Annotated in this window: 78 protein-coding genes (1 of these 78 only partly in view); 44 read left to right on the top strand and 34 right to left on the bottom strand. The window is 72.4% G+C overall.

Annotation, left to right across the window (positions count from 1 at the left end):
- A partial coding sequence (locus LADH09A_RS13275; protein WP_238645296.1) for an ATP-binding protein occupies positions 1-2,920 on the top strand: 2,920 nt, incomplete at its 5' end.
- A gap of 60 nt (positions 2,921-2,980) precedes the next feature.
- Here LADH09A_RS13275 and LADH09A_RS13270 read toward each other — a convergent pair.
- The 3 genes from LADH09A_RS13270 to LADH09A_RS13260 are packed head-to-tail and all read right to left on the bottom strand — an operon-like array spanning position 2,981 to position 5,434.
- The gene (locus LADH09A_RS13270; protein WP_238645295.1) at positions 2,981-3,838 is read right to left on the bottom strand and encodes an ABC transporter permease; all 858 of its coding nucleotides are present in this window, start codon (positions 3,836-3,838) and stop codon (positions 2,981-2,983) included.
- Positions 3,835-4,848, bottom strand: a complete 1,014-nt coding sequence (locus tag LADH09A_RS13265; RefSeq protein WP_238645294.1) for an ATP-binding cassette domain-containing protein — start codon at positions 4,846-4,848, stop codon at positions 3,835-3,837. Before LADH09A_RS13265 ends, LADH09A_RS13270 begins: the two co-directional genes overlap by 4 nt.
- Before the next feature lie 28 nt (positions 4,849-4,876).
- Entirely contained in the window at positions 4,877-5,434 is a 558-nt protein-coding gene (locus tag LADH09A_RS13260) for an NADPH-dependent FMN reductase (protein ID WP_238645293.1), read from the bottom strand.
- 142 nt (positions 5,435-5,576) lie between these two features.
- Here LADH09A_RS13260 and LADH09A_RS13255 point away from each other — a divergent pair, with 142 nt between their 5' ends.
- Entirely contained in the window at positions 5,577-6,092 is a 516-nt protein-coding gene (locus tag LADH09A_RS13255; protein WP_238645292.1) for a GNAT family N-acetyltransferase, read from the top strand.
- Between the two features lie 148 nt (positions 6,093-6,240).
- Here the strand turns inward: LADH09A_RS13255 and LADH09A_RS13250 are convergent, their stop codons facing one another.
- Positions 6,241-7,092, bottom strand: a complete 852-nt coding sequence (locus tag LADH09A_RS13250; RefSeq protein ID WP_238645291.1) for an aldo/keto reductase — start codon at positions 7,090-7,092, stop codon at positions 6,241-6,243.
- Positions 7,093-7,192: 100 nt separating this feature from the next.
- Positions 7,193-8,158, bottom strand: a complete 966-nt coding sequence (locus LADH09A_RS13245) for a LysR family transcriptional regulator (protein WP_238645289.1) — start codon at positions 8,156-8,158, stop codon at positions 7,193-7,195.
- A gap of 51 nt (positions 8,159-8,209) precedes the next feature.
- Between LADH09A_RS13245 and LADH09A_RS13240 the strand changes: the two genes are divergently transcribed.
- Positions 8,210-9,124 (top strand): serine hydrolase, encoded by a 915-nt coding sequence (locus tag LADH09A_RS13240; RefSeq protein ID WP_238645287.1) that lies wholly within the window; start codon positions 8,210-8,212, stop codon positions 9,122-9,124.
- 154 nt (positions 9,125-9,278) lie between these two features.
- A complete protein-coding gene (locus LADH09A_RS13235; RefSeq protein WP_238645285.1) occupies positions 9,279-10,256 on the top strand; it encodes an MBL fold metallo-hydrolase in 978 nt (325 codons plus the stop codon).
- A 43-nt stretch (positions 10,257-10,299) separates the two neighbouring features.
- Here the strand turns inward: LADH09A_RS13235 and LADH09A_RS13230 are convergent, their stop codons facing one another.
- The 3 genes from LADH09A_RS13230 to LADH09A_RS13220 are packed head-to-tail and all read right to left on the bottom strand — an operon-like array spanning position 10,300 to position 12,692.
- A complete protein-coding gene (locus LADH09A_RS13230; RefSeq protein ID WP_238645284.1) occupies positions 10,300-10,839 on the bottom strand; it encodes a DUF1697 domain-containing protein in 540 nt (179 codons plus the stop codon).
- 30 nt (positions 10,840-10,869) lie between these two features.
- On the bottom strand, positions 10,870-11,538 hold the full coding sequence (locus LADH09A_RS13225; RefSeq protein WP_238645283.1) for a response regulator: 669 nt from the start codon (positions 11,536-11,538) through the stop codon (positions 10,870-10,872).
- The gene (locus LADH09A_RS13220; protein ID WP_238645282.1) at positions 11,535-12,692 is read right to left on the bottom strand and encodes a sensor histidine kinase; all 1,158 of its coding nucleotides are present in this window, start codon (positions 12,690-12,692) and stop codon (positions 11,535-11,537) included. The genes LADH09A_RS13225 and LADH09A_RS13220 overlap by 4 nt, the downstream gene beginning before the upstream one ends.
- A 168-nt stretch (positions 12,693-12,860) precedes the next feature.
- Between LADH09A_RS13220 and LADH09A_RS13215 the strand changes: the two genes are divergently transcribed.
- From LADH09A_RS13215 to LADH09A_RS13205, 3 genes are read left to right on the top strand one after another with little or no spacing between them, the layout of a single operon-like run.
- Positions 12,861-13,625: an ABC transporter ATP-binding protein gene (locus tag LADH09A_RS13215; protein WP_238645277.1), complete on the top strand. Its 765-nt coding sequence runs from the start codon at positions 12,861-12,863 to the stop codon at positions 13,623-13,625.
- The gene (locus tag LADH09A_RS13210; protein ID WP_238645275.1) at positions 13,619-16,048 is read left to right on the top strand and encodes an ABC transporter permease; all 2,430 of its coding nucleotides are present in this window, start codon (positions 13,619-13,621) and stop codon (positions 16,046-16,048) included. The genes LADH09A_RS13215 and LADH09A_RS13210 overlap by 7 nt, the downstream gene beginning before the upstream one ends.
- Before the next feature lie 42 nt (positions 16,049-16,090).
- The gene (locus LADH09A_RS13205; RefSeq protein ID WP_238645273.1) at positions 16,091-17,125 is read left to right on the top strand and encodes a hypothetical protein; all 1,035 of its coding nucleotides are present in this window, start codon (positions 16,091-16,093) and stop codon (positions 17,123-17,125) included.
- A gap of 1 nt (position 17,126) precedes the next feature.
- Here the strand turns inward: LADH09A_RS13205 and LADH09A_RS13200 are convergent, their stop codons facing one another.
- The 4 genes from LADH09A_RS13200 to LADH09A_RS13185 are packed head-to-tail and all read right to left on the bottom strand — an operon-like array spanning position 17,127 to position 20,162.
- The gene (locus LADH09A_RS13200; protein WP_238645271.1) at positions 17,127-17,690 is read right to left on the bottom strand and encodes an SOUL family heme-binding protein; all 564 of its coding nucleotides are present in this window, start codon (positions 17,688-17,690) and stop codon (positions 17,127-17,129) included.
- 32 nt (positions 17,691-17,722) lie between these two features.
- Entirely contained in the window at positions 17,723-18,472 is a 750-nt protein-coding gene (locus LADH09A_RS13195; protein ID WP_238645267.1) for a YqeB family protein, read from the bottom strand.
- Positions 18,473-18,474: 2 nt separating this feature from the next.
- Positions 18,475-19,269: an ABC-2 transporter permease gene (locus tag LADH09A_RS13190; RefSeq protein ID WP_238645266.1), complete on the bottom strand. Its 795-nt coding sequence runs from the start codon at positions 19,267-19,269 to the stop codon at positions 18,475-18,477.
- A complete protein-coding gene (locus LADH09A_RS13185) occupies positions 19,266-20,162 on the bottom strand; it encodes an ABC transporter ATP-binding protein (RefSeq protein ID WP_238645265.1) in 897 nt (298 codons plus the stop codon). Before LADH09A_RS13185 ends, LADH09A_RS13190 begins: the two co-directional genes overlap by 4 nt.
- Before the next feature lie 132 nt (positions 20,163-20,294).
- On the opposite strand from LADH09A_RS13185, the gene LADH09A_RS13180 reads away from it, so the two are divergent.
- The 4 genes from LADH09A_RS13180 to LADH09A_RS13165 all read left to right on the top strand — a co-directional run bounded on the left by LADH09A_RS13180 (position 20,295) and on the right by LADH09A_RS13165 (position 24,430).
- Positions 20,295-21,554, top strand: a complete 1,260-nt coding sequence (locus LADH09A_RS13180; protein WP_238645263.1) for a sensor histidine kinase — start codon at positions 20,295-20,297, stop codon at positions 21,552-21,554.
- Positions 21,533-22,333 (top strand): response regulator, encoded by an 801-nt coding sequence (locus LADH09A_RS13175; protein WP_238645311.1) that lies wholly within the window; start codon positions 21,533-21,535, stop codon positions 22,331-22,333. The genes LADH09A_RS13180 and LADH09A_RS13175 overlap by 22 nt, the downstream gene beginning before the upstream one ends.
- Positions 22,334-22,422: 89 nt before the next feature.
- On the top strand, positions 22,423-23,853 hold the full coding sequence (locus tag LADH09A_RS13170; RefSeq protein ID WP_308194549.1) for a DUF234 domain-containing protein: 1,431 nt from the start codon (positions 22,423-22,425) through the stop codon (positions 23,851-23,853).
- A gap of 88 nt (positions 23,854-23,941) precedes the next feature.
- Entirely contained in the window at positions 23,942-24,430 is a 489-nt protein-coding gene (locus LADH09A_RS13165; RefSeq protein ID WP_238645257.1) for a hypothetical protein, read from the top strand.
- 111 nt (positions 24,431-24,541) lie between these two features.
- Here the strand turns inward: LADH09A_RS13165 and LADH09A_RS13160 are convergent, their stop codons facing one another.
- Positions 24,542-25,315 (bottom strand): D-Ala-D-Ala carboxypeptidase family metallohydrolase, encoded by a 774-nt coding sequence (locus LADH09A_RS13160; protein ID WP_238645256.1) that lies wholly within the window; start codon positions 25,313-25,315, stop codon positions 24,542-24,544.
- 304 nt (positions 25,316-25,619) lie between these two features.
- Here LADH09A_RS13160 and LADH09A_RS13155 point away from each other — a divergent pair, with 304 nt between their 5' ends.
- From LADH09A_RS13155 to LADH09A_RS13145, 3 genes are all read left to right on the top strand, one after another.
- On the top strand, positions 25,620-26,258 hold the full coding sequence (locus LADH09A_RS13155) for a DUF6642 family protein (protein WP_238645255.1): 639 nt from the start codon (positions 25,620-25,622) through the stop codon (positions 26,256-26,258).
- A gap of 42 nt (positions 26,259-26,300) precedes the next feature.
- Positions 26,301-26,765, top strand: a complete 465-nt coding sequence (locus tag LADH09A_RS13150) for a PPOX class F420-dependent oxidoreductase (protein WP_238645253.1) — start codon at positions 26,301-26,303, stop codon at positions 26,763-26,765.
- A gap of 81 nt (positions 26,766-26,846) precedes the next feature.
- Complete coding sequence (locus LADH09A_RS13145) at positions 26,847-27,902, top strand: hypothetical protein (protein WP_238645251.1); 1,056 nt, start codon at positions 26,847-26,849, stop codon at positions 27,900-27,902.
- 49 nt (positions 27,903-27,951) lie between these two features.
- Here the strand turns inward: LADH09A_RS13145 and LADH09A_RS13140 are convergent, their stop codons facing one another.
- Complete coding sequence (locus tag LADH09A_RS13140) at positions 27,952-29,184, bottom strand: serine hydrolase domain-containing protein (RefSeq protein ID WP_238645249.1); 1,233 nt, start codon at positions 29,182-29,184, stop codon at positions 27,952-27,954.
- Positions 29,185-29,281: 97 nt separating this feature from the next.
- Here LADH09A_RS13140 and LADH09A_RS13135 point away from each other — a divergent pair, with 97 nt between their 5' ends.
- From LADH09A_RS13135 to LADH09A_RS13125, 3 genes are all read left to right on the top strand, one after another.
- Entirely contained in the window at positions 29,282-29,875 is a 594-nt protein-coding gene (locus LADH09A_RS13135; RefSeq protein ID WP_238645247.1) for a pentapeptide repeat-containing protein, read from the top strand.
- 142 nt (positions 29,876-30,017) lie between these two features.
- Entirely contained in the window at positions 30,018-31,019 is a 1,002-nt protein-coding gene (locus tag LADH09A_RS13130; RefSeq protein ID WP_238645246.1) for a hypothetical protein, read from the top strand.
- 113 nt (positions 31,020-31,132) lie between these two features.
- A complete protein-coding gene (locus tag LADH09A_RS13125) occupies positions 31,133-31,462 on the top strand; it encodes a hypothetical protein (RefSeq protein WP_238645244.1) in 330 nt (109 codons plus the stop codon).
- 45 nt (positions 31,463-31,507) lie between these two features.
- Here LADH09A_RS13125 and dacB read toward each other — a convergent pair whose 3' ends face one another.
- Together dacB and LADH09A_RS13115 are read right to left on the bottom strand one after the other, a co-directional pair.
- Complete coding sequence (dacB, locus tag LADH09A_RS13120) at positions 31,508-33,091, bottom strand: D-alanyl-D-alanine carboxypeptidase/D-alanyl-D-alanine endopeptidase (protein WP_238645242.1); 1,584 nt, start codon at positions 33,089-33,091, stop codon at positions 31,508-31,510.
- A gap of 66 nt (positions 33,092-33,157) precedes the next feature.
- The gene (locus LADH09A_RS13115) at positions 33,158-33,874 is read right to left on the bottom strand and encodes an MIP/aquaporin family protein (RefSeq protein WP_238645240.1); all 717 of its coding nucleotides are present in this window, start codon (positions 33,872-33,874) and stop codon (positions 33,158-33,160) included.
- Positions 33,875-33,923: 49 nt separating this feature from the next.
- Between LADH09A_RS13115 and LADH09A_RS13110 the strand changes: the two genes are divergently transcribed.
- A complete protein-coding gene (locus LADH09A_RS13110; protein ID WP_238645238.1) occupies positions 33,924-35,057 on the top strand; it encodes an NAD(P)-binding domain-containing protein in 1,134 nt (377 codons plus the stop codon).
- Between the two features lie 195 nt (positions 35,058-35,252).
- On the top strand, positions 35,253-35,534 hold the full coding sequence (locus tag LADH09A_RS13105; protein ID WP_179782354.1) for an adhesin: 282 nt from the start codon (positions 35,253-35,255) through the stop codon (positions 35,532-35,534).
- An 8-nt stretch (positions 35,535-35,542) separates the two neighbouring features.
- Here the strand turns inward: LADH09A_RS13105 and LADH09A_RS13100 are convergent, their stop codons facing one another.
- Positions 35,543-36,607 (bottom strand): beta family protein, encoded by a 1,065-nt coding sequence (locus LADH09A_RS13100; protein WP_238645237.1) that lies wholly within the window; start codon positions 36,605-36,607, stop codon positions 35,543-35,545.
- A 91-nt stretch (positions 36,608-36,698) separates the two neighbouring features.
- Between LADH09A_RS13100 and LADH09A_RS13095 the strand changes: the two genes are divergently transcribed.
- The 4 genes from LADH09A_RS13095 (at position 36,699) to LADH09A_RS13080 (ending at position 41,676) form a co-directional block, all read left to right on the top strand.
- Positions 36,699-37,586 (top strand): sulfotransferase domain-containing protein, encoded by an 888-nt coding sequence (locus LADH09A_RS13095; RefSeq protein ID WP_238645236.1) that lies wholly within the window; start codon positions 36,699-36,701, stop codon positions 37,584-37,586.
- Between the two features lie 237 nt (positions 37,587-37,823).
- Complete coding sequence (locus LADH09A_RS13090) at positions 37,824-38,216, top strand: cupin domain-containing protein (RefSeq protein ID WP_238645235.1); 393 nt, start codon at positions 37,824-37,826, stop codon at positions 38,214-38,216.
- A gap of 48 nt (positions 38,217-38,264) precedes the next feature.
- On the top strand, positions 38,265-40,064 hold the full coding sequence (locus LADH09A_RS13085; RefSeq protein ID WP_238645234.1) for a glycoside hydrolase family 15 protein: 1,800 nt from the start codon (positions 38,265-38,267) through the stop codon (positions 40,062-40,064).
- A 241-nt stretch (positions 40,065-40,305) separates the two neighbouring features.
- Positions 40,306-41,676, top strand: a complete 1,371-nt coding sequence (locus LADH09A_RS13080) for a pectate lyase (protein WP_238645232.1) — start codon at positions 40,306-40,308, stop codon at positions 41,674-41,676.
- A gap of 52 nt (positions 41,677-41,728) precedes the next feature.
- Here LADH09A_RS13080 and LADH09A_RS13075 read toward each other — a convergent pair whose 3' ends face one another.
- Together LADH09A_RS13075 and LADH09A_RS13070 are read right to left on the bottom strand one after the other, a co-directional pair.
- Positions 41,729-42,919 carry a threonine synthase gene (locus LADH09A_RS13075; RefSeq protein ID WP_238645230.1) on the bottom strand — a complete coding sequence of 397 codons (1,191 nt, stop codon included), beginning with the start codon at positions 42,917-42,919 and terminating at the stop codon, positions 41,729-41,731.
- A gap of 14 nt (positions 42,920-42,933) precedes the next feature.
- On the bottom strand, positions 42,934-43,983 hold the full coding sequence (locus LADH09A_RS13070) for a DNA polymerase ligase N-terminal domain-containing protein (RefSeq protein WP_238645229.1): 1,050 nt from the start codon (positions 43,981-43,983) through the stop codon (positions 42,934-42,936).
- Between the two features lie 94 nt (positions 43,984-44,077).
- Here LADH09A_RS13070 and LADH09A_RS13065 point away from each other — a divergent pair, with 94 nt between their 5' ends.
- From LADH09A_RS13065 to LADH09A_RS13050, 4 genes are all read left to right on the top strand, one after another.
- Positions 44,078-44,866 carry an aldo/keto reductase gene (locus tag LADH09A_RS13065; RefSeq protein WP_238645226.1) on the top strand — a complete coding sequence of 263 codons (789 nt, stop codon included), beginning with the start codon at positions 44,078-44,080 and terminating at the stop codon, positions 44,864-44,866.
- A 126-nt stretch (positions 44,867-44,992) separates the two neighbouring features.
- A complete protein-coding gene (locus LADH09A_RS13060) occupies positions 44,993-45,169 on the top strand; it encodes a hypothetical protein (protein WP_238645224.1) in 177 nt (58 codons plus the stop codon).
- A complete protein-coding gene (locus tag LADH09A_RS13055; RefSeq protein ID WP_238645222.1) occupies positions 45,169-46,134 on the top strand; it encodes a golvesin C-terminal-like domain-containing protein in 966 nt (321 codons plus the stop codon). The genes LADH09A_RS13060 and LADH09A_RS13055 overlap by 1 nt, the downstream gene beginning before the upstream one ends.
- Before the next feature lie 158 nt (positions 46,135-46,292).
- A complete protein-coding gene (locus LADH09A_RS13050; RefSeq protein ID WP_238645221.1) occupies positions 46,293-46,886 on the top strand; it encodes a hypothetical protein in 594 nt (197 codons plus the stop codon).
- 74 nt (positions 46,887-46,960) lie between these two features.
- Here LADH09A_RS13050 and LADH09A_RS13045 read toward each other — a convergent pair whose 3' ends face one another.
- Positions 46,961-48,085 carry a glycoside hydrolase family 12 protein gene (locus LADH09A_RS13045; protein ID WP_238645220.1) on the bottom strand — a complete coding sequence of 375 codons (1,125 nt, stop codon included), beginning with the start codon at positions 48,083-48,085 and terminating at the stop codon, positions 46,961-46,963.
- Between the two features lie 300 nt (positions 48,086-48,385).
- On the opposite strand from LADH09A_RS13045, the gene LADH09A_RS13040 reads away from it, so the two are divergent.
- Complete coding sequence (locus tag LADH09A_RS13040) at positions 48,386-49,492, top strand: FAD-dependent monooxygenase (protein WP_238645219.1); 1,107 nt, start codon at positions 48,386-48,388, stop codon at positions 49,490-49,492.
- Positions 49,493-49,622: 130 nt separating this feature from the next.
- Positions 49,623-51,383, top strand: coding sequence for an aa3-type cytochrome oxidase subunit I (gene ctaD, locus LADH09A_RS13035; protein ID WP_238645218.1), 1,761 nt, complete (start codon positions 49,623-49,625; stop codon positions 51,381-51,383).
- 535 nt (positions 51,384-51,918) lie between these two features.
- Here ctaD and LADH09A_RS13030 read toward each other — a convergent pair.
- Genes LADH09A_RS13030 through LADH09A_RS13015 form a run of 4 tightly spaced genes read right to left on the bottom strand, consistent with a single transcriptional unit; the run spans position 51,919 to position 57,828 of the window.
- Positions 51,919-53,169: an MFS transporter gene (locus LADH09A_RS13030; RefSeq protein WP_238645309.1), complete on the bottom strand. Its 1,251-nt coding sequence runs from the start codon at positions 53,167-53,169 to the stop codon at positions 51,919-51,921.
- Between the two features lie 40 nt (positions 53,170-53,209).
- Positions 53,210-53,791 (bottom strand): isochorismatase family protein, encoded by a 582-nt coding sequence (locus LADH09A_RS13025; protein WP_238645216.1) that lies wholly within the window; start codon positions 53,789-53,791, stop codon positions 53,210-53,212.
- Positions 53,792-53,846: 55 nt separating this feature from the next.
- Positions 53,847-55,133: a nicotinate phosphoribosyltransferase gene (locus LADH09A_RS13020; protein ID WP_238645215.1), complete on the bottom strand. Its 1,287-nt coding sequence runs from the start codon at positions 55,131-55,133 to the stop codon at positions 53,847-53,849.
- A 16-nt stretch (positions 55,134-55,149) separates the two neighbouring features.
- Positions 55,150-57,828 carry a LuxR C-terminal-related transcriptional regulator gene (locus LADH09A_RS13015; protein ID WP_238645214.1) on the bottom strand — a complete coding sequence of 893 codons (2,679 nt, stop codon included), beginning with the start codon at positions 57,826-57,828 and terminating at the stop codon, positions 55,150-55,152.
- Positions 57,829-58,023: 195 nt separating this feature from the next.
- Here LADH09A_RS13015 and LADH09A_RS13010 point away from each other — a divergent pair, with 195 nt between their 5' ends.
- The 9 genes from LADH09A_RS13010 to rdgB all read left to right on the top strand — a co-directional run bounded on the left by LADH09A_RS13010 (position 58,024) and on the right by rdgB (position 64,917).
- Entirely contained in the window at positions 58,024-59,574 is a 1,551-nt protein-coding gene (locus LADH09A_RS13010; RefSeq protein WP_238645212.1) for a P-loop NTPase family protein, read from the top strand.
- 148 nt (positions 59,575-59,722) lie between these two features.
- Positions 59,723-60,013, top strand: coding sequence for an ATP-dependent Clp protease adapter ClpS (gene clpS / locus LADH09A_RS13005; protein ID WP_088946433.1), 291 nt, complete (start codon positions 59,723-59,725; stop codon positions 60,011-60,013).
- Positions 60,010-60,510, top strand: coding sequence for a DUF2017 domain-containing protein (locus LADH09A_RS13000; protein WP_238645211.1), 501 nt, complete (start codon positions 60,010-60,012; stop codon positions 60,508-60,510). The genes clpS and LADH09A_RS13000 overlap by 4 nt, the downstream gene beginning before the upstream one ends.
- Positions 60,511-60,562: 52 nt before the next feature.
- Positions 60,563-61,051, top strand: coding sequence for a M67 family metallopeptidase (locus LADH09A_RS12995; RefSeq protein ID WP_179782375.1), 489 nt, complete (start codon positions 60,563-60,565; stop codon positions 61,049-61,051).
- A gap of 65 nt (positions 61,052-61,116) precedes the next feature.
- Positions 61,117-61,509, top strand: coding sequence for a MoaD/ThiS family protein (locus tag LADH09A_RS12990; RefSeq protein ID WP_238645210.1), 393 nt, complete (start codon positions 61,117-61,119; stop codon positions 61,507-61,509).
- Positions 61,510-61,520: 11 nt separating this feature from the next.
- Positions 61,521-62,486 (top strand): PLP-dependent cysteine synthase family protein, encoded by a 966-nt coding sequence (locus LADH09A_RS12985; protein ID WP_238645208.1) that lies wholly within the window; start codon positions 61,521-61,523, stop codon positions 62,484-62,486.
- 224 nt (positions 62,487-62,710) lie between these two features.
- Positions 62,711-63,454: an MBL fold metallo-hydrolase gene (locus LADH09A_RS12980; protein WP_238645207.1), complete on the top strand. Its 744-nt coding sequence runs from the start codon at positions 62,711-62,713 to the stop codon at positions 63,452-63,454.
- A gap of 67 nt (positions 63,455-63,521) precedes the next feature.
- Positions 63,522-64,247 carry a ribonuclease PH gene (gene rph, locus LADH09A_RS12975; RefSeq protein WP_238645206.1) on the top strand — a complete coding sequence of 242 codons (726 nt, stop codon included), beginning with the start codon at positions 63,522-63,524 and terminating at the stop codon, positions 64,245-64,247.
- A gap of 52 nt (positions 64,248-64,299) precedes the next feature.
- Positions 64,300-64,917 (top strand): RdgB/HAM1 family non-canonical purine NTP pyrophosphatase, encoded by a 618-nt coding sequence (gene rdgB / locus LADH09A_RS12970; RefSeq protein ID WP_238645205.1) that lies wholly within the window; start codon positions 64,300-64,302, stop codon positions 64,915-64,917.
- Positions 64,918-65,025: 108 nt separating this feature from the next.
- On the opposite strand, the gene LADH09A_RS12965 is transcribed toward rdgB, so the two are convergent.
- The 7 genes from LADH09A_RS12965 to LADH09A_RS12935 form a co-directional block, all read right to left on the bottom strand.
- Complete coding sequence (locus tag LADH09A_RS12965; RefSeq protein ID WP_238645195.1) at positions 65,026-66,249, bottom strand: DUF6891 domain-containing protein; 1,224 nt, start codon at positions 66,247-66,249, stop codon at positions 65,026-65,028.
- A gap of 102 nt (positions 66,250-66,351) precedes the next feature.
- Positions 66,352-67,890: a histidine ammonia-lyase gene (hutH, locus tag LADH09A_RS12960; protein WP_238645193.1), complete on the bottom strand. Its 1,539-nt coding sequence runs from the start codon at positions 67,888-67,890 to the stop codon at positions 66,352-66,354.
- Positions 67,887-69,071, bottom strand: coding sequence for an imidazolonepropionase (gene hutI / locus LADH09A_RS12955; protein ID WP_238645192.1), 1,185 nt, complete (start codon positions 69,069-69,071; stop codon positions 67,887-67,889). Before hutI ends, hutH begins: the two co-directional genes overlap by 4 nt.
- Positions 69,068-70,435 (bottom strand): formimidoylglutamate deiminase, encoded by a 1,368-nt coding sequence (locus LADH09A_RS12950; protein WP_238645191.1) that lies wholly within the window; start codon positions 70,433-70,435, stop codon positions 69,068-69,070. Before LADH09A_RS12950 ends, hutI begins: the two co-directional genes overlap by 4 nt.
- A complete protein-coding gene (locus LADH09A_RS12945) occupies positions 70,426-71,628 on the bottom strand; it encodes an allantoate amidohydrolase (RefSeq protein ID WP_238645190.1) in 1,203 nt (400 codons plus the stop codon). The genes LADH09A_RS12950 and LADH09A_RS12945 overlap by 10 nt, the downstream gene beginning before the upstream one ends.
- 55 nt (positions 71,629-71,683) lie before the next feature.
- A complete protein-coding gene (gene hutU, locus LADH09A_RS12940; RefSeq protein ID WP_238645189.1) occupies positions 71,684-73,342 on the bottom strand; it encodes a urocanate hydratase in 1,659 nt (552 codons plus the stop codon).
- 16 nt (positions 73,343-73,358) lie between these two features.
- A complete protein-coding gene (locus LADH09A_RS12935; protein ID WP_238645188.1) occupies positions 73,359-74,210 on the bottom strand; it encodes a MurR/RpiR family transcriptional regulator in 852 nt (283 codons plus the stop codon).
- Between the two features lie 217 nt (positions 74,211-74,427).
- Here LADH09A_RS12935 and LADH09A_RS12930 point away from each other — a divergent pair, with 217 nt between their 5' ends.
- From LADH09A_RS12930 to LADH09A_RS12905, 6 genes are all read left to right on the top strand, one after another.
- On the top strand, positions 74,428-75,636 hold the full coding sequence (locus tag LADH09A_RS12930) for a hypothetical protein (RefSeq protein ID WP_238645186.1): 1,209 nt from the start codon (positions 74,428-74,430) through the stop codon (positions 75,634-75,636).
- A gap of 63 nt (positions 75,637-75,699) precedes the next feature.
- Positions 75,700-76,833, top strand: coding sequence for a glycosyltransferase (locus tag LADH09A_RS12925; RefSeq protein ID WP_372492263.1), 1,134 nt, complete (start codon positions 75,700-75,702; stop codon positions 76,831-76,833).
- On the top strand, positions 76,820-77,932 hold the full coding sequence (locus LADH09A_RS12920) for a glycosyltransferase (protein WP_238645181.1): 1,113 nt from the start codon (positions 76,820-76,822) through the stop codon (positions 77,930-77,932). The genes LADH09A_RS12925 and LADH09A_RS12920 overlap by 14 nt, the downstream gene beginning before the upstream one ends.
- Positions 77,933-77,935: 3 nt before the next feature.
- Positions 77,936-79,114 carry a glycosyltransferase gene (locus LADH09A_RS12915; protein ID WP_238645180.1) on the top strand — a complete coding sequence of 393 codons (1,179 nt, stop codon included), beginning with the start codon at positions 77,936-77,938 and terminating at the stop codon, positions 79,112-79,114.
- Between the two features lie 50 nt (positions 79,115-79,164).
- A complete protein-coding gene (locus LADH09A_RS12910; protein WP_238645178.1) occupies positions 79,165-80,970 on the top strand; it encodes an O-antigen ligase family protein in 1,806 nt (601 codons plus the stop codon).
- Positions 80,971-80,973: 3 nt separating this feature from the next.
- The gene (locus tag LADH09A_RS12905; RefSeq protein ID WP_238645175.1) at positions 80,974-82,227 is read left to right on the top strand and encodes a hypothetical protein; all 1,254 of its coding nucleotides are present in this window, start codon (positions 80,974-80,976) and stop codon (positions 82,225-82,227) included.
- 80 nt (positions 82,228-82,307) lie between these two features.
- Here LADH09A_RS12905 and LADH09A_RS12900 read toward each other — a convergent pair whose 3' ends face one another.
- From LADH09A_RS12900 to LADH09A_RS12890, 3 genes are all read right to left on the bottom strand, one after another.
- Positions 82,308-83,690, bottom strand: coding sequence for a glycosyl hydrolase family 28-related protein (locus LADH09A_RS12900; protein ID WP_238645173.1), 1,383 nt, complete (start codon positions 83,688-83,690; stop codon positions 82,308-82,310).
- Between the two features lie 92 nt (positions 83,691-83,782).
- The gene (locus tag LADH09A_RS12895; protein ID WP_238645172.1) at positions 83,783-85,087 is read right to left on the bottom strand and encodes a sugar transferase; all 1,305 of its coding nucleotides are present in this window, start codon (positions 85,085-85,087) and stop codon (positions 83,783-83,785) included.
- A gap of 308 nt (positions 85,088-85,395) precedes the next feature.
- On the bottom strand, positions 85,396-85,427 hold the final stretch of the coding sequence (locus tag LADH09A_RS12890) for an LCP family protein (protein WP_443677157.1). 922 nt of this gene lie beyond the right edge of the window; only the last 32 of its 954 coding nucleotides appear in the window; its start codon lies off the right edge, out of view; its stop codon occupies positions 85,396-85,398.

Here is an 85,427-nt window from a genome sequence, read left to right as displayed (position 1 = left end):
GGTCGTCCTCGACGACCTGCACTGGGCCGACCCGGCCTCCCTACGGCTGCTGAGCTTCGCCGCCCAGCACACCTGGTTCGAGCGGTTGTTGCTGGTCGGCACCTACCGCGACGCCGAGGTCGAGTCGGGCGAGCACCCGTTGCGTCCCCTGCTGATGCCGCTGGTCGCGAAGGCCACCACGATCACCCTCACCGGCCTCGCCCGCGACGAGGTGGGCGCGCTGATGGCACGCACCGCCGGGCGGGAACCCGACGCGGACCTCGTCGACGAGGTGCACCGGCGCACCGGGGGCAACCCGTTCTTCATCGAGCAGACCGCCCGGCTGTGGCACGCCGACGACGCGGCCGGCACGATCGCACCCGGCGTACGGGAAGCCGTGCGCCGCCGCCTGGCCCAGTTGCCGCCGGCCGTGGTCGAGGCGCTCACCGTCGCGGCCGTGCTGGGCCGCGAGTTCCACCGTCAGGTCCTGGCGGCCTGCGGCGCCGCCCCGGTGGCGCAGGTCGACCGGCTGCTCGACCGTGCGGTGACGGCCCGGCTGGTGGTCGCCCGGGGTGGCGGCCGGTTCGCCTTCGCTCACGACCTGGTCCGGGAGACCCTCTACGACGGGCTGTCCCCGGACGAGCGGCAGGCGCGGCACGGCGCGGTCGTTCGTGCGGTCGATGACCTGCGGGAGCTGACCGATCAGCTGATCCCGGCCGACCTCGCCCGCCACGCCTACCTCGCCGGGCCCGCGCTGGACCGCGCGCGGGTGGCCACGCTGCTGGTCGCCGCCGGGCGGGACGCGTTCGTCCGGCTGGCCGCTGATGAGGCGTCGGTGCACTTCCGCCGAGCGCTGGAGGTTGTCGAGGACCGGGAGCAACGGGTCCGCATCCTGGTCGAGTTCGGCGAGGCGCAATATCACCACGCCGACCGGGAGGAGTCCGCCGCACTGCTCGCCGAGGCGGGGGTGCTGGCTCGCACACTCGATGATCCGGTGTTGCTGGCCCGCGTCGCCCTGATCGTCAACCGGGCCCGCCAGGTGGAGGCCGTTCAGTCGATCGACGCGGCGGAGTTGGTGCGCGACGCGTATCGAAAGTTGATCGGCGAACCGGACGCCGAGGCGTCGGTCGGCGCGCTGGTCGCCGACCTGATCACCGCCACCGAGACGATCGCCCGGCGCGGGCAGGACGACGAGGCGCTCACGTTCAGCCTCTGGGCCCGCCACGACACCACCTGGGGGCTGGGCACCGCGGCGGCCCGCGCCGCGCTGACCGCCGAGATCCGGGACGTGGCCCGCCGCACCGGAGACCGGGAAACCGAGCTGTGGGCCACCTCGCTGCGCTGGGTGGCGCTGCTGGAGTTGGGCGACCCGCACTTCAACGAGGAGTTCACCACCTTCGTCAGCGTGGACCGGCACGGCGACGCCACCCGGCACCGCATCGCAGCGACCATCGACGCCGGGATCATCGCGGCCTTCCGGGGTGACTTCGCCGAGGCCGACGAGCGGTTCTCCGTCCTCGGCGACTTCTCCGACCCGAGCCACGCCGAGTTCGGGTTCATGGGCCATCACCTGCGCTGGTCGCGGTTGCTGCTCCAGGGTCGGTTCGCCGAGGCCGACACCCTGCTGGACGCGCTGGCCCCGGTCGACTACCCCTACCAGGAGCTGCTGCGGGCGATCACCGCAGCGGAGCGGGGCGACGTCGAGACGGCGGTCCGGCTGACCGCCGGCATCGAGGCCGCCAACATCCGCTACCCGCGCCCGGTGTCGCCGATCTGGCTACGACTACGCGCGCAGGCCGCCGCCGCGTCCGCCGACCCGCAGCGCTGCGACGACGCACGGGCCGCACTCGCCCCGCACCGGGGAGAGTGGATGGTGGCGCTCTTCGGCTGCGACGTCAGCGGCCCGGTCGACCACTGGCTGGCACTGATCGACGTCGCCCAGCAACGCTGGGACGACGCCATCGCCGGCTTCACGGCCGCCCGTGAGTCCGCCGACCGGCTGGGCGCCCGCACCTGGTCACTGATCGTCCGCACCGGCCTCGTGAACGCCCTCGCCGGCCGGGGCAACCCGGGCGACGCCGAGGCACTGGCCGCGCTGCGTGCCACCACCGCCCAGCAGGCAGCGGCTCTCGGCATGACGCAGCTGCTGCACCGGCTGGGCGAACCAACCTCCACCGACGTGGCCGCCCACGTCGTCACCACCAGCCAGCTTGCCGCGCCGGGTCAGGCCGCCGGGCCGGCCGCAACCGCCGGGCCAGGCCAGGGCGCCGCGCCAGGCCAGGGTGCCGCGCCGGGCGAAGGTGCCGCGCCGGGCGAGCGTGTCGGGCCGGTCAATGCCGGGGCAGGCCAGGTTTTCGCGTCCGGCCAGGCCACGGCGGTCGCGCCAGCGGGCGAGGGGTACGAGTTCCGACGCGACGGGCCGGTCTGGCAACTCGCGTACGCCGGTGTGGTGGTGCACCTGCCCGACGCCAAGGGCCTGCACGACCTGCACCTGCTGCTCGGGCGGCCGGGGAGCGACGTGCCCGCCGTGGAGCTGCTCGACCCGGCCGCGGGGGCGGAGCTGGTCGCCGCCCGGCGGATGGGCGCCGACCCGGTCCTCGACGACGAGGCGAAGGCCCGCTACCGGCGGCACCTGGCACGCCTCGACGAGGAGATCGACCGGGCCGCCGCCCGGGACGACGACCGGAAGGTGGCCGCGTTGGACGCGGAGCGGGGTGCGTTGCTGGACGAGCTGCGTGCGGCCGCGGGGCTCGCCGGTCGGAGCCGCCGCCTGGGCGACGAGGCCGAGCGGGCCCGCAAGACGGTGACCGCGCGGATCCGGGACACGCTGCGCAAGCTCGACGGGCGGCACCCGGCCCTCGCCGGCCACCTGCGCGAGTCCGTCTCGACCGGCAGCACCTGCCGCTACCTGCCGCCCGAGCCGCTGAGCTGGCGGCTCTGACACCGCACGACGGGTGCCACCACAGCCGTGGCGGCACCCGTCGGTCAGGCCGAGACAGGGTCAGCGGCGGTTGTACCTGTACATGGTCAGGGTGCCGAAGACGACCAGGAAGCCGGCGCTCCAGAGCAGCAGCCACATGGTGGCCGACGGGTCCGCGTCGCCGCTCATCGCCCCGCGGATCGCGGCCACCAGCTGCGTCACCGGGTTGACCTTCACGAACGCCTGGAGCCAACCGGGCATGGTGCTCGGGTCGACGAAGACGTTGCTCAGGAACGTCAGCGGGAACAGCACCATCATGCTGACCCCCATCACCGACTTCTCGCTGCGCAGGATCAGCCCGAAGAACGTCCACACCCAGGAGAAGGCGAACGAGAAGACCACCAGCAGCCCGATCCCGACGGCCGCCCCGACGACTCCGCCGGCGGGCCGGAAGCCGAGCACCAGCCCCAGGCCCAGGATCACCAGGGCGGCGAGGATGTAGCGCAGCACGTCGCCGAAGATCATGCCGACCAGGGCGGACGGACGCCAGACGGGCAGCGTCCGGAACCGGTCGAAGATCCCCTTCTCGATGTCGGTGTTGAGGCCGATGCCGGTGTACATGGTGATCATCACGACGCTGGTCACCATGATGCCGGGCAGGAAGAACTGGAGGTATTCGCGCGGGCTGCCGGCGAGGGCGCCACCGAACAGGTACGTGAACATCAGCACCATGATGATCGGGAACGCGGTGACGTCGAAGAGCTGCTCCGGCACGTGCTTGATCTTCAGCATGGCCCGCCAGCCGAAGGTGAGCGACGCGCTCAGCGCGCTGGGTCGGGGCGGTCGGGCACCGGGCGCGAGCACGGTCGCCAGCGCCTCGGCGGACGGGACGTAGACCGACGGCGCCCGTTCGGTCGTGGTGGTCGTGGTGTCGCTCATCGGGCTGCCTCCAGCTCGTTGTCGCGCTCGTCGGCCGGCACGGCGGGGTGATCGGTCAGGGCCAGGAAGACCTCGTCCAGGCTCGGCTGGCCGAGGGAGAAGTTGTCCACGACGATGCCGGCGCGGGCCAGCTCGCCGAGCGCGCGAGAAGCCTGGGCGCTGGCATCGAGGTCGGTGCCGGCCTCACCGACCCGGGCGGTCAACGCCACCGGATCGGCGGCGAGCTGCACCGGCACGCCGAGCGCCTCCCGGAGCACCTTCTCCGCCTCCGGGCGCTGACCCGGATCGCGTAGTCGCAGGTGGACCGTGCCGGAGCCGATTGACGACTTCAACTCACCCGGGGTGCCCTCCGCGATCACCCGGCCGTGGTCGACGACCGCGATCCGCCCGGCGAGCTGGTCGGCCTCGTCGAGGTACTGGGTGGTCAGCAGCACCGTGGTGCCGTGCGACACCACCGCCCGGATGATCTCCCACACCTGGTTGCGGCTGCGCGGGTCGAGACCGGTGGTCGGCTCGTCCAGGAAGAGCAGGTCGGGCGTGTTCAGGATGCTGGCGGCGATGTCGATGCGCCGCCGCATCCCACCCGAGTACTTCTTGACCTGGCGGTCGCTGGCCTCGGTCAGACCGAACGCGGCCAGCAGGGCCGCCGCGCGGTCCCGGGCGGCCGGCTTGCGCAGGCCGAGCAGCCGACCGAGGAGCACCAGGTTCTCCGAACCGGTCAGGTCCTCGTCCACCGAGGCGTACTGACCGGTGAGGCTGACCCGGGAACGGACCTTGTCGGCCTCGGTGACGACGTCGTGGCCGAAGACCCGGGCCGAACCGCCGTCGGGGCGTAGCAACGTCGCGAGCACCCGAACCGCGGTGGTCTTGCCCGCCCCGTTCGGGCCGAGCAGGCCGTAGACGGTGCCGGCGGGCACCTGAAGGTCGATGCCGGCCAGCGCCTTGGTGTCCCCGAACGAGCGGGTGAGCCCTTCCGCCTCGATGGCCAGGCCGGTGGTGCGTCTACTCATGATCCTTACCCTTCAATCTTGGACGTGTTCAGGAGACGTACGGTCGAGCCGCCCGGGCGTCGCGCAGAGCCAGGCCCCACCAGCGGAGCTGGTCGAGCAGGACACTGGCGTCCCGGCGCAGCTCGTCGGTGCACTGCGGTGTCGGTTCGCCGGCGAGCAGGTCGATCCCGACGACGTCACGCACCGTCATGGCGTGCAGCGCCGTGAAGACGGTGCGGAGCTGGTCGACCGCGTGCAGGCCGGTGGACCGACAGCCGTACGACACGAAGCCGACCGGTTTGGCCTGCCACTCGTCGTACGCGTAGTCGATGGCTTGTTTCAGAGGTGCGGGGAAGCTGTGGTTGTACTCGGGGGTGACCACGACGAACGCGTCCGCTCGACCCACCTCGCGGACGAACGCCCGGATCGACGCGGTCGGTTCGGCGGGGTAGCTGGCCGGGAAGTCGTACTCGGTCAGGTCAACGACGGTCACCGTCAGGTCGTCGTGCCGAGCGGCCTGCTCGGTGAACCAGCTGGTGACCCGGTCGCCGGCCCGACCCTCCCGGGTGCTGCCGATGATCACGGCGATCCTGAGCGGTGTCATCATTCCCCCTCCCGAGTTGTCGGTGCCACCTCTTGGGCGCGAGAACGCAGCACGCCGCCCGCTAGATCGGATCTAGCGGGCGGCGTTTCCGGGCGGGTTGTCGGTGGGGTCGGCTTGACTGGGGTCGACGGACAGGGGAGTGGGCATGGCACAGGTACGCATCGCACCGTGGCACGAGGACGACCTCGACCTGCTGCGACAGCTCAACTCACCGGACACGCGCCAGCACACCGGCGGCCCGGAGACCGACGAGCAGGTGCTGGCCCGGCACGACCGGTACGTGCACTTCGCCGGCACCGGGCAGGGCGCGATGTTCACGCTGGTGCTGCCGGACGGCGCGCGGGCCGGCAGTGTCGGCTACTGGGGCCGCGAGTGGCGCGACCAACCGGTGTACGAGCTGGGCTGGGCGGTGCTGCCCGCGTACCGGGGGCAGGGGCTGGCCACCAGCGCGGTGCGGGCGGTCATCGACGTGGTCCGCGCCCGGCGGGACCGGCGCTACGCCCACGCCTACCCCTCGGTCGACAATCCCGCCTCGAACGCGGTCTGCCGCAAGGCCGGTTTCACCCTGCTCGGCGAGACGGACTTCGAATACCCGCCGGGGCAGCTGATGCGCGCCAACGACTGGCAGCTCGACCTGACCGCCCCGCCGACCGGGGGCTGAGGTCGCCGGGGCGGTGCACACCTGAGGGGCGGGCACCACCGCGGTGGCGCCCGCCCCGAGGCCGACAGCGTGATGCCTCAGGGTCATCACGATGACCCTGAGGCATCACGCTCACTGGGGGCCTGCCCCGCCGGTCGGCGGGCTCAGATCAGCGGGGTACGTAGTCGAACGTGTCCGGGTGCGCGCCCTGCCGCCCGGCCTCGCCCTTGTTCAGCGCGGTGATCCGCTCCATCGCCGTGTCGTCCAGCTCGAAGTCGAAGATCCGGGCGTTCTCCTCGATGCGCTTCGGGGTGGTCGACTTCGGGAAGATGATGTCGCCGCGCTGCACGTGCCAGCGGAGCACCACCTGCGCCGGGGTCCGGTCGGTCTGCTCGGCGATGTCGACCACCGTGGGGTCGTCCAGCACCTTGCCCTGCGCGATGGGTGACCACGCCTCGGTGAGGATGTTGTGCTCGCGGCCGTAGGCGCGGACCTCGTCGTTGCCGAAGTACGGGTGCGCCTCGACCTGGTTGACCGCCGGCACGGTGTCCGCCTCGGTGGCCAACCGCTCCAGGTGCGGCACCTGGAAGTTCGACACGCCGATCGAGCGGGCGCGGCCGTCGCGCTGGAACTCCTCCAGCACCTTCCAGGTGGAGACGTAGTCGCCGTCGTACAGGGTCGGCAGCGGCCAGTGGATCAGGAACAGGTCGATGTAGTCCATCTTCAGCGCCGCCAGCGTCGAGTCGAACGCCCGGCGGGCGTCGTCGGGGCGGTGGAAGGCGTTGCTCAGCTTGCTGGTCACGTACACCGAGCCCCGGTCGAGGCCGGACACGCGGACCGCCTCGCCGACCTCGGCCTCGTTGCCGTACATCTCGGCGGTGTCGATGTGCCGGTAGCCCGCCTCGAAGGCCGTCGTCACCGCCGCGACGGTGTCCTTCGGCTCGATCTGGAACACCCCGAAGCCGAGCTGCGGAATGGTGGTGCCGTCGTTCAGGCTGATGTCGGGAATGGTGTTGGCCACTGCGGCTCCTTCGCGTCGTCTTCGTCTCCTGTCATCCCTACCCGGATGGGCGGCCGATGCACCGCCCAGACCGGGGTGACGAGCGCAACGCCGGGACGGTTCACCCGGTCGTGTCGAAGAGCACCGGCCAGGGCCGGGCCGCCGGCGGCGACGTCCCGGCCGGCGCGGGTGGCGCGGGCTCGGCGTCTGCCAGCACCTCGGCGGCGAGCTGCCCGAACATCGCCGCCGCCGGGTGTGCCGACCGGTCCGGCCAGGCCGCCGAGGTGCGCTTCGTCAGCGACGCGCTGGCGATCGGCCGCCACGCGACGCGGGGTTCCCGTCGCGCCACCGTCGCCGGTTCCACGGCCACCCCGCCGCCGGCCAGCACCAGCCCGAAGAGGAACTCGGGGTTGCGGGCGGGCCGCACCCGGGCCGGTCGCCAACCCTGCTGTCGGCACACCGCCAGCAGGTGGTCGTGCCAGCCGGGCGCGGTGGCCCGGGGCGCGGCCACCAGATCCAGGCCGGCCAGCGACGCGAGCGCCACGTCACGGCCGCGGGCCAGCGGCGAGGTGCGGGGCAGCACCACCCCCAGGGGTACGTCGACCGGGGCGCCGAAGCGCAGACCGTCCGCCGCCACCGGGTGGTGCACGAGCCCCACGTCCAGGGTCCGGTCGGCGAGCATCCGCACCTGCTCGGCGGTGGTCAGCTCGTGCAACTCCACGTCCAGGCCGGCTGCCCGGGTGGTGAGCCCGTCCAGCAGCGCGCGCAGCGTCACCGCGGGCGTCTCCGGTGGCACCCCGGCCCGGATTACGCCCAGCTCACCGGCGCGGACCTGCCCCATCAGGTTGCGGAGTCGCCCCTCACCGGCCAGCAACTCCTCCGCCTCGCCGAGTAGCAGCTCACCGGCGGTGGTGAGGCGTACCTGGCGGCGGGACCGGTCGAACAACTCGACCGTCAGCTCCCGTTCCAGCCGCTGGATCGACTGGCTCAGGGGCGGCTGGGCCATCCCGAGCAGCTCGGCGGCCCGCCCGAAGTGCAGCTCGTGGGCGACCACCACGAAGTGCCGCAGGTGCCGGAGCAGATCCACGGCCGGACCCTACGCCAGCGCCGACGCCAGGCCGCTGGTTACGGTGCAGGCGTGGACGTCAGCGAGCGCATCGAGGCCATCTTCGCCGGGGTGGGGGTGACGGCCAGCCTGCATGCGGTGGACGTGGACGCCACCGACCTGACCCCCGGCGGCACCACCGGTGGTGTCCCGGAGGTCGGGGTGCGGGCCGACGACCAGGTGGTGATCGCCTCGATCTTCAAGGTCCTGCTGGTGCTGGAGTTCGCCCGGCAGGTCGAGGCCGGTCAACTGGACCCGACCGAACGGGTCCTGGTCACCGCCGGCGACCGGCTCGGCGGGTGGGGTCTGGCCGGCTGCACCGACGACGCCGAGGTGTCGCTGCGTGACCTCGCGTACTTCGCCATGTCGGTCACCGACAACACCGCCGCCGACCTGCTGCTGCGCCGGGTCGGCCCGGACCTGCTGCCGATGCTCGCCGCCGAGCTGGGGCTGAGCCGTACCCGCGTCCTCGGCGGCCCTCGGGAGCTGGTCGAGCTGATGCTCGCCGACGTGGGCGCACGCACCGAGGCGGAGTTCGCCCGGATCTTCCCCACGTTGCCGGCGGACCGGGTCCGGGCGATGCGGGTCTTCGACCCCGAGCACACCACCTCCAGCACCGCCCGGGAGATCACCCGGCTGCTCACCCTCATCTGGCGGGACGAGGCCGGGCCGGCGGCTGCCTGCGCGATGGTCCGCACCTGGATGGCCCGGCAGATCTTCTGGACCCGGCTGGCCGCCGGGTTCCCGCCCGGTGTCCGGGTCTCCGGAAAGACCGGCACCCTGCCCGGTCTGCACCTGGAGGCCGGGGTCGCCGAGTATCCCGACGGCGGCCGGTACGCGATCGCCGTCTTCGCCCGTGCCGACCAGTTGGCCTCGCGCCGCATCGACGTGGACCTGGCGATGGGGGAGGCCGCCCGGACGGCCGTCGAGGCGCTGCGCGGAGACTGATTCCGCACCCGCCGCAGCCTCGGCGCGCGGCCCCTGAGCTGGCCCGATATCCAGAGACGTATCGGAGGCTGTCGCGTTCGATCTTGGACCGGACCCCGGTGGCGCTGGTTGGCTCGTGGTCGACCAACCGCCCGACCACGGGGAGTAGAACCACATGCCCAGTCTCGACCGCCGCCGCTTCCTGCGCGACACCGCCGCCACCACCGCCCTGGTCACCACCGGCGGGCTTGCCGTCGGCGCCACCACCCCGGCCCACGCCGCGACGCCGGCCGCCGCACCCACCCCGACCGCCCGTCGCAAGGGCGCGGTCAGCTTCCGCTGGTGGGGCACGGCCGGCTGGCGCGTCGACATCGCCGACCGCACCGTTCTCGTCGACCCGTTCCTCAGCCGGATCGACACCGGGCTGTTCACCGGGGCGTTCAAGACCGATACCGCGTTGACCGTGCGCGCCGACGTGATCGACCCGCGCGTCGAGAAGGCCACGACGGTGCTGGTCACGCACACCCACTGGGACCACTTCATGGACGTGCCGTACATCGCCAAGCGCACCGGCGCGCGGGTGTTCGGCACGCTGACCGCGTACCACCTGGGGTTGGCCTACGGGGTGCCGGCGGCGCAGCTCAGCCCGGTCAAGGGTGGGGAGGTGCTGGACTTCGGGGACCACACCGTCGAGGTGGTCGGCTCGCTGCACAGCCGCAACCCGTCGTACTCCCTGGCCTTTCCGGGGGTGCGGGTGACCCAGCCGCCGCAGCCGGCGACCATCGCGGACCTGCCGGAGGGTGACACGCTGGGCTACCTGCTGCGGGTCGACGGCGGCCCGTCGGTCTACTTCACCGGGGCCAGCGACGTCGCCGAGCGGAACCTCACCGGCCTGGCGCCCGACGTGGCGATGGTGGCCCTCCAGAACGCCACCACCACCGGCGACTACCTGCCCCGCCTGCTGGCCGGCCTCGACTACCCGAAGGTCGTGGTGCCGGTGCACTTCGACAACTTCGAGACGGCGTTGCAGAACCCGCCGCCGGTCGCCCCGACCGACCGCACCCGGCTGAACGACATGATCACGGCCGTGCGGCGGATCTCGCCGCGCAGCCGGGTGCTGGTGCCCGAGTACGAGACCGCGTACCACTTCTGAGCAGCGCCGGTGGGGGGTCGCAGGGCCGCGACCCCCGCCGGGGTCAGGCGGCGGTCATCTCCGCCAGGGCCCGCACCGACTTCCAGTTGCGGCTGGTCGACACCACGCCGAGCTTCTTCTCCAGGTACGCGTTGGTGAACTTCGACCGCCCGTAACCGCCGTCGACGAAGTGCAGGAAGACCTCCCGGCCGGTCACCGTGAACGACACGTTCTCCCCACCGGGCACGGCAAGGGCGTCCACCGTGGACTTCTTCGGCGGGGTCGCGAGGAAGGCCACCAGCAGCCTCGTCGGGTCGTCCTCCCGGTCGGCGTACGGGTTGCCGCCGGCCACCGCCGCCAGCTCCCGGCCGCTGCGCACCAGCACCGGCACCGTCAACCCCAGCTCGTCAGTGAGCGCCCGCTCGATCCCGGCGGCCAGCTTCTCCGCGTCGCGCACGGTGCTGCCGAACGTCACGTTGCCGCTCTGCAGGTACGTCCTGACGTCCTCGTGCCCGAGGTCGGTGACGATGCGGCGCAGGTCGGCCATCGCCAGCCGGGTGGTGCCGACGTTGACCCCGCGCAGCAGGGCGACGTACCGGGTCATGGCTCCTCCTGGCTTCGCGGGCCGACCGGCTCAGCGTAGGCCGCCCGGCCCCACCAGGCCCGTCTCGTACGCGACGATGACCAGTTGCGCGCGGTCGCGCACGGCCAGCTTGGTCAACAGCCGCCCCACGTGGGTCTTGACCGTGGCCTGGCTGAGGTTGAGGTGCGTGGCCAGCTCCGCGTTGGACAGGCCGCGGGCGATCAACGCGAGCACCTCCCGTTCCCGCTCGGTCACCCCGTCGAGCTGCCGGGGCAACGGCCGGGTCGGCTCCGGCCGCCGGGCGAACTCGTCGATCAGCCGGCGGGTCACCGTCGGCGCGAGCAGTCCCTCACCGGAGGCGACCACCCGGATGCCGGTCAGCAGATCCGCTGGTGGGGTGTCCTTGAGCAGGAAGCCACTGGCACCGGCGCGCAGCGCCCCGTAGACGTACTCGTCCAGGTCGAACGTGGTCAGGATGATGACCCGGGTGCCGGCCGTCGCCGGATCGGCGCAGATCCGGCGGGTCGCCTCGATGCCGTCCATCTCCGGCATCCGGACGTCCATCAGCACCACGTCCGGACGGTACTGCTCGGTCAACGCGACGGCCTCCATGCCGGTGCCCGCCTCGCCGACCGTGGTGCAGTCCCCGGCGAGGTCGACCAGCAGCCGGAAGCTGCCGCGCAGCAGCGCCTGGTCGTCGGCGATCAGCACCCGGATCACACGACCACCCGGTAGGGCAGGCTGGCCGTCACCGCGAAGCCACCGTCGGCGCGTGGCCCGGCCTGGAACTCCCCGCCGTGCAACGCCACCCGTTCCCGCATGCCGATCAACCCGTGCCCCTCCCCGCCGGTCAGCACCGGACGCCGACCGTCGTCGGTCACCTCCACCCGCACCACGCCGGGGGTGACGGTCACGGTAGCCCGACAGGCGGCCGGCGCCGCGTGCTTCACCACGTTGGTCACCGCCTCCTGCACGATCCGGTACACCGCGAGGCCCACCGACTCCGGGACCGCGCCGGAAGGTTCCTCCCGCCGGACGTCGAGCCGGACGTCCACACCACCCATCGCCGCCTGCTTCGCGAGCACGGGCAACTCGTCCAGCCCGGGCGTCGGAGAATACGGGGTGCCCTCCCGCAGGACGCCGAGCACCCGACGGACGTCGGTCAGCGCGTTGCGGCCGGTCTCCTCGATCACCCGCAGGGCGGCCCCCGCCTCCCGGGGGTCGGCCTCGGCGACGTGGTTGGCGACGGCCGCCTTCACCACGATGAGGCTCAGCGTGTGCGCGACCACGTCGTGCAGCTCGCGGGCCACCCGCAGGCGCTCCTCGGTGGCGGCCTGCCGGACCAGGTGGTCACTCTGCCGGGTGGCGAGGGCACGTCGCTCGCGCAGCAGCCAGCCGATCACCCAGGCGGGCGCGATCATGACAGTGGCGTAGACGACGGCGCCGGTCCGTGACCACAGATCGCCCGCGGTCAGCACCAGCGCGACGCTGACCAGCGCGAGACAACCGGCGGCACTGAGCAGGGACCGGCGCGTGGTCGTCGACACGGCCACCGTGTAGAAGGACAGCCCGATGGCGACCGCCGGCGCGGCTGCGGCGAAGTTGGGGATCACGCCGGTGACCAGGGTCGCGGCGGTGCTACCGCTGATCACGACGGCGACGGGGATCGGCCACCGGCGGCGAACGGCCAACGGCAGCCCGAGGACCATCCCGACGAGCACGGACACCCAGAGCGGCTCGCGTACGCCACCGTGCAGCGGCGACTCCAGCGCCGCGTACGGGCAGAGCAGCCCACCGACCGCCACGGCGAGCACGGCGTCCACGATGTACAGGTCCACCGGCCGCAGCCGTCGGGTCAGCAGGGGAGCGATCACCCGTCCGACGGTATCGGCCGGCCGGGTCGACCGCGTCCACCCGCGGGCGGTCATCCCCGAGGACGACGTACCGGCGATTGCGGCCTTCGCCTCCACCCGGGGGAGGGCCGGAAAGTGTCCGCGCCGGCACGACGCGCGACACCCCGCTCAACGGGCACCGTGGCGGTCATGACCACACACACGGTGAGCCTGACGGGGCTGCGCGCGGTGTACGGCACCGGAACCCGGCGGGTGACGGCGCTCGACGGCGTGACGACCGGCTTCGCGACCGGCACGTTCACGGCGGTGATGGGCCCCTCGGGCTCGGGGAAGTCCACTCTGCTGCACTGCGCGGCGGGGTTGGACCGCCCCACCGAGGGGACCGTCACCATCGACGGCACCCGCCTCGACGACCTCGGCGAGGACGAGCTGACCCGGCTGCGGCGCGACCGGATCGGCTTCGTGTTCCAGGCGTTCAACCTGGTGTCCACGCTGACCGCCGCGCAGAACGTCGAGTTGCCGTTGCGCCTGGCCGGCCGCCGCCCACCGGCTCGGGACGTCGTCTCCGCCCTCGACGCGGTGGGATTGGCCGACCGGGCCGGGCACCGGCCGAGTGAGCTGTCCGGCGGCGAGCAGCAGCGCGTCGCCGTCGCCCGCGCGTTGATCACCCGACCGGCGGTGGTCTTCGCCGACGAGCCGACCGGGGCGCTGGACAGCGCGGCGTCCCGACAGGTGCTCCGACTGCTGCGCGCGCTCGTCGACGACCACGGGCAGACCGTCGTGATGGTGACCCACGATCCCGCCGCCGCCGCGTACGCCGATCGGGTCCTGCTGCTCGCCGACGGCCGCGTCGTCGACGAGCTGGAGGGTGGGATCACCGCGGCGGTGGTCGCCGCCCGGATCGCCGAACGGGAGACGGCTCCTGCGGAGACGGCCGCGGAGTCGTCGTGGTGAGCGTCCGGCGGTCGGCCAGCGCGTTCGTGGCCGTCGCCATCGGGGTCACGCTGGTCGCGGCGGCCACCCTGCTCCTCGCCTCCGGGCGCCCACAGGTGCCGGACCGGCTCGCGCGGGCGGCGGTCGTGGTGCAGAGCCCCGAAGCGGGCGCGTCGGCCGACTCGTTCATGCCGACCCGCCCCTGGTCCGCCACCGCGACGGCGGGACTCGTCGGCCGGCTGGCCGCCCTGCCCGGTGTCGCGGCGGCGGTGCCGGACCGGACCTTCTACGCCCAGCCACTCGTCGACGGTCGGCCCTCGGCGGTCGACAGCCGGCGGGAGGACGCCCACCAGGGGCACGGCTGGTCCAGCGCCCAGCTCGGTGGACTGCGCCTCACGGCCGGCGCGCCACCCCGCACGGCCGGCGAGGTGGTCGTGGACCGCGCGCTCGGACTGCGCGTCGGCGCGCCGGTCACCCTGCTGACCGCGGCGGGACCGGAGTCGTACACCGTCACCGGTCTGGTCGACGGGCCCGGCGTACATGTCGCGGACGAGGTGGCCGCCGCGCTCGCGCCCGGCGTCCGGGCCGTCGGGCTGGTGCTCGCGCCAGACGCCGACCCCGAGGGGGTCGCCACGGCGGCGCGCGGAGTCGTCGGCGCTGACGGACGGGTGCTCACCGGCGACGCGCGTGGCGCGCTGGAGCCGCGCACCGACGCCCGCACCCGCTGGATCGGTATGCAGGTGCTCACCGCCACGGCGGCCCTCGCCGGCTTCGTCACGGTGTTCGTGGTCGCCTCCACCTTCGCGTTCACCATCGCGCAGCGTCGCCGTGAGCTGGGCCTGCTGCGCGCCGTCGGCGCGACCCCACGTCAGGTCCGCCGCATGGTGTACGCCGAGGCGCTCGTCGTCGGCGCCTCGGGTGGGATCGTCGGCCTGCTGGTGGGCGCGGCGCTCGCACTGCTGCTGGCGCCGCTGCTGGTCGACGTCGGCTTCGAGCCGGCGACCTTCCGGGCCCGGTACGAGCACTGGCCCGTCGCGCTCTCACTCGTCGCCGGGCCGGTGATCTCCCTGCTGGCCGTGTGGTCGGCGTCGCGCCGGGCGGCGCGGGTGCGACCGTTGGAGGCGTTGCGCGAGGCGGCGGTGGAGCAGCGGCCGATCGGGCGGCTGCGCGTCGCCACCGGCGCTCTGCTCGTCGCGGTGGGGGTCGCGCTCAGCGTCGGGACGGCGACCGCCGACGAGGCCCGCGTCGCGGCGCAGTACGCCCTGTACGCGGTGATGGCGCTGGTGGCCGGCGCCACCGTGCTCTCCCCGGCGGTGGTCGGGCCGGTGGTGCGACTGCTGCGGTCTCCGGTGCGGCGGCGCGGCGGCGCGATCGGGATGCTGGTCCGGGGCGGGGCGTTGACCGCGACCCGGCGGACCGCGTCGACGGCCGCCCCGGTGCTGCTCACCGTCGCCTTCGCGGTGCTGGTGTCCGGGATGGTGCAGACCAGCACCGCCGCCTGGGCGGCAGGCCGGGCGGGCGACGTGAACGCCGGCTGGATCGTGCTGCCCGACCGGGCACCCGGTCTGTCGGACCAGGCCGTCGCCGCGACCGGCGGCACCGCCCTGCTGCCGACCACGGTCTTCCGCACCGACCCCGGGACGGTGCCGGCGGACCGGCCGCTGACCGCGCTCGGTGTGGACCCGACCGGCTTCGCCGCCGCGAACCGGGCCCTCACCGTCGTCGCCGGCTCGCTCGCCGACCTGCGCGGCGACGACACGGTGGTGGTGACCGCCTCGGCGAACCTGCGGCCGTCCGAGCCGTACGCGGTGGTCTTCGCCGACGGGACGTTGGTGTCGCTGCGCGTCGTCGCCGTGGTCACCGACACCTCGCTCCCCGGCGACCTGCTCGTGCCCCGGGCGGTGGTGCGGACGCACGACCCGTCGGCGCTGACGTCCACGGTGTACGTCGCCGACCGGATCGATCCTCCGGCCGGCGCGCGGACCGTCGACGTCGCCACCTGGGCGGCCGAGGCGGACGCCGCCGAGGACCGACTCGTCTGGCTCTTCACGCTGCTGCTGATCGGTGTGTCGGCCGGCTACGGGGCCATCGCGGTGGCGAACACGCTGCTGCTGGCCGCCGCCGGCCGGGCCGCGGACCTACGGCTGATCCGGATGGCCGGGGCGACCCGGCGACAGGTCGTCTGGCTGGTCACGGCCGAATCCGCCCTGGTGGTGCTGATCGGCGCGCTGCTCGGTGGGGTGGTCGCGTTCGTCGGTCTGCTCAGCATCCGCGCCGGCCTCGCCGAGCAGGTCGGTGTACCCGTCGACCTGGTGGTGCCGTGGTCGGTGATCGCCGGTGTGGTGGGGCTGTGCCTGCTGCTCGCGGTGCTGGCGAGCGTCCTGCCGACGTGGCGGTCGCTGCGTCACCGCCCCGCACGGTCGCCGGTCGGCCTCGTCGGATGACCGCGCCCCCCGCGGGGGCGATCGGCCCGCTACCGTCCACGGATGCGATCCGCGCGCCCGGTCGGGCTGCTGCTCTCCGCCGCCGCCGTCGTGCTCTGGGCGTACGGGATGACCAGGTGGCAACCGCTGACCGAGCCGCTCGGCCCGTGGTCGGAGAGGCTGCCGGGCAACAACGCCTACTGGGCGCGCGACCTGCGGTTCATGGCGATCATGGCGGTGCCGCTCGGGCTGGTGCTGGCCGGCCGGGGGCAGCGGCGGTGGGGCGGCCCGGCGGTGGTGCTGGGCGGCTGCTGGATCGCCGCCGACGTGGTGGTCGACCGGGCCGACCCCATCGGCGTGCGGGCGACGGTGCTGCTCGCCGTCGCCGGCTGCGCCGTGCTCGGTGCGCTGGCAGGGATGCTGTGGTGGCGGGAGCGCGGCGCGCAGCCAGCCTGGGATTACGACAGGCAGTCGACGGGGGAGCGCGGCACGCCGTCGGCGGCCGCCCGGCGGGTGCTGACCGGCGCGGCCTGCGTGGCCGGGGTGCTCACGCTGGTGGCGGCCGGAATGGAGTCACCGACCGACCGGGAGCCGGAGCTGAACCAGGGCGCCCTGGTCACGGCGGCGCTGCTGGTGGCCCTGGCCGTCGGCGCCGCGCTGGCGGCGGCTCCGGCGCGTACCGGGGCTCGGGTCGGGCTGGCGGCCGGTCTCACCGTGGCGGCCCTGCTCGGGGTCGGGCTGGTCCGTGCCGCCGCGCCCGGCGAACGTTTCCTGCCGGAGGTCGGTCTCGGGGCGGTGCTGCTCACCGGGGTCACCCTGCTGGCCTGGGACTGGCCGGGTGGCCGACCGGTCTGGCGGCACCACGCCCTGGCCGCGCTCATCGCGTTGGTGGGTCCGGTGGTCTTCCTGGTGGCCACGGCCGTTCCCATGATGCTCATGCTGCCGATCGGCGCGACGTTCACCTCGCTGGCCGGCAACAGCCCGATCAACGCCGCCGACTCCGATGTGCTGGTCTCCCTGGTCGGGCTGATCGCCGGGCTGGGAGTGGCGGTGCTGCTGGCGCGGCCGAGCGTGGAGGACCGTCGGCGGCTCAGCTAGCTCATTCGACGACCGGCAGCACGACCTCGTTGCGGCGCAGGAACCACGGTTTCCACGGCAGGTCGAAGCGGGCGTACCGGATCGCGCCGGTGGGTTGCAGCCCGGCGGCCGTGACCGACCGACCGAGCATGGTGGCCCGCTGGCTGAACGCCTGCTCCGTCCACCGGCCCGAGAAGCGCATCGCCGCCGCCAGTTGCGCCGGAACCTCGCGGATCCGCACCCGGGCGTCCACGGGCTCGGGCAGGGTGGCGGCGGTGAAGGTGGCCGGCATGACGAACTGGACCAGGTACGCGCCCGGCCACTCACCCTCCACCTGCACCACCGGCACCGTCATGGCGATCTTCTCCGAGCTGCCGGGCGCGGCCATCGCCGGCGTGCTGGGCCCGATCGGGTGCCGAGCCCGGTTGGCGCCCCCGATGTACGCGGCCAGCGGCCGGAACGCCTCGATCGGCGCCCGGGTGAACGACGCCTGGATCTGCATCTCGGCCACCAGGTGGGCCGGGTACCGACGCAGCTCGAAGCCGGGGTGGCGGGACACCACCCGGTACGGCTGCTGTTCGGTCATGGCGCGGCTCCCAGGGTCTGCTGGGACAGACGCTACCGCCCGTCCGGCTCCCGCTCGGCCGAAGTCGACTGCTCCGATCCCGGGGCGACAGCCCGGGCGGACAGTCGCCAGTACTGCCGCTTGCTCTCGTCGCGCAGCACAACCCCGATCAGGCCCAGCTCACGGCGCAGCTCGCGGGCGTCGTCGCGGCGGTCCCGCCCGATCGCCCGTTCGCGGGCGCGCAGCAGTGCGTCCGCGCCGGCGGGCAGGCCGGGCAGGTCGGGCACCCACAGCCGGTACGCCGAACGGTGCGGGTCGTCGTCCGCCCAACCCCAGCCGTGCGTGCGGAACGCCGCGGCCAGTTGGGTGGCCGACAGGTCCGTCGGCTCCCGGACGAGTTCCGCGCCGTCGGCGTCGAGCAGCACGAGGTGCTTGTCGGCGAGGAAGACCACCCGGGTGTCGACGCGTGCGATGGTGCGGTCCTCCTCGGAGCGGCGCAGCCGGACCTGCGCCGCGTCGACGGTGACGATCAGCCGCTCGGCGGTGCCGATCCCGGCGACGACCAGGCCGGCCAGGACGCCCACCGCGACCGTGCCGAGGGTGGCCTGCGGCTCGGGCAGCCGGTCCAGCCACTCGATAAGGTCGCCGAACGGCACCCAGGGCAGCCGGGCGAGCCAACCCGTCGTCGCCGCGAGGAGCCATCCCGCGCCCGCGCCGAGCAGCGGAAAGCCGCCCCACATGACCGCCAGCTCCACCGGGCCGCCGCTGACCACGGTGCGTGGTCGGTAGCCGGCCGTGTCCATGGTCAGGACACCTCGCGGCGCAGCGTCCGGAACAGCCCGGCGGCCAGCGGGAGGACCATCCAGACCAGCAGGGACACCACGATCCGCCCCCACTGCTCCCCGGTGAGCGCGTCGCTGCTGAACAGCGGTTCCATGGTCTTGCTGGTGTCCAGCCACTCGGACGGGCCGCGCAGGGGCCGGACCATCTCGCCCAGGACTCCCCAGACGGTGGGCAGCAGGAAGTAGCCGACGATGGCCAGCGGCGGGTTGAGCAGCAACAGACCGAAGGCGGCGCCCATCAGCACGCTGGTGACCTGGAGGATCACCGCGTTCAGGATCAGCGACCCGTCGAGCTGCCAGGTGCCCGCTCCGCCGGTGGCGGAGGCCACCAGCGTGCCGACGGCGGCGAGGGCGAGGCTGGCCACCACCGAACCGAGCGCCGCCACCATGACCGCGACCAGTTTCGCGGTCACCACCCGCTCCCGGCGGGGCACCAGGGCGTACGTGGTGAGAGCGGTCCGTTGCGACCACTCACTGGTGATCGAGAGGATGCCGAGCACCGGCAGCAGCACCCCCACCGGCAGCAGCGAGGGGACGAAGAAGCTGCCGAACGTCTGGTCGGCCTCCTCCGCGTAGATCAACTGGAGGGTGACGACCACGGCGGCGATCAGGCCGATGGTGATCAACAGCCAGCGGCCGGCCCGGGTGTCCACGAGCTTGCGCAGTTCCACGCCGGTGAGGCGGAGCAGCGACGGTCGGCGTACCGGAGTGTGCTGCCGAGGCGCGACGGCGCCGGCGGCGGGCGCGGTGGTGGTCATCGGACGGCCTCCTTGGTGGATTCGCCGGCGGTCAGGGTGAGGAAGAGTTGTTCGAGGCCACCGCCGCTGGCGGGGCGCAGCTCGGCCAGCGCGACGCCGGCATCAGCGGCGGCCTGGCCGACCGCCTCGGCGTCGGCCTGCACGAGCAGTCCTTCGGAGCTGTCGGCGGCGCTCAGGTTGGCCGCGTCCAGCGCCCGGCGCAACGCCGCGCCGTCGCGGGCCCGGACCACCGTGCCGCCACCGGCCAGCAGCTCGTTCTTGTCGCCCTGGGCCACGATCCGGCCGCCCCCGATAACCACCAGCCGGTCCGCGACCGCCTCCACCTCGCGCAGCAGGTGGGAGGAGAGCAGCACGGTGCCGCCCCGGTCCGCGAAGTCGCGCAGCAGGCCGCGCATCCAGAAGATCCCCTCCGGGTCCAGGCCGTTGGCCGGCTCGTCGAGGATCAGCACCCGGGGGTCGCCGAGCAGCGCCTGCGCCAGGCCGAGGCGCTGGCGCATACCCAGCGAGTACGCCCGTACCCGACGCTTCGCGGCCACCGCGTTCAACCCGACCAGGTCGAGCTTCGCGGCGACCTCGCGCCGGTCCAACCCCATGGTGTACGCGGACAGCGTCAACGCCTCGCGGCCGGTGCGCCCGGCGTGCTGGGCGGAGGCGTCCAGCAGCACCCCGACCTCCCGTCCCGGGTTGGGCAGCTCCCGGTACGGGCGCCCGGAGACGGTGGCGCGGCCGGCGCTCGGCGCGGTGAGCCCGCAGATCATGCGCATGGTGGTCGACTTGCCGGCGCCGTTGGGGCCGAGGAAGCCGGTCACGGTGCCCGGCTCGCAGTGGAACGAGACGTCGTCCACCGCCGGGTGTGGCCCGTATCGCTTGGTGAGGTTCTCCACGGTGATCATGTGGTCGAGCCTGCCCGCGCCGCCCGGCCATCCGCTGCGGCCGCCGGTCGATGCCGTACCGACCTTGGTCGACTCGCGGGTCTCGACTTTGGTAGCTGGTCGTGGTGCCCGTCGGCTGCCTAGCATGGTTGCGTGACCAGCCTCGCCGTGCCGGAACACCCCTGGCTGTTGCCCGGGGCGCTGGCCGGCGCGGTCAGCCCGGACGCGGCAACCCGTCGGCCCCGGCGCACCACCCGGGACTGGGCGGTCGACACCCTGGCCTTCCTGCTCTCCCTGCTCTGGGTGCTGTTCGTCACCGCGGACGCCCTGTCGCCGGATCCGGCGATGGCGATCCCGCTGCCGAGCGACTGGCTGACCGGCGTGGACGCGCTGCTCGGTCTGGTCTGCTGCGGGCTGCTCTGGCTACGCCGCCGGTGGCCGCTCGGGTTGATCGTGGCCACGACACCGCTGACCCTGTTCTCGCTGGCCTCCGCCATTCCGCTGCTGATCTTCTACTTCACCGTGGTGGTGCATCGACGGACGGCCGTCGCGATCGCGGTCACCGGCGCCGGCCTCCTCACCAACCTGGTCTTCAGTTGGGTGCGTCCGGATCCGCACATGTCGTACTGGGAGACCGCGTCGTGGGGCGTGGTGCTCAGCTTCGCCGTGCTGGCCTGGGGGATGTTCGTAAGGGCTCGGCGGCAGTTGATCGTGTCGTTGCGGGAGCGGGCCGAGCGGGCCGAGGCGGAGCAGCAGCTGCGGGTGACCCAGGCCCGTCACCTCGAACGCACCCGGATCGCCCGGGAGATGCACGATGTGCTGGCGCACCGCATCTCGCTGCTCAGCCTGCACGCCGGGGCACTGGAGTTCCGCCCGGACGCTCCCGCGGACGAGGTGGCCCGGGCCGCCGGGGTGATCCGGGGCAGCGCGCACGCCGCCCTTCAGGACCTGCGGGAGGTGATCGGGGTGCTCCGGGCCGAGAGCGACGGTGGCGGTGACGCCCCGGAGCCGCCGCAGCCCACCCTCGCCGACCTGCCGGCCCTGATCGCCGAATCGCGGGCAGCAGGGGTGCGCGTCAACGTCAGCGACAGCGTCGCCAGGGCGGGGGAGGTGCCGGCGGCGCTGGGTCGGGCCGCGTACCGGATCGTGCAGGAGGGGTTGACCAACGCCCGCAAGCACGCGGCCGGCGCGGCGGTCAGCGTGGACGTGGCGGGCGGTCCGGGCACCGGCCTGACCGTGGCGATCGGCAACCGCTGGCCGGTCGGCGCACCGGCCGGCGGCACCTTGCCGGGCGCCGGCACCGGCCTGGTCGGCATCAGCGAACGGGTCACCCTCGCCGGTGGCCGGCTCGCGTACGGGCGCGACGACAGCGGTGACTTCCGCCTGGCCGCCTGGCTGCCGTGGCCGGCGTGACCGGCCCCTCCGGTGTGCCGGGGGTTCCCGGTGCGGCGGGCCCTTCCGGTGTGACCGGTCCGTCCGGTCCGGCGGAGCCCTCCGGTGCGGCCGGGTCGGAGTCGGCCGTGTCGCCGGTGCGGGTGCTGATCGTGGACGACGACGCGCTGGTCCGGGCCGGGCTCTCGATGATCCTCGGCGGTCTGGCGGACCTGACCGTGGTCGGTGAGGCCGCCGATGGCGGTGAGGTCCCGGCCGCCGTCGCCGCGTACGCCCCGGACGTGGTGCTGATGGACATCCGGATGCCCCGGGTGGACGGGCTGACCGCCACCGAGGCACTGCGCGCTCAGCCGCACCCGCCGGAGGTGCTGGTGCTGACCACCTTCGACGCCGACGATCAGGTGCTGCGGGCGCTGCGCGCCGGGGCTGCCGGCTTTCTGCTCAAGGACACCCCGCCGGCGGAGATCGTGCGCGCCGTGCGCCGGGTGGCGGCCGGTGAGGCGACGCTCTCCCCGACGGTGACCCGGACGCTGATCGCCCACGTGACCGCCGGCACCCCCGGCCCGGCCGGCCCCGACCCCCGACGGGAGCGGGCGCTGCGGTTGCTCACCGGGCTCAGTGAGCGGGAGCGGCAGGTGGCGGTCGCCCTGGGGCGCGGGCACACCAACGCGGAGATCGCGGTGGAGCTGTTCATGAGTGTGGCGACGGTGAAGGCGTACGTCTCCCGGCTGCTGACCCGGCTCGACCTCAACAACCGGGTCCAGGTCGCCCTGCTCGTGCACGACGCCGGCCTGGTCTGAGAGTCCGACGCACGGGCTCAGATCGTCCATCCCCACCGCCGAGCAGGTTACACTCATTTTTGGTTGTTCCATTTTTGGCAGCATCAGGGGTGATCGTGGACGGCTTCGTCGGACGGGACCGTGAGCTCCACCTTCTGGACGGCATGCTCGCGCGGGTGCGACGGGGTGGTCGGGCGGGGCGGCCGGGGCGGGCCCTCCTCATGCGCGGTCGCCGACGCGTCGGCAAGTCCCGCCTGGTGGAGGAGTTCGTCGAGCGGGCCGACGTGCCATATCTCTTCTTCACCGCCTCCGCGCAGCCGACCGTCACAGCCGACCTCGCGCTCTTCGTGGAAACGGCGGCCGCCTCGACGCTGCCGGGGGCACAGATCCTTCGTGAGCAGCAACCGCGGACGTGGGACGCCGCGCTGACCCTGCTCGCCGCCGCGCTGCCGTCCGACCGGCCGAGCGTCGTCGTCCTGGACGAGATGCCGTACCTCATCGCGAGTGACCCGGGCTTCGAGGGAACGTTGCAGAAGGTCTTCGATCGCGAGTTGTCCCGGCTGCCGGTCCTGCTGATCTGCGTCGGATCGGACCTGGCCATGATGGAGGCACTGAACGACTACGGCCGGCCGTTCCACCAGCGGGCCACCGAGATGGTCGTTCCGCCGCTGAGCCCGGCCGACGTCCGCGACATGCTCGACCTGCCCGCCGCCGACGCGTTCGACGCCTACCTGGTGTCCGGTGGTCTGCCGCTGATCCTCGACGAGTGGCCGACCGGCGCGTCCGTCCAGGAGTACCTGACCGAAGCAGTGCGGGATCCAACCTCCGCCCTGTTGGTGAGCGGCGAGCGAGCACTGGCTGCGGAGTTTCCGCCCCAGTCCCAGGCAGGGCTGGTGCTGCGGGCCATCGGCTCCGGCGAGCGGACCTTCTCGCTGATCTCCCGTGCCGCGGGGGATCTTCCACAGGCGTCCCTGAACCGCGCCCTGCGCCTGCTGGCCCAGAAGCGGGCCGTGGAGGTCGCCGTTCCGCTGTCGACCAGGCCGTCGAGGGAAACCCGTTATGCGGTGGCCGATCCGTACCTGCGTTTCTGGCTGTCATTCCTGGGGCCTCACCTGTCCGAGATCGAGCGTGGGCGAGGTGATCTGACCCTGGACCGGATCGTCCGGTCGTGGGCGTCCTGGCGGGGACGGGCCATCGAACCTGTCATCCGAGAGGCGCTGCGCCGGCTGAGTGGCGACCATCTGCCGGCGGAGGCAGCGGTGATCGGCGGCTACTGGACCCGGACCAACGACCCGGAGATCGACATAGTTGGCGCCGACCGGGGGCCCGTCGCTCAGCGCATCAGCTTCGTCGGTTCGATCAAATGGCAGGAGAACCGGCCCTTCGATGCGCATGACCTGGGTCGGCTGCTGCTGCATCGGTCCCGGCTGCCCGGTGCCGACGAGTCGGTGCCGGCCGTCGCCGTGTCGCGCAGCGGCGCCGTCGTCGACGGGATCCGAGTGCTGTCGCCGGAGGATCTGCTTACCGCGTACCAGAATTGAACTTTCGTCCGGTGCCGGCCGTACCCATGCCCGAGGATGTCGGTGCGGTAGGTCCGCCGTACCGCTGCCGAACTGCGGGAGGCCTGCCGTGCGAGTTGGTGAGCAGTCGACGGATCCCATCGATCAGGTACTGGGTGAGGTGCCCCTGCCGGCACCACTGACCCCGGAAGATGTCCGGCTCGCGGTCCGGGCGGTGGTCGTGCACACCGCCGAGGAGTGGCCCACCGGGCCGCTGTGCCGCAATGACGGTGCCTCCTACCCGTGCCGCCTGCACCGCTGGGGGCGACGCGTGTTGGAGACACACGGGCTCAACGAGCGCCAGATCGAGGCGTTGATCCGGCATGGCAACCCGTTCGTGCACGTGCCCTTCCCGTTCACCGCGACCGGGCCGTCCCCCGCGCGTCCCGCCGGAAACCGGCCGGCGACGACCGGCTACTCGGCGCCGGCCGGGCGTACCGGTGGGTTGCCGGCGCGGCAGCAGGCCGCGCGGGTCGTCCCACCGGGCGTACGGCCCACCGCTGCTGGCCGGCCGGTGACACCCCCCGTCACCGCGCCGCGCTGGCCCCGGGCGAGCTGAGCGCACCCCTCCGCCCACCCGACCCGGGGCGACACAACGTCGGCCCGACGCGGATTCCCCCTCCGCGTCGGGCCGACGTCGCTCCGACCGGTCGACCCGGTCGTCGCCGGCTCAGATCCCGCAGTCCGGCGCGGACCAGTTCGTCGTGTTCGAGGTGCCGTCGTTGTTGTTCTCCCGACGCGAGTCGACGTGCACGTGGTCGTCGTGGTCGGGGTAACCCGGCCCGTAGATCCCGCTGAAGCCGTTGTTGCGGGCGCCACGGGCGACCTGGCACAGCGACGACGTCCGTGAGGTGACGTCGGCCGCGTTGCCGTACAGGTGCTGGCTGTCCGACGCGCCGCCGACCTGGTTGTTGCAGGCGCGGCTGCGGTATCCGCTGGACACGTCGAGCGGCTTGTCGCCGAGGCTCTTGCGCAGCGCCTCCAGCTTCCACATGGTGCGCAGCGCGTTCTGCTTGGTCTGGGCCGCCGACAGCGGACCGCCGCCCCATCCACTGCCGCCGCACCCGTTGTCGAGTTCGTTGTAGCTGAAGTGCGCGGGCGTGCAGTCGTTGTCCTGGAGCTGGTACAGCTTCGCGTAGGTCTGTGGGCCGGCGATGCCGTCGGCGCGCAGCCCGTACGCCTGTTGGAACCGCTTGACCGCGGCGGCGGTCTTCGGTCCGTAGCGGCCGTCGTTCTCCACGATGTCCCGGTAGCCGGCCCAGCCGGCGACCCGGATCTGCAGCTGTCGGACGTCGTCGCCGGAGCGCCCCTGCGTGAGGGTGCGGTTCCACGTGTAGCAGCCGTCCGCATACGCCGCTGGCGCGGCGACCACCGCGGCGATCGCTGCACCGGGCAACGCCAGGGCGAATGCGATGGCAGCACGCTTCAAGGTGTTTACGCGCACAGAAGTCCTCCCGATAGGAGAGCGAATGGGGTGGCCACGGGACATCGACCGAGAAGTCCCGCGATCTCCACCCTGACACTGATCGGTGTGGTTGGAGGCGATTAACGAGAATCGTCCTCACAATCCGTGGTCCCTGGGTATTGCCTGGGAATTAGGCTGATTTGCGAAACAGCCATTGGCCGTCGATCGGCTCTTCACGGATCAAGCGCACCGAACGTCGCAATCTGCCACACCGAGGGTGATGTTCCCTGGCCACTGGCGGCCGGTAACGTCAGCCCCGGGCTGCGGACTGGCGGAGGTGCACGTGGCACGCGGTGGCGTCTTCTGTGTCGAGGGTCAGTGGCACCGCGACCTCAACGAGCGGGGCTCCGTGCTGCCCACTCTCGAGTTGTTGGAGCGGCTCGGCAAGATCCGTTTCATCCACAAGGACGCGGCCACCCGCGACGAGTTGTTCTACTTCCTCGATCGCTGGCTGCTCAAGCAGTACGCCGACCACCGGGTCGGCTTCTTCGCCATGCACGGCGAACCGAGCCGGCTCTGCCTCACCGACTGGCAGTCCGTGGAGTTGAACGAGGTGGCCGACCTGATGGCCGGCCGGGCCGAGGGGCGGCGACTCTATTTCGGCAGTTGTTCCGTCCTGCGGGCCTCGGACGCGGTGCTGCGCGAGTTCCTGGAGGTCACCGGCGCCGCTCTGATCTGCGGGTTCACCCGGGAAGTCGACTGGGTCGAATCGGCGGCATTCGAAACCGTCCTCCTCGACGTGCTCGCCAACGGCCAGCGGCACAATGCCGCCGAGCTGCGGATGGGTTCGGCCCACTGGGCGCCGCTCGCGTCGTACCTCGGCTTTCGGGTCATCTACGCCAACGGTCGGGCCTGGCGCCCGTCCGGCCGCCCCCGGGTGCCCACCCAGGCGGTGCACCGCTCCACGGCCCGGCCCCGCTGACCCGCTGCCGCAGCCCTGCCCGCGCCCTGGTAGGAACGGGGAATGGCGCGCAGCATCGCACGGAACACCCGGGTCGACCGGGACAGCCTGCTCGACTTCCTCCGGCCGCGTCACCGCGTCCTGCTGATGACCACCCGGGCCGACGGTCGCCCGCAGTCCTCCCCGGTCTCGGCGGGGATCGACGGGCAGGGTCGGCTCGTCGTCTCGACCTACCCCGAGCGGGCCAAGGTGACCAACATCCGCCGTGATCCCCGGGTCTCGGCGTGCGTGCTCAGCGACGACTGGAACGGCCCCTGGGTGCAGGTCGACGGCACCGCCGAGGTGCTCGACCTGCCCGATGCGCTGGAGCCGCTGGTCGAATACTTCCGCAGCATCTCCGGCGAACACCCGGACTGGGACGACTACCGGGCGGCGATGGTGCGCCAGGGCAAGTCGCTGATCCGGGTCACCATCGACACCTGGGGCCCGATCGCCACCGGAGGCTTCCCCGCCCGCCTCGCCGACTGACCGTTCGTTCGGTGGATCTCCGGGCTGGCGCTCATCGACTACGGTGAGCGGGCAAGATCCACTGACACGAACGGGGACCTCGTGAACACTCTCTCCGCCCCTCGCCGCCTGCTTGCCTGGGCGGTGCCGGCCACCTTGGCGCTCGCCGTCGTCGCACCCGCCCTTCCGGCCCAGGCCGCTCCGGGCGCCACCCCGACCTCCGCCGTCGCCGGTCCGGTCGACAAGGACCTCAACGGCGACGGCGTACCGGACCTGGTGGTCGCCGGCGGCACCGCCGGGCTCGACTCCGGGGTGTGGACGGCGCGGGGCCGGATCAATGCGACCACCGGTGTCGGCACCGGCCGCGTGAAGGTCCCGGCGGTGAACATCGGCGTGTACGGCAACGGCGTTTTTGGCGGGCGCTCGGCGGCCGACTTCGACGGCGCCGAGATAATCACCGGGCGCTTCTTCGGCGGCCCGAATGAGGACTTCCTGGCCTACTACCTGAGCGGTCCAGGCGTGGGCAACGCCAGCATCGTCCGGGGTGCCGGCGACGGCACCATGCCCGACCCCTATCGGCAGGGCAACCAGGGCAGCATCTTCAGCGACTCGCTGATGGACGGGCACGGCAACGTCCCACTTCATCTCGTCAACGCGTACACGGCCGACGGCGTCGAATCCGGCATCCCCGATCTGCTCGGCATCGTGGGTGACGCGACCAACGGCTACCGGCCGGCGTACTACCCGAACGCCTGGGCACCAGGCGTCTACTACTTCCAGGCCTCCATGAACAACGCCACCCCGACGGGCGGCAGCGACTGGCAGAACTGGACGCTGGCCAGCACCGAACTGGCTTCGGGGATGGCGCTGGTGCTGCGGAACGCCACCACCGGTGACCTCTACCTCTGGCAGGGCGTCACGATGACCGACAACGGCGACGGGACCGGCACGCTCGCCTACACCCAGTACCGGCTCGCCTCCGGCTGGAACACCGGCGCGACGATCAGCAGCCTCACCGCCGCCGACCTGAACGCCGACGGTGTGACCGACCTGTGGGCGGTCTTCCCGGACGGGACCGTGCGGGCGTACCTGATCTCGAATCTCTCCACCAGCAAGCCGGCGAAGATCCGGGCGATCCAGGCGCAACAGCTCGGCTGACCTGAGCGGCGGGGCCCGTCAACTTTGGTCGACGGGCCCCTACACCGCCTCAGTCGAGCAGCGCCGCGTAGACGAGTTGGCGCAACTGGGAGCGCAGCGGGTAGGTGCTCGACGGCATCAGCTGGGTGAACAGCATCGCGGTGATCTCCTCGGTCGGGTCCACCCAGAACGCGGTGCTGGCCACCCCGCCCCAGTAGTACTCGCCGACGCTGCTCGGCACCCGGCTGGGGATCGGGTCGTCGGTGACCGCGAAGCCCAGGCCGAAGCCGATCCCGTCCAGGGTCGACTCCGCGAAGCCGCCGGTGGACAGGGTGCCCAGGTCCTGCCCGCCGGGCAGGTGGTTGCGGGTCATGAACCGCACCGTGCGCGGCCCGAGCAGCCGGGCCCCGTCCAGCTCGCCGCCGCGTAGCAGCATCTGGGTGAAGCGGTGGTAGTCGGCGGCGCTGGAGATCAGGCCGCCGCCGCCGGACAGCAGGGCCGGCTTGCTGAACGCGAGCGAGCCGAGGGTGTCGTAGCGGGCGGCCCGGCCGCTGCGCGGGTCCGGGACGTAGAGCGCGGCCAGGCGGTCGGCCTCGTCGCCCTCCACCCACCAGCGGGTGTCGGTCATGCCCAGCGGGCCGAAGATCCGGTCGGCGAAGAACGCGTCGAGGCTCTGCCCCGAGATCACCTCGACGAGCCGGCCGAGCACGTCGGTGGCGACCGAGTAGCCCCAGGCCGTACCGGGTTGGAACAGCAGCGGCAGCTTGCCGTAGGCCGCGCAGGCGGTGGCCAGGTCGACGTCCGCCGGCGGGTACAGGTCGTAACCGGCGGCCCGGTAGAGCCCGTCGACCACCGAGGTCTGCATGAAGCCGTACGTCAGGCCGGCCGTGTGGGTGAGCAGGTGCCAGACCCGGATCGGCTCGGTCGCCGGCACGGTGAAGGGCTTCTGCACCGACCCCTTGGAGTAGACCCGCAGGTCGGCGAACTCCGGCAGCCAGCGGCTGATCTCGTCGGTCAGCTCGAACCGGCCCTCCTCCCACAGCATCATCGCCGCGACCGAGGTGACCGGCTTGCTCATCGAATAGATCCGCCAGAGCGTGTCGGCCTCGACCGGGGCGCCCGACTCCCGGTCCCGCAGCCCGTACGTCGAGGAGTGCGCCACCTCGCCGCGACGGGTGACCACCACCTGCCAGCCGGCCAGCCGGCCGTCGTCGACGTACCGGCCGAAGTGCTCGTCGATCCGCGCCAGCCGCGCCGGGTCGAAACCGATCTGATCCGGGTCCTTGCTCCGCCCCACACTCACGCCGCCGAACCTACTCGCCGGTTCGCCCGTACCGGAAGGGGGCCAGCGCCGGCCGCGCCGGCCGCCGGCTGTCGTTGCCGACCACTAGCCTGGCCGGATGCCGGAGCTGACCGAGGACGTGACCTACCGCAACGAGGACTGGTACGGCGAGGAGCTGACCGACCGGCACTTCGTGGGTTGTGAGTTCTTCGACGTGGACCTGACCGAGGCGGTGAGCCGTGGAGCGGTCTTCACCGGGTGCACGTTCGGCAACGTGCGGTTCAACGCGTCCCGGCACGTCGACTCGGCCTTCACCCGTTGCGCGTTCCGGCGGTGCAACTTCTTCGAGGCCGAGTTCACCGGCTGCAAGCTGGTCGGCAGCACCTTCTTCGAGTGCGACCTGCGCCCGTTGACCGTCGACGGCGGTGACTGGTCGTTCGTCGCGCTGCCCGGTGCCGACCTGCGGGGCGTCCGGCTGACCGGGGTACGTATGCGCGAGGTGGACCTGACCCGGGCCAACCTGACCGGAGCCGCCATCACCGGCGTCGATCTGTCCGGCGCCCAGTTGCTCAACGTCCGACTCGGCGGCGCCGACCTTCGCGGCAGCGATCTCACCGCGCTCGACCCGACGGCCGTCGAGCGTGCCGGGGCCGTCATCGACGTCGGGCAGGCCGTGGTCATCGCGCAACTGCTCGGCTTCCGGATCGGCTGACGCCGAGCGGGGCTCCTGGCCTGCCGAAGTGCCGGTTCGCGCGGGCCGGGTTGTCCGGCGGCGTCCGGTTGTGGGCTGGACACGTCCGGCAGTCCGGATCTAGCGTGTCGTCCACGCCGGTACGAACGCGAAACGGCCCACAGTGGACGGTGCGGTCAACGGCGGCCGGGTGGTGGAGTTGGAGGGGTCGGTGGCGGACGACGACGGCACGCGGGCGGATTCGGGTGCCGGGGACGCGCCGGCGAGACACCGCTCGAGTGCCGCCACCTTCGGGCAGACCCGTGCCGTGCTGCGCCGGTTCGCCCGTGCCCGGCAGCGGCGACGGTGGGCGGTGGAGGGTGCCGCCGTACTCGCCTGCCTGGTGGTGCTGGTCGCCTACCTCGGCAGCCGGTCGGGCCCGGAGCCCGGCGACGGCCAGGGGGGCCGCTCCGGCGACGTGACCGCGGGCGCTGCCCGTTCTCCCGGTCTTCCCGCCACCGACGGGCGCACCGGGGAGGCGGGCCCGGCGATGCCAGGCCTGCGTCCGCGTCAGCGCCCACCCTCGCCCGACCCGACACCGTCGGCCAGCGCACCGGCCCCACCGCCGTCATCGCCCGAGGCGTCGGCGCTGTCGGTCAGCCAGGGGGAGATGCCCGCCGAGGTCGACCTCACCGCCGTTGGCGCCCGGGACTGGATGCACTGGGGGCAGCGCGGCGGCACCTCGACCGTCCGCAAGCGCGCAGGCTCCGGGGAGATCACCGACGAGGGCGGTGCCGGCAGACGGGTCGGTTGGGACGGAAACCAGGAGCACGTCCGCTGGTCCGACGGCTCGTCCCAGCGGTCGGCGAGCGACAGTGCCGACGGCGTCTACACCTGCGGCGCCGGCAACGGTTTCCGCCTCGCTGTCGCCGGCAGCGGTGAGGCGCGCACGGTCCAGCTCTACGCCGGCACGTGGATGGCCCGGGGGCGCCTCGAAGCGCGGCTGTCCACCGGTGGGCCGGCTCGGACCTCGGTGCTGGAGGACCCGTACACCAGTAACAGCGCTCAGTTCACCATCCGGTTCACGCTGCCGAAGGGCGCCAAACTGCTGCTGACCTGGACCGCCGAGAAGGTCTTCACCCCGCACTGCGGCAACGTCGGCCTCCAGGCCGTGGCGGTGCGCTGACCGGCCGCTCGCTGTGCGCTCGCACAGCGGGACAGTTTGTCCGTCGCGGACGGTCGAGATGGCCGTAACTTTCTGCTGATCCCACCCGACCATCCAGTGTGGAGGCAGCGGAGATGACCAGTAGTGCCGCCCACCGCGTCCGTGGCGCCACTTCGTCCGGTGCCGGTGAAGCGTCCGGGGAGGTGCTCCGCGACATTCCCCTGCCGCCGTACGTGACGGGTGAGGACACCCAGTTCGCGGTGCGGGCGGTGGTGGTCCACGCCCCCCGGCGATGGTCCGGGGGAGTGGTCTGCCGCAACGATGCCAGCCCGCACCCGTGTCGCCTGCACCGCTGGGGCACCCGGGTGCTGGCCCTGCGCGGGCTGCGGGCCGCCGAGATCGCCGCGCTCATCGAGCGTGGCGACCCGACGGCGGTGATCCCCCCACCGGACCGTCCGGCCTGAGCGCGCGCCCGGCCGGGAGGCACAGCAGTGCCTCCCGGCCGCCGCTCAGCAGGTGATCGGCTTGACCCAGGAGCACTCGACGCCCTCCGGGGTCCGGGGCGTCTCCGGCACCATTGGCGGTGCCGTCCGCGCCGCGGTCGCCCCGTCCTCACGGAACCCGGCCAGGGCCACGGCGATCTGGTCCTCCATCGACTTGACCGACGCCGTCAGGTAGTTGTTCAGCAGGATCGAGAACGCCAACAGGCGGCCGTCGGCGCTGGTCACGTAGCCGGAGAGTCCGGAGACACCGGTCAGGCTCCCGGTCTTGGCGTGCACGTTGCCCGCCGCCGCAGTGCCGGCCATCCGGCTGCGCAGGGTGCCGCCGACGAACCGCTCGGGTTGCCCGGCGATCGGCAGGGCCGCGTACCAGCCCTCGAACCACGGTTCGGCGCGGACGGCGCTGAGCAGGTCGACGAACTCCGCGGCCGGCACCAGATTGCGCCGGGACAGCCCCGAGCCGTCGCGCTGGCGCAGCCGCCCGGTGTCCATTCCGGTGTCGGCGACGTACTCGCTGATCGCGGTCAGCCCGGCCGCCCAGGTGCCCGCTCCGGTCAGCACCCGGCCGATCTCCTTGGTCAGCACCTCGGCATGCCCGTTGTTGGAGAGCTTGAGGAACGGCGTCATCAGCTCGCCCAGGTTCATCGAGTCGTGCCGGGCCACCGGGTGGGCCGTCTCCGGCGTGGGCTGGCCGAGCACGGTCCGGCCGAGCACCCGGACGCCGTGCCGGTGCAACGCCGACCGGAACACGTCGGCCGCGTAGCCGGCGGGCTCCCAGACGGTCACCCAGTCGCTGGCGGGCTCGTCGCCGACGGCGATCTGGCCGGTCACCACGACGGTGTTGCCGCCGTGCTCGCGTTCGATCGAGATCGAGGTCTCGCCCTCGGCGACCGTCTCGGCGCGGTTGTCGACGCGGACGTACCCGGTGGCCGGAGTGGTGCTGACCACCGGCGGGGCACCGGCCCGGCCGGCCGGGGCGGCGTGCACGATCACGGTGCCGGCGTCGTAGTCGGTGTCCGGTGCCACGGTCAGCGCGGAAACCTGGGCGGCGTAGTAGTAGGGCTCGTCGTCCCAGGTCCAGTCGGGGCCGAGCCGGGTGCGGTCGTAGCGGGTGTCGTCGGCGACCAGGTTGCCGGTGACCACCCGTACGCCGTCGGCGGCGACCTGCGCGGCGAGCGCGTCGTAGTCGGCGGCGAGCATGGTCGGGTCGCCGCCCCCGCGCAGGTAGAGGTTGCCGGAGAGCAGACCGGCGCGGCGCTTGCCGCTGGTGCGGACGTCGGTGGTGAAGCGGTGCCCGGGGCCGAGCAGCTCCAGGGCCGCCGTCGAGGTCATCAGCTTGGTGTTGGAGGCCGGAACGAGCCGGCGGTCACCGTTGCGGTCGTAGAGCGTCTGTCCCGTGCTGGTGTCGACCACGACCACCGACGCCTGGGCGCCGGCGAGCCGGGTGTCGGCCAGGATCGTGTCGATGGTGGCGTGCAGTCGGGTCGTCGCGGGGGTGGGCGACTCAGCCGTGGCACCGGGCGCGCCGACGGTGGCCACGGTGGCGACCAGCGTGAGCAGCGCGAGGGCGCGGGGAAAGTGACGGCGATACATGCGCTGATGCTGCCACGAAGGTATTCGCCGGAGAAGAGTGCCGCGCGAAAGTTACTGCCGCGTTAGCTATGTCGGCCGGCCGACCGACTTCTCGTGCCCACCCCAGTAGTGCCGCTGCGCCCCCATCACCAGTGGAGCGACCAGTGCGGCGAGCGCCCCGCCGATCAGCGGGAAGACGATGAACACCCAGAGCTGCCGCAGGGCCACGCCGCCCTCGAAGACCGCCGGGCCGAACGCTCGGGCCGGGTTGACCGCGGCCCCGGTGAGCGTCACGCCCACCAGCTGGGTGGCGGCGAGGGCCAGGCCGATGGCCACACCGGCGGTCCCCGGATTCTCGCTGCGGCTGGTCACCACCAGGACGACCAGAACGAAGAGGAAGGTCAGCACGATCTCCAGCACCGCCGCGCCGCCCCGGTTGATGTGCGCGCCGTACCCGTTCGTGCCCAGTGCCCCGGTCTGGTCCGCGACGTCGCCCCAGCGCGTCAGGCCCCAGAGCAGGAAGGCGGCCACGGTCGCGCCGACGAACTGGGCGATCCAGTACGCGACCGCACCGAGCAGCGAGATCTTGCCGGACAGCAGCACGCCGAGCGTCACCGCCGGGTTGACGTGACTGCCGGAGAGTGGGCCGATCGTGTAGACGAGGGCGAGCATCACGAACCCGAAGGCCAATGCGACCACCACCACGCCGCCCTGAACCCGCGCGGCCACCGCGCTGCCCACTCCGAAGAAGACCAGCAGCAGGGTGCCGAGAAACTCGGCCGCGTACCGACGGAAGTCGCTCATTCACTCAGCGTATGTGCAGGTCAGGTGGTCGTCGCCGAAATGGCGGTCTGTGATCGGCGCGACCGCCGGGAACGGGCACAGCGGTGACGAACGCGGCGTTGTAGACGGCGTGGACACCCACTCCGCGGACGTCGTGGTGATCGGCGCCGGCCAGGCCGGCCTGAGCGCCGGCTACCACCTGCGCCGCACCGGCTTCCCGCCCGGCAGCGGCTTCGTCATCCTCGACGGCGACGACGGGCCGGGCGGAGCCTGGCAGCACCGCTGGCCGACACTGGTCTTCGACCGGGTGCACGGCTTCCACGACCTGCCTGGGCTGCCGCTCCCGCCCGCCGAGCCCAAGCGCCCGGCGGCCGAGCAGGTGAGCGCCTACTTCGCCGCGTACGAGAGGGCCTTCGAGCTGCCGGTGCGGCGGCCGGTGCGGGTCCGTGCCGTGCGCTCCCGCCCGGACGGGCGGCTGGACGTGGAGACCGACCAGGACCGGTGGGTCGCCCGGGCCCTGATCAACGCGACCGGCACCTGGACCCGGCCGTTCTGGCCGCACTACCCCGGCCGGTCGTCGTTTCGGGGCCGGCAGTTGCACACGGCCGACTACCGGGGCCCGGCCGAGTTCACCGGCCTGCGGGTGGTGGTCGTCGGGGGCGGCACCTCGGCCGTGCAACTGCTCGGTGAGGTCTCCACGGTCGCGGCGGCCACCACCTGGGTGACCCGCCGACCGCCGGAGTTCCGGGACGAGGAGTTCGGCGCGGAGCTGGGCCGTGCCGCGGTCGCCCGGGTGGACGAGGCGGTCCGGGCGGGCCGCCCACCGGGCAGCGTGGTGGGCGTGACCGGGCTGCCGGTCACCCCCGAGGTACGCCGGCTGCGGGAGCGGGGTGTCCTCGACCGGCTACCCGTGTTCGACCGGATCACACCCGACGGGGTGGCCTGGGCGGACGGGCGGAACGTGCCGGCGGACGTGATCCTCTGGTGCACCGGCTTCCGCGCCGCCATCGACCATCTCGCCCCGCTGGGCCTGCGCGCGCCGGGCGGCGGTATCACGATGGACGGCACCCGGGTGGTCGCCGACGAGCGGGTTCACCTGGTCGGGTACGGCCCCTCGGCCAGCACCATCGGCGCCAACCGGGCCGGCCGCGCGGCGGTCAACGAGATTCGCGCCTGGCTCGCCCCGGCCCCCGCACTCGACTGACCTGGCTCTATTTGACGGATCGTCGGGCAGCGGGCACGGTGGAGGTGACGGGGCCGTCAGCTGCCCCGATCCCGATGCGACGGCGATGACCGTTCGCCCCTCCTGTCGCCTCCCACGTGCGCTCGTCCGCGGGCCGACTGTCCGGTCTGCCCGTGAATCCGACCGCGAGCCGAGAATCCACGAGGAGTTCCGCCCATGCTCACCATGACCGACAACGCTGTGCTCGTCATCCGTGACCTCGCCAACCAGCAGGACGTCGCCCAGGACGGCGGGGTCCGTATCGCCGCCGACACCGAGGCGGGCTCGCTCACCGTGGAGCTGGTGCCCGAGCCGGCGCAGGGCGATCGGGTGGTCGACAACCAGGGTGCCCGGATCTTCCTGGACGAGGATGCCGCCGAGCTGCTCGGCGACGCGTCGGTGGACGCCACCGTCGACGACGAGGGCATCATCCAGTTCGGCTTCACCGAGAAGCAGTAGCAGCGGTTTCACCGAGGCGCTCGCCCCCGCTGTGACGGACCCGGCCGGGGGCGCCAGCTCGGCGGCGTGTCGTCGTCCGGGCGCACCAGCGTCGCGAGTACGTACGCCAGGTGGTGGGAGGTGCTCCACGCCGCCCAGTTGGCGGCCGAGCCGGCACCGGCGCCCCGCCGGGCGCGGCGCAGCAGCTCGTGGTCGCCCCAGGAGAAGGCCGCGCCGGCGCTCGGCCAGTGCGGCGCCGACACCAGCGTGCGGCACAGGTCGGCGAACCGCTCCTCGCTGCGGCCACCTCGCCGCGCCCAGCGGTAGACCCACCAGCTGCCGTCGTCGGTGTACCGCACCGTCGGCAGCCGGTCGCCGGGGTCGCCGGTGCCGGGCACGGCCGGGTGGACCCCGTAGTCGCCGTAGCCGACCCCGGCGTCGGCCAGTCGTTGCCAAAGTTGCCAGTCCCAGCGGTCCAGCCGGATCGGCTCGTCGGTCGGCAGCCGGGACAACGTCGGCGGCATCCCGCCCGCCGCCACCGTCACGGACCGCCAGGCGTGCCGGCGCGCCCAGTCCAGCAGGCGACGCACCCGGGGCTCGGCCGACCGCACATCCGCCGGGCAGCACACGTCCCCGGCGTCCACCAGCAGGTCGCACTCCTCGGGGGCGAGGGCGGTGTGCCGCCAGACCCGTTCCACCGCGGTGGTGCTCCCGTCCGGCCCGGCCCGGTCCTGGCCGGCTCGCAGGCGGACCAGCGCCCGGCCGTGCGCCCGCGCCGCCGCGCCGTGCACGACCAGCCGGTGGTCGCTCTCCGCGAGCCCGATCACCGGCACCAGGGGTACGTCCCAACGGCCCAGTTCCGTCGCGGGTGTGTCCGGCAGCGCGCTGACGTCGACGGCCGGCACGAGCCCGGGCGGCAGCCGGCGGACACTGTCCATGGTGGACCTGTCGATCGCGCCGACCTCCAGGATCGGGGCGACCAGGGCGGCGGCCGTGGGGTCGAGGTGGCTCAGAGCGTCCAGCTCGCCTCGTCGGCAGGCGAGGATGGGGCGGTAGACCGGTTCCGCCGCCCGGCTCCCGTGGGCGGGCACCATACTTCAATCTAGCCAGGCATGGGCATGTCTCACAGGCTGTGGAGTCGCAATTCGGCTGCTGGGCTGTCGGCTCCGCGACTACGCTGCTCCGATGCCCACGCCAGCCCACCGTTACCGATCCGACGACGAGGACAGCGCCCGATGGGTCGGCTTCCCCTTCCGCGACGGCGACATCGTGATCAGCACCCGCTCCAAGAGCGGCACCACCTGGATGCAGATGATCTGCGCGCTGCTGGTGCTGGGCACCCCGGAGCTGCCGGCGCCGCTGAACGTGCTGTCGCCGTGGCTGGACTGGTTGGCCGAGCCGCAGGACGCGGTGTACGACCGGCTGGCCGCGCAGCCGCACCGGCGGTTCGTCAAGACACACACTCCGCTGGACGGGGTGCCGCTCGACCCCCGGGTGAACTACGTGGTGGTGGCCCGGCACCCGCTGGACATGGCGGTCTCCCTCTACCACCAGGCCGGCAACCTCAACCGGGTGCGCCTCGCCGAGCTGACCGGCCAGCCCGCCCCGACCGGGCCGCCGAGGAAGCGCCTCCCGCTGGAGCAGTGGTTGCCGAGCTGGGTCGACCAGGAGGTGGATCCGCGTACCGAACTGGACTCGTTGCCCGGGGTGATGCTGCACCTGCGCGACGCCTGGGCCCGGCGGCACGAGCCGAACATCGCGCTGGTGCACTACGACGATCTGCTGGCCGACCTGGGTGGTGAGATGCGGCGGCTCGCCGACCGTTGGGGCATCCCGGTCGCCGCCGAGCGGTGGCCGGAGCTGGTCGAGGCGGCCACCTTCGGGCGGATGCGGGAGCGCGCCGACCGGCTCGCCCCGGACTCGCTCGGTGTGTTGAGCGACCGTCAAGCCTTCTTCCGCCAGGGCCGCTCGGGGCAGGGCCGCACGCTGTTGGACGCGTCCGCGCAGGCCCGCTACCAGGAGCGGGTCTCGGCGCTGGGCCCAACCGACCTGCTCAGCTGGCTGCACCGCTAGACCCACAAGAGCGCGCGGCGCCGCTCGACCGTGGTCGGGCGTCGCCGCGCTCTGGCCGTCTCCCACCACCGCAGCCGTTCGGCGGTACGCCGGCGGGGACCTGGCTCGACCGGCTGTTCGTGCCGGTCCTGGTCCTCGATCCCCGGTCCGCCCGGAACCAAACCTGCGGACCGTGGGGAATTCCACCATTCGCGAGTCCCGGCGTGGCGTGCCGCCGAACGGGGTATGAGCGTGGGCATGGAGCATTTCACGATCGCGACCGTCGCCGAGAAGAGTCCGGATTTCCGGCGGGTGCTGTGGACCGGTGAGCACACCCAGTTGGTCATCATGACCATCCCCGCCGATGGGGAGATCGGCGAGGAGGTGCACGAGGGCATCGACCAGATCCTGACCTTCGTCAGCGGCGTCGGCGAGGCGAAGGTCGGCGGCAACACGCGGAAGGTCGCCGCCGGGGACCTGGTCGTGGTCCCGGCGGGCACCAAGCACAACTTCGTCAACACCGGCCCCAACCCGCTGGTGCTGTACACGGTCTACGGTCCGCCGGAGCACGCCGACCAGGCCGTGCACCGGACCAAGGAGGAGGCCGACGCGGCCGAGGCGGCGGGCGAGGACGAGCCACCGACCGAGTGACCGGCACGGCAGCGGCCTGATCGGGGCCGATGCGGGTACCCCCGGCGGGTGGAGCAGCAGCCGCCGATCTCCGACTACGGGTTCCTCTCGGACTCCCGTTCCGGGGCGTTGGTCGGCAAGGACGGCTCGATCGACTGGTGGTGCCCGCACCGGTTCGACGGGTCGGCCGTGTTCGCGCGGCTGCTCGACCCGGGAGCTGGCCACTTCCGGCTGGCGCCGGTCGGGGTCGGTGGTCCGGGGTTCCGGGTGGAGCGCGCGTACCTGCCGGACACGTTGGTGCTGCGGACGGTGCACCACACGCCGCACGGCAGCGTGGCGGTCACCGATGCCCTGGCCGCCGAGGTCGGCGCCCGTGCCCACGAGCTGGGCAGGAATTCACCCGCCGTACTGATCCGGGTGGTCGAGGGGCTGTCCGGCCGGGTACGGATGGCGCTGGACTTCGCGCCCCGCCCGGAGTACGGCCTGCTCACGCCGTACCTGCACGAGCAGCCGGACGGCGGTGTGCTGGCCGGTGCCGGCCCGATCGTGCTGATGTTGCGCGCCGGGGGCCTGCACCTGCGGGCGAGTACCGACCGGGTGACCCAGGAGTTCGAGGTCTCCGCCGGTCAGGTGGTCGGGACGGACCTGGCCTTCGGTGCGGCGTACGGCGAACCGCCGGCCCGGGTGGACCCGCTGACGACCCTCGCCGAGACGACACAGGCCTGGCAGGCGTTCCGGGAGACACACGGGTACTCCGGCCGCTACCCCGAACTCGTCAAGCACAGCTCGACCGTCCTGACCGGCCTCACGTACGCCCGCAGTGGCGCGGTCGCCGCCGCGCTGACCTCCTCGCTGCCCGAGCAGATCGGCGGCGACCGGAACTACGACTACCGGTACTCGTGGTTGCGGGACTTCTCGCTGACGATGCGGGCGCTGTGGGTGGCCGCCTGCCCCGACGAGACGTCCCGGCTGTTCGCCTGGGCGACCCGCTCGATCGGCCGGATCGGCGACGAGCCCGTGCCGGTGCTCTTCGGGCTGGAGGGCGAGCGCGATCTCTCCGAGCACCACTGCCCCCATCTGCGCGGATACCGCGACAGCCGGCCGGTGCGGGTCGGCAACGACGCCTGGCGGCAGCGGCAGCTCGACGTGCCGGGTGAGGTGATGTCCGCGGTGTGGCGGCTGCGCGACTACCTCGGCGCGACGTTCGAGGACGAGTTGCGGGAGATGGTGCTCGGCCTGACCGAGCAGGTGGCCAAGACGTGGCGTCTGCCGGACCGGGGTATCTGGGAGACCCGGGACGAGGAGCGCCACTACGTCTCGTCCAAGGTGGCCTGCTGGCTCACGATGGACCGGGCGGTGGGGCTCGCCGACCGGCTCGGCGATCGGGCCGACCCGGGTCGCTGGGCCACGATCCGCGACGAGATCCGCGACACCGTGCTGCGTGAGGGGTGGAACGACCGGATCGGGGCGTTCACCGGCGCGTTCGGGTCGGCGGAACTGGACGCCTCGGTGCTCGCCCTGCCGGTGACGCACTTCCTTCCGGCCACCGACCCGCGGATGCGCTCGACCATCGCGATGGTCGAGCGTGAGCTGGGCACCGAGGACGGACTGCTGCGGCGGTGGACGACCGACCCGGCCGGATTTCTGCTGTGCTCGTTCTGGCTGGTGGAGTGTCTGGTGATGACGGGTGAGCAGCAGCGGGCCGAGGCGCTCTTCGAGCGGGTCGTCGGGTACGCCAACGACCTGGGCCTGTTCAGCGAACAGATCGACCTGTCCACCGGTGCGCAGCTCGGCAACACCCCGCAGGCGCTCTCGCACATCGGGCTGATCAACGCGGCCTGGCGGATCACCCAGCCGGACAGCTACTGATCACCGCGAAATCCTGCAACAGACCTGCAAACGCCAGGCATTGACGTCGATGTGTGCGCGGTCCTAGCCTCGAAGGAGCGGGAAAGCCCTTTCCCATGGTCTTTGACCCCGCTTCACCCCGCTTCGGTCCGGGCATCCGACGGGGGCGCGCACCGATCCCAGGCGACGGCCGCACGCCGTGCCGCCACGTCCCCGAGTGGACGCCGAGGGATCGCCACCACATGCGTCAAGGAGGACACCTGTGCAGAAGAGACGACTTCCCGGCCGTCGGCCACTACTCCTGGCCCTGGGCGCCGGCGTGACCGCCGCGGCTCTCACCGCCAGCATGACCTCGGCCTTCGCGGCCACCGTCTTCAGCGACGACTTCACCGACGGCAACACCTCCGGCTGGTCCAAGTCGGGCGGCACCTGGACGGTCGACGGCTCCGGCGTGCTCAACCAGTCCAACGCCGGCAGTGAACTGGCCCGGCAGTTCGCCGGTCAGACCAGCTGGACCGACTACTCCGTGCAGGCCCGGGTCAGGCCCGCGAGCTTCGGCTCCTCCAGCGCCCTGGTCGGGCTGGCCGCACGGTCGGCCAGCAGCACCAAGATGTACCGGCTGGCCCTGCTCGGCTCCGGTCGGGCCGAGCTCCAGGCGGTCAACGGCAGCAGCGTCACCGCGATCGGCTCCGCGGCGCTGGGCGTCGGCACCGGCACCTGGTACACCCTGCGCATCGAGACCAGCGGCAGCACCATCCGGGGCTTCGTCAACGGCACGCAGATCGCGTCCGGCAGCAACAGCCTGGCCGGCGCGGGCCGCATCGGCCTGGTCACCGCGTACGCCAGCGGTGGCTTCGACGACGTGACCGTCGACTCGTCCGGTGGCGGCACCCCGACCACGCCGCCGCCGACCACCACCCCGCCACCCACCACCACTCCGCCGCCGACCACCACACCTCCGCCGGCTGGCTGGCCGACACCGACCAGCAGCCAGAAGGTCGACGCCACCATCACGGTCTCCGGCTCCTTCGACGGCGGGCTCAAGCGCTACTACGGCATCGGTGACGGCGGGCAGAGCGAGAGCCAGGACCCGATGTTCGAGCTGGCCGCCGGCGCCACCCTGCGCAACGTCATCATCGGTGCTCCGGCCGGCGACGGCGTGCACTGCGAGGGCAACTGCACCCTGATCAACGTCTGGTGGGAGGACGTCGGCGAGGACGCGGCCACCTTCCGGGGCGGCACCACGTACACCGTCGACGGCGGCGGCGCCCGCTCGGCCAGCGACAAGGTTTTCCAGCACAACGGCTCGGGCACCGTCCACATCAAGAACTTCCGGGCGGAGAACGTCGGGAAGCTCTACCGGGCCTGCGGCAACTGCTCGACGTCGTACCAGCGGCACGTGGTGCTGGACAACGTGACCGTCCGCAACACCGACGCGATCGCCGGCATCAACACCAACTGGGGTGACACCGCCCGGTTCAGCCGGATCACCATCGTCGGTGACCCGGACCGGGAGACGTCCATCTGCGTGAAGTACAAGGGCGTGCCGAAGGGCAGCGAGCCGACCGAGATCGGCGAGGGCGCCGACGGCGTCAACTGCCTCTACTCGTCCTCCGACATCACCTACCAGTAGGTCGACACGGTGACACCCCGCGGACCGCAGGTCCGCGGGGTGCCTGCCGCGTTCAGCCCATCAGCGGTACGCCGGACACGTCGACGGTGTCCGGATACTTCAACCCGGCGCCGGTGTTGAGCACCACCACCCGTTCGCCGGCCCGGATCCACCCGCCCGCGCGCAGTTGCCGGGCCGCGGTCAGGCAGGCCGCCCCCTCCGGGCAGAGCAGCAACCCCTCCCGGCCGGCGAAGTCCCGCAGGTCGGCCAGGATGTCCGCGTCGTCGACGGCGACGGCCGTGCCGGAGGACTCCCGCAGGGCCGACAGGATCAGCTCGTCACCCAGCGGCGCCGGCACGGTGATGCCGAACGCGACGGTGTGCGCGTCCGCCCACGGCTGCGCCCGATCCTCGCCCGCCGCGAAGGCCCGCACGATCGGCGCGCAGCCGGTCGACTGCACCGCCACCAGCCGGGGCAGCTTGTCGCCGATCCAGCCCAGCTCGCGCAGCTCGTGCAGCGCCTTGTGGATGCCGATCAGGCCGACACCGCCGCCGGTCGGGTAGATGATCACGTCCGGCGCCTGCCAGCCGAGCTGCTCGACGATCTCGTACCCCATCGTCTTCTTGCCCTCCAGCCGGTAGGGCTCGCGCAGCGTGCCGGCGTCGAAGATCGACCCGTTGGACGCCGCGATCAACTCGGCCACCCGCCGACCGGCGTCGCTGATCAGCCCGTCCACCAGACGCAGGTCGGCACCGGCGGCGACGCACTCGCGCCGGCAGATGCTCGGCGCCTCCAGCGGCATGACGATGGTCGCGCCCATCCCGGCCCGTGCGGCGTAGGTAGCCCAGGCCGACCCGGCGTTGCCGTTGGTGGGCATCGCGATCCGCTCGACACCCAGCTCACGGGCCCGGCTCACCCCGACCGCCGCGCCGCGCGCCTTGAACGACCCGGTCGGGATCAACCCCTCGTCCTTGACCATCAGGTCCGTGATGCCGATCTCGGCGCCGTACGCCGGGGCGCGCAGCAGCGGCGTCCACCCCTCGCCGAGCGTCGTGACGTGCCGCGGGTCGGCGACCGGCAGCAGCTCCCGGTAGCGCCACAGGTCCGCCGGGCGCAGCGGAAAGCGTTCCGGGGTGACTGCCCTGGCCACCGCCGGCAGGTCGTAGCGGGCGAGCAGCGGCGAGCCGCACTCGCAGAGGTTCTGCAACACGTCGGCCGCGTACTCCCGCCCGCAGCGCGGGCAGTCCAGGTGGGTCAGGTACACGTCGCTCCTCGCCGTCACACCGCGTCGACGCTCAGCCAGCGTCGACTGCGCCGCCCCGGCTCGTAGACCGAGTCCAGCCGCTTGGCGACCACGCCCGGCAGATCCTGCTCCTGCCCGGCGCGCAGGGCCTCGTCGCCCGCGCCGGGGAACCACGGCGGAGTCTGCCAGTGCGCACCGGCCAGGGCCAGCCCATCGAGCAGCTCCCGGCGTTGCGCGTACGGCACGTCGACGCTGCTCACACCCTCCAGCCAGAGCAGGTCGACGATCAGGTACTGGGCACCGGCGGGGACTCGGCTGCCGGTGCTCGGGCGGACCGGGCGTACCCGGCCGGCATTGTCGATGCGCACCAGCACACCGTCGAGCACCGCCTCGGTGGGCGCGAGCGCCTCGGCCATCGCCCGCAGCCACGGGAACCCGCCGGTGATCTCCTCGTCGGTCTCGGAGAGCAACCGCAGCCGCCCCCCGGAGACGTACGCCATCGCCCGGGCCCCGTCCCAGCGCAGCTCGTACCCCCAGGCGGCGCGGTCGCGGGGAAGCCCGGCGGCCGGCGTGGCGTGCATCGGGCGGACCAGGTCGGGCATCGGCGTCCAGCCCGGCGGCGCCGCGTCGGCGCGGCGGACCATCCAGTCCCGGCCACCGGTGGCGAAGAGGACGTAACGACCGGACGTCCGGTCACCGGAAAGCGTGACGATCACCTCGTCGTCGCGCCACTTCTCGCACCGGTAGCTGCCCCGGTCGTGGATCAGCATCCGGCCGCCGCCGTACTCGCCCGCCGGGATCTCGCCGGAGAAGTCGAGGTATTCCATCGGGTGGTCTTCGGTATGCACGGCGAGGTGGTTGCGGCCCGGGTCGCGGGGGAGGCCACGGGGCACCGCCCAGGAGGCCAGCACCCCCTCGTGCTCCAGGCGCAGGTCCCAGTGCAGGCTGCGGGCGTGGTGCTGCTGGATGACGAAGCGGCCCGCCTCGGTGTCGGTGCCGGCCGCCGTCGGGCTCCGCAACGGCACCGGCTCCGGCGTACGGGCCGCGTCCCGTCGTCGCCGGTACTCCTCCAACCGGTCGGTCACACCCGCATTCTCCGGCAAACCGGACCAGCGCGCTGGACGCCGGAGTGTCCGGTTCACTCGGCGGCCGGCGGCGCGGCGGGGTAGAACGGACCTCATGGACCACACCGACCAGCCCGCCGCCCTGCTCTCCGGTGACGTGCGGATGCCCCTGCTCGGCTTCGGCACCTGGCAGGCCACCGGCCAGGCGGGTTACGACGCCGTGCTGGCCGCGCTCGACACCGGGTACCGGCACCTCGACACCGCCACGATGTACGGCAACGAGCGGGAGGTCGGCCGGGCGGTGCGGGAGAGCGGGCTGCGCCGGGAGGACGTCTTCATCACCACCAAGCTCCCACCGGACCGGGTGGGCCGGGAGCGCGCGACCCTGGAGGCCAGCCTGGAGGCGCTCGGCGTCGACCAGGTGGACCTTTGGTTGATCCACTGGCCGCCGTCGTCGGCCGCCGACAGCATCCCGCTGTGGCGGGAGCTGCTGGCCGCCCGGGACGAGAACCTCGTCCGGGCGGTCGGGGTGAGCAACTACAGCACCGGGGAGATCGACGAGCTGATCCAGTCAACCGAGGAGAACCCGGCGGTCAACCAGATCCGGTGGAGCCCGTCGCTGTACGACCGGCAGAGGCACGCCGAGCACCGGGACCGGGGCGTGGTGCTGGAGGGGTACAGCCCCTTCAAGACCAGCGACCTGAGTGACCCGGTGCTGACCAGGATCGCCGCCGCGCACGGCGTCTCCCCGGCGCAGGTGGTGCTGCGCTGGCACATCGACCACGAGATCGTGGTGATCCCGAAGTCGGTGACCCCGGAGCGGATCACCGCCAACTTCGACGTCTTCCACTTCTCGCTGACGGCGGAGGAGATGCGCGACATCGACGCGCTCGGCGAGGTCTGAACCGGCGGTTTCCTTCAGGTCGTGACTCGGCGGTGAAGGGTATCGACATCGACGTACGTGACGGTATAGCGTCCCCGTCATCACGATCGTCGATCCGTTCGTGCCCGCCGTCGCTGGAGGATCGCCATGACCCGATCACCGTCCATCCGTCTGCGCCGCCGTGGGGTGCTCGGCATCCCCGCCCTGGTGGCTGTCGCACTGACTGTCGTCACCCGGCCCTCCTCGGCCAGCGCGGCGCCGCCCTCCGAGGCCAGCGCCGCGCCGAAGGCCGAGTGCCTCGCCGACCTGATCCAGGGCTTCTGATGGCGACGATTCCCTGGCTGGTGGACGTGCTGCGCGCCGCCGGGGTCCAGGTCGTCGTCGAGGGCGACTGGCTCAACCGGATGCGGCCCGGCTCCTTCGACCCGATCGGGGTGCTCTGGCACCACACCGCCTCGACCTCCAGCGCCAGCAACCCGCACCCGGCGCTCGGCATCTGCATCAACGGTCGGTCCGACCTGCCCGGGCCGCTGTGCCAGGCGCTCGTCGACTACAACGGTGTCTTCCACGTCATCTCCGCCGGTCGCTGCAACCACGCCGGGGTCAGCGGCGGCAGCGGGCCGATCCCGGCGGGGGACGGGAACACCCTGATGATCGGGTGGGAGATCGACTACAACGGCGTCAACCAGGAGATGACCGCCGCGCAGTACAACGCGTCGCTCGCCGCCACCGCCGCCGTGCTCACCCGGCTCGGCCGGGACAGCAGCTACGCCCGGGGGCACCGGGAGACCAGCACCAGCGGCAAGATCGACCCGTCCTTCATCGACCTGAACGTCATGCGGGCCGACGTGGCGGCGAGAATGGCCGGCGGCGGAACGGCGTGGTCGTCCACGGTGGACAACACCACCGCCGGTCGGTTCACCGCCAGCGCCAACTGGGGTGTGTCGACGTACTCCAGCCAGCGGTACGGCACCGACTATCGCTACGCCGACCCGGTCGCCGCCAGCGACCCCGCCTGGTACCGGTTCAACGTGCCGGCGGCCGGCAACTACCGGGTCGAGGCGTGGTGGCCGGCGAACTCGGGCTACAACAGCGCCACCCCGTACATCGTCGCCACCAGCAGCGGTAACCAGACCGTCCGCGTCGACCAGCGGGTGACCGGTGGGCAGTGGCGGGTCCTCGGCACGTTCGCGCTGCCGGCCGGGGACGCCAACCGGGTTGCGGTGAGCCGGTGGAGCAACGCGACGGGCCTGGTCATCGCCGACGCCGTACGCCTCACCCGGGTCTGACCTCGGCTGGCTCTGTCTGATCGACTCGACGTCCGTGAGGTCGGGGTGCCCCAGGCGCGGGGACGCCCCGACCTCGTGAACTGCGAGTGGATCAAACCGTGTGCCGGATGTCGGTGGATTGATCTAAGGTCATCGCTCCGCCTCACCAAGGGAGCACAGTGATTCGCTTTCGCACCATCCTGGCAGTCGGCGTCACCACCGCCGCCACGGTCGCGCTGGTCGCCGGCCCGGCGCAGGCCGACACGGTCAACCGGTACGCACACGCTCACTTCGACGGCGGCGACGGCAGGATGTTCGTCGACGTGACCCGGCCAGCGGTCGGCGACACCGTCGTCGACGTCGAGTGGGGGAAGAGCGTCTGCGCCGTCACCGACGGCGTGCGCGGCTGCGACATCGTCTCCCGCCGCGCGTACGACGTGCCGGTCACCCGCTTCTCGTTCTCGTTGACGGGTGCGAAGCTCACCGCGACGGTGCCGTACCAGGAGTCTCGGCAGCACTGCGACTTCGTCGACGGGGACGAGATCTGCAGCGAGTGGCAGGAGAGCACGGGCAGCACCACCGTCAAGGTCACCTGGGTGGCCGACGGCGAGCCGCTCGAGCGCGAGCGGTGGACGGGTGAGGACGGCACCGTTTACGTCAGCACGTCCACCTGGACGACCGTCTCCGGCAGCGGCTTCGGCAGCACGTACGACGACCCGGCTACCAGCTTCGGCAAACTGTCCCGGTCGCGGGCCATCCCGCCGGCCGCCTGAGCGAGTCCGGCACTGACAGACGCAGCGGGGGCGTGACCGTTCAGGTCACGCCCCCGCTGCCTGGTGGTTACCCCTCAGTTCCGTGAGCAGGTTGCCCCGTTGAGCGAGAAGCTGGTCGGGGACGAGTACGACCCGCTCAGCGTTCCCTGATACCCGAAGCTGGCCGTGCCGCCGGGTGCGACCGACCCGTTGTGGCCGGTGTTGCGGGCGGTCACCGCCGACCCGCTCTGGCTCACCGTGGCGTTCCAGGCGTTGGTGACCTGCTGCCCGCTCGGCAGGCTGTAGGTGAGCGTCCAGCCGTTGATCGGGCTGGACCCGGTGTTGGTGATCTGCACGTCGGCCGTGAATCCGTTGTTCCACGAGTTCGCCGTGTACTTCACCGCGCAGGCCGCGTTACCCGGTGGCGGGGTGGTCGGCGGCGGGGTGGTGGGGTTGCCGCCGCCGTTGACCGAGGCCGAGAACGACGTCACCGCGAGACCGGCGCCGCCCTGCCAGGGCTCGAAGCCGGCCTGGATGCTGGTCAGGTACCAGGAGTTGGTGATCGCGCCCCGGTTGCGGGTGTCGTTGATGAAGTCCAGCACGCTGAAGTTCAGGCTGGAGATCGCCGACGGCGCGACGTACGAGATGACGTTGTTGGAGCCGTTGCTGCCCCGCCAGACCTCCCAGGTCCGACCGGCCAGAGTCGTCGTGCCGACCACCGAGCCGATGGGCTGGATCGAGCCCTGCCGGTTGAGCCAGATCATGATCTCCATCTGGTTCACCCCGTCCCGCTTGGGCGACGGGTCCAGCCAGATGTCGTACGACGCGTTGTAGGTGGCGCCGCTGACGTACCGGTAGGAGATGCTGCTGGTGGCACTGCTGATCTGGCTCACCTGGATCGGCAGGTTCGTGCCGGGGGAGCAGTTGGTGTAGTGACAACCGAGGAACACCGAGGGGTACGCCGTCGGCGCGCCGTTGGTGGGGCTGCTGCCGTTCTGGGTGGTGATCTCGAAGCCGCTGCCGGTGACGTTGATGCACTGCTGGGCGGTGGTGCCCCAACGGTTGTTCTGCACCACGTACCGGCTCTGGATGACGGTCGAGCCGTACTGTTCACAGATCAGGGTGTCGGCGGAGGCGCTGCCGCCGAAGGCCACGGCGACGAGCGAGCTGCCGAGCAGCAGGGCGGCGGCGGCGGCCAGGGCTCGAAGTTGACGTTTCATGACGCTCCTTGACTCGGCGCGTGCCGGGCGCCGGATGTGGTGGGGCTGTGCGGGAGCGCTCCCACGCTCAACGACACATTTACATGTCTGAAACTCATCCGCAACCGCGCGCGTCAAACTGGTGAATTGTGAGGATTGCCACCGCCAGCCGGACGGCTGTCGCCTGACTGCCAGCTGAACGACGCGCGCCGCCGACGAGCGTCGCCGAGCCGCCCGATTGGGGCCTGGTGTGCGCCAATAGCTCCGAGTAGCGTGTTGCCTCCAACGCGTGCCGCTCCCCCTCCGGAGGCGTACACCACCATGGGTGGCTCCCCCCTGCGCATCCTCGTCGTCGGCGCGGGCATCGCCGGCCTGGCCGTGGCCAGGGCGCTGCGCCTGGCGGGCTTCCGGCCGGACGTCACCGACAGGCTGCCCCCGGGGGAGTCCACCGAGACCGGCCTCTACCTGCCCGGCAACGCCGCCCGCGCGCTGCACCGGCTCGACCTGCACGACCCGGTCCGTCCACTCGGGCAGGTGATCCACCGGCAGCACTTCTTCGACGCCGCCGGCGCGAAGCTCTGCGACGTCGACCTCGACACCCTCTGGGCCGGCGTCGGCGAATGCCGGGCGCTGCCCCGGGCCGACCTGCACCGGGTGCTGCTCAGCGGTGCCGGCGGCGCCGTCCGCCACGGCGCGGAGGTCCGCACCCTGGACCTGCTCCCGGGCGCCGTCGGCGTCACCTTCACCGACGGCACCACCACCGAGTACGACCTGGTCATCGGCGCCGACGGCCCACGCTCCTCGGTGCGGGCCCTCGCCGCGCTCGGTGGGCCGCCCCGGCCGGTCGGCCAGGTGGTCTACCGGGCCGTGCTCCGCGACGGCCCGCCGGTCGCCGAGTGGACCGCCCTGCTCGGCCAACGCTCCGGGTTCCTGATGGTGCCGATCGGTGCCGGGCGACTGCACCTCTACGCCGACGAGGCCGGCACCGAGGAGCCGGCCGACCCGCTGGCCCGCTTGCGGGACCTCTTCGCCGACTACCGCGGCCCGGTGCCCGAGGTGCTGGCGGCGCTCGACGAGGTGCACGTCGGGATCACCGACGAGGTGGAGTTGGGCCGCTGGTACCGGGGGCGCGTCCTGCTGGTCGGTGACGCCGCGCACGCCACCGCGCCGACCCTGTCGCAGGGCGCGGCCATGGCACTGGAGGACGCCGTGGTGCTGGCCGAGTCGCTGGGCGCCGCCGGCAGCGTGGACGCGGCCCTGGTCGCGTACGAGAGTCGTCGTCGTCCGCGTACCCGCTGGGTGCGCGACCGGACCCGGGACCGCAACCGGACCAGGGACGTTCCGCCGGCGCTGCGCGACCCTCTGCTGCGCGGGCGAGGCGGCCGAATCTTCGGGGAGCACTACCGGCTCTTGCTCGGCCCGCTGTAGCCCCGTTGGAGATCGTGTCACGCCACCCCACGCGGCGCTGCGACCTGCCGGGGACTATCCTCCTTGCGGATGACGGCCCGCCGATAACCAGCGTGTGCCGAGCGGGACAACCGAGAACCGGAGGCCACTCGTGACCACCGTCGCACCCAAGCCGGTCGTGACCCGGCCCTGGCCGGTCCGGGAGCCGGTCAAGGGGTCGGCCATCGCGCGGCTGCTGCGAACCACGGACGCGAAGCAGATCGGGATCATGTACATGATCACCGCATTCGCGTTCTTCATGATCGGTGGCCTGATGGCCCTGATCATGCGGGCTGAGCTGGCCCGACCCGGGCTGCAGTTCCTGTCGCCCGAGCAGTACAACCAGCTCTTCACGATGCACGGCACGATCATGTTGCTGTTCTTCGCGACGCCGATCGTGTTCGCGTTCGCGAACTACATCGTGCCGATCCAGATCGGCGCACCCGACGTCTCCTTCCCCCGACTGAACAGCTTCGCCTACTGGCTGTACCTGTTCGGCGGCACGATGGCGACGGCCGGTTTCATCACCCCGGGTGGTGCCGCTGACTTCGGCTGGTTCGCGTACGCGCCGTTGAGCAGCGTGGAGCACTCGCCCGGCGTCGGCGCCAACATGTGGATCATGGGTCTGGCCATCTCCGGTCTGGGCACCATCCTCGGCGCCGTGAACATGATCACCACGGTGCTGACCCTGCGCGCGCCCGGCATGACCATGTTCCGGATGCCGATCTTCACGTGGAACATCCTGGTCACCAGCCTCCTGGTGATCCTGGTCTTCCCGCTGCTGGCCGCCGCGCTGTTCGCGCTCGCCGCGGACCGCATCCTCGGTGCACACGTGTACGACCCCGCAACCGGTGGGCCGATGCTCTGGCAGCACCTGTTCTGGTTCTTCGGGCACCCCGAGGTCTACATCGTGGCGCTGCCGTTCTTCGGCATCATCAGCGAGGTCATCCCGGTCTTCTCCCGCAAGCCGATCTTCGGCTACAAGGGTCTGGTCGCCGCGACCGTCGCGATCGCCGCGCTCTCGATGAGCGTCTGGGCGCACCACATGTTCGCCACCGGTCAGGTGCTGCTGCCGTTCTTCAGCTTCCTGAGCTACCTGATCGCCGTGCCGACCGGTATGAAGTTCTTCAACTGGATCGGCACCATGTGGCGGGGCCAGATCAGCTTCGAGACGCCCATGCTCTGGGCGGTCGGCTTCCTGGTCACCTTCCTCTTCGGTGGTCTCACCGGTGTGCTGCTGGCCAGCCCGCCGATCGACTTCCACGTGTCGGACTCGTACTTCGTGGTGGCGCACTTCCACTACGTGCTCTTCGGCACGATCGTGTTCGCGGTGTTCGCCGGCATCTACTTCTGGTTCCCCAAGATGTTCGGCCGGATGCTCGACGAGCGCCTGGGCAAGATTCACTTCTGGCTCACCATGATCGGCTTCCACACCACGTTCCTGGTGCAGCACTGGCTCGGTAACGAGGGTATGCCCCGTCGGTACGCCGACTACCTGCCCAGCGACGGCTTCACCACGCTGAACATGATCTCCACGATCGGTGCGTTCATCACCGGTATCTCCACCCTGCCCTTCATCTACAACTGCTGGAAGTCGTACAAGACCGGCCCGGTGGTCGAGGTGAACGACCCCTGGGGTCACGGCAACTCGTTGGAGTGGGCGACCAGCAGCCCGCCGCCGCTGCGCAACTTCGACCGGATGCCCCGCATCCGTTCCGAGCGGCCGGCGTTCGACGCGAAGTTCCCGGAGCTGGCCGCTGGCGGCCAGAGCCTGGCCGGCCCGCCGGAGGGCGGCTCCAAGCCGCTCACCAGTGAGTCGGACGGCGGGGCCAGCTACCGCGAGGACACCGGCAGCGACATCGACCGGCACTGACGCTCAGCCCAGCTGTACGACGGGCGCCGCCCCCGGGACCACCGGGAGCGGCGCCCGTCGCCATGTCCGGCCCACTGTCACTCTCGAGTCTCGCCCAGTTCCAGCAGCCCCGCGTCGCCCACCGGCGGCTGTCTACCGCAGTTCCCGCCCTGCCCCTGCCCCTGCCCCTGCCCGGCCTGGCTCGGCTTGAGTCCGCTTGGCCGGTCTGACTCGGCCGGTCCGGTCTGGGTCCGCCTAGCCCTGGCCTGGTTTGGCTGGCCGGCTTGCTCCGGCTGGGTCCGCTTGGCTCTGCCTAGTCCGGCCTGGCCCGCGTCGCACCTGCGTGGCCGGTCTCCCGGGGGCGGTAGTGCTGACGAGCGATATACCTGTGAGTCATAAATATGCCTCCCAGGTATATCTGCCGTGAGTATGTGTGCCGTCTGTCGGGCGATTGAGGTGGATCGCCGAACAGTGTGGCGCCACGGCCGCGGTCAGAGAGCGTAGCGAGGGCCGGCTACGGACGCCGACCTTCCGATTCGCTGCGACGGTGGGGCCGTCAGCGGGTGGTGGGGGTGAGGTCGGCCTCGACGGGCTGCGCGGGAGTGGACGCGTCGGCGATGCGGCGGCGGCGTAGCTCGATCGGGAGCACCACCAGGGTGACCAGCGCACCGAGTGCTCCGGTGACCACGAAGCCCCAGATTGGCGAGCTGGCGTCGATGACCGCGCCGGCGAGCGGCGCGCCGATCGCGATGCCGACGGTGACGGCCGAGCCGTGCAGGCCCATCGCCTCACCGCGTACCTCGGCGGGGACCAGGCGGCTGACCGCGTCGGAGCCGGCCGCGATGGTCGGCGCGCAGAGCGCGCCGGCCGGGATCAGCGCCAGGGACAGCAGCCACCAGTGCGCACCGCCCAGCCCGACCGGGATGGTGCACAGGGCCAGTGCGGCGGTCAGCGCCAACGGGGAGAACGAGCGGTGCACGGCCCCGTAGGCGAACCCGCCGACGAGCGAGGCGACCGCCCAGATCGCCAGCACCGCGCCGGTCCAGCCGACCTCGCCGCTGGCCCGCAGCACGGCGACCACCGCCACGTCGGTGCCGCCGAGCACCAGGGTCGCGGCGGCGCTGAGCGCCAGCACGGCGAGCAGTCGGGGGGTCAGCCACTCCCGGCGAGGCACCCGCCGCGGCGGGCCGCTGGGCTCGGCGGCTCCCCGGATCGGCGGGTTGACCACCCACAGGGCGATCCCGGCGGCGACGATGCCGCCGCCGACCAGGTACATGGTGGTCTGCGCGGAGATCGCGGTGACCAGGGCCACCGCCAGCGCCGGCCCGATCATGAAGGACAGCTCGACCGACATGGAGTCCAACGCGTACGCCGGGCGGCGCTGCGCCTCCGGAACCAGCGCGGCGATCGACTGACGGACCACGGAGAAGATGGGCAGCGCCAGGGAGCCGGCCACGAAGGCGGCCGGCAGCAACAGGGGGTACGGCAGGGTGGGCGCGGTGGACCAGAAGATCGCCTCGGCGATGCCGGTGACGACCAGAACCGGGCGCAGGCCACGCCGGTCCACCAGTCGGCCGAGCACCGGCCCACCGATCGCCGCGCCCACGGTCACGGCTGCGCCCACCAGACCGGCGGCCCCGTAACCGCGATCAAGATCGAACACCACGTGGAAGGTCAGCGTCACCCCGGTCGCGGTGAGCGGGATGCGGGCAAGGACGGCGACCAGCAACAGCGACCGCAGGCCGGGCAGGGCAAGCGCCTGCCGGTAAGGCTTCATGTTCACGTGGGTCCGTACCTCCGGCGACATCGTCAACCGGGGACGGCCCGTTGGCCAACCATTTACGCCCTCATGCGGCCCTGATCACAGGCTGGCCGTGCAGGGTCACCCCGGCGCCGTCCATCGCACGCAACGCCACGTCGGTGGTCGCCGGAGCGACGGCGGCGGTCAGATCGAGCAGCACGGTGGTGGCGAAACCCTCCCGGGCGGCGTCCAGCGCGGTCGCCCGGACGCAGTGGTCGGTCGCGATGCCGACCACGTCGACCTGATCGACGTCGTGCCGGCGCAGCCAGTCGGCCAGGCACTCGCCGTCGTCGGCGTGCCCCTCGAACCCGGAGTACGCCGCCGCGTGCTCGCCCTTGTGGAAGATCGCCTCGACCCGGCCGGTGTCCAGCTCGGGGTGGAACTCGGAGCCGCTGGTGCCGACCACGCAGTGCCGGGGCCAGGACTCCACGAAGTCCGGCGGATCGCCGAAGTGCGCACCCGGGTCGACGTGGTAGTCCTTGGTGGCGACCACGTGGGACCACCGGTCCGGCTCGGAGGCCAGCAGCCGGGAGATGCCCGACGCCACCCCCGCGCCGCCCGCGACGGCCAGCGAGCCGCCCTCGCAGAAGTCGTTCTGCACGTCCACGATGATCAGAGCGTTGGCCATTCGGGGGTTCCTCTCGTGGGCCGGCCCGCGCGGGCGGTCTGCTTCTGGGTCGAGGTCAGTCGGAGGGTACGACGGTGACCGGCACGGCCGGATCGCCGGCCGAGAGCTTCAACCCCTCCCACGGAATGGAGATCAGGCACTCGCGCAGGTGCTCCCGTGACTCGTCGAGAGAGGGCAGCGAGACCGGCTCGCCGCCCACCACGTACGAGTGCTGGAGCATCCGGTCGTTGGGCTTCCGGTCCGGCACGCCCTGCGGGACGATGATCTCTTCCGTGGCGGTGCCGGTCGGCTTGTGGCGGCGGACCGCGACCTTCCGGCCGCCGATCGTGGCCTTGTGCTCGGAGCGCTTCACCACCGGGCGGCCCTCGACCTCGACCAGCTTGTAGACCAGCCCGGCGGTCGGCGCGCCGGAGCCGGTGACCACGGCCGTGCCGGCGCCGTACATGTCCACCGGTTCGGCGGCCAGCGCGGCGATCGAGTACTCGTCGAGGTCACCGGAAACAATGATCTTGGTTTCGGTGGCGCCCAGCGAATCGAGCAGCTCCCGGGACTGCTGGGCGATCACCGCCAGGTCACCCGAGTCGATCCGTACCGCCCGCAGCTCCGGCCCGGCCACCGCGATCGCGTTGCGGATGCCCTGGCTGATGTCGTACGTGTCGACCAGCAGTGTGGTGTCCTTGCCCAGCGTGGCGACCTGCGAGGCGAACGCCGCCCGCTCGTCGTCGTGCAGCAGGGTGAACGCGTGCGCCGCCGTGCCCGCCGTCGGGATGCCGTAGCGCGCACCGGCGGCGAGGTTGGAGGTGAACCGGAACCCGGCCAGGTACGCGGCCCGTGCCGCGGCCACCGCCGCCTCCTCGTGCGCCCGACGGGACCCCATCTCGATCAGCGCCCGGCCCCGCGCCGCGGTCACCATGCGTGCCGCCGCTGCCGCCACGGCGCAGTCGTGGTTGAGCACGGAGAGCGCCACCGTCTCCAGCACCACGCACTCGGCGAACCCGCCGGAGACGGTGAGGATCGGCGAGCCGGGAAAGAACAGCTCACCCTCGGCGTACCCGTCGATGTCGCCGGTGAAGCGGTAGTCGGCGAGCCAGGCCGCGGCCGCTTCGTCGACCACCCCGGTCCGCAGCAGGAAGTCGACCTCGGTGGGGTCGAACCGGAAGTCGCGGATCAGGTCGATGAGCCGGGCGGTGCCGGCGACCACGCCGTAGCGACGGCCACTGGGCAGCCGACGGCTGAACACCTCGAAGACGCACCGGCGGTCGGCGGTGCCGTCCTTCAGTGCCGCGCTGACCATGGTCAGCTCGTAGTGGTCGGTCAGCAGCGCGGGGCGGTGGGTGCTCACCGGCCCAGCCTAAGGTTCAGCCCGCGTCGCCGCCGTCGTGGCCCGGGATCGAGCGCAGCGCGGCCCACAGCTCCGAGCGACCGGTCACGCCGAGCTTGGCGTAGATGCGCTGAAGGTGGTTCTCGACGGTGCGCGCCGAGAGGTAGAGCCGCTCGGCGATGGCCCGGCTGGGCGCGCCGTGCGCGGCGAGGCGGGCCACCTGCCACTCCCGCTCGGTGAGTACCGGCGCTCCCGCTTGCAGTGCCGGCGTGCGGATCAGGTCACAACGCCCGAGCAACCCGGCCAGGCGCTCCCGGGCGTCGTTGGCCGCCGCGGAGTGCTGCCGGCGCAACCGCTGCACGGCCTGGGATGTGGCCTCCGCCGCGTACACGGTCAACTCCAACGCGGCATAGTCGTCGGCGACCGCGAGCAGATCGGTGGCGGAGTCGGTCACCGCCGCGCGGGCGTGCCGGGCCAGCAGCGGCGGAAGTGCCCCGTCGACCCGTTCGGACAGCTCGGCGAGGCGCTGCGCGACGGTACGGCGGCCACCGTCGGAGCAGGTGGGACCGACCGACATGCTCGCCTGGTCCAGCCGCACCAGGTCGTGCAGCACGTGCACCTCGTGCCCGGCGAAACCATCCGCGCGCAGTCGATCCACCAGGTCGCCGAGGTGCTTGACCGCGCCCGGCAGGTCGCCCGAGGCGGCGAGCGCAGCGCCCCGGGCCTGCTCCAGCCACGGGTAGAGCACCGCCATGCCCGGCGCGTGGGTGCGGTCCGCTTCGGCCATCGCCGCGGTCGCCTGCGTCGAGTCGCCGCGCAGCGCCGCCGACTGGGCACGCTCGGCCTGGGCCAGACCGGCGTAGACACGGCTGGTGGCCAGCACCGCGCAGGCGCCCAGGGCGGTCCGCATGGCCACGTCGCTCTGCCCGCGCATCCGGGCCGCGTACGCCTGGAGAATGGCCAGGTAGCCGGTGCCGAGCCGGAAGTCGCCGGCACCGGCGAGGTCGGCGAACTCGTCGGCGACGATCGCGTCGATGCCGGCCAGGTCACCGGTGAGCATGAGCCTGGTGCCCCGGGCCAGTTCCAGTGCCAACTGGAGGTACGGCATGTCGGTGCGCCAACTGGCCGCAGCGGAGTGCACCTGGGCGATCGCCGTACCGCTGCGGTTGAGCTGGCCCTGTGCGGCCTGGACGTACGCGATGGTGGATCGGGCCAGCTCGCGGGCGGCGACGCCGGCCGCCGGCCGGTCCAGTACGCGTTGGCTGAGCCGCACCGCGGCCGCCGTGTCGAGCCCGTGCAGACGCATGATCGCCTCGAAGGCGTGCACCCGGGACTGGTCCGCGGAGTCACCGAGCTGCTCGACCCGGCTGGCGATCTCCTCCACCGTGGACTGCCGGCTCAGCCCCCAGTAGCTCACCATGCCGCGCACGGTCAGCCAGCGGCAGAGCCGCCGCTCGTCGTCGGGCTCCGGGGGCACCGCGTCGAGGACGTCGATCGCCTCCTCCGGCCGGTCGGCGAACATCAGGATGGTGGCCAGCAGCTCTGCCGCGTCGGAGCCGCCATCGGCGTTGAGCGCGGCGCGCGCCAGGCGGGTGGCCAGCGGCACGTCGTAGCGGGTGAAGGCCTGCACCGCCGCATCCAGCAGCATGGCCGAGTCCTGTGCGGTGCCCGAGTCGAGTCGCCAGACCGCCACCCGCAGCAGGTCGTCGCGTCGGCGTTTGCCGACCTGCTCCAGCAGCTCCGCGAGGTGCGCCTGGAGGCGGCGGGTGCGGCTGACCGGGCAGCGGCGACGCATCACCTCGCCGTAGAGCGGGTGGGCCAACCGGACGTTGGTCCGCCGGTCGTGCTGGATCACACTGATCAGACCGCGTTCCTCGGCGGTCTCCACGTCTGCCTGGTCGGCGGCCTGCCTGAGCAGGTGCAGACCGAGTGGTTCGCCGAACGCCACCAGCTCGACGACCGCGCGGACGCCGTCGGTGAGCTTGCCGACCCGGGTGTCGATCAGGTCGGTCAGGCTCGGCGCCAGCTCCAGTCGCCCGGTCCACTTCCAGAGGCCGTAGGTGCGCTTGAGCTCCGCGCTGCCGCTGGCGGCGTGCACCAGCTCGCGCAGCAGCAGCGGGTTGCCGGCCGACAGCTGGCCGAGCCGGTCGGCGGAGCCGGCGTCGACCGGGCCACCCAGGATGGCCGCCAGCAGGCCCGCGGTCTCCTCCGGTGGCATCGGGGTCAGCTCGACGTGCTCGACCAGGTCGTCGGTCCAGAGTGCACGGATCGGCAGGGGGATCTGCTCGCCGTCGCGCAGGGTGCCGAGCACTGTCGCGTTCTCCGCACGGGCGACGAGGTGGACCAGCGCCGCCGAGGGCGGATCGAGCAGGTGGGCGTCGTCGATCGCGAGCACGATGCGTCGGCCGGCCGCCTGCTGTTGCAGCACGTTGAGCGCCCAGCGCAGGATGCCGGCGGGGGAGAGGCCCTGGGGTTGCTCGGCGGGGAGCACCTGCACCAGCCCGCCGAACGGCAGCGCGGCCGTGGTGGCGCTGGCGGCGATGGACCAGATCGCGAACCGGTCGGTGGGCAACGCGTTCACGCCCTCGCGCAGCAGTCGGCTCTTGCCGATGCCAGCGCTGCCGCTGAAGAAGAGCCCCCGACCGGCCTCGCCGGTCACCGCCGCCAGCAGGCGGTTGAGCTCATCTGTTCGGCCGACGAACTCCCATCGACTCATCCGCGCAGCATATCGATGGAATTCCGTCCGCGCTCGTACCGTCACCGAACGAAGTTGAGTAGTCGCACAATTACCGGTGAGTACCCGAGGTGTTCGGCCGGTCAGCGGCTCGCCCGTAGTCTTCCGACATCCGGGTTGCTCCCCCGGAATCTTCACGCGACCGGGCGACCGGTCACCTGCAACGGGAGGCACCTGATGAAGCAGGGCCCTCTCCCCTCGGTCGACTCGCCGGACGACATGACGGGCCCGACCGACCTGCCCAGTTGCGGCCCGCTGCCCACGCGGGTCGGCGTGACCGGTCCCGCGCCGGAGGAGCCGCTCGGCGTGGTCGCCGTCGGCCCAGCCGGTGCCGAGCGGCGCGCCGTGCTCGCCACCCTGCTCGGGCTCGACCCGGTGATGCTCACCGTGCCGGCCGGCAGCTGGTTGGTGGTGCGCAACGCCAAGGTGCCCACCCGTGCGGCGTTCGTGCCCGGTTACCGTCAACCACACTCGTACGGCGCGGACCGGGACGCCGCCGGCCCGGCGTTGGCCCGTCCTCCCCGGCGGGTCGAGCTGAGCGTGCCCGAGCCGCTGCTGCGGCACTTCACCCTGATCGACGTTCCGGACACGGCCACACTCGGCGCGGCCGGCAACCGGGTGCTGCTCGAAGCGGTGGGCCGGGCCGGCGCGCTGCTCTTCGTGATCGCCGCCGACCAGGCGTTCACCGCCGCGGAGCTGAACCTGCTGGCCGAGGTCGCGCCGACCTCGGTGGAGGTCCTCTTCGCGGTCACCCCCGGCGCGGCGGGCTGGGCCCCGCTGACCGACGGCGCGGCGACTACGGAGGACGCGGGGGCGTCCGTCCCGCCGGCCGGAAGCGGAGCGACGGAGGCCACCGCCGCTGCGGTGACCGTCGCGGCACATCGGGCGGCGCTGCTGGCGGCGGTGCCGGCGCTGGCCGGCGCGCGGTGGTTCCCGGTCGACGACGCCGACTCCGCCGCCGATCTGCGGCGGGCCCTGGTGGGCTGGTCGTCGCGGGAAGGGCTGCAACGGGCCAGCGTCAACCCACCGGTGCTGCCGGGTCAGCACGACCGGATCGCGGTGGCCGCCGACCCGGGCGACTGGTCCGAGCGCCTCGACCGGCACACCCGCTCGTGCGCCCAGCGCATCCGCCAGCACCTCGCCCTGGAGCTGGCGAACATCCACCTGCGGGCGGTCCAGGAGATCGTGTTCGGGGTCGGCTGCGCTGGCCTACCGGATCTCCTCGACCGGGAGATGGCGGCGCTGTCGTTGCTGGCCACGGCACAGTGCGACCAGGCCGTTCGCGGCATCATCACCGACGTCGCGGGCCGGGTGCTCGGCGCGCCGCCGACCGAAGGCGTGCGACGGCGCATCGCCACCGCCGTGCAGTACGGCCTGGTCGACGACCGGCCCGGCCACGAAGTGGACAAGGTGCTGTTGATCACCAGCACGGCCGGGGTCGCCGGGCTGACCGGCCCGGAGGCGATCGACGCCCTGGCCAGTTATCCGGCGCCGGCTCGCTCGGAAGTGCTCCCGCCGGTCGCGGTGGCGCTCTCCGGCGGGTGCTGGCAGCAGTGGCGTACGCCCGGCAACAACGACCACAGCGCGGCGCGGGCCTGGTCCCAGCGGGCGGTGCGGGAGGTCGAGCTGGGGTTGTCCCGGGAGGTCTCCCGACGGTTCGAGGTGATCCGCCTCTCGCTGGGCGCGGTGCTCTCCGATGCAGTCGACCACGGCATCCTGCTCGCCTGACGGCGTGGTGACCCTTCGGTCCCGGTTCGCCTCGCACCGCGCGCTCGACGGTGTGCGGGGCGGCTCAGGGGTGCCCGGGGTGGGCGATCCACGCCGGGCCGGTGTTCCGGTTCCTCGGTTCCGGGAAACCGGTGGCACGATGGGGGGCATGGCGGCTCCGCAGGTTGCACCGGTCGAGACGCCGGACACTGACGAGGTGCCGGCGTCCGACCGGCAGTGGGTGACGATCGTGTGGGACGACCCGGTCAATCTGATGACGTACGTGACCTGGGTCTTCCAGAAGCTTTTCGGCTACAGCCGGGAGAGGGCCGAGCAGCTGATGCTGGACGTGCACCACAAGGGTCGAGCCGTGGTTTCCACCGGTGCCCGCGAGCGGATGGAGCACGACGCGTCGCAGCTGCACGCGTACGGGCTGTGGGCGACGGTGGACAGGTCATGAGCATGTTCCGTCGCCAGGCCGGCCGCTATGTCGCCACGTTCGCCGTCGACGAGGTGCGGGTGTTGCGCAAGGTCGCCTCCGAGGTGGTCGGCCTGCTCACCGATGGCTTCGACCACACCGACCCGGTCGTCGGTCGGCTCTTCCCGGCGGTCTATCCGCAGGACGCCCCCGGCACCGCCGAGTTCCGCCGCTACACCGAGGGCGACCTGAAGACCTCGAAGATCGACCAGGCCGGGGCGATCCTCGCCGCGCTACCCGACGAGGCCGGCGGTGAGGTGCGGCTCGACGCCGAGGCGGCCGAGGCGTGGCTGCGGGCGCTCAACGACGCCCGGCTCGCGATGGGCGTCCGGCTGGAGATCAAGGACGGCACGGACCTGGGCGAGGAGCTGGACGACGCGGTCGCCGAGGATCCGGGCTCCAGCCGGGTGTTCCAACTGTCGGTCTACGCCTATCTCGGATATCTGCAGGAGTCGCTGCTCAACGCCTTGATCGACTAAGCGTGACCGGCACCACTTCGGGGAGTGCTCGTCAGGCGTTAGGCTGGTGCTCGTGCTGAGCATCGACCGGTCGATCATCGACGCGATCGTCGCCCACGCGCGCCGGGACCACCCCGACGAGGCGTGCGGCGTCGTCGCTGGTCCCGTCGGCAGCGACACTCCCACCCGGCACATCCCGATGGACAATGCCGCGCGGTCGATGACCTTCTACGAGTTCGACTCGATGGAGCACCTGCGGGTGTGGCGGGAGATGGACGACCGGGACGAGGAGCCCGTGGTCATCTACCACTCGCACACCGCCACCGAGGCGTACCCGTCACGGACGGATGTCTCCTTCGCCGGCGAGCCGGGCGCGCACTACCTGCTCGTCTCGACCCGTGAGCCCGACTCGGAGGAGATCCGGTCCTTCCGGATCGTCGACGGCGTGGTGGCCGAGGAGCCGGTCCAGGTCGTGGAGGCGGGCGTCGACCCGCACGCGGTCCAGTCCTACATGTTCGGGCAGAGCCCGGCGACGGTCGACTACGAGTGTTCCGGCCGCTGACCTGTCAGCGTCCGCACCCGTTCGTCCCGTCACCGTAGGCACACCCGACCGAGGAGTTCGACATCATGGCCATTGAGGTTCGCATCCCCACCATCCTGCGCAGCTACACCGGCGGCGCCAAGGTCGTCGACGGCAGCGGCGACACCCTCGCCGATCTGCTCACCGATCTTGACTCCCGCCACAGCGGTCTGCGCGGCCGGCTGATCACCGAAACCGGCACGTTGCACCGCTTCGTCAACGTCTACGTCAACGACGAGGACGTCCGTTTCCTCGGCGCGCTGGACGCCAAGCTCTCCGACGGCGACAGCGTGACCATCCTGCCGGCCGTGGCCGGTGGCGCGTTCGGCTTCGCCGCCGCTGCGGCGATCAGCTCGCACAGCGCCGCCGCTGCGGCGATCAGCTCGCACAGCGCCGCCGCTGCGGTCAGCTCGCGCGGCACCGCCGTCGCGGCTCGCTGAGGTCGTCCGCCATGGCGCGGTACGACAGTCTGCTGGACGCCTGCGGGGGCACGCCGCTCGTCGGCCTGCCCCGGCTCTCGCCGACGGTGCCCGACGGGGCGCCGCCGGTGCGGCTCTGGGCCAAGCTGGAGGATCGCAACCCGACCGGCAGCATCAAGGATCGCGCGGCGCTGTTCATGGTCCGGGCGGCGGAGGAGGCCGGCCGGCTCCGGCCGGGTGACACCATCCTCGAACCGACCAGTGGCAACACCGGCATCTCGTTGGCGATGGTGGCCAAGCTGCGTGGCTACCGACTGGTCTGCGTGATGCCCGAGAACGTCTCCACGGAGCGGATCCAGCTGCTCCGCATGTACGGGGCCGAGATCATTTTCTCGCCGGCGGCGGGTGGTTCCAACCAGGCGGTCGCGACCGCCAAGCAGATCTCCGCCGAGCACCCCGACTGGGTGATGCTCTACCAGTACGGCAATGAGGCCAACGCCCGGGCGCACTACGAGACGACCGGGCCGGAGCTGCTGCACGACCTGCCCACCATCACGCACTTCGTGGCCGGGCTGGGCACCACCGGCACGCTGATGGGCACCGGGCGCTACCTGCGGGAGAAGGTCGACGGCATTCAGGTCGTCGCCGCCGAGCCGCGGTACGGCGAGCTGGTCTACGGCCTGCGCAACATCGACGAGGGGTACGTGCCGGAGCTGTACGACGCCTCGGTGCTCTCCCGGCGGTTCTCGGTCGGCACCCGGGACGCGGTGCTGCGTACCCGGCAGCTCGTGGAGGTGGAGGGCATCTTCGCCGGTTTCTCCACGGGCGCCATCCTGCACGCCGCGCTCGCGGTGGCGCACGAGGCGGTTCGCGACGGCCGGCGCGCCGACGTGGCTTTCGTGGTCTGTGACGGCGGGTGGAAATACCTGTCCACCGGCGCGTACGGCGGCACGCTGTCCGATGCCGAGGACGCCCTGGAGGGCCAGCTCTGGGCCTGACCGACGTGGTCTTACCGGGTGCGGGCCGTCGACGTGTGTCGGCGGCCCGCGCCTTGCCCGCGGCACCGTGAGCAGGTGTCACGTTCGTGACAACTTCGGTTGGATCATTCTTGCTGCCGGGCACCCCGGCGTAGGCTGCGCAGCGTGACGTACGCGTCGGTAGAGATCATGGCTGGGACGACGGCCGGCATGGATGCTACTGACAGTGACAGCGAGACAACTCGATGCGACTGACGGTCCTCGGCTGCGCCGGCAGCTTTCCCGGCCCGGAGTCACCGTGCTCGGCCTACCTCGTCGAGGCCGACGGTTTCCGGCTCCTGGTCGACTTCGGCTCCGGGTCGCTGTCCAGCCTCCAGCGATACGCCGGGCTGCACGCCCCGGACGCGATCCTGCTGACCCACCTGCACTGTGATCACATCCTCGACGCCGTGACGTACGTGGTGGTCCGCCGGTACGCCCCGGACGGCCCCTACCCGGCGCTTCCGGTGTACGCGCCCTCCGGCGCACCGGACCGGCTCAGCGCCGCCTACGGCGACGACGGCACCGTGGAGGACGTGTACCAGTTCTACGCCCTCCAGCCGGGCACCTTCCCGATCGGCCCGTTCTCGGTCACCGTCGACCGGGTCAACCATCCCGTGGAGACGTACGGGGTGCGGCTGGAGCACGACGGCCGGTCCCTGTGCTACTCGTCGGACACGGCGTCCTGCGACGCGCTGCTGCGGCTGGCCCAGAACGCCGACGTCTTCCTCTGCGAGGCCAGCTACCTCGACGGGGTGGACAACCCACCGGATCTGCACCTGACCGGCCGGGAGGCCGGCGAGACGGCGACCAAGGCCGCGGTGGGGCGGCTGCTGCTCACGCACCTGGTCGCGGCCTGGGGCAGCGAGGCGCACACGTTGGAGTCGGCCGCCGCCGCGTACACCGGACCGATCGACGTTGTCCGCCCGGGTGCCAGTTACGACGTCTGACCCTTCCGCACCTGCTCGGCGGGACACCCCGGCGGACGTGGACCACCGCACCGCATAGGGTGCAGGCATGGCGCGACCTGACGGGCGAGGGCCCTCTCAACTCCGACCGGTGACCCTGACCCGAGGCTGGAGCACCCATCCGGAGGGCTCGGTGCTCGTCGAGTTCGGCGGCACCCGGGTGCTCTGCACGGCGAGCGTCACCGAGGGGGTGCCCCGCTGGCGCAAGGGCTCCGGGCTCGGCTGGGTGACCGCCGAGTACGCGATGCTGCCCCGCGCCACGAACACCCGCTCCGACCGGGAGAGCGTCAAGGGCCGGGTCGGAGGTCGCACCCACGAGATCTCCCGGCTGATCGGCCGCAGCCTGCGGGCCAGCATCGACCTCAAGGCTCTCGGCGAGAACTCGATCGTGCTCGACTGCGACGTGCTCCAGGCCGACGGCGGCACCCGCACGGCGGCGATCACCGGCGCGTACGTCGCGCTGCACGACGCGGTGGGCTGGCTCGCCGCCCGGAAGGCGTTGGCGGGTAAGCCGGAGAAGGTGATGCACCGCTCGGTTGCCGCGGTCAGCGTGGGCGTCATCGCCGGTGAGGCGCGGCTCGACCTCTGCTACGAGGAGGACGTCGCCGCCGAGGTCGACATGAACGTGGTGTGCACGGGCGCGGGCGACTTCGTCGAGGTGCAGGGCACCGGTGAGGCGGGCGTGTTCGCCCGCGACCAGCTCGACAGCCTGCTCGACCTGGCCGTTGCCGGCTGCGCCGAGTTGGCCGAAGCCCAGCGGAAGGCACTCGGGTGAGCGTGAGGAGTGAGCTTGCGAGCCCCGCAATCGCGAACGAAGGTGTCCCAGCATGAACAAGGTCCTGCTTGCCACCCGTAACCGCAAGAAGCTGGTCGAGCTCCAGCGGATCCTGGACGGCGCGCTCGGCGCGCACCGGATCGCCCTGCTCGGCCTGGACGACGTCGACCAGTACGCCGAGCTGCCGGAGACCGGCCTGACCTTCGGTGAGAACGCGCTGATCAAGGCGCGGGAGGGGTTCCGGCAGACCGGCCTCCCGACCATCGCCGACGACTCCGGGCTCGCGGTCGACGCGCTCAACGGGATGCCCGGGGTGTTCAGCGCCCGCTGGTCCGGCCAGCACGGCGACGACCGGGCCAACCTTCAGCTGGTGCTGGACCAGATCGGCGACGTGCCGGACGAGCAGCGGGCGGCGTCGTTCGTCTGCACGGTGGCGTTGGTGCTGCCCGGCGGCAAGGAGCACCTGGTCGACGGCCGGCAGTCCGGGCGGGTGCTGCGCGCCCCGCGCGGTGACGGCGGGTTCGGCTACGACCCGATCTTCCTGGGCGACGGCCAGGACCGGACCAACGCCGAGCTGACCCCGGCGGAGAAGGACGCGATCAGCCACCGGGGCAAGGCGCTCCGCGAGCTGGCCAAGCTGATCGCCAAGGTCCTACCGCCCGCCACCTGAGGGGCGCGAGGTCCTACCGCCCGCCACCTGAGGGGCGCGAGGTCCTACCGCCCGCCACCTGACGGGCGCGAGGTCCTACCGCCCGCCACCTGAGCGCCCCGACACGTCTCACCAGCGCTTCGTCACGAGGTCGCCGCCCAGCTCGTCGATCGGGACTCGGTCCTCAGTGGCCAGCACGGTGAGCATCCGTTCGGCCTCGCCGATGGTGGCGATCCGCCCGGTCGAGGTGGACCGCGCCGTGTCCAGCTCTTCCAGCCACAGCCCGTCGCGCTCCCAGGCGACCTGCACACAGCCGCCGGAGCGGCCGAAGGCGGTCAGGAAGTCCCTGCTCAGCGGCCGCATCGCGCGCAGCAGGAGGCGCGCCTCGGCCGCGTCCAGCGGCACGTCCTTCTGGAAGCGGCCGCGGTACTGGTAGGTCGCCTCGAGGAAATCGGGCGGGCCCGGCAGGGCGGCCGCCGGGACCGATCCGCCGGTCAACCGGCGGATCAGATCCAGGCCGTCGTTCCGGCCGACGGTCAGCTCCCGTGCGTCCTGCTCGGGGTACGCGCCCAGCAGGGTGTCCCCCTCCCGTCGAACGACGACAGCGGCGCCCTCATGAGCCGCCCGGATCCGTACGCCGGCAGGCAACCAGGGCAGGTGCAGGCCGGCGAGCCGGGCGGCCGACGACAGACCCTCGGTCGGGGCGTCGCTCCCCGTCCACTGGTCCAGCAGCTCCACGTCGATGTCCACGTCGTCGTCGACAGGTGCGGGCAGCGCGGCCAGCCGGCCGACCCGACGTCGCTGCCAGGTCAGCGCGACCCTGATCCGGGTGCCGGTGTGCCCGTCCCAGTGCACCGTCAACCCTTCGGCGCGCAGCGCCGCAGCGATCTCCTCGCCGACGTCGACCGTCGCGGGCTGCCCGAGGAGGCCGAACGTCAGGTAGACCCCGGAGCCGTCGACACCGCGCTCGGCGTCCTGCCGATGGTAGAAGGCGTAACCCCGGGCGGTGCGACCCCGAGGCACCTCGTCGCCGATCTCGGTAACGCCGCAGTTCTGGCAGCAGGCGAAATCTTCCCGGGCCACCAGCCCGGCGGCCGAGAGCGTCCGGAAGGCCGAGGTGAGCCGGTCGCTGTCGGTGACCTCCGGCCAGCGCGCCTGGGCGGCGAGGTGCGCGCCCAGCTCCTCGGTCACCATCGGCCAGGCTCGGGCCTCAACCTCCGCCGGGTCCGTCTCGCCAGCCAGGTACTCCATCGTCTCGGCGACGATCGCGGCGGCCGGCAACTCGGCCAGCGCCACCTGACGGCGTACGAAGTCCTGGATCTGCTCGCTGAGCCCCTGCTCCTCGATCTCCACGGCGGCGAACGCTAGCAGCACCAGCCGACAGGCCGGCCGGGGCGAACCAGGTGCTGCCGTCCGCCGCCTGACCCGCGGCGGACGACAGCCTCCCGACGGAGGTCAGCCCAGCGGGCCGACCTCCCGTTCGATGGCGGCGCGCAGCTCCGGCCCGGCGACGACCGCTCGGGCCGCCTCCATCACCGGAGCGAGGAACACGTCCGGGCCGGGCGCGCCGGCCGCCGGGCCGAGCGCCGCGACGGCCGCCCGGCCCGCCGGTGACGGCTCCAGCGGCGCGCGCAGTTGCAGGCCGCGTACGCCGGCCAGCAGCTCCACCGCCAGCAGGCTGGTGAGATTGTCCAGCACGGTGCGCAGCTTCTTGGCAGCCGCCCAGCCCATCGAGACGTGGTCCTCCTGCATACCGCTGGTGGGCAGGGAGTCCACCGAGGCCGGGGCGGCCAGCCGACGGTTCTCGGCGACGATCCCCGCCGCCGTGTACTGGGCGATCATCAGCCCGGAGTTGACCCCGGCGTCGGGGGAGAGGAACGCCGGCAGTTCCCGGGATCGGGTGACGTCGAGCAGCCGGTCGACCCGCCGCTCGGCGATCGCGCCCACCTCGGCCGCGGCGATGGCCAGGAAGTCCGCGGCGAAGCCGAGCGGCGCGCCGTGGAAGTTACCGGTCGACTCGACCCGCCCGTCGGGCAGCACGACCGGGTTGTCCACCACGGACACCAGCTCCCGACCCGCGACGGTGCGGACGAAGTCCAGGGTGTCGCGGGCCGCGCCGGCCACCTGCGGGGCACACCGCATCGAGTACGCGTCCTGCACGGCGTGCGCCAGGTCGTCGCGGTGCGAGTCCATCACCCGGGAGTCCTGCAACAGGCGGTGGATGTTCGCCGCCGACGCCGCCTGCCCGGGGTGCGGTCGGATGGCGTGCAGCTCGGGCAGGAACGGTCGCTCGGAGCCGAGCATCGCCTCGATGGCCAGCGCGGCCGTCACGTCGGCCATGGCGAACAGGTGCGCCGCGTCGTGGATGGCCAGCAGCAGCATGCCGAGCATGCCGTCGGTGCCGTTGATCAGCGCCAGCCCCTCCTTGGCGGCCAGCTCGATCGGCTTGAGCCCGGCGGCGGTCAGCGCGTCGGCCGCGTCCTGCCGCTCGCCGGCCGGGCCGAGGACCCAGCCCTCACCGAGCAGCACCAGCGCGCAGTGCGCCAGCGGCGCCAGGTCGCCGGAGGCGCCCAGCGAGCCGTGCTCCGGCACCCACGGGGTGATGTCGTGGTTGAGCAGGTCGACCAGTGCCTCGGCGACCAGCGGCCGAACCCCGGAGCGGCCCAGGGCGAGCGACCGGACCCGCAGCAGCATCATGGCCCGGACCACCTCGCGCGGCATCGGAGCACCCACCCCGGCGGCGTGCGAGCGGATCAGCGCGTGTTGCAGCTCGGCCCGCCGCTCGGGGGCGATGAAGGTGTTGGCCAGCGCACCGAACCCGGTGGAGACCCCGTAGACGGGACGGCCGGACGACTCGATGCCGTCCACGATGGCCCTACTTGTCGCCATCGCGTCGACGGTGGCGGGGTCGAGGACGATCGTGGCGCTGCCGCGGGCCACCGCGAGAACGTCGTCGGCGGAGATCCCGGTGGGCTGGATGGTCACGTGCGTCATTGCGGAACTCCGTTGCGTATTACCTGGCGGATCAGGGGGACACCGGGCCGGTAGGCCAGGTGCAGGTAGGACGGCGCGTCCAGGACCACGAGGTCGGCCCGCGCGCCGGGGGTGAGGACACCGATGTCGTCGCGGCGCAGCGCCCGCGCGCCGCCGGCGGTCGCGGCCCAGACCGCCTCCGCCGGGGTCATCCGCATCTCGCGGACCGCCAGGGCCACGCAGAACGCCATCGACGAGGTGTACGAGGAACCGGGGTTGCAGTCCGTCGCCAGGGCCACGGTGACACCGGCGTCGAGCAGCCGGCGGGCGTCCGGGTACGGCGAGCGGGTGGAGAACTCCGCCCCCGGCAGCAGCGTCGCCACCGTGCGGGTGCCCGAGCCGTCACCGTGGGCCGTGCCGGCCAGCGCGTCCACGTCGGCGTCACTCAGGTGGGTGCAGTGGTCGACGCTGGCCGCGTCCAGCTCCACGCCGAGCCGCACCCCGCCCCCGGGGCCGAGCTGGTTGGCGTGGATCCGTACGCCCAGACCGGCGGCCTGACCGCAGGCCAGGATGGCCCGGGCGTGGTCGACGTCGAACGCGCCCCGTTCGCAGAACACGTCGACCCACTTCGCGTACGGCGCGGCGGCGGCCAACATCGGGCCGCAGACCAGCCCGACGTAGTCGTCGGGGCGGTCGGCGTACTCCGCGGGCACCACGTGCGCGCCCAGGAAGGTGGTCTCGGTGCTGCTCTCGGCGGCGATCCGCAACGAGCGGGCCTCGTCGGCGACCGTCAGGCCGTACCCACTCTTGATCTCCATGGTCGTGGTGCCCTGGCGCAGCGCCTCCCCGCGCAGCCGGCGCACGGTGGCCCGCAGCTCGTCGTCGGTGGCGGCCCGGGTCGCCCCGACCGTGGTCCGGATGCCGCCGCCGGTGTAGGGCTCACCGGCCATCCGGGCGGCGAACTCGGCGGCGCGGTCCCCGGCGAAGACCAGGTGGGCGTGGCTGTCCACGAAGCCGGGCAGCACGGCCGCCCCGCCGGCGTCCAGTCGCCGGTCAGCCGCCGGCGCGTACGCGGACGGGCCGACCCAGACCACCCGGCCCTCCTCGACCAGCACGGCCGCGTCCCGGCGGATGCCCAGCGGGCCCTCACCGGCGCCGTTGGTGACCAGCTCCCCAATGTTGTCGACCAGCAGGCTGCTCATGAGGGCGTGACCGCCTCGATCGACGCCGACAGCTCGGCCGGCACGTCCACGCTCAGGTGCCGGCCGTCGGCCACCACCACCCGACCGTCCACGACGACGTGTTCGACGTCCGCCGCGGAGGCCGCGAAGAACACACCCAACGGAGGCACCCCGGCGGTGCGGGCGGTGTCCAGCCGTACCGTCACCAGGTCGGCGCGGGCGCCGACGGCGATCCTCCCGGCGTCGGCCCAGCCCAGCGCGGCGTGCCCGGCGGACGTGGCCGCCGTCAGCAGGTCGACCGGCGCGAAGTGGCCGCGCCGGCGGGTCCGCAGGCGCTCGTCCAGCTCCACCGCCCGGGCCTCCTCGAACAGGTCGACCACCGCGTGACTGTCGCTGCCCAGGCTCAGCCGGATCCCCGCGTCGGCCATCAGACGGGCCGGGCCGATGCCGTCGGCGAGGTCCCGCTCGGTGGTCGGGCAGAGGCACACCCCGGTCCGGCTGTCGCCGAGCAGGGTCAGGTCGGCGCTGGTCGGGTGGGTGGCGTGCACGGCGGTGGTGTCCGGACCGAGCACGCCGTGTTCGGCGAGCAGCGCGGTGGGAGTGCGCCCGTGCACGGCCCGGCACTCGTCGTTCTCGGCGGGCTGCTCGGAGAGGTGCACGTGCAGGGGCGCCCGCCGCTCCCGGGCCCAGTCGGCGACCGTGCGGAGCTGGTCGGCCGGGACGGCCCGCACCGAGTGCACGGCCGCGCCGACCCGGACGTGGGAGTCCGTCGGCTGGAACGCCGCAGCCCGTTGCGCCCAGCGGGTGGCGTCGCCGTCGCCGAACCGGCGCTGCGGCCCGGCGAGCGCCTGACCGTCCACCGTGGAGGTCAGGTAGCAGGTGTCCAGCAGGGTGAGCCGGATCCCCGCGTGCGCGGCGGCCTCGACCAGCGCCGCGCCCATCTCGTTCGGGTCGTCGTAGGCGCCACCGTCGGGCCGGTGGTGCAGGTAGTGGAACTCGCCCACGCAGGTGATCCCGGCGAGCGCCATCTCGGCGTAGACCGCACGGGCCAGGGCGAGGTAGGTGTCGGGGTCCAGTCGGTCCGCCACCGCGTACATCTGGTCCCGCCAGGTCCAGAAGTCGCCCCGACCGCCGTGGGTACGCCCGCGCAGCGCCCGGTGGAACGCGTGCGAGTGCGCGTTGGACAGGCCGGGCAGGGTCAGCCCGGGCAGCGGCACGGCGTCGGCGTGCACCTCGACCCCGGCCGGTGGCCGACCCTCGGGCGTCAGTGGCGTCACCGCGCTGATCCGGCCGTCCTCGACCTCGATCAGCACGTCGGGTGTGGGTTCGGCGTGCTCGGGCAGCCAGGCGTACTCGGCGAGCCAGCGGGTCGGTGTCACCGGCATGTCAGCTCCTTCAGCACCCGGGTCAGCGCCCGTACCCCGGCGGCACAGTCGTCGTCGGTGGCCGCCTCGGCGGGGGAGTGCGACACCCCGGTCGGGTTGCGCACGAAGAGCATCGCGGTGGGCAGGTGCCCGGCGAGCACACCGGCGTCGTGCCCCGCACCGGTGGGCAGCACCGGCGCGTCGAGCAGCGCGGCCAGCCGTTGCGCCAGCCCGCCGTCGAAGGCGACCAGCGGGGTCGCCGACTCCTCGGTGACCGTCACCGCCGTACCGTCGCGGCGCGCCCGCTCGGCGAGCTTGCCGCGCACCGCCTCGACCAGACCGTCGAGGGTCTGCGGGTCGGCGGCCCGGGCGTCCAGCCAACCGGTCACCCTCGACGGGATCGCGTTGGTGGCGTTGGGCTCGACGGAGACCCGACCCACTGTCGCGTGCGCGCCCCGCAGCCGGGCCTCCTTGTTGGCCGCCAGCACCGTGAACGCGTACGTCAGCATCGGGTCGCGGCGGTCGGCCATCCGGGTGGTGCCCGCGTGGTTGCCCTCGCCGTCGACGTCGAAGCGCCACCGGCCGTGCGGCCAGATCGCGCTGGCCACCGCGACCGGCGCGTCGGTGTCGACGAGCGCGCGGCCCTGCTCGACGTGCAACTCCACGAAGACGCCGAACCGGCCCAGCAGCTCCGGGCGGGCGCCCGCCGGCCGGTCGCCGAGCGCCTCGGCGAAGCTCACCCCGGCCGCGTCGCGCAGCCCGGCCGCGCGCTCGGGCGGCAGCGCCCCGGTGAGCAGCCTCGACCCCAGGCACGGTACGCCGAAACGCGCGCCCTCCTCCTCCACGAACGCCGCCAGCACCAGCGGCCGGTCCGGGGTGACCCCGGCGGCGCGCAGCTCGTCCACGGCGAGGAACGCGCTGACGATGCCGAGCGGCCCGTCGTACGCCCCGCCGTGCGGCACGGAGTCGAAGTGGCTGCCGGTGAGCACGGCGTCCTCGCCCTCCGGGTCACCCCAGTGGGCGAAGAGGTTGCCGTTGCCGTCCTCGGTGACCGGCAGGCCGCGTTGCTCCGCCTGTGCGCGGAACCAGCCGCGCAGCTCCATCTCCGGGGCGGTCAACGCGTACCGCAGGTAGCCGCCGCTGTCGGCGTCCCGCCCGACCGGCGCGATCTCGTCCCACAACGCCCGGAAGCGGGCAGCAAGGTCGTCGCTCATGCTGCACCTCCTTCCTTCGCGACTGCGGAGCTCCGCTGCGCTGCACCCCTCGCGCTCACGCGGGCCCGCCTTCCGTCATGGGCACCCGGACGCCGGTGCGGTCGGCGACCTCGCGGGCCGAGTCGTAGCCGGCGTCGACGTGCCGGATGACACCCATCGCCGGGTCGTTGGTGAGCACCCGTTCGATCTTCTGGCCGGCCAGGGCGGTGCCGTCGGCCACGCACACCTGCCCGGCGTGGATCGACCGGCCGATGCCCACGCCACCGCCGTGGTGGATGGACACCCACGAGGCGCCGCTGGCGGTGTTCACCAGGGCGTTGAGCAGTGGCCAGTCGGCGATCGCGTCGGAGCCGTCGGCCATACCCTCGGTCTCCCGGTACGGGCTGGCGACGCTGCCGGTGTCCAGGTGGTCGCGGCCGATCACCACCGGCGCGGAGAGTTCGCCGGAGGCGACCATGTCGTTGAACCGCACGCCCGCCTTGTCCCGCTCGCCCTGACCGAGCCAGCAGATCCGGGCCGGCAGGCCCTGGAAGGCGACCCGCTCGCCGGCCAGCTTGATCCAACGGGCCAGCGACTCGTTCTCCGGGAACAGCTCCAGGATCGCCCGGTCGGTGGCCGCGATGTCGGCCGGGTCGCCGGAGAGCGCCGCCCACCGGAACGGCCCCCTGCCCTCACAGAACAAGGGCCGGATGTACGCCGGCACGAAACCGGGGAAGTCGAAGGCGCGCTGGTAACCACCGAGCTGCGCCTCACCACGGATCGAGTTGCCGTAGTCGAACACCTCGGCCCCGGCGTCGAGGAAGCCGACCATCGCCTCGACGTGCCTCGCCATCGACGCCCGGGCCCGGTCGGTGAACTCGGCCGGCTTCGCCGCGGCGTAGTCCCGGGCGTCGGCCAGGTCCACCCCCACCGGCAGGTACGCCAGCGGGTCGTGCGCGCTGGTCTGGTCGGTCACGATGTCGATCTCGACGCCACGGCTGAGCAGCTCCGGGAAGACCTCGGCGGCGTTGCCGACCACGCCGACGCTCAGGGCCCGGCGATCCCGCTTCGCGGCGAGGACCCGCGTGACAGCGTCGTCCAGGGAGTCGGCGACCTCGTCGAGGTAGCGGTCGTGCACCCGACGGTCGAGCCGGGTGCGGTCGACGTCCACGATCAGGCAGACGCCGCCGTTCATGGTGACCGCGAGCGGCTGCGCACCGCCCATCCCGCCGCAGCCGGCGGTCAACGTCACCGTGCCGGCCAGGGTGCTCCCGAACCTCTTCGCGGCCACCGCCGAGAACGTCTCGTAGGTGCCCTGGAGGATGCCCTGGGTGCCGATGTAGATCCACGAACCGGCGGTCATCTGCCCGTACATGGTCAGGCCGAGCTGCTCCAACCGGCGGAACTCCGGCCAGGTCGCCCAGTCGCCGACCAGGTTCGAGTTGGCCAGCAGCACCCGGGGCGCCCACTCGTGCGTACGCATCACCCCGACCGGGCGACCCGACTGCACCAGCATCGTCTCGTCCTCGCGCAGGTCGGTCAGCGTGCGGACCAACGCGTGGTACGACGGCCAGTCCCGCGCCGCCTTGCCGGTGCCGCCGTAGACCACCAGGTCGTCGGGGCGTTCGGCCACCTCGGGGTCGAGGTTGTTCATCAACATCCGCAGGGCGGCCTCCTGCTGCCACCCGCGGGTGGTGAGTTGGCTGCCCCGTGCGGCACGGATGGGCTTGGTCATCTCTGGTCTCCTCCGGTCAACCGAGGAACAACTGTCGGCGGGCCGCGGAGGCTTCGAACGCCTCCAGTCGGCGCTGGGTGTCGGCCGGCGCGGCGTCGCAGATCGCCTGCAACAGCACCATGGCCAGGGTCATCGGGGCGGTGTGCAGGTCGAACACGAGCTGCGCGCCGACGGCGGCGGGCAGCACCACGTGGGCGTGCTCGGTGGCCGGGCTGACCGGTGAGTCGGTGATCGCCACCACGGTCAGCCCGGCGGCGCGGGCGTCGCGCAGCGCGTCCAGGGTCTCCCGTGGGTAGCGGGGCAGCACGAAGGCGAGCACGGCGGACGCGCCCGCCTCGGCCGCCTGCTCCAGCCGGTCGGTGAGCAGGCTGCCGCCGTCGTCGAGCACCCGTACGTCCGGGTGCACCTTGGCCGCGAAATAGGCGAAGTACGCGGCCAGCGGCGCGGCGGCGCGCAGGCCGAGCACCGGCAGCGGTCGGCTCTCGGCGAGCAGCCGCCCGGTCTCGGCGATCCGGTCCCGGTCGGCGAGCTGGGCAGCCAGGCGGTCCAGGTTGCCCATCTCCGCGCGTACCGCCTGCTGGAGTTCGTTGCCACCGTCCGCCGATCCGGTCGGCGTCGCGATGGTGAGGTCGCGCAGCCTGCGGCGCAGCGCCGGGTAGCCGTCGTGGCCGAGCGCGACGGCGAAGCGGGTGACCGACGGCTGGCTGACCCCGGCCAGCTCGGCGACCTCGGCGGCGGAGAGGTACGCCACGGCGGGGGCGTGCTGCACGAGGCAGTGCGCGATCCGGCGTTGGGTGGGGGTCAGCCGCACCCCGTCGAACAGGTCGAGCACCTGCTCGACCGACGCCCCGGCAGCTCCTTCATTCACGGCGTGACTCTATGCATCAAAACTTTCAGTCGGCAAGCTTTGACGTGACCACCCGTTTTCCCGAGCTGTCGCACGGCCGACCGGCGGGGCGCTGAGATGGCGCGGGCTCTGTAGGATCCGCACGGCGGTTGAGCGAAGGAGCGGGATGCAGCCGGAAAGCCCATACAGGTACACCCATATGTTGGGCGCATGCCAGGTTGGTAAGGCATGGGCAGCGGTGGATGGGCAGGGCCAGTTCGCCACCGTGGCCGTGTTGGACGGCGTCGCCGCGTCCGACGAGCGGTGGCGTGCGGCCTTTGGCACGGCGGCCAACGCGTTGGCGCAGGCCGCTGGCGGCCACCCCTACGCGGCCGCCGACCTTTCCGCCGCCCATCCCTGGGTGGCCTACCGGGCCAACGAGGGGCACGCGCCGCAGCGGCTCTTCCAGAGCCTCGGCATGGACTACCAGCCGGTGCCCGACCTGCCGGTCTCGGCTCCGCCCACCTCGGCCCCACCCATCCCCGCGCCGCCCACCTCGGCCCCGCCCGGCGTGCCGCAGCAGGTCAGCGGCCCCCCGGAGTCGGTTGCCCCGGCCCCCGAGCTGGTGGCCCACACGCCGCAACTCCCGTGGGCGGTGCACAGCACCCCGGTCTCCGGGCAGCCGGTGTCGGCGTCCCCGCAGCCGGTCTCGGCTGCGCCGACCTCGCCCGGAGGGTCGCTGGGTGAGACACCGACGTTCGCCGGTGGCTCGGCGTCGTCGTCGGACGCCGCCTTCGGCGCTTTCGGTGGGACAGGCCGGCGAATCGCCCCGGTGCGACGCGAGCCGAAGCGGCCGAACTGGATCTGGCCCGTCGGAGCGCTGGTGCTCGCACTGCTCGCCGGCACCGTCGGCTACTTCGTCGGCGGCGCCGGCAGTGACGAGAATCCGTCGCCCTCGCCGTCGGCCAGCGCCTCCCTCGCGCCGTACGAAGCGACGCAGTTCTCGATCAACAAGGCCAAGTTCGACGGCGATCTCATGCCGCTGGCGGAGCCCTGGCTGGCCGAGGCGGGCGGATGCGCCGTCGACACCGAGGTCGGCGGGCCTCCGCTGCCGGCGGACGAGAAGCGGCACGTGTTCTGCCGCTACGGCGGCACCTCCCTGCACTTCGCCCTGTACCCCGGAAAGTCCGAGAAGGACGCGGCGCGTGCCTACCGCCATCAGCTCAACTTCGCCGGTGGCGCCCTCGCGCCGGGGCTGCGTGAGGCCACCCGGACGACGGGCGGGGTGACCGGCGCCGCCGGCAGCTACATCGAGTACGCCTTCAAGGGCGGGGACGACCGGACGGTCTGCGGCGTGTGGTGGGACCGCGACGACGTCGACGGGGCGTTCTACCTGGAGACCCTGTGCGAGGCCGGCATCGCGGGCAACTGGGACGCGTTCCGGGACCTGTGGCGCCGCAACAGCTGATCGTGGTCGGGGCGGGAGACGTCGCACGCCCGGGGCACGGAGTGTCAACAAGAGTGGGGAAAAATGACTTCGTTGAACAACGCTGAGCCGACCGCGGCACCGGTAACGCCAACGCCGCTGCTCGCCGACCGGTCGGTCGCGGTGGTGCACGAGTGGTTCGGCGCCACAGGCGGATCGGAGAACGTCTTCCTCGCCATCGCCGATCTTCTTCCGCACGCACGGCGCATCGTGCTCTGGGCGGATCGGGACGTCGAAGTCGAGCAACTCGGCCTGCACGAGACCTGGCTGGCCCGGACGCCGTTGCGCCGCAGCAAGGCGCTCGCACTGCCCCTCATGCCCCTGGCCTGGCGGACCGTTGGCGACGACCGGTACGACGTGGTCATCTCATCCAGTCACGCCTTCGCTCACACCGTCCGGCTCGGTCCGCCGGAGCGCACCCGGCACCTGAGCTACGTGCACTCGCCCGCCCGCTACGTCTGGAGCCCGGACTTCGACGGCCGAGGCTCGGGGGCGCTGCTCAGCGGCCCCCGCCGGGCGCTCCAGTCGGTCGACGTCCGGTTCAGCCGACACGTGCACGCCTACGCCGCAAACTCACGTGAGGTGCAGGCCCGGATCCAACGGTTCTGGAAGCGCGACGCGGTCGTGATCCACCCACCCGTCGACGTCGAGTACTTCGCTGCGGCCCCGGCCCAGCCTGCCCGCGACTACCTGCTGGGCGTGGGGCGTTGGATCCCGTACAAGAACTTCGACCTGATGATCGAGGTGGCCGCCGAGGCGGGCCTGCCCCTGGTCGTGGCCGGTTCCGGGCCGGAGGAGACCCGCCTGCGCCGGCTCGCGGCCGCCGTTCGGGTGCCGGTGACCTTCGAGGTGCGTCCCTCCCGAGAGCGGCTGCGGGAGCTCTACGCCGGCGCTCGGGCACTGCTGTTCCCGGCGCACGAGGACTTCGGCATCATCCCCGTGGAGGCCCAGGCCTGCGGGACCCCGGTGATCGGCGTGAACAGCGGTGGCCTGCTGGAGACGGTGGTCGACGGCGAAACGGGCTTCCTGCTCGGCTCCATGCGTCCTGGCGACCATGCCGCAGCCGTTCGCCGTGTCGGCGAGCTCGATGCGACGCGCATCCGGCAGCACGCGATGGCCTTCTCACCGCAGCGTTTCAGCAACGAGATGAGCGAGTGGATCGCGCATGAGACCCGCTGAGACGATCGTCGACTGCAGCGGAGTCGGTCCAGGCGGCATCTCTCGCGTCCTCACCGAGGTCGTGCGGTACTGGCCGGCCGGAGAGCCACTCCGCCTCGTCGCCGTACCTCCGAGCTGGGAGACGCCGGCCGAGTCGGGCGCCGACGTCGCGATAGTCAGCCGGCAGGCCGGCGACCGTGCCCGCGCCGTCGCGTCCGCCACCGCCGCACTTCGGCGGGCGACCGCCGAGGCCCGACACGGTGAGGCCGGGGCCCGGGTGCTCTCGCTGAGTCCATCGGTCGCCCTGGTCGGCAGCCAGCTGCCGGTCACCACCGTCATCCACGACCTGGCCTTCCGGCTCTGGCCGCACGATCTGCCGACGTCGGTGCGGCAGTACCGACGGGCCAGCTACGCGACAGCGATCAACCGGTCCCGGCAACTGCTCTGCGTCAGCGCCCGCACCCGTCACGACCTCCTCGGGCTGTACGGCGTGCCCGAGGAGCACAGCACGGTCTGGTATCCGGGCAGTGACGTGCACGTCGTCCCCGGATCGCCGGCACCGGAGATCGCGGCCCGCACCGGCGGAGTTCTCCCGTACCTCCTCGTCGCCGGGCACGCGGCCCACAAGGGGGTCGAGCTCGCCGTCGAGGCCCTGGCCGACATCCCCGGGCACGTGCTGGCGGTGCTGACCGGCGGCCAGCGGATCGCACGGTTCGCCGATGCCGTTGCGGCGTCCCCGGCGGCTGACCGGGTGGTCCTGCTCGACCGGCTCTCCGACGCCGACTACGCTGCCACCGTCGCCGGTGCCGCGGCATTCCTGATGCCGAGTCACTTCGAGGGATACGGACTGCCCGCCGCCGAGGCGCTGCGGCTCGGCACCCCTACTGTCATCTCACCGGACCCGGCTCTGCTCGAGGCGACCGACGGGCGAGCCGTCCGGATGACCGCTTGGACGGCACCGGCGCTGGTCCGAGCGGTGGCCGAGGCACTGGCCGCCCCCCGCCCGCAGCCGGGGGTGGCTGGCCGCTCATGGCGGGACGCGACCGCCCACCTGGCCGATCTACTCGCCACGAACCATGATGCCCGCGCGGTGTCCCAGCCGACTGGAAAGCAGGCCTGAGCAGTGCGGATCGCCATGGTGCACTCGTCGTTCGCGATCCGCGGCGGCGCCGAGCAGTACGTGCGGGACCTGAGTGGTGCCCTCGTCGAGCGCGGCCACGAAGTGCAGGTCTTCAGTCGTCCGTCACCGCACAGCCTGCCCACCGACGCGTCGGTCGACACCAGGGTCTCGGCCCGGCTGGGCGGTGCCGACCCCCGGCTTGGCAAGGTCCTCACCCACCTTGGCGATCTGGCCGATCCGACCGGCCTCCGGCTCGGCGCCCTGCGCGACTTCGCGCCCGACGTGGTGCACCTGCACAACTGGCAGGGCCTCGGCGTCCTGCCGGTGGCGCGGATGGCCCGCACGTGGCCGACCTGCCACACCGTCCACGACTACGCAGTCTGCGACCCGAACAACAGCCTCGCCAACCAGGGTCGGTCGGACCTCACCGACCGTCTCCTGCGAGCCCGGTCCGCCTGGCTGGTCCGGCAGATGCGGGAGGTGTCGATGCTCTGGCCCGCCGCGCGTACCCGCGACATCGCGCAGCGTCATCTTCCGTCCGGATCCACCCTGGGAGGGACGGTCGTACCGCTCGCGGTGCCCGCCACCGGGGCCCCGGTTTCCTGGCCGGCCGGTAACCCGGCGGTTTTTCTGTATCTTGGCGCGCTCAGCGACCACAAGGGCATCGACCTGCTGCTCGACGCGTGGCGTGAGGTGGCTGGCGAGAACGGCGCAACGCTGCTCGTGGGTGGGGACGGCCCGCGTCGGGCCGACGTCGAGGCCGCGGCCCGGGAACTGCCCGGCCTGGAGTATCTGGGCTTCCTCGACGCCGCGGGCAAGGAGGCGGCGATGGGGCGGGCCGGGTGGCTCGTGTTCCCCAGCCAGTGGGCGGAAAACTTCCCGATCTCCTGCGTTGAGGCACTACGGGCCGGACGTCCGATCATCTCGAGTGAGGTGGCCCGGCCACCGATGGCGTCGGAGGACTCCGTCCGGGTCTTCCGGACACGGTCGGAGCTGACCGAGACACTGCGGCGAGCCGCCGCCTCGTCCCGGGCCGACTACGCCGCAGTCTCGGCGGCTGCGGCACGGGATGGGCGCGAGCTGGACTGGGACCGGCATGTCGACGCGGTCGTCGGCGCCTACACCGCCCTGCGTGCGGAGGACGCGGTGCGGCGCCGACGCGTCCCGGCAACTCGACGATGACCACCGGCCGGCGTGCGGTGCGGTCGCCGGGCCCGATCCGATGGCGCACCGTGCAGCTTCTCCTCGGTGCCGTCGCCGCCGTGCCGTTGGCCGCCGTGGTGTGCCTGTTCGTCGGTCTCTCACCACTCCTGCCGGTCTTCGTCGTCGCCTTCGCCGCGCTCGCCGTGTTCCCGGTGCCGGGCCTCGCCTACGCGCTCGTCGTGCTCAACGCGCCGTTGGGGCTGCGCTTCGCCGGCCTGGAAGGGCTCGTCGGGGATGCCTTCGGAGGGCGCGAGTACGCCCTCGGGCTCTCCGCAGCGGCGGTGGCAGGTGTGCACGCCCTCCGCTGCGTGCTGCGCGGCGGTTGGGGGCGCGGCCAGGTCGTCGGCGGTGTGTTCGCCCTGCTCGCCCTGGTTGTGTGGAGCCTGATCGGCGTCGCCAACCACGGGCCCGGGCAGACCCTGGCCGGGCTCCGCCTGACTGTGCTGCCCCTCCTGCTCTTCCTCGCGCTCGTGGGTCTGCGTGCGTCAGCGGCGACCCGGATCGTGACGGTGTCGGCCTGGCTGCTGATGGCCAACGGGGTGGCCACCATCGCCGAGCTGATCATCGGACCGAAGCAACTCGTGCAGTGGGGGTTCGAGGACGGGCGAGCGGTCCGCTACATCGGGAACACCTTCCGGGCACCCGGCCTGACCGAGTTCAATGCCGAGCTGGGAATCCTCTCCGGCGCGTACCTCCTCGGGTACGTGGCGCTCTGGCTGACGTCCGGCGGCCGTCCCACCCGCCGCTCGTGGCACGTGGGCGCGCTCGCGGCCGTCGTCTGCCTCGCCCTCAGCACCTCCCGGTCCGGTGCGCTACTGGTGGTCGGCGGGGTGATCGCCGCGGCCGTGGGTAACCGGTCCGGTGGCGCCGCCGCCCGTCGCCGGGCGCGCCTGGTCGGGCTCGGTGTCGTGGTGTGCGTAACGGCCGGCTTCGTGGCCGTCGGAGCGACCGGGGCCCGCAGCCTCTTCCAACGCTTCGAAATCTGGTCGGCCCTGTTCGACGGGGACCTTCCCCTCTGGGGTCGGGGCATCGGTGCGGCCGGAGCGGCGACGGTGTCGCGGGCCGCCTCCGGTGACCAGATCTTCGTCGACAACTACTTCGTCAGCGTGGCCCTGCAGTACGGGCTGCCGATGATGGTCGCGCTTGTCATCGGGATCGGATACCTGCTGGTCCGGCTCTGGCGGCGCGCGTCCACCCGCCCCTCCGCCGTGCCGCATCTCGCCGTCCTGACCGGCCTCGCCGCTGCCTTCCTCGTGATCGAGGCCTGGGAGTACACGGGTGCGATGATGTGTCTCGCGGTCTTCGCCGTGTACGGCACGCACCTGGATCCGTGGTCGCCCACGCTGATGGACCAGATCGGCGCAGGGGCGGCGGTGGGATCGCCATCAGCTCCGCCTCCCGCAGCGCTCCGACCGGCGCGGCGACCGGAGCAACGGCCGGTCGACGCCGACACCGCGGTGCTGCCGCGGGTCGAGGCAGAGACAGCGGTGCTACCGCGAGTCGACGCGGAGACGGTGGTGCTGCGGCGCACCGACGCGGACACCGCGATCATTCCGCCGCAGCGTCCGACCCGGCGACGCGACACACCACAGGTGCCGCAGCCCCGCCCGCCGGCACCCCGCCAGATGCCGCCGTCAGCGCCGCCGCCGCCCCTCCCGCCGGCACCCCGCCAGATGCCGCCGTCAGCGCCGCCGCCGCCCCTCCCGCCGGCACCCCGCCAGACGCCGCCGTCAGCGCCGCCGCCGCCCTACCGGCCCCCGGACGATGACAGCACCGCGGTCATTCCGGTGATCCGCCCGACCCGCCGGTCATCCGAGCACAACGGGAGATGGTGATCCGTGGCTACCCTCTCCACGACGGTGCTGCGGCTGCAACAGTCGCAGATCTCCGTGCAGGCGCTCACCCGGCTGTCCAGCGTGGCGCTGTTCCTCTACGCCTCGTGGGCGGACAACGACCGGCTGGCGCTGGTCGCCCTGCTCGGCACCCTGCTGGCCATCCCCTACACGCTGATGGAGGCGCTGGTCGGCCGGCCGTTGTCGGCGGGAGTCGTACCGGACGACTGGAACCTGGAGAGCTGGGCACGTCGGGTCTCCGCGCTGGTGGCGCTGCCGGTCGCCGCCGTGGCGTTCCTGTCGGTCTCGGTGGCACTGCCACAGAGCAGTCTCACCGACCGGTTCTGCGTCATCGCCCCGGTCCTCCTCCAACTGCCGGTGGAGGCGATGTTCTGGGCCTGCGCACGAACCCGTTCCCCAGGCCGTGCCAACCTCATCCCGCAGCTCACCGCACTCGGCACGCTGGTGAGCGGCGCGCTCCTCCTCGCCGCCGACGTCCGAGTCGACATCGCCGCCATACCGGCGCAACTCGCCGTGCTGGCCTGGGTGACCCTGCGCCCACGTTCAGCCACGGCTGGTCGGGTCCGGCCTCGGGCCCGTGAGGGCCTGGCGGTCGGCTCGGTGTACTGCCTGGCGGCACTGGCAGATCTGGCCTACACGATCACGCTGCCATCAGTGGCTGGCGCGGCGGCAGGGCAGTCCGCAGTCGTGGTCCTGCGGGCAATGGATCTTGTCTTCGGCCCGTTCCACGTGGTGCTCTCGGCCAGCACTCGGGAGGACATCGTGGCTGGCCGCGCAGTACGGTGGCGGTCGCTGACCCGAGCGCTGACACTCGTGGCGTGGCTCGGCGTGTCCGTGGTGGTCCTCGCCAGCGAACAGGTGCGCCGTCTCCTCGCCCCCGACCTGGCCGCCGTGGGTCTCGCGGTGGTCGCGGGCTACTGCGCCTACAAACTGCTGGTCGCGATCTCGACCTGGCTGTCGGTCCGTCACATGATCCACGCCGTCCCGCGCCGGTACCTGGTGTCCGCCATCGGGTCCCGGGTCGTCGCGTTCGGTGGGGTGGCGGTGGCACTGGTCTGGGCTATCGGCGTGTCCGACCTCGTGCTTCAACTGCTGCTCTGCGAGGCGCTCGTGGTGGCGTGGTTCATGGCGAGGATGCGAAGCACCCCCGCTGACCCGGCACCGGAGGACGCGCGGCCGGTCGGGCACGTCGGCGCACACCGCGCCGCAAGAGCGGCGGTTTCCGCGTCCCGCAACTGACCGGTGCGGCGAGGCAGCCGCAGGCCGCGCCGCCCGACATCCCAGGACGGTGGGCCCGGCCCGGGAGGGCCCTCTGGCCGTCAGGGTTCGGTGGCCATCACCTGAACGGCGCCGCTGGGGAAGAGCGCGCACAGTTGGGTCCGGCCGTTGACCTCCCGGGCGAAGACCCGGACGCTCCCATCCGACGGAGGGCCGGGGTTGGGCTGCGACCGCAGATCGAACGAGGGGCGTACGACAAGGTTGCGGTCGGCGTCGCCGAGGCCCTGGACGATCTCCACCTGGGTCGACGGCGCGGGCTTCCCGATCCAGCCGCGCCCGGTCCCGTCGATGCGCCGGCCGCCCTCACCGAGGGCGCCGGGCTGGAACATGCTGACCCGGACATTGGAGAGACCCCGGTCGGCACCGAAGTCGACGGCCGCAGTCCCACAGTTGACGACCCTGCTGTCGACGACGCAGCCGGACGGCTCGTCCGGCATCGTCCCCGGCGAGAACTGCACCCCGATCTCGGGGTTCGGATGCGACTCGTTGTAGCCCAGGACGAACCCGCCGATCCAACGGCAGTCGCTGCGCGAGATGCGTACGCCCACCCCACCGTTCAGGTCGGCGTAGCAGTTGACGCACCCGATGCTGGTGGCGGCGAGGTCGAATGCCACGTCCTGTCGGATGCCCCACGCGTGACAGTTGACCATCTGCGTACCGGTCGAGTCCCCGGCGAGGCGGAATCCAGCGCCCGCGTTCTCGAACGAGACGCAGTTGAGGAACATCGAGTCGTGCGGGCCTTGGAAGGCGACGCCGTGCCCGTCGTTGTCGTGCGTGCGAACGGCGCTGAGGCGGGCTTCCATCTGGTGCGAAGGGGCGGCCAGGGCTGCTGTGGGGCCCCATTCGCTGACGATGCCGTCGTTGCGGCAGTTGAAGACGATCACTTCGGTGAGCTCGTAGCCGTAGCCGTACACCCGTAGCCCGTAGCCGCCGTTCGGGTTCTGCTCCTTGTTGCCGTCGAGGGTGAGGTCGCGGATGCTGAACAGGCTGATACCGGCGTCGGACCGGTTGCCGGTCAACTGTGCGAAGCCCTCCGACTCGAGGATCGCCGAGTTGGCATCCGCCCTGAGCCGCAGGGTCGTCGCGTCGCCGCCGGAACCGCGCAGGTGCACCCGGGAGCGGATGGTCAGCCGTCGGGTCAGGTAGACGCCGGGCGGCAGGAAGACGATCCCACCGGTCGGGCGTACGGCGTCGATCGCCGCCTGGAGGGCCTCGGTGTCGTCGGTCGCGCCGTCGCCTGCCGCGCCCTGGTCGCGGACGTTGACCACCCGGCCATCACCCCGGGACGAGAGACCGTTCGCAGCCGCGGCGCCGCCCAGGGCGGCGGTTCCCACACCCGCCGCGACCGCCCCGCCCCGAAACAGCGCGGAGCGGCGGCTGACGGCCCGACCATCCGGTCGGGCCGCGCTGCCCTCGTGGGCCATGAGTCCCCTCCCCGTTACACGGTGGACGGACGATGATCCCACGCCACGACTTCGCTTTTGCGGGCGGTGCCGAGGTCGGACGGGTCCCGCCGTCAGCGACCGCCGGCCCGGAAGACCTCCGCGACGGTCCGCAACAGCACCTTGACGTCCAGCCAAGGCGACCAGTTCTCAATGTAGTAGTTGTCGAACCGGGCACGGTCGGAGATGGGGGTGTCGCCGCGCAGGCCACTGACCTGAGCGAGCCCGGTGAGACCCACCGGCACCCGGTGTCGCATCGCGTACGTCGGGTATTCCGCCGAGAACTTCTCCACGAAGTAGGGGCGTTCGGGCCGAGGGCCCACCACGCTCATGTCGCCGCGCACGATGTTCCACAACTGGGGTAGCTCGTCCAGGGAGGTACGCCGGAGTACCCGACCCACCGGGCCGACCCGCTTGTCGTGGGCGATCGACCAGTTCGTCTGCGACTCGTGCTCGTTGACCGGGCGCATCGACCGAAACTTGATCACCTGAAACGGTATGCCGTGCCGGCCGATCCGTTCCTGATGGAAGAAGATGCCACCACGGCCGCCGCTCTCCAGGAGGACTGCGATGGCGCAGAGCAGCATCACCGGGCTGAGCAGCACCAGGGACAGCATCGCGAAGGCCACGTCGAACGCCCGCTTGAGCGCCCAACGCGGTCCGGTCAGTGTGGTGTCGCCGATCTTCACGACCGGGATGGCGCCGATGTGGTCGGGATTGCCGGCAGACGCGCGGGATCCCCACAGTCGGGGCACCGCCCACAGGTCGCAGGCCGCGCTGCGCGGTTGGCGGAGCACCTCCATGACGGTCGACTCGGAGCTGGCCGGATCCGCGAGGATCAGCACGTCGCACCGCTGCAGCCGGACCAGGTACTCCAGGTCGTCCAGACTGCCGGCCAGCTTGATCCCGGCACCGCGTGGCACGGTGTCCACACAGCCGACGAAGCGCAGCCCGTACTGCGGGTAACGGCGCAACAGGCGCGCCAGTTCCACTCCGATGGGGCCGGCCCCGATCACGATCGCGTTGTGCTCCACCCACCGCCGCCGACGGGCCGTCATGATGATGGTGCGGGTCAACGCCCGGCCCAGGACCACCAACGCGGCAGAGAGCAGCACGCCGCGCATGAAGTCGGCCAGGTAACCGTCGGAATCGTGCCGAGTCGCCGCGACGATGGAGATGAGAGAGGCCGCGGCGAGTAACCGCCCACTCAGACTCGGCAGTTCGTCCAGAATGCTCAGATGCCGCCGCGGCCGATAGAGGCCACCGACTGCGAAGATCGCGACGGTGACGCAGGCCATGGCCAGCGTGCCGCGCCAGTAGCGGTCGGTGAACAAAAGTGGCGCCAGGAGGGCGGCCACGTCGACCGGCACGGCGACCATCCATGCCCGCAGCGGATTTGTCCGCCCAGACGTACGCGAGCTGGCGTACGGCAGTACGGTGGTGGTTTCCAGATCTCGCTGTTGATCGACGACTGGTGCGTCCTGATGCTGACCGACGTCGTGCGACGCGAACGCGTGTTCATGCGTGTCAGCGACGACTCTCGTCGATGTCGACTCGCTCGACATCAATTGGTGCCCCTCCCCCGTGATGCCACGACGGCACGAGTGCCTGTCGGGCGAACGCAGGATATGGCCGCCCGCTATTGGTCAACAGGTCCGTTAGGATGAATCCGACTCCAACCTGTTGGTCAGGAACGGGGCTGGATTGAGGTGATCTCGT

The sequence above is a fragment of the Micromonospora cabrerizensis genome, from assembly GCF_022230955.1.
In the GTDB taxonomy this organism is placed as follows: domain Bacteria; phylum Actinomycetota; class Actinomycetes; order Mycobacteriales; family Micromonosporaceae; genus Micromonospora; species Micromonospora cabrerizensis.
This window is presented reverse-complemented; position numbering and strand designations above follow the sequence as displayed.

Excerpts from the sequence above, each read along its gene's own strand:
- LADH09A_RS13270 (WP_238645295.1), bottom strand. The coding sequence starts at position 3,838 with ATGAGCGACACCACGACCACCACGACCGAACGGGCGCCGTCGGTCTAC.
- LADH09A_RS13265 (WP_238645294.1), bottom strand. The coding sequence starts at position 4,848 with ATGAGTAGACGCACCACCGGCCTGGCCATCGAGGCGGAAGGGCTCACC.
- LADH09A_RS13260 (WP_238645293.1), bottom strand. The coding sequence starts at position 5,434 with ATGATGACACCGCTCAGGATCGCCGTGATCATCGGCAGCACCCGGGAG.
- LADH09A_RS13255 (WP_238645292.1), top strand. The coding sequence starts at position 5,577 with ATGGCACAGGTACGCATCGCACCGTGGCACGAGGACGACCTCGACCTG.
- LADH09A_RS13235 (WP_238645285.1), top strand. The coding sequence starts at position 9,279 with ATGCCCAGTCTCGACCGCCGCCGCTTCCTGCGCGACACCGCCGCCACC.
- LADH09A_RS13230 (WP_238645284.1), bottom strand. The coding sequence starts at position 10,839 with ATGACCCGGTACGTCGCCCTGCTGCGCGGGGTCAACGTCGGCACCACC.
- LADH09A_RS13215 (WP_238645277.1), top strand. The coding sequence starts at position 12,861 with ATGACCACACACACGGTGAGCCTGACGGGGCTGCGCGCGGTGTACGGC.
- LADH09A_RS13205 (WP_238645273.1), top strand. The coding sequence starts at position 16,091 with ATGCGATCCGCGCGCCCGGTCGGGCTGCTGCTCTCCGCCGCCGCCGTC.
- LADH09A_RS13200 (WP_238645271.1), bottom strand. The coding sequence starts at position 17,690 with ATGACCGAACAGCAGCCGTACCGGGTGGTGTCCCGCCACCCCGGCTTC.
- LADH09A_RS13195 (WP_238645267.1), bottom strand. The coding sequence starts at position 18,472 with ATGGACACGGCCGGCTACCGACCACGCACCGTGGTCAGCGGCGGCCCG.
- LADH09A_RS13190 (WP_238645266.1), bottom strand. The coding sequence starts at position 19,269 with ATGACCACCACCGCGCCCGCCGCCGGCGCCGTCGCGCCTCGGCAGCAC.
- LADH09A_RS13185 (WP_238645265.1), bottom strand. The coding sequence starts at position 20,162 with ATGATCACCGTGGAGAACCTCACCAAGCGATACGGGCCACACCCGGCG.
- LADH09A_RS13150 (WP_238645253.1), top strand. The coding sequence starts at position 26,301 with ATGGCGCGCAGCATCGCACGGAACACCCGGGTCGACCGGGACAGCCTG.
- LADH09A_RS13135 (WP_238645247.1), top strand. The coding sequence starts at position 29,282 with ATGCCGGAGCTGACCGAGGACGTGACCTACCGCAACGAGGACTGGTAC.
- LADH09A_RS13125 (WP_238645244.1), top strand. The coding sequence starts at position 31,133 with ATGACCAGTAGTGCCGCCCACCGCGTCCGTGGCGCCACTTCGTCCGGT.
- dacB (WP_238645242.1), bottom strand. The coding sequence starts at position 33,091 with ATGTATCGCCGTCACTTTCCCCGCGCCCTCGCGCTGCTCACGCTGGTC.
- LADH09A_RS13115 (WP_238645240.1), bottom strand. The coding sequence starts at position 33,874 with ATGAGCGACTTCCGTCGGTACGCGGCCGAGTTTCTCGGCACCCTGCTG.
- LADH09A_RS13105 (WP_179782354.1), top strand. The coding sequence starts at position 35,253 with ATGCTCACCATGACCGACAACGCTGTGCTCGTCATCCGTGACCTCGCC.
- LADH09A_RS13100 (WP_238645237.1), bottom strand. The coding sequence starts at position 36,607 with ATGGTGCCCGCCCACGGGAGCCGGGCGGCGGAACCGGTCTACCGCCCC.
- LADH09A_RS13095 (WP_238645236.1), top strand. The coding sequence starts at position 36,699 with ATGCCCACGCCAGCCCACCGTTACCGATCCGACGACGAGGACAGCGCC.
- LADH09A_RS13090 (WP_238645235.1), top strand. The coding sequence starts at position 37,824 with ATGGAGCATTTCACGATCGCGACCGTCGCCGAGAAGAGTCCGGATTTC.
- LADH09A_RS13065 (WP_238645226.1), top strand. The coding sequence starts at position 44,078 with ATGGACCACACCGACCAGCCCGCCGCCCTGCTCTCCGGTGACGTGCGG.
- LADH09A_RS13060 (WP_238645224.1), top strand. The coding sequence starts at position 44,993 with ATGACCCGATCACCGTCCATCCGTCTGCGCCGCCGTGGGGTGCTCGGC.
- LADH09A_RS13055 (WP_238645222.1), top strand. The coding sequence starts at position 45,169 with ATGGCGACGATTCCCTGGCTGGTGGACGTGCTGCGCGCCGCCGGGGTC.
- LADH09A_RS13045 (WP_238645220.1), bottom strand. The coding sequence starts at position 48,085 with ATGAAACGTCAACTTCGAGCCCTGGCCGCCGCCGCCGCCCTGCTGCTC.
- LADH09A_RS13040 (WP_238645219.1), top strand. The coding sequence starts at position 48,386 with ATGGGTGGCTCCCCCCTGCGCATCCTCGTCGTCGGCGCGGGCATCGCC.
- LADH09A_RS13030 (WP_238645309.1), bottom strand. The coding sequence starts at position 53,169 with ATGTCGCCGGAGGTACGGACCCACGTGAACATGAAGCCTTACCGGCAG.
- LADH09A_RS13025 (WP_238645216.1), bottom strand. The coding sequence starts at position 53,791 with ATGGCCAACGCTCTGATCATCGTGGACGTGCAGAACGACTTCTGCGAG.
- LADH09A_RS13015 (WP_238645214.1), bottom strand. The coding sequence starts at position 57,828 with ATGAGTCGATGGGAGTTCGTCGGCCGAACAGATGAGCTCAACCGCCTG.
- LADH09A_RS13010 (WP_238645212.1), top strand. The coding sequence starts at position 58,024 with ATGAAGCAGGGCCCTCTCCCCTCGGTCGACTCGCCGGACGACATGACG.
- clpS (WP_088946433.1), top strand. The coding sequence starts at position 59,723 with ATGGCGGCTCCGCAGGTTGCACCGGTCGAGACGCCGGACACTGACGAG.
- LADH09A_RS13000 (WP_238645211.1), top strand. The coding sequence starts at position 60,010 with ATGAGCATGTTCCGTCGCCAGGCCGGCCGCTATGTCGCCACGTTCGCC.
- LADH09A_RS12990 (WP_238645210.1), top strand. The coding sequence starts at position 61,117 with ATGGCCATTGAGGTTCGCATCCCCACCATCCTGCGCAGCTACACCGGC.
- LADH09A_RS12985 (WP_238645208.1), top strand. The coding sequence starts at position 61,521 with ATGGCGCGGTACGACAGTCTGCTGGACGCCTGCGGGGGCACGCCGCTC.
- LADH09A_RS12980 (WP_238645207.1), top strand. The coding sequence starts at position 62,711 with ATGCGACTGACGGTCCTCGGCTGCGCCGGCAGCTTTCCCGGCCCGGAG.
- rph (WP_238645206.1), top strand. The coding sequence starts at position 63,522 with ATGGCGCGACCTGACGGGCGAGGGCCCTCTCAACTCCGACCGGTGACC.
- rdgB (WP_238645205.1), top strand. The coding sequence starts at position 64,300 with ATGAACAAGGTCCTGCTTGCCACCCGTAACCGCAAGAAGCTGGTCGAG.
- hutH (WP_238645193.1), bottom strand. The coding sequence starts at position 67,890 with ATGACGCACGTGACCATCCAGCCCACCGGGATCTCCGCCGACGACGTT.
- hutI (WP_238645192.1), bottom strand. The coding sequence starts at position 69,071 with ATGAGCAGCCTGCTGGTCGACAACATTGGGGAGCTGGTCACCAACGGC.
- LADH09A_RS12950 (WP_238645191.1), bottom strand. The coding sequence starts at position 70,435 with ATGCCGGTGACACCGACCCGCTGGCTCGCCGAGTACGCCTGGCTGCCC.
- LADH09A_RS12945 (WP_238645190.1), bottom strand. The coding sequence starts at position 71,628 with ATGAGCGACGACCTTGCTGCCCGCTTCCGGGCGTTGTGGGACGAGATC.
- hutU (WP_238645189.1), bottom strand. The coding sequence starts at position 73,342 with ATGACCAAGCCCATCCGTGCCGCACGGGGCAGCCAACTCACCACCCGC.
- LADH09A_RS12925 (WP_372492263.1), top strand. The coding sequence starts at position 75,700 with ATGACTTCGTTGAACAACGCTGAGCCGACCGCGGCACCGGTAACGCCA.
- LADH09A_RS12920 (WP_238645181.1), top strand. The coding sequence starts at position 76,820 with ATGAGACCCGCTGAGACGATCGTCGACTGCAGCGGAGTCGGTCCAGGC.
- LADH09A_RS12900 (WP_238645173.1), bottom strand. The coding sequence starts at position 83,690 with ATGGCCCACGAGGGCAGCGCGGCCCGACCGGATGGTCGGGCCGTCAGC.
- LADH09A_RS12895 (WP_238645172.1), bottom strand. The coding sequence starts at position 85,087 with ATGGTCGCCGTGCCGGTCGACGTGGCCGCCCTCCTGGCGCCACTTTTG.